This is a genomic window from Polaribacter sp. M10 (assembly GCF_054968445.1).
This window is the reverse complement of record NZ_JBSSBG010000002.1, coordinates 346030-461372: the sequence shown is the minus strand read 5'-3', so window position 1 is coordinate 461372 and position 115343 is coordinate 346030. Positions and strand designations below refer to the sequence as shown.

The 115343-nt window shown below is 29.9% G+C and carries 85 protein-coding genes and 1 pseudogene (2 of these 86 only partly in view); 34 read left to right on the top strand and 52 right to left on the bottom strand.

What is annotated here, in order from left to right:
- The 3 genes from ACWYN7_RS04595 to ACWYN7_RS04585 all read right to left on the bottom strand — a co-directional run.
- On the bottom strand, positions 1 to 287 hold the start of the coding sequence (locus ACWYN7_RS04595) for a hypothetical protein (RefSeq protein WP_462858667.1). 1990 nt of this gene lie to the left of the window's left edge; the window shows 287 of its 2277 coding nt (coding positions 1-287); the start codon lies at positions 285 to 287; the stop codon falls past the left edge of the window.
- 463 nt (positions 288 to 750) lie between these two features.
- Positions 751 to 1968, bottom strand: a complete 1218-nt coding sequence (gene hflX / locus ACWYN7_RS04590) for a GTPase HflX (protein WP_462858666.1) — start codon at positions 1966 to 1968, stop codon at positions 751 to 753.
- A 117-nt stretch (positions 1969 to 2085) separates the two neighbouring features.
- Positions 2086 to 2427 (bottom strand): hypothetical protein, encoded by a 342-nt coding sequence (locus ACWYN7_RS04585; protein ID WP_462858665.1) that lies wholly within the window; start codon positions 2425 to 2427, stop codon positions 2086 to 2088.
- Positions 2428 to 3227: 800 nt separating this feature from the next.
- Here ACWYN7_RS04585 and ACWYN7_RS04580 point away from each other — a divergent pair.
- The gene (locus tag ACWYN7_RS04580) at positions 3228 to 4202 is read left to right on the top strand and encodes an endonuclease/exonuclease/phosphatase family protein (protein ID WP_462858664.1); all 975 of its coding nucleotides are present in this window, start codon (positions 3228 to 3230) and stop codon (positions 4200 to 4202) included.
- On the opposite strand, the gene ACWYN7_RS04575 is transcribed toward ACWYN7_RS04580, so the two are convergent.
- Positions 4199 to 4438, bottom strand: coding sequence for a hypothetical protein (locus ACWYN7_RS04575; protein ID WP_462858663.1), 240 nt, complete (start codon positions 4436 to 4438; stop codon positions 4199 to 4201). The genes ACWYN7_RS04580 and ACWYN7_RS04575 overlap by 4 nt on opposite strands.
- A gap of 33 nt (positions 4439 to 4471) precedes the next feature.
- Between ACWYN7_RS04575 and glpQ the strand changes: the two genes are divergently transcribed.
- Positions 4472 to 5443 (top strand): glycerophosphodiester phosphodiesterase, encoded by a 972-nt coding sequence (gene glpQ, locus ACWYN7_RS04570; RefSeq protein WP_462858662.1) that lies wholly within the window; start codon positions 4472 to 4474, stop codon positions 5441 to 5443.
- A 75-nt stretch (positions 5444 to 5518) separates the two neighbouring features.
- The gene (locus tag ACWYN7_RS04565) at positions 5519 to 6052 is read left to right on the top strand and encodes a tubby C-terminal domain-like protein (RefSeq protein WP_462858661.1); all 534 of its coding nucleotides are present in this window, start codon (positions 5519 to 5521) and stop codon (positions 6050 to 6052) included.
- A gap of 83 nt (positions 6053 to 6135) precedes the next feature.
- Here ACWYN7_RS04565 and ACWYN7_RS04560 read toward each other — a convergent pair whose 3' ends face one another.
- On the bottom strand, positions 6136 to 7680 hold the full coding sequence (locus tag ACWYN7_RS04560; protein ID WP_462858660.1) for an Rne/Rng family ribonuclease: 1545 nt from the start codon (positions 7678 to 7680) through the stop codon (positions 6136 to 6138).
- A 291-nt stretch (positions 7681 to 7971) separates the two neighbouring features.
- Positions 7972 to 8262, bottom strand: a complete 291-nt coding sequence (locus ACWYN7_RS04555) for an HU family DNA-binding protein (RefSeq protein ID WP_015481675.1) — start codon at positions 8260 to 8262, stop codon at positions 7972 to 7974.
- A gap of 141 nt (positions 8263 to 8403) precedes the next feature.
- On the opposite strand from ACWYN7_RS04555, the gene mutY reads away from it, so the two are divergent.
- The 5 genes from mutY to gldD all read left to right on the top strand — a co-directional run bounded on the left by mutY (position 8404) and on the right by gldD (position 12405).
- Positions 8404 to 9447, top strand: a complete 1044-nt coding sequence (mutY, locus tag ACWYN7_RS04550) for an A/G-specific adenine glycosylase (protein WP_462858659.1) — start codon at positions 8404 to 8406, stop codon at positions 9445 to 9447.
- A 64-nt stretch (positions 9448 to 9511) separates the two neighbouring features.
- Positions 9512 to 9757, top strand: a complete 246-nt coding sequence (locus tag ACWYN7_RS04545) for a hypothetical protein (protein WP_462858658.1) — start codon at positions 9512 to 9514, stop codon at positions 9755 to 9757.
- Between the two features lie 305 nt (positions 9758 to 10062).
- On the top strand, positions 10063 to 10500 hold the full coding sequence (locus tag ACWYN7_RS04540; RefSeq protein WP_462858657.1) for a single-stranded DNA-binding protein: 438 nt from the start codon (positions 10063 to 10065) through the stop codon (positions 10498 to 10500).
- Between the two features lie 20 nt (positions 10501 to 10520).
- On the top strand, positions 10521 to 11852 hold the full coding sequence (gene gldE, locus ACWYN7_RS04535; protein WP_462858656.1) for a gliding motility-associated protein GldE: 1332 nt from the start codon (positions 10521 to 10523) through the stop codon (positions 11850 to 11852).
- Positions 11845 to 12405 carry a gliding motility lipoprotein GldD gene (gldD, locus tag ACWYN7_RS04530; protein WP_462858655.1) on the top strand — a complete coding sequence of 187 codons (561 nt, stop codon included), beginning with the start codon at positions 11845 to 11847 and terminating at the stop codon, positions 12403 to 12405. The genes gldE and gldD overlap by 8 nt, the downstream gene beginning before the upstream one ends.
- 78 nt (positions 12406 to 12483) lie before the next feature.
- Here the strand turns inward: gldD and ACWYN7_RS04525 are convergent, their stop codons facing one another.
- The 14 genes and pseudogenes from ACWYN7_RS04525 to rplU all read right to left on the bottom strand — a co-directional run.
- Positions 12484 to 14253 (bottom strand): MutS-related protein, encoded by a 1770-nt coding sequence (locus tag ACWYN7_RS04525; protein WP_462858654.1) that lies wholly within the window; start codon positions 14251 to 14253, stop codon positions 12484 to 12486.
- Between the two features lie 3 nt (positions 14254 to 14256).
- Entirely contained in the window at positions 14257 to 14742 is a 486-nt protein-coding gene (locus tag ACWYN7_RS04520; RefSeq protein WP_462858653.1) for a hypothetical protein, read from the bottom strand.
- Positions 14743 to 14930: 188 nt separating this feature from the next.
- Entirely contained in the window at positions 14931 to 16100 is a 1170-nt protein-coding gene (locus ACWYN7_RS04515) for an NTP transferase domain-containing protein (RefSeq protein WP_462858652.1), read from the bottom strand.
- Positions 16093 to 16569 (bottom strand): cyclic pyranopterin monophosphate synthase MoaC, encoded by a 477-nt coding sequence (gene moaC / locus ACWYN7_RS04510; protein ID WP_462858651.1) that lies wholly within the window; start codon positions 16567 to 16569, stop codon positions 16093 to 16095. The genes ACWYN7_RS04515 and moaC overlap by 8 nt, the downstream gene beginning before the upstream one ends.
- A complete protein-coding gene (locus tag ACWYN7_RS04505; RefSeq protein WP_462858650.1) occupies positions 16569 to 17756 on the bottom strand; it encodes a molybdopterin molybdotransferase MoeA in 1188 nt (395 codons plus the stop codon). The genes moaC and ACWYN7_RS04505 overlap by 1 nt, the downstream gene beginning before the upstream one ends.
- 87 nt (positions 17757 to 17843) lie before the next feature.
- Entirely contained in the window at positions 17844 to 18836 is a 993-nt protein-coding gene (moaA, locus tag ACWYN7_RS04500) for a GTP 3',8-cyclase MoaA (RefSeq protein WP_462858649.1), read from the bottom strand.
- The gene (locus tag ACWYN7_RS04495; RefSeq protein ID WP_459486143.1) at positions 18837 to 19250 is read right to left on the bottom strand and encodes a YeeE/YedE thiosulfate transporter family protein; all 414 of its coding nucleotides are present in this window, start codon (positions 19248 to 19250) and stop codon (positions 18837 to 18839) included.
- Positions 19251 to 19312: 62 nt separating this feature from the next.
- A complete protein-coding gene (locus ACWYN7_RS04490) occupies positions 19313 to 19870 on the bottom strand; it encodes a YeeE/YedE family protein (RefSeq protein ID WP_462858680.1) in 558 nt (185 codons plus the stop codon).
- Positions 19871 to 19872: 2 nt separating this feature from the next.
- Positions 19873 to 21105: a 3-deoxy-D-manno-octulosonic acid transferase gene (locus ACWYN7_RS04485; RefSeq protein WP_462858647.1), complete on the bottom strand. Its 1233-nt coding sequence runs from the start codon at positions 21103 to 21105 to the stop codon at positions 19873 to 19875.
- Positions 21106 to 21339: 234 nt separating this feature from the next.
- On the bottom strand, positions 21340 to 22062 hold the full coding sequence (locus ACWYN7_RS04480) for a LytR/AlgR family response regulator transcription factor (protein WP_462858646.1): 723 nt from the start codon (positions 22060 to 22062) through the stop codon (positions 21340 to 21342).
- A gap of 94 nt (positions 22063 to 22156) precedes the next feature.
- Entirely contained in the window at positions 22157 to 24076 is a 1920-nt protein-coding gene (locus ACWYN7_RS04475) for a sensor histidine kinase (protein WP_462858645.1), read from the bottom strand.
- A 117-nt stretch (positions 24077 to 24193) separates the two neighbouring features.
- Positions 24194 to 24454 (bottom strand): 50S ribosomal protein L27, encoded by a 261-nt coding sequence (rpmA, locus tag ACWYN7_RS04470; RefSeq protein WP_015481656.1) that lies wholly within the window; start codon positions 24452 to 24454, stop codon positions 24194 to 24196.
- A gap of 42 nt (positions 24455 to 24496) precedes the next feature.
- Positions 24497 to 24733 carry a helix-hairpin-helix domain-containing protein gene (locus tag ACWYN7_RS04465; RefSeq protein WP_394372179.1) on the bottom strand — a complete coding sequence of 79 codons (237 nt, stop codon included), beginning with the start codon at positions 24731 to 24733 and terminating at the stop codon, positions 24497 to 24499.
- 93 nt (positions 24734 to 24826) lie between these two features.
- Positions 24827 to 25117 (bottom strand): annotated as a pseudogene (gene rplU / locus ACWYN7_RS04460) (50S ribosomal protein L21); the annotation flags it as partial.
- A gap of 254 nt (positions 25118 to 25371) precedes the next feature.
- Here rplU and ACWYN7_RS04455 point away from each other — a divergent pair.
- From ACWYN7_RS04455 to ACWYN7_RS04445, 3 genes are all read left to right on the top strand, one after another.
- Positions 25372 to 26679, top strand: coding sequence for a M16 family metallopeptidase (locus ACWYN7_RS04455; protein ID WP_462858644.1), 1308 nt, complete (start codon positions 25372 to 25374; stop codon positions 26677 to 26679).
- 47 nt (positions 26680 to 26726) lie between these two features.
- Positions 26727 to 28772, top strand: coding sequence for a M16 family metallopeptidase (locus ACWYN7_RS04450; protein ID WP_462858643.1), 2046 nt, complete (start codon positions 26727 to 26729; stop codon positions 28770 to 28772).
- Positions 28773 to 28982: 210 nt separating this feature from the next.
- Entirely contained in the window at positions 28983 to 29420 is a 438-nt protein-coding gene (locus tag ACWYN7_RS04445) for a cation transporter (RefSeq protein ID WP_462858642.1), read from the top strand.
- A 296-nt stretch (positions 29421 to 29716) separates the two neighbouring features.
- Here the strand turns inward: ACWYN7_RS04445 and ACWYN7_RS04440 are convergent, their stop codons facing one another.
- Together ACWYN7_RS04440 and ACWYN7_RS04435 are read right to left on the bottom strand one after the other, a co-directional pair.
- Positions 29717 to 31753, bottom strand: a complete 2037-nt coding sequence (locus ACWYN7_RS04440; RefSeq protein WP_462858641.1) for an autotransporter outer membrane beta-barrel domain-containing protein — start codon at positions 31751 to 31753, stop codon at positions 29717 to 29719.
- Between the two features lie 130 nt (positions 31754 to 31883).
- On the bottom strand, positions 31884 to 34745 hold the full coding sequence (locus ACWYN7_RS04435; RefSeq protein ID WP_462858640.1) for a TonB-dependent receptor: 2862 nt from the start codon (positions 34743 to 34745) through the stop codon (positions 31884 to 31886).
- A gap of 288 nt (positions 34746 to 35033) precedes the next feature.
- On the opposite strand from ACWYN7_RS04435, the gene ACWYN7_RS04430 reads away from it, so the two are divergent.
- Positions 35034 to 37277, top strand: coding sequence for an anion permease (locus tag ACWYN7_RS04430; protein WP_462858639.1), 2244 nt, complete (start codon positions 35034 to 35036; stop codon positions 37275 to 37277).
- Between the two features lie 6 nt (positions 37278 to 37283).
- Here ACWYN7_RS04430 and ACWYN7_RS04425 read toward each other — a convergent pair whose 3' ends face one another.
- The 8 genes from ACWYN7_RS04425 to ileS form a co-directional block, all read right to left on the bottom strand.
- Positions 37284 to 39482 carry a patatin-like phospholipase family protein gene (locus ACWYN7_RS04425; protein ID WP_462858638.1) on the bottom strand — a complete coding sequence of 733 codons (2199 nt, stop codon included), beginning with the start codon at positions 39480 to 39482 and terminating at the stop codon, positions 37284 to 37286.
- Positions 39472 to 41277: an excinuclease ABC subunit UvrC gene (gene uvrC / locus ACWYN7_RS04420; RefSeq protein WP_462858637.1), complete on the bottom strand. Its 1806-nt coding sequence runs from the start codon at positions 41275 to 41277 to the stop codon at positions 39472 to 39474. The genes ACWYN7_RS04425 and uvrC overlap by 11 nt, the downstream gene beginning before the upstream one ends.
- 30 nt (positions 41278 to 41307) lie before the next feature.
- Positions 41308 to 41913 carry a DUF4230 domain-containing protein gene (locus ACWYN7_RS04415; RefSeq protein WP_462858636.1) on the bottom strand — a complete coding sequence of 202 codons (606 nt, stop codon included), beginning with the start codon at positions 41911 to 41913 and terminating at the stop codon, positions 41308 to 41310.
- A 77-nt stretch (positions 41914 to 41990) separates the two neighbouring features.
- Positions 41991 to 42635 carry a lipoprotein signal peptidase gene (locus ACWYN7_RS04410; protein ID WP_462858635.1) on the bottom strand — a complete coding sequence of 215 codons (645 nt, stop codon included), beginning with the start codon at positions 42633 to 42635 and terminating at the stop codon, positions 41991 to 41993.
- 42 nt (positions 42636 to 42677) lie between these two features.
- A complete protein-coding gene (locus tag ACWYN7_RS04405) occupies positions 42678 to 43259 on the bottom strand; it encodes a hypothetical protein (protein WP_462858634.1) in 582 nt (193 codons plus the stop codon).
- 71 nt (positions 43260 to 43330) lie between these two features.
- A complete protein-coding gene (locus tag ACWYN7_RS04400; RefSeq protein WP_462858633.1) occupies positions 43331 to 47401 on the bottom strand; it encodes a T9SS type A sorting domain-containing protein in 4071 nt (1356 codons plus the stop codon).
- Between the two features lie 116 nt (positions 47402 to 47517).
- Entirely contained in the window at positions 47518 to 47895 is a 378-nt protein-coding gene (locus ACWYN7_RS04395; RefSeq protein WP_462858632.1) for a TraR/DksA family transcriptional regulator, read from the bottom strand.
- A 4-nt stretch (positions 47896 to 47899) separates the two neighbouring features.
- Positions 47900 to 51307, bottom strand: a complete 3408-nt coding sequence (ileS, locus tag ACWYN7_RS04390) for an isoleucine--tRNA ligase (protein ID WP_462858679.1) — start codon at positions 51305 to 51307, stop codon at positions 47900 to 47902.
- Positions 51308 to 51685: 378 nt separating this feature from the next.
- On the opposite strand from ileS, the gene ACWYN7_RS04385 reads away from it, so the two are divergent.
- Positions 51686 to 53671, top strand: a complete 1986-nt coding sequence (locus tag ACWYN7_RS04385; protein WP_462858631.1) for a hypothetical protein — start codon at positions 51686 to 51688, stop codon at positions 53669 to 53671.
- A 19-nt stretch (positions 53672 to 53690) separates the two neighbouring features.
- On the opposite strand, the gene ACWYN7_RS04380 is transcribed toward ACWYN7_RS04385, so the two are convergent.
- Positions 53691 to 54455: a TerB family tellurite resistance protein gene (locus ACWYN7_RS04380; RefSeq protein ID WP_462858630.1), complete on the bottom strand. Its 765-nt coding sequence runs from the start codon at positions 54453 to 54455 to the stop codon at positions 53691 to 53693.
- 161 nt (positions 54456 to 54616) lie between these two features.
- Here ACWYN7_RS04380 and ACWYN7_RS04375 point away from each other — a divergent pair, with 161 nt between their 5' ends.
- The 3 genes from ACWYN7_RS04375 to ACWYN7_RS04365 all read left to right on the top strand — a co-directional run bounded on the left by ACWYN7_RS04375 (position 54617) and on the right by ACWYN7_RS04365 (position 56061).
- Positions 54617 to 55027: a BrxA/BrxB family bacilliredoxin gene (locus ACWYN7_RS04375; protein ID WP_462858629.1), complete on the top strand. Its 411-nt coding sequence runs from the start codon at positions 54617 to 54619 to the stop codon at positions 55025 to 55027.
- Between the two features lie 132 nt (positions 55028 to 55159).
- Entirely contained in the window at positions 55160 to 55399 is a 240-nt protein-coding gene (locus ACWYN7_RS04370; protein ID WP_462858628.1) for a hypothetical protein, read from the top strand.
- Between the two features lie 2 nt (positions 55400 to 55401).
- Positions 55402 to 56061, top strand: a complete 660-nt coding sequence (locus tag ACWYN7_RS04365; protein ID WP_462858627.1) for an HD domain-containing protein — start codon at positions 55402 to 55404, stop codon at positions 56059 to 56061.
- A gap of 106 nt (positions 56062 to 56167) precedes the next feature.
- Here the strand turns inward: ACWYN7_RS04365 and ACWYN7_RS04360 are convergent, their stop codons facing one another.
- The gene (locus tag ACWYN7_RS04360) at positions 56168 to 57040 is read right to left on the bottom strand and encodes a helix-turn-helix domain-containing protein (RefSeq protein WP_462858678.1); all 873 of its coding nucleotides are present in this window, start codon (positions 57038 to 57040) and stop codon (positions 56168 to 56170) included.
- A gap of 225 nt (positions 57041 to 57265) precedes the next feature.
- Here ACWYN7_RS04360 and ACWYN7_RS04355 point away from each other — a divergent pair, with 225 nt between their 5' ends.
- Together ACWYN7_RS04355 and ACWYN7_RS04350 are read left to right on the top strand one after the other, a co-directional pair.
- Positions 57266 to 57847 (top strand): hypothetical protein, encoded by a 582-nt coding sequence (locus tag ACWYN7_RS04355; RefSeq protein ID WP_462858626.1) that lies wholly within the window; start codon positions 57266 to 57268, stop codon positions 57845 to 57847.
- Positions 57848 to 58124: 277 nt separating this feature from the next.
- The gene (locus ACWYN7_RS04350) at positions 58125 to 58706 is read left to right on the top strand and encodes a hypothetical protein (RefSeq protein ID WP_462858625.1); all 582 of its coding nucleotides are present in this window, start codon (positions 58125 to 58127) and stop codon (positions 58704 to 58706) included.
- Between the two features lie 134 nt (positions 58707 to 58840).
- On the opposite strand, the gene ACWYN7_RS04345 is transcribed toward ACWYN7_RS04350, so the two are convergent.
- Positions 58841 to 59926 carry a substrate-binding domain-containing protein gene (locus tag ACWYN7_RS04345; RefSeq protein WP_462858624.1) on the bottom strand — a complete coding sequence of 362 codons (1086 nt, stop codon included), beginning with the start codon at positions 59924 to 59926 and terminating at the stop codon, positions 58841 to 58843.
- 181 nt (positions 59927 to 60107) lie between these two features.
- Here ACWYN7_RS04345 and ACWYN7_RS04340 point away from each other — a divergent pair, with 181 nt between their 5' ends.
- The 6 genes from ACWYN7_RS04340 to ACWYN7_RS04315 all read left to right on the top strand — a co-directional run bounded on the left by ACWYN7_RS04340 (position 60108) and on the right by ACWYN7_RS04315 (position 66128).
- Positions 60108 to 60935: an SDR family oxidoreductase gene (locus ACWYN7_RS04340; protein WP_462858623.1), complete on the top strand. Its 828-nt coding sequence runs from the start codon at positions 60108 to 60110 to the stop codon at positions 60933 to 60935.
- Positions 60936 to 60964: 29 nt separating this feature from the next.
- Positions 60965 to 62152 carry a mannonate dehydratase gene (gene uxuA / locus ACWYN7_RS04335; RefSeq protein ID WP_462858622.1) on the top strand — a complete coding sequence of 396 codons (1188 nt, stop codon included), beginning with the start codon at positions 60965 to 60967 and terminating at the stop codon, positions 62150 to 62152.
- 66 nt (positions 62153 to 62218) lie between these two features.
- Positions 62219 to 63061 carry a 5-dehydro-4-deoxy-D-glucuronate isomerase gene (kduI, locus tag ACWYN7_RS04330; RefSeq protein WP_462858621.1) on the top strand — a complete coding sequence of 281 codons (843 nt, stop codon included), beginning with the start codon at positions 62219 to 62221 and terminating at the stop codon, positions 63059 to 63061.
- Between the two features lie 5 nt (positions 63062 to 63066).
- Positions 63067 to 63861, top strand: coding sequence for a gluconate 5-dehydrogenase (locus ACWYN7_RS04325; protein ID WP_462858620.1), 795 nt, complete (start codon positions 63067 to 63069; stop codon positions 63859 to 63861).
- Between the two features lie 61 nt (positions 63862 to 63922).
- On the top strand, positions 63923 to 65086 hold the full coding sequence (locus ACWYN7_RS04320) for a DUF4861 domain-containing protein (protein WP_462858619.1): 1164 nt from the start codon (positions 63923 to 63925) through the stop codon (positions 65084 to 65086).
- 199 nt (positions 65087 to 65285) lie between these two features.
- Positions 65286 to 66128, top strand: a complete 843-nt coding sequence (locus tag ACWYN7_RS04315) for a DMT family transporter (RefSeq protein ID WP_462858618.1) — start codon at positions 65286 to 65288, stop codon at positions 66126 to 66128.
- Between the two features lie 13 nt (positions 66129 to 66141).
- Here ACWYN7_RS04315 and ACWYN7_RS04310 read toward each other — a convergent pair whose 3' ends face one another.
- The 3 genes from ACWYN7_RS04310 to ACWYN7_RS04300 form a co-directional block, all read right to left on the bottom strand.
- On the bottom strand, positions 66142 to 67107 hold the full coding sequence (locus ACWYN7_RS04310) for a Gfo/Idh/MocA family protein (protein WP_462858617.1): 966 nt from the start codon (positions 67105 to 67107) through the stop codon (positions 66142 to 66144).
- A 5-nt stretch (positions 67108 to 67112) separates the two neighbouring features.
- Entirely contained in the window at positions 67113 to 68516 is a 1404-nt protein-coding gene (gene uxaC, locus ACWYN7_RS04305; protein ID WP_462858616.1) for a glucuronate isomerase, read from the bottom strand.
- A 272-nt stretch (positions 68517 to 68788) separates the two neighbouring features.
- Positions 68789 to 69142 (bottom strand): hypothetical protein, encoded by a 354-nt coding sequence (locus tag ACWYN7_RS04300; protein WP_462858615.1) that lies wholly within the window; start codon positions 69140 to 69142, stop codon positions 68789 to 68791.
- 192 nt (positions 69143 to 69334) lie between these two features.
- On the opposite strand from ACWYN7_RS04300, the gene ACWYN7_RS04295 reads away from it, so the two are divergent.
- The 5 genes from ACWYN7_RS04295 (at position 69335) to ACWYN7_RS04275 (ending at position 79670) form a co-directional block, all read left to right on the top strand.
- Complete coding sequence (locus tag ACWYN7_RS04295) at positions 69335 to 70576, top strand: PAS domain-containing sensor histidine kinase (RefSeq protein WP_462858614.1); 1242 nt, start codon at positions 69335 to 69337, stop codon at positions 70574 to 70576.
- Positions 70576 to 71628 (top strand): response regulator, encoded by a 1053-nt coding sequence (locus ACWYN7_RS04290; RefSeq protein WP_462858613.1) that lies wholly within the window; start codon positions 70576 to 70578, stop codon positions 71626 to 71628. The genes ACWYN7_RS04295 and ACWYN7_RS04290 overlap by 1 nt, the downstream gene beginning before the upstream one ends.
- Positions 71629 to 71712: 84 nt before the next feature.
- Entirely contained in the window at positions 71713 to 72558 is an 846-nt protein-coding gene (locus ACWYN7_RS04285) for a universal stress protein (protein ID WP_462858612.1), read from the top strand.
- A gap of 720 nt (positions 72559 to 73278) precedes the next feature.
- Entirely contained in the window at positions 73279 to 77523 is a 4245-nt protein-coding gene (locus ACWYN7_RS04280) for a hybrid sensor histidine kinase/response regulator transcription factor (RefSeq protein ID WP_462858611.1), read from the top strand.
- A 329-nt stretch (positions 77524 to 77852) separates the two neighbouring features.
- Positions 77853 to 79670, top strand: coding sequence for an arylsulfatase (locus ACWYN7_RS04275; protein ID WP_462858610.1), 1818 nt, complete (start codon positions 77853 to 77855; stop codon positions 79668 to 79670).
- A 94-nt stretch (positions 79671 to 79764) separates the two neighbouring features.
- On the opposite strand, the gene ACWYN7_RS04270 is transcribed toward ACWYN7_RS04275, so the two are convergent.
- The 9 genes from ACWYN7_RS04270 to ACWYN7_RS04230 form a co-directional block, all read right to left on the bottom strand.
- A complete protein-coding gene (locus ACWYN7_RS04270; RefSeq protein ID WP_462858609.1) occupies positions 79765 to 80631 on the bottom strand; it encodes a family 16 glycosylhydrolase in 867 nt (288 codons plus the stop codon).
- Positions 80632 to 80825: 194 nt separating this feature from the next.
- Entirely contained in the window at positions 80826 to 82466 is a 1641-nt protein-coding gene (locus tag ACWYN7_RS04265; RefSeq protein ID WP_462858608.1) for a glycoside hydrolase family 43 protein, read from the bottom strand.
- Positions 82467 to 82481: 15 nt separating this feature from the next.
- Positions 82482 to 83819: a family 43 glycosylhydrolase gene (locus tag ACWYN7_RS04260; RefSeq protein WP_462858607.1), complete on the bottom strand. Its 1338-nt coding sequence runs from the start codon at positions 83817 to 83819 to the stop codon at positions 82482 to 82484.
- 35 nt (positions 83820 to 83854) lie between these two features.
- Positions 83855 to 84553 carry a hypothetical protein gene (locus ACWYN7_RS04255; RefSeq protein WP_462858606.1) on the bottom strand — a complete coding sequence of 233 codons (699 nt, stop codon included), beginning with the start codon at positions 84551 to 84553 and terminating at the stop codon, positions 83855 to 83857.
- The gene (locus ACWYN7_RS04250; protein ID WP_462858605.1) at positions 84550 to 87282 is read right to left on the bottom strand and encodes a T9SS type A sorting domain-containing protein; all 2733 of its coding nucleotides are present in this window, start codon (positions 87280 to 87282) and stop codon (positions 84550 to 84552) included. Before ACWYN7_RS04250 ends, ACWYN7_RS04255 begins: the two co-directional genes overlap by 4 nt.
- A 271-nt stretch (positions 87283 to 87553) precedes the next feature.
- Complete coding sequence (locus ACWYN7_RS04245; RefSeq protein WP_462858604.1) at positions 87554 to 88309, bottom strand: T9SS type A sorting domain-containing protein; 756 nt, start codon at positions 88307 to 88309, stop codon at positions 87554 to 87556.
- Positions 88310 to 88686: 377 nt separating this feature from the next.
- Positions 88687 to 90114: a SwmB domain-containing protein gene (locus ACWYN7_RS04240; protein WP_462858603.1), complete on the bottom strand. Its 1428-nt coding sequence runs from the start codon at positions 90112 to 90114 to the stop codon at positions 88687 to 88689.
- Positions 90115 to 90135: 21 nt separating this feature from the next.
- Entirely contained in the window at positions 90136 to 91692 is a 1557-nt protein-coding gene (locus tag ACWYN7_RS04235) for a RagB/SusD family nutrient uptake outer membrane protein (RefSeq protein WP_462858602.1), read from the bottom strand.
- Positions 91693 to 91712: 20 nt separating this feature from the next.
- The gene (locus tag ACWYN7_RS04230) at positions 91713 to 94916 is read right to left on the bottom strand and encodes a SusC/RagA family TonB-linked outer membrane protein (RefSeq protein WP_462858601.1); all 3204 of its coding nucleotides are present in this window, start codon (positions 94914 to 94916) and stop codon (positions 91713 to 91715) included.
- Positions 94917 to 95565: 649 nt separating this feature from the next.
- On the opposite strand from ACWYN7_RS04230, the gene ACWYN7_RS04225 reads away from it, so the two are divergent.
- Complete coding sequence (locus ACWYN7_RS04225; protein ID WP_462858600.1) at positions 95566 to 97212, top strand: tetratricopeptide repeat protein; 1647 nt, start codon at positions 95566 to 95568, stop codon at positions 97210 to 97212.
- Positions 97213 to 97231: 19 nt separating this feature from the next.
- On the opposite strand, the gene ACWYN7_RS04220 is transcribed toward ACWYN7_RS04225, so the two are convergent.
- From ACWYN7_RS04220 to ACWYN7_RS04205, 4 genes are all read right to left on the bottom strand, one after another.
- The gene (locus tag ACWYN7_RS04220) at positions 97232 to 98356 is read right to left on the bottom strand and encodes a glycerate kinase (protein WP_462858599.1); all 1125 of its coding nucleotides are present in this window, start codon (positions 98354 to 98356) and stop codon (positions 97232 to 97234) included.
- A gap of 10 nt (positions 98357 to 98366) precedes the next feature.
- A complete protein-coding gene (locus ACWYN7_RS04215; protein WP_462858598.1) occupies positions 98367 to 99974 on the bottom strand; it encodes a sodium:solute symporter family protein in 1608 nt (535 codons plus the stop codon).
- A gap of 34 nt (positions 99975 to 100008) precedes the next feature.
- Positions 100009 to 101313: an MGH1-like glycoside hydrolase domain-containing protein gene (locus ACWYN7_RS04210; RefSeq protein WP_462858597.1), complete on the bottom strand. Its 1305-nt coding sequence runs from the start codon at positions 101311 to 101313 to the stop codon at positions 100009 to 100011.
- Positions 101314 to 101551: 238 nt separating this feature from the next.
- On the bottom strand, positions 101552 to 104224 hold the full coding sequence (locus ACWYN7_RS04205) for a TonB-dependent receptor domain-containing protein (RefSeq protein ID WP_462858596.1): 2673 nt from the start codon (positions 104222 to 104224) through the stop codon (positions 101552 to 101554).
- Between the two features lie 138 nt (positions 104225 to 104362).
- On the opposite strand from ACWYN7_RS04205, the gene ACWYN7_RS04200 reads away from it, so the two are divergent.
- From ACWYN7_RS04200 to ACWYN7_RS04185, 4 genes are all read left to right on the top strand, one after another.
- A complete protein-coding gene (locus ACWYN7_RS04200) occupies positions 104363 to 105388 on the top strand; it encodes a LacI family DNA-binding transcriptional regulator (RefSeq protein WP_462858595.1) in 1026 nt (341 codons plus the stop codon).
- A gap of 158 nt (positions 105389 to 105546) precedes the next feature.
- Positions 105547 to 107748: a glycoside hydrolase family 3 C-terminal domain-containing protein gene (locus ACWYN7_RS04195; protein WP_462858594.1), complete on the top strand. Its 2202-nt coding sequence runs from the start codon at positions 105547 to 105549 to the stop codon at positions 107746 to 107748.
- Between the two features lie 11 nt (positions 107749 to 107759).
- Positions 107760 to 109328, top strand: a complete 1569-nt coding sequence (locus ACWYN7_RS04190) for a ThuA domain-containing protein (protein ID WP_462858593.1) — start codon at positions 107760 to 107762, stop codon at positions 109326 to 109328.
- A 104-nt stretch (positions 109329 to 109432) separates the two neighbouring features.
- Positions 109433 to 110995 (top strand): alpha-L-fucosidase, encoded by a 1563-nt coding sequence (locus ACWYN7_RS04185; protein ID WP_462858592.1) that lies wholly within the window; start codon positions 109433 to 109435, stop codon positions 110993 to 110995.
- 633 nt (positions 110996 to 111628) lie between these two features.
- On the opposite strand, the gene ACWYN7_RS04180 is transcribed toward ACWYN7_RS04185, so the two are convergent.
- The 3 genes in view from ACWYN7_RS04180 to ACWYN7_RS04170 are tightly spaced (at most 57 nt apart) and all read right to left on the bottom strand, a layout consistent with a single transcriptional unit that may run on beyond the window.
- Positions 111629 to 113230: a hypothetical protein gene (locus ACWYN7_RS04180; protein ID WP_462858591.1), complete on the bottom strand. Its 1602-nt coding sequence runs from the start codon at positions 113228 to 113230 to the stop codon at positions 111629 to 111631.
- Positions 113231 to 113284: 54 nt separating this feature from the next.
- On the bottom strand, positions 113285 to 115063 hold the full coding sequence (locus ACWYN7_RS04175) for a RagB/SusD family nutrient uptake outer membrane protein (RefSeq protein ID WP_462858590.1): 1779 nt from the start codon (positions 115061 to 115063) through the stop codon (positions 113285 to 113287).
- Positions 115064 to 115120: 57 nt separating this feature from the next.
- On the bottom strand, positions 115121 to 115343 hold the end of the coding sequence (locus tag ACWYN7_RS04170; RefSeq protein ID WP_462858589.1) for a SusC/RagA family TonB-linked outer membrane protein. 2861 nt of this gene lie beyond the right edge of the window; 223 of the gene's 3084 nt are visible here — the last part of the coding sequence; its start codon lies beyond the right edge, outside the window; the stop codon is at positions 115121 to 115123.

Below are 115343 nucleotides of genomic sequence, written 5' to 3'. Positions count from 1 at the left end.
TCATTAGCTACAATAGTTAGTATTTCTTGATTTTCACCAATAACAGAAAATGTTTTACCTTTAATTGTATTTTCTAATTCTTTTGTTTTAATTATTGAATAAGAAGATTGATAAAAAGCTCTAGATTTGACTTTTTTAATTTTTTCTAGACCGCCAATCGCATCAAAATATTTATTTAAGACCTCTGATACTGAGATCTTTTTTGGTGATTTTTCTGATTTATTTTGAGAAAATGAAACTTGATTTATAACCAGAAATATGAAAAGAATTTTAATAATTTTACTCATGAGATGAAGTGTTGTTGATTAGGTTTTGTAAAACTATTTAACAACTTCTCATTTTTTTATACCTACAATTAGGTATTTTTTCAACCTTTACTACTTCATTAAACTTAAAATCTGATATTTAGAACATATTATAAAGTAAAATCTTTAACTAAGCGTAAAAACAACCTTAGATGAAATACCTCAAATAAACCAACAAAATAGTATACCAAGTATGGTTCTGTAAGCGGATTAGTTTTTCAAGAAGTTGTTATTGAAACCTTACTAGATTTAGAAATTTATATGCGAATCCGATAATATTGCAGATTTACAATCTTATACCAGAAAATCTTAAGAAAATAGAGCTAAAAGAATGGGTATTATTGTGGAAGGGAAAAGGATTAACTCTCTTATTAAGCCTTTTAAAAAAAATTATAGAATACCAATACCTACAAGGTCATAAAAAAAGACCTTGCAGGATAAATTGTTACTTATCATCCTCCTCTTTATATTCATAATATAAAAAGTCGTTATAAGGAAAACGTTGAATGTGTATTTTCTTTACTTCTTCATAAGTTTTATCTTTAAAATCTTCTAAATTTTCTTTGTTTAGAGCAGAAATAAAAATGGATTCAACCTCATCTTTATTCATCCAAGTTTTTTTCCAATCTTTTAAAGTGTAATGTTCTTTTCCTTTTTCGGTTTCTAGATCATCAGCATCTATTGTTTCATGTTCATAAGCATCAATCTTATTAAAAACCATTAAAGTAGGTTTGTCATCACTTTTAATATCTCTTAAAATGGTATTTACAGATGCAATATGATCTTCAAAATTAGGGTGAGAAATATCAACCACATGTAACAACAAATCTGCTTCACGAACCTCATCTAAGGTAGATTTAAAAGATTCTACCAATTGTGTTGGCAGCTTTCTAATAAACCCAACAGTATCTGTCATTAAAAACGGAATATTTTTAATAACCACTTTACGAACTGTAGTATCTAAGGTTGCAAACAGTTTATTTTCTGCAAAAACATCGCTTTTACTAATTACGTTCATTAAGGTAGATTTACCTACATTGGTATACCCAACTAAAGCCACACGAACCATTTTACCACGATTCTTACGTTGAACCGCCATTTGTTTATCAATGGTTTTTAATCGTTTTTTTAATAGCGCGATTTTATCGCGAATAATACGTCTATCTGTTTCTATTTCTGTTTCTCCAGGTCCACGCATTCCAATACCCCCTTTTTGCTTGTCAAGGTGTGTCCAAAGTCTTGTTAAACGTGGTAATAAATATTCGCTTTGCGCCAATTCTACTTGGGTTTTTGCAGAACTAGTTTGTGCTCTTTGTGCAAAAATATCTAAGATTAAATTGGTTCTATCTAAAATTTTGCAATCTAGAATTTTCTCTATATTACGCAGTTGTGCTGGCGATAATTCATCATCAAAAATGGCAGTACCAATATTGTAGGAATGAATATAATCTCTAACCTCTTCTAATTTACCTGCACCTAAAAAAGTTTTCGGATTCGGTTTTTCCATTTTCTGCACAAAGCGTTTTACAGCTACTCCTCCTGCAGTAGAAGTTAAAAACTCTAACTCATCTAAATATTCTGTAGCTTTGGCTTCATCTTGCTGTTGGGTAATTACACCTATTAAAACAGCTTTTTCTGAAATGGCTTCTTTTTGGTCTATCATATGATACAAAAATACAAACTATTCTTAATTTTAAAACCAAAAAAAGCCTCAACAATTGTTGAGGCTAAGCTAAAAGCTTTAATTAACCAATTCAAATTCAAATATTTTATAAAATATTTATTCTTTTACAAACTTTACAGGTAAAGTATATGTTTTTAAAAATTTTACGTTTTTAATAGAAGTAACTTTATAGTTTAATTTGCTTTTCACAAAGTTTGCAATATTCTCTTTATCCGTATTTACGGATAAAACGATAATTTCTCCTTGTCTATTAATAATAAACTTAATCGAAGCTTTTTCTACATTTTTATTTAATACTTCTTGATAGTCTCCTAATAAATTTTCAATTTTATTTCTTAGTTTACTATTTACTTCTTCTTTAATTTTATCATCATTATTAGAAAACGTAGAAAATACAGTTGCAAATGTGAATAATAATACAATAGATAGCTTTTTCATTTTTTTAATGTTTTAATTTTAATTGTTATTAATTACACCACAAAACTAAAGCAAGCCTATTCTAAAAAGCGAAAATAAAGGTTATAAAAAGGTGTAATTTTAGTTAGTTTTTAGGCAATTTTACAAGCGTTAACATTAAAGATATACTAACAAAAAATGTTAATAATTATTAAAATACCACTGTTTTACTAATGAAAAATAGAGAACTCAAGAATAATTGAAGTAATTGCCAAAAACTTATAAAAAGAACATAAATTTTAGCGTTAATTTAATATTAAGACCTTAAAAAACATATTCGTTAAAACTTGGATTTTATTGAAGTTTTTCGATTTTTGAAAAGCAATTATTTCTGAATAGTATTTAGGAATTTCTACAAAAAGAAAAAACCCCAATACATTGAGGTTTTAACTAATTAATTCAAATCTTTTACACTTCTTTTCCTCTTATACTTTTTTCTTTTATAGTTAATTTAGATGCTGCAAATTTAAAATGATTTTGTACAACTAAAAATTTTTAAATGTTAATTAAACATGTTTTTTAAGTTAAAATTATATAAAACTCATTTTAAGCGCTTTTTATTTTGATTCCAATAAAAAATCCTCAATAATTTGAGGATTTTACAGCTAATTTAAATTTCGCACTTATTCAGTTCATTCTTTCTTTAGCTTTATTCAAATTCTAATCACTACAAATTTATAATTGTAAAATCTATACAGCGTTATTTGAAAGTTAATAAAACAAACGTTTTAGGTTATCAATCCCTTAAATAATTCGCTATTTTTACGAAAAAGTAAAAAAATATGTTTCAATTTCTTTCTTTTTCTAAACAGAAAAAAAACAGTTCTACTATTGCCTTTTATAACGTAGAAAATTTGTTTGATACTAAAGACAATCCTAAAACTGCAGATGATGATTTTACGCCAAAAGGAAAAAAGAAATGGACATACAAGCGTTATAATGCTAAAATTAAAAAACTGAGTTCTGTAATATCTCAATTAGGATTAAACAAATCTAAATATCCGCCAGCAATTGTAGGTTTGGTAGAAGTAGAAAATGCAAAAGTAGTTTCTGATTTGGCAAATTCTTCTAGCTTAAAAAAACATCATTATGGATTTGTTCATCATAATTCGCCAGACGAACGCGGAATTGATGTGGCATTACTTTATAATAAAATTGCTTTCGAGTTGATTGATTCCGAAATTTATCCTGTGTATTTATTAGATGAAGATGGAGATCGAGATTACACTAGAGATATTTTAAAAGTTAGCGGAAATTTACATGGAGAATTGGTACATATTTTGGTAAATCATTGGTCTTCTAGAAGAGAAGGTGTGCTAGAAACCGAACCCAAAAGAATTATTGCTGCTAAAACAGCAAGAACTATTATTGAAGAAATTAAAAGTAAAGAAATGAGCCCTAAAATTATTGTTATGGGCGATTTTAACGATGATCCTACAAGTAAAAGCGTAAAAGAATATTTGGTAAAAGATGATTTTTACAATCCTATGGAAAATTTATTGGCCAAAGGCAATGGATCTTTAACCTTTAATGGAAAATGGAATTTATTTGACCAGATTATATTTTCGAATAACTTTTTAGAAAAAACAACAGACAAACACTACTTTAAACACGCAGAAGTTTTTAACAAACAATGGATGAAAATTTACAAAGGAAAATACAAAGGCAGCCCTTTTAGAACTTACATTGGCCCTTGGTATAAAGGCGGTTTTTCAGACCATTTTCCTGTATATGCTTTTTTAAAAAAGAAAGATTAATTTTTATCTCTATTTTTAAAAGCACTCAACAATTTTTCATCATTTAAAATATACTTTTTGTATTTGCCATCTCTATATCTATAATAAATAAATAATGGCATAAATAAAAAAGACAAAAACAAAACACCTAGTCCCATAACTACTTGTGCTTTTTCGTGCTCTGTATTTACCAAGTACATTCCTATTGCCATCCAAAGTAAAAAGACAATAAACATTATTTTTAACGCTAACTTCATATTGCAAAACTACAAAAGTTATACTTTTAAAGAATGAAGAAAATAATACTTTTATTAATAATTATCTTTGGATGTAAAAAAACACATCAAAAATTAAAACCAATGAGCAAAAAAATAGTAATAGCACATAGAGGAGCTTCTGGATATTTGCCAGAACATACTTTGCAAGCAAAAGCAATGGCACATGCTATGGGTGTAGATTATATTGAGCAAGATTTGGTTTTAAGCAAAGACAATGTACCTATTGTAATTCATGATATTTATTTGGATGATGTAACAGACGTTGCTAAAAAATTTACAGATAGAAAAAGAAGTGATCATCGTTATTATGTTATCGATTTTACGTTTGACGAATTAAAAACGTTACAAGTTTCAGAACGATTTAATCCTAAAACTGGTAAGCAAGTGTATCCCAATCGTTTTCCTATTTGGCAGGGCAATTTTAAGCTACATTCTTTACAAGAAGAAATAGAATTAATACAAGGTTTAAATAGATCTACAGGAAAAAATATCGGAATTTATCCAGAGATAAAAGCTCCTGAATTTCATCAAAAAGAAGGAAAAGATTTAACTGAAATTGTTTTAAAAATACTTTCAGATTATGGTTATACATCAAAAAAAGACCTTTGTATTTTGCAATGTTTTAACGCTAAAGAATTAGAACGAATTCGTAGAGAATTAAAATCTGAATTGTTTTTAGTACAGCTCATAGAGTTTAAAGAAGAAACCAAACAATTAGCACATTTTGCTACTTATGCAGATGGAATTGGCCCTTGGTACAAACAAATTTTAAACAAAAAAGAAGGTAATAAATTTACGTTTACTACACTTGTTGATGATGCTCATGAGTTAGGTTTAAAAGTGCATCCTTATACTTTTAGAGCAGATGATTTGGCAGAATTTTCATCGTTTAAAGAAATGATGCAAACACTTTTAATTGATGCTGATGTAGATGGCGCTTTTACAGATTTCCCAGATAAAGTAATTGCATTTTTAGAAAAATAAAGGCACTATTTTAATGATATAAACAATATTTTTTTAGCTTAGATACTCTATTTTTGTTCACTAATATTGTTTACTATGAATCTACATTTATACACAATAAAGCAGAATAACAATACTTTAAGTCTGTCTTCTTCTAAAGAAGTTCTATATACTTCTAGTTGGTTTATGGATTTTGGAAAATTCGGTTGCGAAATCTTTGATAAAGATGAAAAATCGATTTACACGATTACGAAGAAATTCCAATTTTGGAAGTGGAAAATGGTATTCAGTATTAAGAATAACAATGAAGCAATTATAGAACTGATTTCTCAAAACAATAGAAAAACCATTTATTCTATTAATATAAACGGAATTACTTATGCAATTAACATTCATTATAAAAAGAGAATATCTGTTTATAAAAACGAAATTAAAATTGCAGAATTCGATGAATCTTTTACCAACGAAAACTTCAAAGACGCTGTAAAACTCTCGTTGTTAGATAAAAAGGATTTAGAAATTTGTTTCTTATTATACGCTTGTTTAAAAATTGGCGAAACCGATCAAACTAAAAAACCATTAATTGCCAGCCAAAAAGAATTAGAAGTTAATAAAGATCCTTGGGATTAATAAAGCTTTTTAAAAATAGAAAAACCCCGCAATTAAAATTGCGGGGTTTTTTGATAATAAATTATTGCCTTATTATAAATAGATTATTCTTTTACAGTTATAAATCTATAATATAAGTATGTGTAAGCATCTCTAGGTATAATTGTAATCCACTTTTTGTGTTTTAAATACCATTTAAAACGAATTGAATTTACTCCTTTTGTTAAATAAGCAGCAATAAAAGGATGAATGTGTAATTGTATCTTTTTATTGTTCGATTTATCATTTTCTAATTTAATAATCAGTTTTTCTAAATCTGCTTCAATTTTGTCTAACAAAACAATAGGAGCTTCTACTTGTCCATTTACATTTGGATTGTCTTCGGTAGTTTTTATACTTAACTCAGGCCTAACCCTTTGTCTTGTAATTTGAACTAACCCAAATTTACTTGGAGGTAAAATTTTGTGCTTTGTTCTATCTAAAGCCATTTGCTCTTTTAAATGCTGAAACAATTTATTTCTGTTTTCAGCTTTATGCATATCAATAAAATCAATAACTATAATACCACCCATATCACGCAATTGTAATTGACGTGCAATTTCTGTGGCTGAAATTAAATTTACTTCTAATGCAGTATCTTCTTGAGAACCAGCTTTGTTAGAACGGTTTCCGCTATTAACATCAATAACGTGTAAAGCCTCTGTGTGCTCTATTACTAAATAAGCACCTTTACTCATAGAAACAGTTTTTCCAAACGATGTTTTTATTTGTCTTTCTATTCCGTATTTTTCAAAAATAGGAGTTGTAGATCTATGTAGTTTTACAATATTTTCCTTTTCAGGATAAATTTCTTGTAAATACTCCTTAATTTCTACTTTCAACGTTTCATCATTTGTTACAATGTTTGTAAAGGTTTCATTCATAACATCTCTTAAAATAGAAGATGCTCTGTTTAACTCACTTAAAATTTTTGTTGGTGTGTTTGTGTTAGGTATTCTTTTACACATTGTTTTCCAACGCTCTAAAGAGTTTTGTAAGTCTTTATCTAGTTCTGCAACCATTTTTCCTTCGGCTACTGTTCTTAAAATTACTCCAAAACCTTTAGGTTTAATACTTTTTGCCAACCTTTTTAAACGTTCTTTTTCTTTAGGATCTGCTATTTTTTGAGATACAGAAACTCTATTAGAAAAAGGGACTAAAACTAAGAATCTACCAGCTATAGAAAGCTCAGAACTTAATCTAGGTCCTTTTGTTGAAATTGGTTCTTTTACTATTTGTACCAAAAGGTTCTGCCCTGTTTTTAGTACATCTTTAATACTACCGTCTTTGTTAATGTCTTCTTCCTTTCGAAAGTTTTTTAAAGTGAAATCTTTATACTTACCTGTGCTTACTTTCTTAATGAACGAGTTTAATGAGTTTACTTGCGCACCTAAATCATGATAATGTAAAAAACCATCTTTTGGATAGCCTACATTTACAAACGACGCATTTAAACCTGTTAACACTTTTCCTATTTTGGCCAAAAAAATATCGCCAACAGAAAATTTGTTATCAGTTGTTTCATTATTTAATTCAATAAGTTTTCCATCTCTTAATAAGGCAAAATCAATATCAGATGAATTTGAACGAATTATTAATTCTGTTTTCATGCTGAACTGGTTTTAACACTGCACATTATTGTGCAGATGGATTAATATTGTCAGGTATTTGTAATACCATTTGAGGTTTGTGTAACCTCGATGTCAATGAACTTTTAATTTTTTTTTCGCTAAACCATAAACGAAAAAGTAAGCATATGCTTACTTTTTCTTGTGTCTATTTGCTCTAGCTCTTTTTTTTCTTTTGTGCGTAGAGATCTTTGCTCTCTTTCTTTTTTTACCACTTGGCATAATGTTCTGATGTTTTTTAAACCTTTAATAAAGGTTTAGATTAGTATTTTGTTATTTAACAGCTACTTTATTTTTTACTCCTTCTGTAAAAGTTTTAGCTGGTTTAAAAGCTGGAATATTGTGAGCTGGAATCTTAATAGTTGTATTCTTAGAAATATTTCTACCTGTTTTTTCTGCTCTAGTTTTAATAATAAAACTACCAAAACCTCTTAAATATACATTGTCTCCGTTTTCTAAAGCGTCTTTAACCTCAGTCATAAATGCCTCAACAGTTGCTAAAACATCTGTCTTTTCTATTCCTGATTTATCTGAAATTTTTGATACGATATCTGCTTTCGTCATGTCTCTACTTTTATTATATTTTTATTAATTTACTTTCAAAAATGCGGATGCAAATATATGATAATTAATCAATTCCAAAAATTTAAACACCTAAAATTATGTGAATTTTAAAATGTAATATTGCAAATTGATTTTTAACAAATGATATTTTCTAACACTTTAATATACTGGTACTTACAAAACAGCCGAGAATTGCCTTGGCGCAAAACTAAAAATCCATATTATATTTGGTTATCAGAAATTATGCTGCAACAAACAAGAGTTGCCCAAGGTTTGTCTTATTACTTAAAATTTACCTCTACTTTCCCAACAGTTTTCGACCTTGCAAATGCAGACGAAAGTACGGTTTTAAAAATGTGGCAAGGTTTAGGATATTACTCTAGAGCAAGAAATTTACATTTTACAGCAAAACAAATTGCCAATGATTTTAATGGCGAATTTCCATCAACTTATAAAGAAATTATAAAGTTAAAAGGAATAGGAGATTATACTGCTTCTGCTATTGCTTCTATTTGTTTTGATGAAAATACAGCTGTTGTAGATGGTAATGTGTATCGTGTTTTATCTAGATATTTTGGTATAGACACGCCTATAAATTCGTCTGTTGGTATAAAAGAGTTTAAAAAACTAGCACAAACTTTAATAGACGAAACACAACCAGGTACATTTAATCAAGCAATTATGGATTTTGGTGCCATACAATGTAAGCCTAAAAAACCTTTGTGTATGTTTTGTCCTTTTGCTGATGGTTGTGTTGCTTTTCAAAAAAACTTGATTGAAACATTACCTGTAAAAGAGAAAAAAGTAAAAGTTAAAAATCGATATTTTAATTATTTGGTGATAAAAACAAATGACAATAAAACGATTTTATCCGAAAGAAAAGGTAAAGGAATTTGGCAGGGTTTATATCAATTTCCATTAATTGAAAGCGATAAAAACATCAACAAAAATGAATTGATTTCTTCTGATGAATTTGTAGCACTTTTTCCTGAAGAAACCACCATTTCACTTTTCAATAAAAAAGAGATTGTTCATAAATTATCGCATCAACATTTACACACTCAATTCTGGATTGTAGAAACAGCTACTTCATCCGAAGCAAAAATAAATTGGTCTGATATAGAAAAATATCCTGTTCCTGTTTTAATCGCAAATTTTTTAAAAGAGTATCAACCTAAAAAGTAAACGATGTTAACTTATTTTAAGATTTATTTTTTGAGTTTTTAGTATATTTACATAAATATTAGGCATGAATGTAGAAGCAAAAAGAAACGAGCTAACTAAATGGATTAATAATCTAGATGAAAAGATGCTCAATAAAGTTGATGAACTTAAAAAAAGTTCATTAAATGAATTTGTTATTTATACTGCTGATGGAAAAGGTTTAACCAAAAAACAATACAAAGCACATTTAAACAAAATTAGCGAAAGCATGGATGCTGGAGAAAAAACATATACTTCTGAAGAAGTCAGAAATTATGTTTTAAATAGGTAATGAAAGTTTTCTGGTCTTCCAAATCTATGCGGTCTTTAGCTAAAAATCTATGATTAAATTTATGAAGATAGTCCAAAAAACGAAAACACGTTTTTGATTCTTTACTAGAATTAGGAGATTCTTTAAAAGATGAACGTTTTGATTTTTCTAGAGAACTAATTATAGATGATGACAAGTATCGATTTATTCCTAAATGGAGTTATAAAATAATCTACGAAAGAAAAACTAATAAAGTAATTATTATTGATGTGTTTAACAGTAAACAAAACCCTGATAAACTATCTAAAATATTTTAAAATTAAGCTATGGCAGCAGGTACAATAAACAAAGTAATTTTAATTGGTAATTTAGGCGACGAAGTAAAAATGCATTATTTTGATGATCAAAATTGTGTAGGTCGTTTTCCTATTGCTACATCAGAAAGTTATACCAATAAACAAACTGGAGAAAAAATTACCAATACAGATTGGCATAATATTGTGGTTAGAAATGGTTTGGCTAAAGTTTGCGAAAAATACTTGAGTAAAGGCGATAAAGTTTATGTTGAGGGTAAATTAAAAAACCGTCAGTGGGAACAAGATGGTGTAAAACGCTATTCTACTGAAGTACAAGTAAACGAAATGACAATGTTATCTACCAAAAATAATAGTGCTAACGCTAATAATCCTCAGCAAAACCAACAACCTTCTGCTCCAGAACCAAAATCTGTTGCACCAGAAGAAAATGACGATTTACCTTTTTAATTAATCAAAATATTTAAATTTTGGACCCAGATCCTGAACCTTTATTACTCTTAATATTTACTTCTATAGATTTTATTGTAGGTCTAAATATTCTTGCATTAATTTTTCTTTTTATTAGTTCTGCATTAATTTCAGGCACAGAAGTTGCTTTTTTCTCTCTTTCACAAACAGATTTAGACGCACTTTCTGACGAAAGTAAAGAACAAAACTTAATAGTAGATTTATTAGAAAAACCTAGAAAATTATTGGCAACAATTTTAATTACAAACAATTTTATAAATATTTTAATTGTACTCTTATTTGCCTCTTTAGCAGAAACTTTATTTGCTGATTTTGATTATCAATTAAACCTAATTTTATTCGAAGTTCCTGTTCGTTTTTTAATAGAAATTGTTTTAGTAACTTTTTTAATTCTCTTGTTTGGTGAGGTTTTACCAAAAGTTTATGCTTCTAGAAATGCTTTAAAATTTTCTAAACTAATGGCAAAATTTATTAATGGTATTAATGTAATTTTAACTCCTTTTAGTTTGCCTTTAATTACTTTAACAAAATTCATAGAAAAAAAACTCGGTAATAAAAACTCTAATTTTTCAGTTGAAACTTTATCGCAAGCTTTAGAATTAACTTCTGAAGGTGCCACCACAAAAGACGAACAAAAAATTTTAGAAGGAATCGTAAATTTCGGGAATACAGAAACCGTACAAATTATGAAACCTAGAATCGATATTTTTGCACTTTCTGATGAGGAATCTTATGAAGTTGTCTTAAATAAAATTCTAGAAAACGGTTATTCTAGAAACCCAGTTTATAAAGATAATATCGATAATATAGTTGGTGTTTTATACGCAAAAGATTTATTAGCACACTTAAACAAGAAAACTTTTAAATGGCAAGAATTAGTTCGTGAAGCTTTTTTTGTGCCAGAAAACAAAAAACTAGACGATTTATTAGACGACTTTAGAGATCGTAAAAATCATTTAGCAATTGTGGTTGATGAATATGGAGGTACAAGTGGTTTAGTTACCTTAGAAGATGTAATTGAAGAGATTGTAGGCGATATAAATGATGAGTTTGATGACGATGATTTACAATATTCTAAGATTGATGAAAACAACTATATTTTTGAAGGTAAAACCACAATTAAAGATTTTTGTAGAGTTTTAGACGATGAAGACGAAGAAATTTTTGAAGAAGAAAAAGGCGAAAGCGAAACCTTAGCTGGTTTTATTTTAGAAATATCTGGAAAATTCCCTAGAAAAGGAGAGAAAATAAACTTCAAGAATTATACGTTTACCATAGAAGCCCTAGATAAAAAACGTATTAAACAAATTAAAGCAACTAGAAATGCGTAAAATCTCTTTTCTCTTTTCTCTCATCTCTTTTCTCTTTATTTCTTGTAAAGAAAATGTTTTACCAAAACCTAAAGCATATTTAAGTTTAAAATATCCAGAGAAATCGTATCAAAAATTAAACCTAAAAAGACCTTATACTTTTAATGTTTTAAAAAACACAAAAATAATAGACGACAAAAATAATTGGTTAAAAATTAAATATCCAGACTTAAAAGCATCCATAGATATTACTTACAGACCAGTTAATAACAACCTCAAAGAATTACTTACAGAAGCTGAAAAACTTGTTTTTAAACACGCTGTAAAAGCAGAACAAATTATCCCTAAAGATTTTATAAATCCAGAAAAAAGAACGTTTGGTAGCTTATACGAAATTACTGGAAATGCAGCTTCTCACCTACAATTTCACGTTACAGACAGTACAAGTAATTTTATAAAGGGTTCTCTTTATTTTTATGCCAAACCCAACTACGATTCTATTTTACCTGCTGTTGCTTATATAAAAAGTGATGTTTTGAAATTAATTGAAAGTTTAGAGTGGAAAAATAACTAGACCTCACAGGTTTTTAAAACCTGTGAGGTCTAAGAAACAGAGAAAATTGTATTAATCTAATATCTTCTATCTAAAAATTTAAACAATTTCCATTTTTTGTAATAAAAAAGAAGCATTCATATTTTTACAAACACCATTTTTTAACGTATAATCGAAATGCAATTCGTTATTGATAATCTCTGCATCAAAATAGTAGTTTTTAATATCAGTAAACTCATTTTCTAAATCGCACAAACTAACATCGTGGGTTGCTATAATTCCTGTAGATTTCGATTTTGACAATTTCTCAACAAACTTTTTAGAGCCAATTGCTTTGTCTTTACTATTGGTTCCTTTTAAAATTTCGTCTAAAATGATAAAATATTTCTCTTTTTTAATTTGATCAACAATAAACTTTAAGCGCTTTAATTCTGAATAAAAATACGATTCATCATCTGTTAAAGAATCAGAAGTTCGCATACTTGTAATTAATTTTATAGGATGATATTTAAAACGTTCAGCACAAACTGGCAAGCCACAATTTGCCATAACAATAGACAAAGAAACCGTTCTTAAAAACGTACTTTTTCCAGCCATATTTGCACCAGTTACAATAAAAAACTGCTCATCATCAATTAAAAAATTGTTATCAATTCTTTTATTTTCATCCAACAAAGGATGTCCTAAATTTGTAGAATTTACAATCGTTTTTTCTGATGAAATTTCTGGAAACACAAATTTAGGATGATTAAATTTAAAGTTTGCTAACGAATTTTGAGCATCAAAATAAGCAACAACCTCAAACCAATTTTCTACAGTGTGTTTGTATTTCGAAATCCATTTTTCTACTTTACAAGCATTTAAAATATCCCAAAGAAAAAATCCGTTTCCTAAAACAGCAATTACAATGTTGTTTCGATTATCAAAAGCATCTAAAATTTTAGAAAATTCTTTAAATATTGTTGATGCTTTTTTGTTTTCTGATTGAATGATGGCTTGTTTCTTTACTAAGTTTTTAGCAGTAAAACTTTGGTTCTCAATTTCATTTAATAATTGATGATATTGCTTAAAAGTTTCTCTTGCATTATCTGTTTCTGAATATAAATTATTCGTTTTTTTAAGAAACCTACCTGTAATAAAAAGTCCGATAAAAAACCAAGCAGTTAAGTAAGAAAAAGATAAAAATCCGAAAGAAATTAAACCTATCAATAGCAGAGAAATCACAGAAAACCCAATTTGTATTTTAGCTAAATAATTAGGAAAAACTGTTTTGTAATTAGACATCCAATCTACAATCGATTTCGAAGTATTTTTAACACTTACCAAACTTGCCAAAGCAGAAAAATGTTGTCTCCATTTTACTTTATCAGAAAGCTCATTAATTGCATTTTGCTTGGCTACAATATCATTTATATCATTGCTTGTAAACAGTTTTGCTAAAGCAGATTTCCCATCAAAAGTAGCAGTTCTGTTTGTGTATTGAAAAAATGAACCTTTACCAAACAAATCAATATCATTACTATAAAAATGCGTTGGATTTATAAATTCTTTACCAGTTTCTAACTGATAATAATCGCCATTTAAAACCTTAATTTCGGTTTTATTGATCTCAATTTTTGTGTCTAAAATTGCTTTTTCTCGTTTAAGGTTTACGAATTTTAAAACTAAAAAAGCAAACAATGAAAAACCTAAAAAAGCGATAATAAAAACATCAGGAAAAGCGCCAAAAGTGAGGTAAATTAAAAAGCAAGTAGTTAAAAAAACTGCAAATCTAAAAACCCCTAAATTAATAAGTTTTGTTTTCAGTTTAGAAGCTTCATGTTCTAGTTCTTCTTTTTGTTGCTTATAAAATTCTAAAGGGTTTTTCATTCTTTAATTTCTTTCTAAAAATTTAATTTCTAACTTTTCGGCTAAATTTCTACCATACTCAACAGCATCATTAATTTCATCAAAGAAAGCAATTCTGTACTTATTATTTTTTATATCCCAAATATTTACCTCACAATAACCTTGGCTATTTAAAAAAGTAGAAACTCTATCTAAGTCTTTTAAATTTTCCCATTCTCCAACACCAAAAGGGCCAACTGAATAATATTTTCTATATCTTTTTAAATCAAAATCAAAATGATGGTTAACTGTATAAGAAAATCTAATTCCGAAAGTAAATACAACTATTAAACAAGACAGGATTCTAATGCTATTTATATAATAATCTTCGGTAAAAGTGTACTCTACATTTTTATAGAATAGAAATATTAAATAAAAACCAACTGCATAAAAAACTGAAGCTAATATTCTCTCATACCAACTTCTCTTTCCTGAAACAATTTTAACAATTCCGATTTTTCTTCGCCTCATTTTAATAAGAAATTCCTCCAGACAAACTCAACACTTGTAAATCTGGGTATTTTGCTTTTAGTTTTTAGTTTTTAGTTTTTAGTTGCTCTATAACTATTCAATCCTTTTTTGCAAACTATAAAATAGCTTTGGTTAAATTCTCCAACATTTTTTTTAGCATCAAATTTATGAGTAAATCGTTTTATCCATTATTTAGCAATCTCATCTTTAGCTGCTTTAAACTCTTCTGGAGTGTTTATATTTCTAATAAAATCGTCATCAATTTCTACAATTTCTACATCAGAATTGATTAACATTTTTCTAGGACAAGAATAACCTTGTGCTAAATATTGCAATAAAATTGGATATGCTTTTGGCTCGTAAATCGTAATTAATGGTTCTGGAAAATCTTTACTTTTCCCTTTAATGGTTGTTGCTACTTTAGTTGGATTTCTGCGTTTTAAAACTAACTGAATTACTTCTTCATTTACAAAAGGAACATCTGTTGCCAACACAAACCAAGCAGCATTTGGATCTTTTTGAAACGCAGAACAAATACCACCAAAAGGACCAAGATTCAAGAATTTATCTGGAATTTCATTTGAATTCTTAGACCTTTCGACTGCGCTCAAGGTGACAATTTGACTTTCATTTGTCATTTCGAGCGCAGTCGAGAAATCTCTAACAGAATAAAAGGTTTCTAAATTGTTGTTTTCTAACAAATCTTTAGCAAATTCTTTTTGAGGTTTTCCAAAATAATTGAGTTCAGCTTTATCTGTTCCCATTCTTGTACTTTTTCCGCCAGTCAAAACCAACCCTTTTACAGGTGCTATTTTTTCTTGAATTAAATTGTTAATGTGATTTGCAATTTTATCAATGGAATCAACTGTATAACAAGTAATATTTTTTATCTGCGGATATTTTTCTTCTAAAAAATCAAAATATTTAGTTTCTGATTTTAATTTTATTACAAACTGAATGCGATCTAACTGCTCTAATCTTTTTAACACAGAAGCTTCTTTTGCTTCATCTAAAATTAAAATTTGTTTTGCTCCTTGATAATGATTTCCGTTGATAAAAACATAATCAAACTGCGCAAAATCTAATCTTTGTTGAAATTTATTTACGTTTCTAGAAGTTGTAATTTGTAAATTTCCTTGATGATGAAAAACATATTCAGATAATTTATTCCCTTCTACATCTTTTGCGTGTGAAGCATCAAAATAAGCCAATTTATAATTGTCTAATTTTTGAGAAACTTGATGAACTAAATCAGAAATAACACCACAATTTGTCCCTAAAATTGCAATTTCATTAGGAGCAAAATTATCATTATCTCTTCTTTCTAAATTTGTATGTTTACTGTGTTTTTTAGCCATTTTTAATATCAGATTTTCCTCCTGTTTTTTCTAATAATTTTACTTCTTTAATTACCATTTTTTGACTGATGCTTTTACACATATCATAAATGGTTAAACAAGTAACATTTGCACCAGTTAACGCTTCCATTTCTACGCCAGTTTTACCAGTAATCGTCACTTTGCATAAAACTTCAATATTTTCTGAGTCGATAATAGTAATATCAACATCTACTCCATTAATTAATAACGGATGACACATAGGTATTAATTCTGATGTTTTTTTAACACCTTGAATTCCTGCAATAATTGCCGTTTGAAAAACAGGTCCTTTTTTGGTAATTAACTCATCATTTGTAAAATGAGCAATTACTTCTTTTCCTAAAAACATGGTAGCTTTTGCAATGGCAGTTCTTTTGGTAATTTTCTTATCAGAAACATTTACCATTTTAGGATTTCCTTTTGAATTTAAATGACTAAAATCGCTCATTATCTATATCTTATTATTGGGTAATTCTCCCCTGTTTTAAACTCAATTCTATCATTTGGCAACTGAATAAAAGCATCTGCATTTACCAAAATTGCTAAATCTCCAGAACCATTTCCTTTAATTGGAGTTGCAACTAAATGTCCGAATTTATAATCTAATTGCACTTGTAAAAAGTAAGTTAAATTAGGTTTAAAAGTTACATTTGCATTTAAAATGGCAGTTTCTTCTTTGGTTTCTAATCCTACAGATTTGTAATACCAAGGATAAAAATATGCTAAACAATTTACAAAAGTTGAAATCGGATTCCCAGGAAATCCGAAGATATTACAATCGCTCGTTTTTCCGTAGAAAAAAGGTTTTCCTGGTCTTTGGGTTACTTTATGAAATAATTTTTCGACTCCTAATTCGTCTAAAACTTCGGGTAAAAAATCGAATTTACCTTTACTTACTGCTCCACTAAAAAGCAACACATCATATTCTTGTAAATAACTTTCTATTTTTGATTTTAAAATGGGTTTATCATCTGTAATATGCGCAGTTTTTGAAGGGATTTGTAATCTTTCTAACAAAGAAACTAAGGTAAACACATTGCTTCTTCTTATTTGATGTTCTAACGGAATTTCATCAACACCAACTAATTCATCACCTGTAGAAACAATCATCACTTTTGGCAGTTTTGCCACTTTTACAGTTGATTTACCAACAGTTGCTAAAACACCAATTTCTGCTGCTGAAATCATTGAATTTTGATGAATTAAGACATCGCCCTCTACTCTGTCTTTTCCTTTTTGATGAATGTTTTGAAAGTCTTTGATTTCATCAATTAAAATTTGAGCAATGCCATTTTCGATAACTACATCTTCATATCGAATAACCGCATTTGCATTTTTAGGCAAAACAGCTCCTGTCATCACTTCAATACAATTCTCATTGTTTTGTAGCGTTATTTGTGGACTTCCTGCAGCTTGAATTCCTTCTACTTTAAAATCTCTTTGTCCGTTTTTAAAACACGAATAATTGATTGCAATTCCATCCATAGAAACTCTATTAAATGGTGGAAAATCTCTGTCTGCCCTAATTTCTTCTTTTAAAATTCTACCAACAGATTTTAGAAACGGAATTTCTTCAACTCCAAAATCTTGGATTGAATTTAATATGATATTTTTTGCTTCTTTTACTGAAATCATTGATTATAACGTGTAATCGTTTATATGTTGAATTGTGTAATTGTTGTGTGTACTATCACAATTAAACAATTACACAGTTACACTTTTTTACCCTCCAATTGTACTCATACTTTCAGAAACATTTCCTTTTTTACGGCTTGCTTCTGCAATAAAACCATTTTCTGGTTTTTCTTTTACTAAAGATAAAAAGAGTTCTTTTAAATCATCATTAGAAGCTCCTTTTCTTATAAAATCTCTCAAATTAAAAACGCCATCATCAAACAAACAATTTTTAAAAGTTCCTGTTGATGTTATTCTTATTCTATTACAATTGTTACAAATTGTTCTTGTAAATGCAGGAATAATTCCGAAAGTTCCTAGATGATTCTCAACTTTATAATTTCTAGAAGTTGATGATTTTTCAGACTGAATTTCATCCACAGAAAACTCGGTTTTGACTTCGTTTAAAATCTTTTTAAACGTCCAATTTTCTTGCATATCTCTTTGCCCTTTTCCGTTAAAAGGCATTTCTTCTATAAAGCGAACTGCTACATTTTTGTCTTTTGTTAGTCTTACAAAATCAACAATTTCATCCGTATTAAAACCAGATTGTACAACTACATTAAGTTTTAAATTTAAACTGCTTTTTTCTAAGAGTTCAAACGTTTTATACACTTCAGGAAAAACATCTCTTCGTGTAATTTGTGCAAACTTTTCTCTTTGTAAACTATCAATACTTAAATTGATGTTTTTAACTTTTTCTAGCTTTTCAATTTTATCTATATGATGAGAAATTAAAGCGCCATTGGTTGTGATATTAATGGCATCTAACAAATCGTTAAAAGACAACATTTCTAAAAAACCCACAAAATCTTTACGCACAAAAGGTTCTCCACCTGTTAAACGCACTTTATTAACACCCAATTCTGTTAACACACGAATTAAGCGATACATTTCTTTAAACGTCAATAACTCTTGTCTGGGCACAATATCTATTCCATGAGCAGGCATACAATATTGACAACGCAAATTACAACGATCTGTAACTGCTAATCGCACATATTCCATTTGTCGTCCAAAATTGTCTTTTAAATCGCTCATTTAATTTGGTAATTTCTTACTTACCAAACCATATAAAAAAGCTCCTAAAAGTGCGCCAATTAAAATAATTAAAGCAGGTATTAATTTAAAGCCGAGAATTACAAAAACAGGTGCAGCACAAGCCCCTGAAATTCCCCAACCTAAACCAAAAAGTGTTCCTCCAAAAACAGTACTGATAACTCCTTTTTTCTTTGGTTTTGGCACAATTTTGTTGCCATTAATGTCTTTTATTTTTCCGCTTTTAAACAACTGCATAATAATCGCTGATATTACAACTGCGCCTCCAATAATTCCGAACATATGAAAAGATTGAAATTTAAACATTTCGTAAAATCGATACCAAGAAATGGCTTGAGATTTACTCAATACAATTGCAAAAAAGATACCTAATAGTAAAAATTTTATGTTTTTCATTTATCTAGTTTTTAAACACCTACAAGGTTTTTGAAACCTTGCAGGAAAACTGTTTTTTTTTGTTAAAATAATAAAGGAATAATAAACCAAGTTGCAATAATGCCACCAATAAAAAACCCAATTACGGCTAATAAAGAAGGCAATTGCAAACTACTTAACCCTGTAATTGCGTGGCCAGAAGTACAACCACCTGCGTAACGTGTTCCAAAACCAATAAGCAAGCCAGAAACGATTAAAATTAAAAATCCTTTTAAAGAAAAGACAACCTCTTCACTAAAAATTTCATCAGGAAAATATTGATTTCCTACATCTGTAAAACCTAAATCTGTGAGTTCTTTTACAGTAGTTGGGTTTAAATCTATTGTTTGATCTGGCACTAAATAAGTTGATGAAATAAAACCCCCAATAATTAAACCAATTACAAACATTAGTGCATAATCTCGCTGTTTCCAATCTTTTTTAAAATAGTCTGATACTTTACCAGCACCAGCCATTGTGCATAAGGTTTCAAAATTTGTTGATGCTCCAAAATCCTTTCCAAAATAGAAATACAAGAAAAGCGATAAAGCTATAAGTGGACCACCTATATACCAAGCCCAAGGTTGTACTATAAAATCTATCATTAAATGTTATCTTTTAAATAATTCTTAATTAAATCTGTAGCTCCTAAATTATTGGTAATATATTTTTTATTAATGGCTCCAGTTAGTTTTCTAAAATTTTCATCATTTTTAAAATTGATGAAATTCTGAGTAAATTCATCTTGATTTTTAATTGAAATACAACCACCAATTTTTACCAAATCTACAGCTTCTTTAAATTTGTCGTAATTATTTCCAATCACTACAGGAATTCCGAAAGTTGCGGGTTCTAAAATATTATGCAAGCCCGTTTTTAATCCTCCACCAACATAAGCTAAATCTGCTGCTGCGTAAATTTTGGTTAAAATACCAATCGTATCAATAATAAAAACTTGATATTCTGATAGATTTTTATCCTCTTTATCTGAAAATAAAACTGTTTTTTTATTGATGGATTTTTGTAAAGCAACAATTGCATCAGCTTTAATATTATGAGGAGCAATTATGAATTTTTCGTCTTTTGATGCATTATTATTGATGTAATTGACCAACAATTGCTCATCTTCTGGCCAAGTGCTTCCTGCAACAATGGTGTATTTTCCATTTTTAAATTCGCTAATAAAATCGAGTACATTGTCTTGTTCTAAAATTTTAGAAACCCTATCAAAACGTGTATCACCAGCAACTGTTACATTTTTAAAATTGATGGAATTTAGTAATTTTTCTGACTCTTGATTCTGCACAAAAAAGTGATGAAAAGCTTCTAAAGATTTTCGCATAAAACCGCCATAACTTTTAAAGAACAATTGTTTTTCTCTTAAAATACCCGAAACTAAAATTGTAGGAATTTCTTTTCTTTTAAGCTCATTTAAAAGATTTGGCCAAAATTCATACTTAATAAAAATGGCCATGTTAGGCTTTACAATTTCTACAAACTTTTTTGCATTCGATTTAGAATCTAAAGGCAAATAACAAACAACATCTGCTAAATTATAATTTTTACGAATTTCGTATCCTGAAGGAGAAAAAAAGGTAACTAGAATTTTATATTGATTGTAATTGGTTTTTATTTCTTCTATAATGGGCCTTGCTTGTTCAAACTCGCCCAAAGAAGCCGCGTGGAACCAAATTGTTTGCTCATTTTTTAAAGTAGAAATTTTAGAAAATGTTTCTTTTCTGCCTTTTACAAAAAATTTTATTTTTCGATTAAAAAGCGCAATAACATGTAAAATGGGCGATGCTATAAAAATTAAGAAGTTATATAAAAATTTCATAGTTGCAAAAGTACAAACTATGTTTGTTTAATTCTTATGGAGACAAAAAAAGCTACTCTAAATAGAATAGCTTTATTTATTACATATTTTTTAAAATTATAATTCACAGTATTTATCCCCCGAAAATATGCGATTACATTCAAAAAATCTTACTCAAATCTACAATTAATCATTCTATTTTAGGTTAAAAATGTTCTAAAACAGCCATTTATTGTTCCGAAAAACTGTTAATTTTTAAATTAAGTTGATTTTGTTTAAAATATCTTCTTTGTATTTTTTACCAATAGGTATTTCATCATTAAAAATTTTAACCGAGTTTTGAGTTATTTGGGTTAAATACTGAATATTAACAATATAACCTCTATGAATTCTGATAAAGTTTTTATTTAGTTTTTCTAAAATATCATTTAAACTTGTTCTTACTACAATTTTTTGATGCTTTTTTAAGATGATTTCTATATAAACATGTGCACTTTTTAAGTACAAAATATCATCAAAATTAAGTTTGGTGTAAGATCCTTTTTCTTTGATAAAAATAGAATCTTTTATTATAAGATTATCCTTATCAATCTTACCAATTTTATTCGAAAAATTAAATAAAGCAATTTCTATGGATGTGTAAAGTTCTTCTTTAGAAAAAGGTTTTACCAAATATGCAGGTGGCATTACTTCTTTTGCCTGATTTAAAGTATAGGCATCTGAGTTCGATGTTAGAAATATAAACGGAAAATTATAAGACTCTCTTATTTTTTTAGCTATATCAATTCCTGTTTTTTTACCTGATAATTGAATGTCTAAAATTGCGATATCTGGTTTTTCTTCTTCTATTCTAATAAGCGCTTCTGTATAATTTATGGCTGGTTCTAAAGCTTCGTAACCTAAGTCTTCTAGCGCATCACAAATATTATCAGCAATAATTAACTCGTCTTCTACAACTAGAATTTTTATTTTATCCATAATTATTTCTTAAAAACTAAAATATAATTTTTTAAAATTAATTGATATTAACACACTCTTAAAAGTTCTAAACACCTATAAATCTGTTCTAAGATTAATTTACCAATTGCCTTTGATGAATATCTTTAAAATAAATTTCGAATTTTGCGCCTTTAAAATTGGTTTGTGTTAAAGTACCATGCAGTTGTTTTACCAATCTATTTACCAAACGTAAACCTAAACTTTTGGCTCTTTTTACATTAATATCTTCTGATAAACCAGGTCCATTATCTTCTATAACCAACTTATAATCTTTATTATTTTCTTTTTCTATAGAAATTGACAAACTATTTTCTTTGTCGTTTTTAAAAGCATATTTGTAAGAGTTTGTAATTATTTCGTTGATGATTAAACCCAAAGGAATTGCTGTATCTATATCAAACATAACATTTTTAGAAGTAATTGAAGTTTGTACATCTGTTTTAGAAGCATACATTGATGACAACTCTTTAATTAAAACCCTAATATATTCGTCAAAATCTATTAAACCGCTTTCATTTTGATATAATTTTTGATGGATTAAAGCCATAGATTTTACTCTATTTTGACCTTCGTGCGCTAATTCTAATGCTTTTTGATCTTCTATACCTTTGGTTTGTAATTCTAACAAACTAGAAACAATTTGAAAGTTGTTTTTTACTCTGTGATGCACTTCTTTAACCAACAGTTCTTTTTCGTGTAAAGTTTTCTCTATTAACTTATTTTTCTCTTTTAACTCTCTAGATTGCTTCTTAATTTTTCTAAGCACAAGTAAAGTTATTAAAAATAATACAACAGCTAAAATTGCAATAATGGCATACAATCTGGTTTTAACTTTTTCTAAGGCAATTTCTTTTTCTTTTTCTTTTACAGCTATATCCATTTTAAAATCGGCAAGCGATTCTGATAATTCTTTAGAATAGGTTTTTCGAACACTTTGTACAGCTAAATCTTTGTAGCTTAAGGCTAAATCTTTATAACCATGTGCAGACAATGCTTGCGAGCTATAGTTGTACAAACCAAATATATCATTAGAATTTAAATCTTGACCTAAATCTTTAAATTTTGCCATCAATTCAGCAACATTATGTACTTCAAATTTTTGTAAAATTTTATTTTTTAAATCAGACTTTTCGTCTAAAGAAGCAATTAGTTGCGCATATAATGGATATGTAAAAATTCTTCTATTGTCTGTATTGTAAAGAATATCAATTAATTCAATAACCCTATCATTATGTCCTTTCTTATAAACATAAGCATTTATTAAATGCTCTATAGTAGAAAAATAATACGATGAATTATGTGGCAATTCTTCTTCTAATCGTAAACTTTTTTCGCAAACATCTATGTATTCTTGTAACTTACCTTCTATAATTAAAAAATCTGATAAGTAATAAAGAAATATAATTTGTAATTCTTTATTGTTTAATTCTTCTGCTTTTTGTAAACTTTCTAAACAAAGTTTTTTACCATTGGCAACATCTCCTTGAATTTGATACAAGACTAAAGCATGTGTTCTTGCCTTTAATTTTGCTTTTACCACATCTTTATCAGCAGAATTAAATTGATTGATATAAGATTCTAATTCCTTTTGTTTTGCTGATGCACTTTCTATAGAAATTTCATCTCTAAGCTTGTAAACTTGTGTCCAGATGATTTCGAAATAATCTAAATTTATGTTTTTATCAGAAGGTTCTTTTACATTTTCTTCTATAAATTCTGATACTTTTTGATAATCTACAGACTGTCTATTGCTTAATTTCGATGTAAAAACATAGTACTCTTTGTAGGTTAACTCTTTCTTTTGAATTAGTTTTTCTAAGGTTAAATAATACGAGTTTTCTTCTAAATTCTTTAAGTAATACTGAGCCGAATCTAGTTTTTCTTCTAAAATAAATTCTTCAACTTTATGTGTGTAGTTGTTTTGTGGAAAAGAATTTTGAGCAATGATTATTGTTGAAAAAAGTAAAAAAATACAATTGAAAAATAGTTTCATAATCTAGGGGTTTTGGCCATAAATTTAATGAAACTTTCTAAACAAATGTAACGTAAACAAGAAAACGCTTAAACAAATTATTGTTTAAGCGTTTTAAATTTTTAAAAACTTAATTTCTTAAGCTTCGAATGGAGTAACAGAAACATAAGATCTGTTATCTCTTTTCTTTTGAAATTCTACAATTCCATCAACTTTTGCATGTAAAGTATGATCTTTACCCATGTAAACGTTTTCTCCTGGATTGTGAGTAGTTCCTCTTTGACGAACAATAATATTACCTGCAATTGCAGCTTGTCCTCCAAATATTTTAACACCTAGTCGTTTCGATTCTGATTCTCTACCATTCTTCGAACTTCCTACACCTTTTTTATGTGCCATTTTATTGAGTTTTTATAGGTTAAAGTAAATTAAGATAATTGGTTATTTTTCAATACCACCATCTAATCTATCTTGTAATTCTTTTAATTCATCCCACTTACCTTCAGCAGCTAAACCAGCTTGCTTTGGCCAAGTTGTAGTAACTAAATGAGACAATCTAGAACTTGCTTCAGTTAAGATTTCACTCAATTTTGCTGGATCTGCTTTTGCAACTTTAGCAAAAGTATCTAAACCTGCATTTACTAACGCTTCAGCAGCTTTAGGTCCTGCACCTTCAATTTTCTTTAAATCATCAGCTTTAGCTTTTGTTGCTTTTTTTGGAGCCGCTTTTTTAGTAGCTTTCTTTGCACCAGTTGCAGCAATAGATTCAATTTGAATCTCGCTTAAATACTGTCTATGACCATTTTTCTTTCTGTAACCTTTTCTTCTTTTCTTTTTAAAGACGATTACTTTATCACCTTTTAAGTGACTTAAAATCTGAGCTGTTACTGAAGCTCCTTCTATAGCTGGGGCGCCTAAAGTTACGTTACCAGCATCATCAAGTAAAAGAACGTTATCAAAAGTTACTTTTGATCCTTCTTCTCCTTGTAAACGATGAACGTATACTTTTTGGTCTTTTGCTACTTTAAATTGCTGCCCTGCTATCTCTACGATTGCGTACATACTAATTGTTTTGCGTATTTATACTAATTTATGGCATTTAACTTACTGAAAATGCGGATGCAAATATACATCTTTTTTAAAACTTAACAACATCATTAATAATAAATTAATATTATAATAATTCAGTGCAGAATTCTGTATTTTAATAACAGCTTTCTTATTTTTGAATATTCACATTTTTTGATTGCTTTTTGTTACAAAACATAAAAAATTGCGTCAAATTGAAACATTAATTATTAATTTAAAAGAAACCAATGAAGAAAAGTATTTTATCTCTTGCTTCTGCTATGCTGCTTGCCTTTACAGTAAACGCACAAAAAGTAGAATTTGAAGAGTATGATTTAAGTAATGGAATGCATGTAATTTTGCATCAAGACAATTCTGCTCCTGTTGTAATTACTTCTGTAATGTACGGAGTTGGCGGTAAAGATGGAGATAGAAATAGAACTGGATTTGCCCACTTTTTTGAACACTTGTTGTTTGAAGGTACAAAAAACATAAAAAAAGGAGAATGGTTTAAGATTGTTTCTTCGAATGGTGGTAAAAATAACGCTAACACCTCACAAGATAGAACTTATTATTACGAAATTTTTCCTTCTAACAAGTTAGAATTAGGTTTATGGATGGAATCTGAACGTTTACTACATCCAATAATTAAACAAGAAGGTGTAGATACACAAAATGAGGTTATAAAAGAAGAAAAAAGACAACGCACAAGACCTTATTCCAAAATTATTGAAGAAGTTAGTAAAAACTTATTTAAAGTTCATCCGTATAAAGACCCAAATATTGGATATATGAAAGATTTAGATGCTGCCACTTTAGAAGAGTTTTTAGCTTTTAATAAAAAATACTATGTACCTAATAATGCCACTTTAGTTGTTGCTGGAGATATTGATTTTGCTTCAACAAAAAAAATGATTAAAGATTATTTTGGTCCTATTCCTAGAGGTGAAGAAGTTATAAGAACTTTTCCTAAAGAAGAACCTATTACTGAAGAATTTAAAGCTACTGCATATGACGAAAACATTCAAATACCAGCAGTAATTGCTGCTTACAGAACCCCTTCGTTTAAAACAAGAGATTCTAAAGTTTTAGATATGATTTCTTCTTACTTAAGTGCGGGTAAAAGTTCTGTACTTTATAAAAAAATGGTAGATACTAAAAAAATAGCCTTAGGTGTACAAGCTGTAAACATTAGCCAACAAGATTATGGTATTTATGCACTTTTTTCTCTTCCTTTAGGTTCAGCAACATTAGAGCAATTAGTTGCAGAAATGGATGAAGAAATTTTAAAAATTCAAACAGATTTAATTTCTGAAAAAGATTTTCAAAAATTACAAAATCAGTTCGAAAATAATTACGTAAACGCTAACTCAAGCGTTGTTGGTATTGCAAGTTCTTTAGCAACATTTAATGTTTTGTATGGAGACACAAACTTAATTAACACAGAAATCGATATTTTTAGATCTATTACAAGAGAAGAAATTAGAGAGGTAGCTAAAAAATATTTGAATCCAAATCAACGATTAATTTTAGAATATTTACCAGAAAAAAAATAATAAAACTTTAATCGAAAGATTTATTTCTTAATTATAAGACACAAAATATGAAAACAAAAATTTTATCATTAATAGCCCTTTTTGTAGCCACAATTGCTGTTAATGCACAAATAGATAGAAGTAAAATGCCTAAACCAGGGCCAGACCCAGAAATAAAGTTGGGCAAACCAGTTAAAATTACTTTAAAGAATGGTTTAAAAGTAATTATTGTAGAAAACCACAAATTACCAAGAGTTTCAGCAAACTTATCTATAGACAATAAACCTTATTTAGAAGGAGAAATTGCAGGAGTTTCTAGCATGATGGGTAGCTTATTAGGTAGAGGAACTACAAATATCACTAAAGATGAGTTTAACGAAAAAGTAGACTTTTTAGGTGCCAATGTATCTTTCTTTAGCTCTGGCGCTTATGCAACTTCTTTAACAAAATATTTTCCAGAAATTTTAGAATTAATGGCAGATTGTGTAAAAAACTCTCAGTTTACACAAGAAGAATTTGATAAAGAAAAGCAAGTAACTTTAGACAATATAAAATCTAACGAAAAAAGTGTTACTGCTGCTGCTAGAAGAGTTGAAAACGTTTTAACTTATGGTAAAAATCATCCTTTTGGAGAATTTACATCAAAAGAAAGTGTAGAAAAAATAACTTTAGATGATGTAAAAAACAACTACAATACCTATTACAAACCTAATAATGCTTATTTGGTTATTGAAGGCGATATAAACCCAAAAGAAGTAAAAAAATTAGTTATAAAGGCATTTTCAGACTGGCAAAAAGGAGAAATCCCTAACTATAAAATTCCAGCAACAGAAAATGTAGCTACTACAGAAATTAATTTTATAAATATGCCTAACGCAGTTCAATCTGAAATTGCTGTGATTAACAATATCGATTTAACTTTAGGCGATAAAGATTACTATGCTGCATTAATGGCCAATAACATTTTAGGTGGTGGTGGTACTGCACGTTTATTTATGAATTTACGTGAAGATAAAGGGTATACTTATGGCTCTTATTCTAGTTTAAGACAAAATAGATATACAGGTACCTTTAGAGCAACTGCAAGTGTTAGAAATGTGGTTACAGATAGTTCTGTTGTAGAAATTTTAAAAGAAATTAATAAAATTAGGTACAAAAAAGTAACTGCAGAAGAACTACAAAACTCTAAAGAAGAATATATTGGTAGTTTTGTTATGGATGTACAAAAACCAAGAACTGTTGCAAATTTTGCTTTAAATATAGAACGTTATAACTTACCTGAAGATTTTTATGCAAACTACATTAAAAATATTAAAGCGGTTACTTTAGACGATGTTCAAAATGCAGCCATAAAATATTTTAAAGGCAATAAAGCAAGAATTGTAATTACAGGTAAAGGTATTGATGTACTTAAAAATCTAGAAAAAACAGATTATGTAATTAAGTATTTTGATAAATACGGAAACCCAACAGAAAAACCAGAAATGACCATGCCAATTCCTGAAGGAATGACTGCTGCAACTGTTGTTGATAAATATATTGAGGCTATTGGAGGTAAAGACAAAGTAATGGCGGTAAAATCTGTAATGACAGTTGCAAACGCCTCAATTCAAGGTACGCCTTTAGTTATGACAACCAAAGTTGCTGCTCCAAACAAATCATCTTTAGTAGTGGCTGTTATGGGCAATACAATGCAAAAAGTAATTTTTGATGGTTCTAATGGATATCAAGAAATGCAAGGCAGAAAAATGGATATGCAACCTGCACAAATTGAGGAAGCAAAAGCGAGTGCTCAACCATTTTCTGATATGAGTTATTCATCAGCAACATTAGATAGAATAGAGCCACTTGATGGTGAAAATTTTTATGTGATAAAAAATGGAAATACAGAAATTTTTTATAACGTAAAAACGGGATTAAAAGCCAAAGAAGTTAAAACTGTAAAAACACCAAGAGGAGAAATGAAAGTACCAACATCATTTGCTGATTACAAAGAAGTAAATGGAATCTTATTCCCTCATTCAATAAATACTAAATCTGGCCCTATGGATTTAAGTTTCAAGGTTCAAGAAATAAAAGTAAACGAAGGCGTTTCTGATGAAGATTTTAAATAATCTTTGCTAAACAACAAGAATAAGATAAAGAGTCAAACTTTAAGTTTTGACTCTTTTTTTTGCAAAATAGTTCCATATATTTATTTTTTGATGAATACTTTTACTGTAAAAATTCATATTCAGTTAAAATTTAAGTAAAAAACTTGTAAATATCAGCATATCACTCTATTTATTAATAAATTTGTACATTAATTCTTTAATACTTTTAAAATGAAAACTCAAAAAATATTTACTGCAATAGCAATTGCTTGTTTTATACTTACAGGATGTAAAACCGAACAAAAAGAAGTAAAAACTGAAAACGTTTCTTTGGCAATTTCTGGTATGACTTGCGAAATAGGATGTGCAAAAACCATTCAATCTAAATTATCTAAAAAAGAAGGTGTTTTAGATGCTAAAGTTATTTTTACTGATAGTGTTGCTAATATTCAGTTTGATGCCAACAAAACTTCTAAAAAAGACCTAATTGCTTTTGTTGATGGCATTGCTGGTGGCGAATTGTATAAGGCTTCTGAAAACACAAATACAAACAAAAAAGCACATACTTGTACTGAAGCATGTAAAGAAAAATGCGAAGAAATGACAGCAGCTAAAAAAGAATGCAAAGAAAATTGCACTATGGCTTGTTGCAAAGACAAAAAAGCTTAGTTATTCTTAGTTTTATAAAATAAAAAAGCAGGCTTTAAGCCTGCTTTTTTTTATGACTGTAACCAATATCCGGATACATTAAATGAATTTTATCTTTAAAAATATTTAAACTGATTATTTAGGGTGATTTTCTATGTAAAAAAACAACTCTAATAGTATTTCTAAGAAAAAGTAAATGTTAAACCTAGATTTTAATCAGCATAGATTAAAACACGAATAATAATCTTTTTATAAAACCAAGAAAGCAGGCTTAAAGCCTGCTTTCTAATTATATGTACTTTTAAAATCGTAATCGATTATAAACTTGCATTAATCCAAGTCCAAGTAGAAACATCAACAGCTGTAGAAGTTTTACCTGAGTTTAAAGTATATTTACTTGTTTCTCCACTAATTAAAGTAGCATCAGCAGCTGCACCATCAATTATTACGTTAGATAAAGATCCTCCATCTTTCATATCTAAATCTACATCATATCCTACTAAGTGTAAACCTGTAATTGTACCACCAGAAGTTTTCTTAAATTGTAAAGCAGTACCTCCTACTGTAGAAATAGCAGTAATATTTGTAAACGTTGGGTTAGCATTGTCTTTATCTCCTTCAAAAACCGTTGAGAAACCAGGAACCGTGTTAGAAATGTAAGCATTTGTTACAGAACCATTCCATTCTTCTGTCCAGTCTATTGAATCATCGTCATTATCTTTTAAATATAAGTTACTTGCAACTGCAGTACCTCCAAAAAACTCAACACCATCGTCTGCACCATTAATTACAGCTATATTTTCTAATTCTGTTTGATTACCTACAGCATATAAAGAAACTCCATTATATTGAGATTCTGAATTAATTTGTGCCCCTGTACCCTTAATTACTAAATATTTAACATGTCCAGAATCATCGTCATCATTTGTACCTCCATAAATGAAACCACCAACTTCTGCAACAGCATCTACACCCGCAGATGTTGTAGCATCACCACAAATTGTTAAACCTCCCCAATCTCCAGGATTTGCATTTGAAGAAGAAATTACTACTGGATTAGCAGCTGTACCATCTATTTCTATTTGACCTCCTTTTAAAACGGCAATGTAAACACCTGTACCACCATCTCTAGCAGTAATTTTAGTACCTGCAGGGATTACTAATTTAGCACCATCTGGAACAATGTAAGCTGAGTTTAACATATAAGAAGTTGAAGCATCTAAAGTAACTGTACCAGAAATTGTACCTTGTAATACAGAACTTTCGAAAGATAAATCTGAATCTACCCAAGGAAAATCAGCTTTAGTAACCACTGGAGCTACATTTGCACCGTTAATAGTATAAAAATATTGATCTGCAGTTGTAGGATCAGTAGGATCAGTTAATGCAACAGCTTCTAAACCTGCCTCTAACACTACATTACTAGTTTCACCCCCATCTTTCATATCTAAATCTACATCATATCCAGACAAAGATAAACCTGTGATTGTTCCACCAGATTGTTTTTTGAATTGTAATGCAGTACCACCTACTGTTGAAACAGCTGTAATATTATTGAATTTAGGGTTTCCATTTTCTTTATCCCCCTCAAAAACAGTAGAAAAACCAGCAACAGTGTGAGAAATATATGCATTTGAAACTGTACCATTCCATTCTTCTGTCCAATCTATAGAATCATCATCATTATTTTCTAAATAAAGGTTAGTTACAGATACTGTACCTCCAAAAAACTCAACACCATCATCTTTACCATTAATTACGGCTACATTATTTACAACAGTACCAGAACCAACTGCATAAAAAGATACTCCATTATATTGAGATTCTGTTGTAATTTGTGCACCAGTACCTACTATTTGCAAATAATTTATGTTTCCTGAGCTATCAGTATCTACTGTACCACCGTATACAAAATCTCCAACTTCTGCAACCGCATCAACACCTGCTGATGTAGTAGCATTACCACAAATTGTTAAACCTCCCCAATCTCCAGGGTTACCATTAGCAGAAGACATAACTACTGGATTAGCAGCATTACCATTAATATAAATCTGCGCTCCTCTTAAAACAGCAATATAAACCTCAGAACCACCTGCATCTGCAATAATTCTTGTACCTGCTGGTATTGTTAAGCTAGCTCCTTCTGCAACTGTAAATTGTCCAGTTAAACTATATTGAGTAGAAGCATCTAACGTAGCACTTTCTGTTAAGGCTCCATTTAAAACACCATTTTGTAAGTTCTCTATTACATCACTTACGGGTGGTACAACTGGTAATGGATCATCGCTACCACAACTCGATAAAGATGTTACAATCACTACAATTGCTAATAATTTTACAACTAAATTTTTCATTTTTTTTGAATTATATTTTTTTATTTATTTCTACAAAGAAATGATAGAAACATTCCAAATTTATTAACTGAATGTTAAAAATAAGTTACGAATCTTTAGTAAAAATTTCGTTTTGTTATGAAATTGTTAATTAAAACTTATAGGTTAAATTGAAGCTTAGTTGGCTACCTCTTTTATAAGATTGTACTACCTGATTTGTAACATCAATTATTGCTCCAGATCCTGAATTATCGAATTCTGTAACTTTTTGAGTTTGTTGTATATCTGGGTTTAATAAGTTTCTACCTACAACTTTAATAATTAAATTATCTGTAATTTCTTTACTTAAGATTAAATCTAAAGACACGAAACCTTTTTCTATAATTTCATCATTAAATAATGTTGCGCTATTTACTAGATCTTCTGGAGAACCTAATGCAAAAATTTTGTCTGATGCATAATTACCAGACACTGTTGCTGTAAATTCTTTTTCTGATCTGCTATTAAAACTTAAAGATGCATTTGTAATAAAATCAGAAGCTCCTTGTAAACCAGACTCCTCTACATTTGAATATTGAAAGTTTGTATATAAATCTTGATTAAACCACATTTTTGTGATATTAAAACTAGTACTTAAAATACTTTTTTCGTCATCATTTTCTATTATATTTAATCTACTTTCTAACTCTATTCCAAAAACAGTTGCTTTTTCTCCTGTATTATTGAATTCAAAGTTTCCAGAAGAACCTCTAGTTAATGCTAGGTTAATTGGGTCTTTAATATTTTTGTAAAAAACACTAGCAGAAACTAGCTCTTCTCTACTTGGAAAAAACTCCCATTTTGCATCTAAGTTTATTACTTTTGATCTTTCTAAATCTGGATTTCCTTGAATTACACGTCCTGTTGGTTCTTCGTATTGAAAAGGAGCAAACTCTTTAAACTCTGGTAATGTTTGTGTTAAACTCGATGCAAAACGTACAGAATTTTTTTCTCCAATTTGATATTTAAGATTTAAACTTGGATAAACTGAATTGTATTTTCTACTTAAAGATCCAACTCTAGATTGTCCATTAGGGCCTTGATAATTTTTTACATTCCAAGCTACATTAATTTCATTACTCTCGAATCTTAAACCGAAATTTCCAGAGAACTTGTTATTTACACCAAAATTTAAATTTGTAAATGCAGCTAAATTTGTCATGTCTGCTGTATAAGCATCAGGTAATTGTTCTATTACTCTTAACATTGGGTTAGCCCCCTGACCATAATTAGCAAGAGTTGTAAACGTTTCTGAAATATGATCTACAGTAGTAGTTAAAAACCCTGAATTTGGAAAACCTGGAGTATAACCTGGGGTAGATACACCAACAAATTGAGAACTAAAAGCTCTTTCTTTATTTCTAAAGTTTAATCCAAAATTTAATTTCATTGGCTTTTTGTCATATTCAGATTCTGTTTTCCCAAAAGAAAACTCATCAACTATATAAGCGTTATATTCATTGTCTTCGATTCTTTGTGTTGATTTTCTTTGAGAAAAATCTGATACATCTGCAAAAGTTACTTCACTATCATTTAAAATAATAGCTTCATTTCTAATACGATTTGGCTCTTCTGCTAAGACAAAATTATAACCTCCTGCCCAAGTTAATTTATTATTTTCGGTAAGTTTGTGTTCTCCTGTTAATTGGTTTACAAACATAATTGTTTGTTTATAGTTTTGATCTCTAACAAAAGCACCTCTTTCTTGTGGCTGTTGATCAAAAACATATCCTAAACCATTTCTTCCTTGCTCAAATAAATTATCTTTACCTGTATTTACAAATAAAGTATTGTAGCCTATTTTATTATTGTCGTTCAGTTTTAAGTCTCCTCTAATATAACCAGTTGTATTTATTCTAGTTATATATTGCTCTAGTGAAGGTGAATCGTTTAAAGCTGTAGCAGGGTCATAAGATAAATTTGGGAAGGCATTATCTAAAATATTTGCACGATATGTTCTAAACTCCCCTTCTTGATATTCAAAAGATTTGCTGTGAGAAGCTGTAGCAAAAATAGCTAGCTCTTTGTTAAAAATATCAAATTTGTAAGCTGCATTAAAAGATACTCCATAATTTGTTGAATTATCTACAGTTATAGCATCCCAAGTTTGGTATTTAATAGCATCTGTAAGTAAATAAGGTTTTTTATAGTATCCAAAAGTAACATCATTCATATTTAAAGTACTTCTAAAATCTGATTCTAACCCTACAACTGCAGTATTAAAACCTCCACTTACACTTACAGAAAAACCTTTTTTTGAATATTTTTTAGAAGCAACATCTACAGTTCCAGATGCTTGATCAGAATACCCACTAGTATTATACGTTTTAGAGATCCCTATGTTGTTAATTATGTTAGTAGAAAAAAGACCTAAGTCTATATTTTTTTTCGCAACATCATCAGACGGAATAGGTAAACCATTCATTGTAGTAGATAAATATCTATCTCCTAAACCTCTAATATAAATATCTCCTGAACCTTCACTTTGAGTTACACCAGAAATTTTTGTTGTAGCAGCTGCTGCGTTAGAAACCCCTATTTTAGACAATCTTTCTGCACCAATACTTTCTACAATTACTGTTGCATTTTTTTGCTTTAATAACAAAGCTGATTCTTTTTCTTTTGTGCTTGTTGTTCTAACTACTACATCATCTAAAGCAACACCTTCTTCTGCAGAAAGCACTTGATTAATAGTTACTGTTTCTCCAGCTTTAATTGTAAATGTTTTTTCTATAGTTTTATATCCTAAAAAACTAAAAACAACTGTATGTGTACCTGCAGGAACTGGAAAAGAATAGATTCCGTCGAAATCTGTTGTTGCCCCAATATCAGTACCTTTAATTACTACATTTGCAAATGGCAATGGCTCATTATTAGATTCTTTATCTGTTAATAAACCTGTTAATTTACCTTTGTCTTGAGCTACTAAAAACTGGCTCAATGCTAACAAGGTAATAAGTAAAAATTTTTTCATTTTATATGTTTATTTTGCTTATGCAAAAGTCTATCCCTTTTGTAAATATAGTGTTAGTAGTAAATTATGCTTGAGTTAATAACCTGTTAACTAATTGTTAATTTGAAAGCGATAATAAAAAGGAAAAAAACGCAAAAATTAAAAACTTTTATTCTTAGAAACATAACCATATATGAATTAAATTGATAAATTTAGAGGCTAAAAGTAAATGAGAATTTCATAACATTAAGATAACATTATCAATATGCTGTGTTTTTAACTTTGCTTCTTTAAAATTTATAATATAAAATGGAAGATCCGTATATTTTAATGTTAATAGCATTAGCTGTTTTAGCTATTGTTGATCTAGTTGTTGGTGTTAGTAACGACGCAGTAAATTTTTTAAATTCTGCAATAGGTTCTAAAGCAATTTCTGTTAGAAACATTATGATTATTGCCAGTGTAGGTGTTTTTTTTGGTGCTGTTTCCTCTAGTGGAATGATGGAGGTTGCACGTAAAGGAATCTTTAACCCTAATATGTTCGTTTTTCAAGATGTTATGTACATCTTTATGGCAGTTATGATTACAGATATCTTATTATTAGATGTTTTTAACTCATTAGGTATGCCTACCTCTACTACTGTTTCTATTGTTTTTGAATTGTTAGGTTCTGCTGTGGTAATTGCAATTATTAAAATTACACAAAACGATACTGAGAGTTTGTCTGCCATTTGGGACTATATTAACTACAACACAGCAACAGATATTATTTTAGGAATTTTACTCTCTGTTATTGTTGCCTTTACAGTTGGTGCCATTGTACAATACTTTTCTAGAATTATTTATTCTTTTAATTTCGAAAATAGACCAACCTATATTAACTCATTATTTGGCGGTTTTGCAATTACGGCAATTACATACTTTATTATTATTAAAGGATTAAAAGGAACTCAGTTTTACGATAGCTTAAAAGGATATTTAGAAGGTAATACATTGCAAATTGTCGCTACTAGTTTTGTTATTTGGTCGCTAATATCTCATTTAATTATAAAAGTGTTTAAACAAAATATTTTAGTAATTATTATTGGCGTTGGTACTTTTTCTTTAGCAATGGCTTTTGCTGGCAACGATTTGGTAAACTTTATTGGTGTACCTATAGCCGCTTTAAACTCTTATGAAGCTTGGTCTATTTCTGGTGTTAGTCCAGAATTATTTTCTATGGGTAGTTTAGCTAAAAAAGTACCATCTAACATCTGGCTTCTTTTATTAGCAGGTGCTATTATGGTGGTTACTTTATGGACATCTTCTAAAGCAAAATCAGTTATAGAAACTGGTATTAATTTATCTAGACAAGGAGAAGGTCATGAAAAATTTCAGCCTAATAATTTATCTCGAATTGTGGTGCGTTTTGCAATGGTTTTAAATACTGGAATCAATTATTTGTTTCCTAAAAAAACGCAAGAGTATATCAATACAAAATTCGAAAAACCAGTTGTAAAATTATCTAAAGATAAATCTTTTGAAATGCCAGCATTCGATTTGGTTCGTGCTTCTGTAAACCTTATTATGGCTAGTGTTTTAATATCTATAGCTACTTCTATGAAATTACCATTGTCTACAACCTACGTAACGTTTATGGTTGCAATGGGTACTTCTTTAGCAGATAGAGCTTGGGGACGTGAAAGTGCAGTGTATAGAGTTGCTGGAGTTTTAAATGTTATTGGTGGTTGGTTTTTAACGGCTCTAATTGCTTTTATAGCTGCTGGTATTGTTGCTTACTTTATTAATTTACACATTGCTTTTATACCTGTTTTGTTATTTTTAGTTGCTTTTTTAATTACAAAAAATTCTATGGCACATAGAAAAAGAGCTAAAGAAATAAAAAGAAAAACATTTATAGAAAGATCTGAATTAATTACCATTAACGGAGTTATAGAAGAGAGTTCAGACCATATTTCTGGTGTTGCAGACAGAATAAATAAATTGTACACAAATGTTGTAGATGATTTAGCTAATCACGATTTAAATAAACTACGCAAAACCGACAAACACGTAGAAAAGTTAAATGATGAAATAGACGAACTAAAAGACAATGTTTTCTATTTTATTAAATCTTTAGACGAAACTTCTGTACAAGCAAGTAGATTTTACATTTCTGTTTTAGGTTATTTGCAAGATGCTGCACAATCTATAAGTTATATTTCTAGAGCTAGTTTTAAACACGTAAATAACAATCATAAGAACTTAAAAAAGGGTCAGTTAAAAGATTTAAAAGGAATTAACAACCAATTAACTGAAATTTTAGAGAATGTTAGTGATGTTTTTAAATCGAGAGAATTTGATAGCTTAAACCCTATTTTGATTGATAAGCGTGAGCTGTTAAAGAATGTTTCTTTATCTGTAGAAAAGCAAGTAAGTAGAATTAGAACCGACGAAACTAGTCCGAAAAACTCTACTTTATACTTCAGTATTTTACTAGAAACTAAAGATTTAATGAAAGCCTTAATGAATCTTTTAGAGATTTACGAAGAGTTTTATTTAAGTACAAAATAAAAAAGGCTAAAACCAAAAACCTAAATTAAATAACCAATAATGGTCTCTATGGTCTGGAGACCAACTGTACTTTAATTCAATTGGCCCAACTAAACTATCAAAACTATAGCCAATAGCATAACCAGATTTAATGTCTTTAAAAACATCAATATCTTTAAAAACATTGTCATCTAAACGTGCAAAGTTGGCTATAAAACTTGCATAGTGTTTATCTGCAATTGCATATCTTAATAGAAATTCTGTCTTTAAAAAAGAAATATCGGTTAATTCTGCAAAATCATAACCATAAAAAGAAACAAAAGTATTGATGTAGTTTTGATTAAAGCCTCCCAAATAAAAATCAAAAACATTTGCATCAGAAGTATCAAAAGTAAAACCTGCTTGATAGGTATTCTGAAAAGTTACTTTATCCGATAAAGGTGTTGCAAAACCAATGGTACCTTGTGCTTGTGCAAAACTTTTAAAATCGCTGTTAAAACCTGTTGCGTTTAAATACCATTTTAAATTAAAATCGGCATAATATCCTTTAGTAACAAAATATTTTTCGTTGTAGGTATCTAATTTTAAATAAGCAAAAGCATTGTAATACTCACTATTATCAATATCGGTTTCGTCGTTATTATTTGTTATTGTTTCTGTACTTGCCTTTAAGTATTTATGCTCTAATCCTAAACCCAAAGCAAATTTTCTATCAAAGGTGGTTTGTAAATACAATTGATTGGTAATATCTGTAAATTTTACATTAATACTGCCAATATCTGGATACTGAGAAATAATAGGCCCGTATTTTGTGTTGGTTCTAAAATGATTGTATCTAGATTTAAAACCAACACTTAGATACAAACCATTATCTACAAAATAATTGAAATTGTATCTTAAATTATCGCCCAAAACAACATCTAACGAAAGTAAATCGTTATTGATAAAAGCGTGTTTATGACTGTAATTCACTAAAACTCCAGATTTGTATAAATCATCATAATGCGCACCTAAACTTAAAGTAGCGTTCTCTAGAGCTTCTATTAAAACTAAATTTAAATGATAGGTATTATCTTCTTGTTTTTTTAATGTATAATCTATTCTATCATAATTTCTAGTGGCTGATAATAGATTTATTTTACGAGTAATTTCTTGCCTAGAAATGCTATCTCCTTCTCTAATATCTAACTTACCCAAAACATAGGCAAGCGTATAATTTTCTGATCTTTGTATTTTAATTTTAGAAATGTATTTCTTTTTGGTATCAATTTTTAAAAATTCTCTCTTTTTTTTGTGCGTTTGTAAAGCTGCTAATTTTTTAAAAACTTCTTTAAATTTTTTAGCTTCTTCTTCTCCTTTTTTAATGATTATATTTTTTTTATCGAAATCTACTACACTATAAGCATAAATATCTGGATGTAAATAAACGTCTAATTTTTGCTTTTCTATTTTACTTTGATGATACATTTGATAGCTTACAATCTGATTTAGAATTTCAATTGCAGAGGTTAATTTTTCTCTTTCTATCAACTTACCTTCTACATCTACACCAATTACAATATCTATGCCTTTAGATTTCATAAAAGTTACAGGGAAATTATTTGCTATACCACCATCTACTAATAGTTTATCATTTAAAACTACCGGATTTAATAATGTAGGAAAAGAACCACTTGCTCTTAAAGCCATGGGTAAAGAACCATTTTCTAACAAAACGCCTTCGCCAGTTTCTACATCAGTAGCAATACAGAAAAAAGGAATTGCTAATTTGGTAAAGTCTTCAGAATCTTCTAAAGAACCTATCAGTTCAGAAAGTAAATTTAATATATTTTGTCCTTTAGAAATCCCTTTTGGCAACCCAACTTTACCTTTAGAAACAGGTAAGGTTATTTTGGTTTTTTCTGCATTTTCTTTATCAAAAAAAGGAGAAGAACTTCGAGGTAATTTGTCTCTTAACAAAGACATAAAATCGGTTTTATGCACAATTTTTTCTATTTCAATGGCCGAAAAACCTAGTGCATACAAACCACCAACAATGGCTCCCATACTTGTACCACCAATATAATCTAACTGAATACCAGCTTTGTCTATTTCTTTTAAAACCCCTATATGCGCAAAACCTTTTGCTCCTCCACCACTTAAAACTAAGCCAATTTTAGGCTGCTCTTCTTGACCAAAGACTAAAATTGGAACCATTAGCATTAACAGAAAAAACTTACTTTTCATTTTCTTTTTCTTTATGATAATATTGATGCACTTTTACGGCTCTTGCAAAACCAATTGCTTCTTTTAAATCTGCCAAAGAAGCTTCTTTTACACGTTTAGCCGACTTAAATTTACGCAATAAAGTTGTAATAGTCTGTTTACCAACATCTGGAATTTGTTCTAGCTCGCTTTGTATGGCACTTTTACTACGTTTATTTCTATGAAAAGTAATACCAAATCTATGGGCTTCGTTTCTTAAATACTGCGTAATCTTTAAAGTTTCGGACTTTTTATCTAAATATAAAGGTATGGGATCATCTGGATAATAAATTTCTTCTAATCGTTTTGCTATACCAATAATTGCAATTTTACCTCGTAAACCTAAAATATCTAAACTTTTTAATGCTGATGATAATTGACCTTTACCACCATCAATAATAATCAGTTGTGGCAAAGACTCGCCTTCAGAAAGCAAACGTTTGTACCTTCTGTAAACCACCTCTTCCATAGACGCAAAATCATCTGGGCCAACCACCGTTTTTATATTATAATGCCTATATTCTTTTTTACTAGGCTTACCATCTCTAAACACCACACAAGCTGCAACAGGGTTTGTACCTTGAATGTTAGAATTATCAAAACACTCAATATGTCTTGGTTCTTCTTTTAAACGCAAATCTTTTTTCATTTGCGCCATAATTCGTTTTACATGCCTGTCTGGATCTACAATTTTTATCTGCTTAAACTGCTCTTGTCTGTAATATTTTGCATTTCTTTCAGAGAGTTCTACAATTCGTTTTTTATCACCCAATTTAGGAATGGTAACTTTTATATTCTCGCCAATATCAACTTTAAAAGGCACATAAATTTCTGGCGATTGCGAATCGAAACGTTGCCTAATTTCTACAATAAAAAGTTCTAATAACTCTTTGTCTGTTTCATCTAACTTTTTCTTTATTTCTGTGGTGTGCGATTGAATAATAGATCCGTTAGAAATTTTTAAGAAGTTAGCATAACCATGGGTTTCATCAGAAATTATGGTAAACACATCTACATTATTAATAGACGGATTAATAATGGTAGATTTTGCTTGATAATTGCTAAGCAAATCTAATTTTTCTTTGATTTTTTGTGCCTCTTCAAACTCCATTTTTGCAGCAAAATCCATCATCATTTTATTAAATTTATCTAAACTTTCTTTAAAGTTTCCTTTAATAATATTTCTAATTTCTTTGATAGATTCGTTGTAATGCGCTTCTGTTTCTAAGGCTTCGCAAGGCCCTTTACAGTTTTTTAAATGATATTCTAAACAGACTTTATATTTGCCTTCGCTAATGTTTTGAGCACTTAAATCGTAATTACAAGTTCTTAATTGGTAGAGTTCTTTAATTAAATCTAACAAAACACGCACAGTTCTTACAGAAGTATAAGGTCCAAAATATTCAGAGCCATCTTTAATAACTCTACGTGTCATAAAAATTCTTGGAAAACGCTCTTTTTTAATACACAACCAAGGATAACTTTTATCATCTTTCAACAACACATTATAGCGTGGTTTGTATTTTTTTATAAGATTATTTTCTAATAAAAGTGCATCAGTTTCTGTATTTACAACAATGTGTTTTATACGAACAATTTTTTTTACTAAAACACGTGTTTTACCATTTTCGTGTGTTTTTGTAAAGTAAGAAGCCACTCTTTTTTTTAAGTTTTTGGCTTTACCTACATAAATAATTACATCTTCTTTATCAAAATATTGATAAACTCCAGGTGCATTTGGTAAGGTTTTTATTTGAAGTTCTAAAGAAGTTGGCATTCTCAAAAATACGTATTTTGTGTATTATTCTTAATCTATTTGATGATCTAATTCTGATAAAAAATTTGATTTTGTATGATCTACAACCTCCCAACCATAAATGGCTGATAATTGATAAATCTTAGATATTTCTTCGAAAAAACGAGTTTTTGCTTCTTTTTTTAAATTGGTTAATGCAATGGTTTCTTTAATTTTATCGATACTTTTTTCGTTAATTTTATTCAATTCTTCTTTAGAAAATGTGTTAAACTGACTTTGTTTTAAATCGAAATATTTTACATCTGGCGCAATAGAAATAACTTCTTTGGGTATTTTATTAATAATGATTTTTTTACCTACAGAATCGATTTGTATTTCTAATTTAGATAAATCGTAACCTACTTCTACATCTGCATTTACAGTAACAATTGCTTCTTTATCAAAAGAAACATAATTATAAAAATATTTTTTTGAGTCTTTAAAATTGTACACTTCAGAAAAACTGGCACTAGAAACCACCAACTTACTCATGTTTTTAATAGAGTTTACAACTACTTTTATTTCTTCTTTTTGTTGATGTTTATTGTCTTTTTGATACCAAAATTTGGCAATAAAAAAGCCAATAAAAAAAATGAGAATATATCTAGAAATTTTCATACTTGTACCAATTAGAGCTTTTACTCTAATGGTTACACAAGTTAGTAAAAAATACCTGAGTTTATTTTAAGAAAGCTTTAAATTTCTGTAGTTGATTCTGAAATCTTTTCGTCAGATTTTTTGTCTTCTTTAGGAAAAGCTTGTTTGCTAAAAATAAAAAGAATTGCTACACCAATAGTTATGTAAGAGTCTGCAGGATTAAATATATACTGAAAAAAAGTAAATAAATCTCCGCCAACAAACGGAATCCATTCTGGTAAATTGCCACTCCAAATAGGAAAATAAAACATATCTACAACTTTACCATAAAACAGTTCTCCATAAGGTTTATCAGCAAAAAGTGTGGCTACTTTATGTTCTGAAGAATCAAAAATAACACCATAAAAAACAGAATCTATAATATTACCAACTGCACCAGAAAAAATTAAAGAAATACCAATAATTACAGCATTATGCACTTTGCGTTTTATATTGCCAGACAACCAATAAATAATAGCGGCTACTGCCACAATTCTAAAAAGAGTTAAAAATAATTTACCAGATTTACCACCAAATTCAAAACCCATTGCCATTCCGTTGTTTTCTACAAAATGGATTTTAAACCAACTAAAAACCTCAAAACCATCACCTAAAACATAATGTGTTTTAATGTAAATTTTTATTACTTGATCTAAAATAATTGCTATTAAAATAGTAAGTATTGCAATACTCTTTTTTGACATTTTTTAAAATTTGAAGTCACAAAAATAAGAATATTATTGTGTTTAATTACTTGATATGTAAATATTAGCCTTTATGGAATTGATAGTTAGTTTTTTCTGAGCAGTTTTTAGGTTGTTTTTATAACTTTTATCATAAAAAATATCGTCAATTTTAATTTTACCGTTTTTAGAAATCAAGTCTAAATTTGTTTTGTTGATAGATGCATACACATTACCAGAATAAAGCTTAAGAGCTGTTTTTGCTAGGATTTTGTTGAGTTTTACAATTCCGTTTTCGATATAAATTGCCAAATCATTCTGTAAATTTTTAGCTTCTAAATCTACATTTTCTCCAAAAACGAAGACTTTTTTTCCTTCTGGTATTTTTACAATAACATTGGCTCTTTGTAGTCTTTTGGTAATAAATTTTCTAAACACAACTTCTCTTGTTTGTGTACCTTCGAACGCAAATTTTATGTTTACTTCTTTACTTTTTTCATCAATAATAATCAATTGTTCGTCGTAACTTTCTGCATACAAATACACTTCTATAAAACCTGATGTTGAGTTTTCTAACATCAAATTATCTAAACCTGATGTAAAAATATTAACCTCATTTGCAAGCGTTTGAAATTGTTTAGACACTTTTTTCTGAGAAAAAACAACCACGGAATTTATTAAAAAAAATAAAACAAACTTATACTTCATTGTTCTTATTACTGTATAAATATTTTCTTTGTAAAAGTACTATTATCTTGCTCAATTACAACTACATAAATTCCTTTGGTAAATTTAGTTACATCAATTGTAAGATTGTTTTTATTGGTTTTTTGCATCAATATTTGGCTTCCTGTTGTGTCGTAAATTTTGATTAATGTTTGTAAAGCAGTTAAGTTTTTAATCTGAATTTTATTTTGAGCAACAAATAAATTTACATCATTAAAAACAGGATTTAAAACATGTAAAACTTCTGCTGTTGTGTGTAAAAAAAATCGCCCTGAACCGTTTAAAGTTTCAGTTGTTGTTACTTGATAAGTACTATTTTCATCATTTAAAAGTGTAAAAGTACCCAACTCTTTATCCTCTATATAAACGTTTAAATCTGCAGGTATATTTTTAGCATTTACACTAATTTCTAAATCGGAATTTTTATCAGCAATAATACCTACAGGAATACTTGCAGAAAAATCTGTTAGTATAGATTGTATGGCTAATTTTTTGTTATAATCACCAGTAATCAGTTGTGTATAAACTTCAAAATTTGATGCGCTATCTGCGTATAAAGAACTGTCATAACCATTATCAAAATTAGTTGTAGCTGATGCTACGTAAAAGATATCTGTGTATTTTTCTTGTGTTCCGTTTTTACAAAAAAGTCTTATTTCTGGTCTCGATTGCTGCTTTAAAAATGTTTCTGATTGATGTTGTTGTAAATTTTCTGTAAAAGTTGCAGAACCTCCTTCTGAATTAGAAATTACAAAAAATGCTTGACCAGGAGCTAAATTTACAGCAGAAGAAGCTTGGTTTTTGGTTTCGTATGCATTTCCATTCCAAACATAAATAGTTTTTTCTTCTAAAACAGTTTCATTTACATTTAAAAAGTTATTTGAAAAATCTGCAGTTTCATTGATTGCTACATACGATGAAAATGGGTTTCCTAATAAATTGTAAGAAGTTGCTGTACCTTTATTAATGGCAATATTTACATTTTCTGTAGCAACATCACCCAAAAAAACATGATGACCAGCTGTGGTTCTTTTTATAGAAAATCCTTTGCCTGATGTAAAAGGAGCAACATCATTTACTTGCATATATTCCCAATTTCCAGAATCATTATTATAAGTTGCAATTGCTCTAGAGTTTGGATTTGTTGAACTAGATTGAATGGAATTTTCAGCAACCCAATCATTATCATAGGCATCATTTAATAAAGGTGCACTTGTTAAATGCCAATTTTCTGAAACAGATCTATTGTAGGTAATTTTTCCTGTGGATGTTCCTTTTACAATTAAACTTCCTGAAGTTGCTAAAGTTGAATTTATGGTAAACGTGCCTTGATTTATACAATTCTCTTCGATTGTTAAGGCACCAGATGCTGTAATTGTTAAAGTCGCATTTTCATCAATAGAAATATTTGCCACAGAAACAGCTGAGTTAATTATTGGATTATTTGAAGTTGGTGGAATTTTAACATCAACAGCATTTGATGGTAAACCATTAGACCAATTATTTACATTTGTAAAGTCTGAATCTATTGTACCTAGCCAAGTTGTTAAGCTATTGCCTTTAAATTGCCCAGTATAAAAACCTCTACCATAAGAACTTGCCAAAATGGTATTATCTGCAGTTCTTAAACTAAAAGAAGTTACTGGCACATTAGACATTCCATTGTAAGATTGATTCCAAATTGGTGATGCATCTTTAAAGTTAGTGGTATTCCAAACTCCTAATTCAGAACCCACAATAACCTCATTATTATTTAAAGGATTCATTAAAATGCAGCGTACATTTATATCAGGAAAATTACCTTCTTTGTTTGCCCAAGTTGAGCCTCCATCTTCTGTAAACCAAATACTATCAACACCAAAATTGTAAAAAGTAACCATAATTTCATTTTCTGACGCACCAAATTCTATGGATGAAATATTCCCTAAAAATGATGAAGAAGAAATGTCTGTAATTGTAGGATTTTCTGTATTTGCGTTTTCAACTTTTATCAATTTACCAGATCTTGTACCTAAAAAAACTTTAGACGATGCTGTTGTAAATGGTGATACTTTTATGGCAGAAATATTAGTGATTAAAGGATCTGAAATGTCTGTTCTTGTAGATGATGCAGTTGTTATATTTGTAAATCTTGTTAAATAACCAACTTCATTTGCAGCATCGTAACCATTTGTATATAAAATATCTAGATTATCATCTAAAGCCATGGCATTTACAAAAGTACCAGAATCGCTATCTGATGAAACTGAAACTCCAGAACCAGTATAAGGTAAATTATATCGAGTAATGTTATTGTACAAATTCGAGATAATCATATAAGAACCTTCTTTGTCTATAAAACAATGTGTACCATCTCCTCTATTGGTTTTTATGGCAGAATTTATTCCTGCTGAAGCTTCATCAAAAAAGAGATTTCCATTATCTTGAGTACCTCCAATTATATATTCTGGATCTGTAGTCTGACTAATTGCAGCATTGTAAAACTGAATTGTGTTATAATCTTTGTTTCTTTCTTCTATTGCTGATGCACTTGTAGCTGCTGCAGATAAAGAATTTGCGTAAAACACACCTCCATCGCAACCAATAACAGCAATATTTGCATCTGTTGGATGAAAAGCAAAACTCTGCTGATCTGAATGCACATAAGAAACAGTAATGCCTGGTAAACTGCCTGTTGGAGAATTTTTTGAAATCTGTTGCCAAGTAACACCACTATTTGAAGTTCTAAATAAATTGATGCCTCCTGCATATGCTATAGCATCATTTGTAGGATCTACTTCTAATACCAAATCGTAAAATGCCTGACCTCTTGTAAAATCTTCTGCAGGAATACTACTTGTTGCATCATTTGGTAAAGAAAGTGTAGTTGGTGTGGTTGCAAAAGCATCTGTAGTTTTTAAAAGTGATATAAATGGTGCTATTTCATCACCAGAACTATTTTCTGTACCAACTTCCCCTAAAACATAAACTGTGTTTGCATTGGTTTTAGAAATAGCAATTTCTGTTCTTCTTCCATTTGTAATGGTATGTTTTAACGTAAAAGATGTTCCATCTGAACTGCTATAAATTCTTCCACCTCCATCATCCCAAGCATTTCTTGTAGTACTTAACCAAAGTGTATTGTCTGTACCTATTTCAAAATCATTTGGAGAAACTGGCTTACCATCAACATCTAAAGTTAATTTAGACCAGTTAGAACCTTCGTCTGTAGATTTATAAATTCCATAATCATCTAAACCAATCCAAGTACTTTTTGGATTGGAACTATAAAATGCGCCACCAATAGCAGCAAAAACTTCAGAATCGTTGGTAGTTGCAGGGTTTCCATCTTTATCTCTTACAATTATATCTGTCATAAAATAGGTTCCAGGAACATTAATATTGCTAGATGTAACAGTTGTTCCTCTTATTTGATAAACGTTTGCCCAAGTTGCGCCACCATCTGTAGATTTCCAGATTCCATTTCCTAAAGCTTGTTGTGGGCTATACAATTCTCCTGTACCTAAATACATTATTTGCGAATTGTTAGGATCTACTGCCATACAAGTTACAGCAAGATTATCTGATATTCCAACTTGTACCCAAGATGAGTTTTGGTCAGTAATATCATCATTAACCCAAAGACCACCACTTACACCACCTGCAAAAACACGTTTGTGAGTCACATCATTAGGATCGAACATTACCATTCGAGTTCTACCACCTACATTATTTGGCCCTCTTTCTGTCCATTGGTTGTCTAAAGCATCACCTGGACTTCTTTGCAAACTAGCATGTTCATTTTTTAATTTTTCTTGAAGATTGTGTAGATTCTCAGGATGCGTTTTTTTTGTATACGGATTCATTTGTAGCAAATACAAATCTGCTAAATATTGATTAGGTGGTAACCCTAAAAACACTCTCTCTTTTTTAGAAAGATTCTTCTGAAAATTAAATGGATGTTGTTGTATTTGTTTTGTGTAGTTTTCTTTAAGTACGTCTTTTTTAGATTTCTTAAAAAAGGAGTGGTAAACAAATAAATTGCAACATAGAAAAACTAGTAAATAAATTCTCTTTTTCATAAAGTCAAAAATAAGATAATTTATTACTTGATTACAAATAAGTAATTTGCAAAAAAAAGTCCAATTCTTAATGTTTTAATTATTAAGAATTGGACTTTAAATGTATTGTAAAAAGATTATTGCTTACGTTTAGCCTCGATGCTTAAAGTAGCATGAGGTACTAATTTTAAACGCTCTTTTTGTATTAATTTACCTGTAACTCTACAAACACCATAGGTACCATTTTCTATACGCATTAAGGCATTTTTAAGGTCTCGAATAAATTTTTCTTGTCTAATAGCTAACTGTACGTTTGCTTCTTTACTCATTACTTCAGAACCTTCATCAAAAGATTTAAAAGATGACAAAGTATCATCTGTACCATTGTTGGCATCATTTTTATACGATGCTTCTAATAAAGCTAAATCTTCTTTAGCTCTTGCTATTTTTTTTTCGATTATTGCTTTAAACTCTTGTAAATCTTCTTCGTTATATTTTACTTTAACTTCTGACATAATACTACACTTTTTCTATAAATATTCTACTTTTAATGGTGTCGAATTCAATTTCTGTTCCATTGGTTAATTCATCCACAAAAACCAATTCTTTGGTTAATGTTTCACTCATAATGTAGTCTTTATTATCTAATATAGACTGTTGTAGGTTATCAAAGTTTAAAACTGTTAACTTAATTCTATCTGTTACTTCTAAGCCTGTCTCTTTACGAGCATTCTGAATTCTGTTAACCAATTCTCTGGCAACACCTTCTTTTCGTAAATCTTCAGTAATAGTAACATCTAAAGCAACAGTTATAGCACCTTCATTAGCCACTAACCAACCTTCTATATCTTTAGATGATATCTCTACGTCTGAGAGCTCCAAAATAATATTTTTTCCATTAATGTCAACAGAAATGTTTTTATCTTTTTCTATTTTGTTAATATCTTCTTGATTAAAGTCTTTAACAGCAGCTGCTATAAAGCGCATATCTTTCCCAAATTTAGGTCCTAAAGTCTTAAAATTAGGCTTAATTTGTTTAATTAATATGTCTGAAGCATCTTCCATTAATTGAATTTCTTTAATGTTTACTTCATGCTTAATTAAATCTGACACTGCTAAAATTTCTTCTTTTTGCTGAGGATGATCAACAGGAATCATAATTTTTTGCAATGGCTGACGCACTTTTATCTTTTCTTTAGCTCTTAATGATAATACTAAAGATGATATGGTTTGTGCATTTTCCATTTTACGCTCTAAGCTTTGATCTACAAAACGTTCATCAAATTTTGGAAATTCTGATAAATGAATACTTTCTGATGTTTCTTTACCTGTTACCGAGTTTAAATCTTGGTACAACCTGTCCATAAAAAATGGCGCAATTGGCGATGCTAATTTTGCAATGGTAACCATACACGTATACAAAGTTTGGTATGCAGAAATTTTATCTGTTTGATAATCTCCTTTCCAAAAACGTCTTCTACTTAAACGTACATACCAGTTACTTAAATACTCTTGTGTAAAATCTGATATGGCTCTTGCTGCTCTTGTAGGTTCGTACTCTTCATAGAATTTATCGACTTTATTGATTAAAGTATGTAATTCTGATAAAATCCATCTGTCTAATTCTGGTCTTTCATTTTGAGGAATATCTGCTTCATTATAAGAAAAACCATCAATATTTGTATATAAACTAAAGAAAGAATACGTGTTGTAAAGTGTACCAAAAAACTTACGCTTTACCTCTTCTATACCTTCTAAATCGAATTTTAAATTATCCCAAGGATTGGCATTAGAAATCATATACCATCTTGTAGCATCTGCTCCGTATTTAGACAACGTTGTAAACGGATCTACTGCGTTACCTAAACGTTTAGACATTTTATGGCCATTTTTATCTAAAACCAAACCATTAGAAACTACATTTTTATACGCAACAGAATCGAAAACCATAGTACCAATTGCATGTAATGTGTAAAACCAACCACGAGTTTGATCTACACCTTCTGCAATAAAATCTGCTGGAAAAGATTCATTTCCATCAATTTTCTGCTTATTTTCAAATGGATAATGCCATTGCGCATAAGGCATAGAACCAGAATCGAACCAAACATCAATTAAATCACTTTCACGTTTCATAGGTTTTCCTGTTGATGAAACTAAAGTAATTTGATCTACAATATTTTTATGTAAATCTAATTTTGCATAATTTTCTTCTGAGTTGTTATCAACTTCAAAGCTTGCGAATATGTCTTCGCTCATTATTCCTGCATCTACGGCACGTAGCATTTCTGCTTTTAATTCTTTAACAGAACCTATACAAATTTCTTCTTTACCATCTTCTGTTCTCCAGATTGGTAATGGAATTCCCCAATAACGTGAACGCGATAAATTCCAATCGTTTGCATTTGCTAACCAGTTTCCAAAACGACCAGTACCTGTAGATTCTGGTTTCCAGTTGATGGTTTTGTTTAACGAATGCATTTTATCTTTTACATCAGTAACTTTAATAAACCAAGAATCTAATGGATAATATAAAATTGGCTTATCTGTTCTCCAACAATTTGGGTAACTGTGTTTGTATTTTTCTACTTTAAAAGCCTTGTTTTCTATTTTTAATTTGATGGCAATTTCTACATCTACAGATTTTTCTGGAGCTTCGCCATCAGCATAATATTCGTTTTTTACATATTTACCAGCAAATTCAGTTACTTCTGGTCTAAATTTACCTTGTAAATCTACCAAAGGCACTAAATTATCATTTTCATCTTTTACCAACATTGGCGGAATTTCTGGTGAGGCTTGTTTACAAACCAGAGCATCATCTGCTCCAAAAGTTGGTGCTGTGTGTACAATTCCTGTTCCGTCTTCTGTAGTTACAAAATCACCAGCAATTACTCTAAATGCATCTTGAGGATTATCGTTTGGTAAAACATAATCTAACAATTGCTCGTATTTAATACCCACTAAATCTGTTCCTTTACACTCTGCACAGATTAAATATGGTATTTTTTTATCACCTTTATTATAAGCACTTAATTCTTCTACAGATTCTGCTTCAAAATTATTTTTACCTGCAAATTGTTTACCAACTAAATTCTTAGCTAAAATAACATGAATAGGCTCAAAAGTATATTGATTATAAGTTGCTACAACAACATAATCTATTTTTGGGCCAACTGTTAAAGCTGTGTTACTTGGCAATGTCCAAGGAGTAGTTGTCCAAGCAATAAAGTTTAAATGATCAAATTTTTGTAAAAATTCTGGCAATGAACTTTCAATTGCTTTAAACTGGGCAACAACTGTTGTATCTGTTACATCTTGGTAAGTACCTGGTTGATTCAGTTCGTGAGAACTTAACCCTGTACCTGCTTTTGGTGAATATGGCTGAATGGTATAGCCTTTGTAAATTAATTCTTTGTTATAAATCTGTTTTAAAAGCCACCAAACAGACTCCATATATTTTGGTTCGTAAGTAATATATGGATCATCCATATCTACCCAATATCCCATTTTTTGGGTTAAATCGTTCCAAATATCTGTGTAACGCATTACCGCTTTTCTACAAGCAGCATTATAATCTTCTACAGAAATTGTTTTACCAATATCTTCTTTGGTTATCCCTAATTCTTTTTCTACGCCTAATTCTATTGGTAATCCATGAGTATCCCAACCAGCTTTACGTTTTACCTGGTAACCTTTCATGGTTTTGTAACGCGGAAAAATATCTTTAATAGCTCTTGCTAAAACATGGTGTACTCCTGGAAGTCCGTTTGCAGAAGGTGGGCCTTCGAAAAACACAAATGGTTTTGCGCCTTCTCTAGAGGTTACACTCTTTTCGAAAATGTTATTTTCTTGCCAATAATTTAGAATTTCTTCTGCTACTTTTGGTAAGTCAAGTCCTTTATATTCAGGAAATTTCATCTGGATTTTTTTAATTTAAATTAATAGTCAGATGTAAACTTTATTTTTTTGAAGAATATTTTTTTTGATTTATAATCCTCTAAAAATTAAAGTTTTCGCTTTCGTTTTATCTGTTTTCTGATAAGGTTGCGAAATTAAGGAATTTCTGTAAAATGTAGGAGGTTAAATCTAAAAAAGGGAAATAGAAGTTGATTGTTATAAAATGCGTTATAATTATTTTAAAAAACTTTAAAATCACTGGGCATTGACGTTAGTATAACATCACACTAAAATATGTATTATTATCAATAATTTATGAAATAAAATAAAAAGCCTTTATAAATTTGTTACTTCTAAAATTAAAAGTTAATTTTATAAAACTTTTAATCCCCCAAATCTATATCCATGGAAAAATATTTTCATAAAATATTGTTTCGTTTACAAAATTTTAAAAACAATACCTCTCAAAAAGAATTTTACAATTCTTACAAAATTTTATTTTCTTTCCTTTTAATTTTTATTGCATTTCAGACAAATAGTCAACAGCATAGTAATTATATTATTGACAACTCAACTCCATATCTGATAAATACTACTACAACAGGAAGAACATTTAGTGGAGGAGACACCATCTTTGTAGCATCTTCAAGAACCAAAGCTATTAAATTTCAGCAATTAGTAGGTACCTCAGAAGCACCAATTGTGGTTATAAATATTAATGGCCAAGTAAAGATTAACAATCCTGAATCATGGGGAGGTATTACGTTTGAAAACTGCCAATTTATAAAAATATCAGGTGCTGGTCACCCGAACTTTAGATATGGTTTTGAACTGGGTGGTTACAATTGTGGTTTGGCATTTTCTGAATTAAGCTCAGATTGCGAAGCAGAGCATATAAAAATAGCTCATGATGGCTTTTTTGGAATTTTTGCAAAGAAAGATTTTGGTGGCAATCCGCCTGTGCCTTATCCTGTTTTTAATAACTTAATTATTCATGATTGTTTTATAGAAAACGTAAGCGAAGGCATGTATATAGGCGAAACAAAATCGCCTGGAATGGAATTTAAACACCTAAAAATTTATAATAACATCATAAGAAACACTCAAAGAGAATCTATACAAATAGCAAATGCTGTGGAAGATGTTGAAATTTATAACAACACCATGATTAATGCTGGATTAGAAAACATAGCTTATCATACTAATAATTTACAAATAGGCGATAATAGTGTTGTTAATGCTTACAACAATATTATAATGCAAGCACCTTCTTTTGGCATTATTGCAATGGGTAAAGGAGATTCTAATTTTAGTAATAATTATATTTCGGATTCTCAAGGAATGTTTATAGACAATAGAATGTTTACTGATACTTTAAAGCCGATTACAATTGATAGTAATTATTTTAGTAATATGACTGGCCCGCAAGTTGTTAGAAATATGAACGAACTAAATCCAATAGAAATAAACAACAATACTTACGATACTAATATTCCTTTTTATAATAATGACTCTGGGAATTTGAATAATTTTAGTCTTAGTAACAATAGTTTTTCAACAATTCATCAAATTACCTTTAAAGACACATTAAATAATAACTACACTCTTTCTGATGATACTCCACAAGAATTTAAAGGATTGGGAGCAACTAGTGGACCAGAATTTTTTGATGTTCTACCTCCCTCACAACAAATTGTAATTGATAGTACAATGGTTACTGATCAAGTAGCTGGTGGCAGTGTGGTTTCTCCACTATTTCTGTTTGATGAACAACAAACTGATGTATTTGCCAATGAACATCCTACAAGTAATTCTTGGAAACCATTTTGGTCTTGGAATGATGAAACTGCACCTTATCATGTAATAATTGATTTGGGTGAAGAATATCATCTTACAGAAATTTACTTACATGATATGCATGATACCTATGAATTTACGGTTGAATATGGAAGCGAAAATAATTGGACAGAATTATTTGTAGATTCTTGCTCTAGCTTTAATACTTGGAAAACACATATTACTGATGTTAATACAAGATACTTAAGATTATCGATGTATGAAAATGTATTTGCGGCTGTTAACGAAATTATAGTATATGGTTACCCTAACACTATTCCTGAAACTTCAGACAATCAAGACTCTAATGTAGAACCTTTAAGAGATCCAGAAACTTCAGATTTCCCAAATCCATTTGATGAATACGAAATCTGTATTTTTAATATTTACGGAAAAAAAGTACTATCAGGTCTTTCTAAAATTGATAATAAAAAGACTTTTAAATTATTTAAAGGCGCTAAATTTAAGCGATTAAAAAAAGGCTATTATATTGCTTGTTATAAAAATAAAACTGATGGAAGTTTAAAAAGAATTAAATTTTACAAAAAAAAGTAAAATTGATTTATAGTATTTACTACAAATCTCGTTCATTCTTAATTTTTTCATACGCATCTTGTATGCTTTGAAATTTTTCTTTTGCACCTTGTAAATGCTCTTCGCCTAAATCTCTTAACTTATCTGGATGGTATTTTTTTACCATTTTTCTGTAAGCAGCTTTTACATCGTCATTAGAAGCAGATTTATCTATTTCTAAAATTTTGTAAGCATTATCAGAAGCATCATAAAACATGGCTTTTATAGACTCGTAATCGTTTTGGTTAATGTATAAATAGCCTGCTATTTTCTTAATTTCATCAACCTCACTTTTAGAAACATAATCGTCTGCTTTTGCTATACCAAAAAGAAAATGAAGCAATTGCAATCGAGATGCATGAGACATGTGTTCTCTAATCTGAATACAAACCTGACGTGCAGAAACATCTTTTTTTACAACACCTTTAAACAATTTAAACGCATTATTGGCTCTTTCTTTGCCATACATGCTCAGAAATTGAGAGCGCACAAAATTTAATTCTCGCTGATCTACTTTACCATCAGATTTAATAACAATTGAGGCTAACACTAGCAGACTCATTTCAAAATCGCCAGATTGTGTATTAGCATATTCGTCTGAATTATTATTGGCTCTTTCTCTATCGTAGTCTATTTGTTCTTGCTTAAATACATCTGCCTCAAAACCATCTACAAAACTTCCTATAGCAAAGCCAATTGCAGCTCCTATTGGACCCCCGAATGTAAATCCCAAACCTGCACCTAACCATTTGGTAAAACTTCCCATATGTAATATCTAATTTAAGCATCAAATATAATAAAACATCGTGGTTATTAGCTACATATAAAAAATCAATTTTATTGATGTATCTATCAATACTTGTATTTAGAATCAAATTGAATTCTGTAATTTTATAGTTATATTTGCAACCTAAATAATAGATTATTATGTATCCAGAAGAATTAGTAAAACCAATGCGTAATCAGTTAATTGATGCTGGTTTTGAAGCATTATATACTGCAGAAGATGTAGAAAAAGCAATGGCTAAAGAAGGCACAACTTTAGTAATGGTAAACTCAGTATGTGGTTGTGCAGCAGGAACTGCAAGACCAGGTGCAATTGCTTCTTTAGGAGCAGAAAAAACACCAACAAATTTAACTACTGTTTTTGCAGGTGTAGAAAAAGAATCTACGCAAAAAGCGAGAGAATATATGATTCCTTTTCCACCTTCATCTCCAGCAATAGCTTTATTTAAAGATGGTAATTTAGTACACATGTTAGAGCGTCATCATATAGAAGGACGATCTGCACAAATGATTGCACAAAATTTAGCAGCTGCTTACGAAGAGCATTGTTAAGATATTACCTTAACCCTTTTTTAAAGGAAACAACTTTTTAAAATCCACTTTTTAAGTGGATTTTTTTTATATTTAATTTCTGTTGATAGAACAGTTTTCTTAAGAATCGTAAAGAAATAATTATATTAAAATATGGCCTCACAATTTTCTACTTATACTACTAAAGAATTACTTAAAAAATTAAAAAAACAAAAAATGATGGCTATTATCCATGCTGTTTTATTAGTATTGATGTTAGTTTTTGCAGTTTTTTCTACCCTAGAGAATGGCATTTCCTTTCACACGTTTTTACCTTTATTTTTTATCCCTATGGAAATTGTAATGCTTTTAGATATAAAAAAATTAAAACAAGAAATTGCTACTAGAAAATAATTATGAATCAAGAAAAAATTATTCAGCAAACCATCGCTTTTGTAAAAGAGGAGTTAAAAGATGCAGAAGGTGGCCACGATTGGTTTCATATAGAGCGTGTTTTTAGAAATACTTTATTAATAGCAAAAGATGAAAAAGTAAATATTTTAGTAGTTTCTTTGGCTGCTTTATTACATGATATTGCTGATCCAAAATTTAATAATGGTAATGAAAAATTAGGCCCAAAAAAAGCTAGGGATTTTTTAATTGCTCAAAATGTACCAAAAGAAATTGGAAAACATGTTGTTAACATAATTAAACACCTATCTTTTAAAAATTCTTTAGATAAAAATGATAAAATATTTACTTCTAAAGAACTAGAAGTTGTACAAGATGCAGATCGATTAGATGCTATTGGCGCTATTGGTATTGCACGTTGTTTTAATTATGGTGGTTTTAAAAACAGGGCTTTGTATGATCCTGAAGTTTTACCCAATTTAAATATGACCAAAGAAGAATATAAAAATTCTAATGCGCCTACTATAAATCACTTTTACGAAAAACTATTGTTATTAAAAGATAAGATGAATACTGAAACTGGTAAAAAAATTGCAGAAAGTAGACATCAATTTATGGAAATCTATCTAAAACAGTTTTACGATGAATGGAATGGAAAACTTTAATTCTATCTTTTTAAAAACTTATTTAAATAAAAATTCCTTAGTAAATGCTACTAAGGAATTTTTAATTTATAATATCTTGATTCTTGTTTTATTCAAATACTACTAATTATTGTATTAAATCTCTTAGTTCGCTTCTATAAACTGAAGCACTTTTCCCTGTAAATTCTTTAAATAATTTATTAAAGTGAGAAAAATTATTAAAACCGCATTCAAAACTAATTTCTGCAATACTCATATTACTTTCTGCCAATAATTTTGTTGCGTGTACCACTCTATATTCATTTACCAATTTTGTAAAAGTTTTACCTGTAGATTTTTTAAAATATCTACAAAAAGCAGGTACAGTCATACTTACCAATTCAGAAACTTCATCTAAACTTATATGGTCTTTAAAATTATCATTAATATGTTTGTAAATAACTTCGATCTTGTTACTATCTTGATGAGAGCTTTCAAAAGCAAAACCATTTGCGTTTAACAAAGTATAATCGTCTGTGGTTGCTAAATCGTGAAGAATTTCTATAAAAGATGTAATTCTATGAGCCCCTTCTAAATCTACTAAACGTTCTATTTTAGCACCAATTCTTTGTTTTATTTCTATATTAAAACGAATTCCTTTTTTTGCGCGTTCAAAAAGCGCATCAATAGCAATCATTTCTGGTATTTTAAAAAACTCTTTACCTAAAAACTCTGGTAAAAATTGAATTAAAGTTTCTGAACCATTTGTTGTTAATCGATCTAAATAACCAATATGTGGTAAATTAGAACCTATTAATACTAGTTGACTATTATTAAAATAACTAATATGATTACCTATATGTCTTTTCCCTTTACCTTTATTTACGTAAACAAGCTCAATTTCTGGATGAAAGTGCCAAAAAGGTGTATTTGTTTTTAAAAACTCTACGTGCTTTTTTACCAATAAAGAACTACCGAAGTTGGGGGTTATTTTTTCGAGTGTTGGTTTTTTCTGCATAATGGTGCAAAAATACGACATAGTTATAACACTATCTATATAAAATTATCATTTTTATATATAAAATTAACCTATGACTAACCTATGTTTTTACTAAGTGTTAATTTAGCATATAAATTAACCAATTCTGTTGTTTTTAAAACTTCATTTCATCTATAGCTTTGCAGTGTATTTAATAAGTAACAATCGTTTTATTATTTTATAGAAATAAAGAGCAAATAAAGATTAATGAATACCGTAAAGAAAACAATATTAGTAGCAGGTTTAATGTTAGGAACTTTTTCTAACTACGCAAACAACTCAGAATCTGAGATTTTAGCGAATGCTAATAATGTAAAAGTTATTTTTAACGAAGTTAAAAAAGGACAAAAATTAACCGTTAAAGATATTAATGGTATTGTTCTTTATGCTGAAAAAGTTGCTCAGAATGGTAAACTTATCAAAACATTCGATTTTTCTTTACTTAATAATGGCGATTATTTTTTAGAGTTAGAAAAAGATTTTCAAATTGAAGTAAAATCAATAAAAATAGAAAATCATAAAGTTGTTATTTCTGATGATAACAAACAAGTAATTTTAAAACCAGTAATAAGAACAGAGAATAACTTATTAATGGTTACAAAAGTTGCTTTCGATAAAAAACCAATACAAGTAGAATTGTATTACAACAGTGAAATTATTTTATCTGAAACTATTGAAGGAGATTCAATTTTAAACAGAGTATACAAATTAGATCAAAAAGAAAAAGGCGACTATAAAGTTATTGTAAAAAATAATGGTAGAAGTTATAGTAACCAATTTAAAATATAGTAAAATATTGTTTATAGTTAATTAATAGATTTTTATGTTTAAATCTATAAAACGAGTCTTTAAAAAGACTCGTTTTTTTTGCTCTAATTTTAAATTTTAAACAAAATATCAATTTTGTAAAGTGTATAGAATTGCTCACAATATATACTATTTTATCACTCTAAATATCCTTGAAATTCAAACCTGTTAATATAATACATAAAGTTGCCAATTCTGTTGTTTTTAAAACTAGACTTCTATCCTACCTTTGTGGCGTAAATCTTAAAAAGATTATATTATGATAACGATTAAAAGAAGAGTATTAGTAGCGGTTTTTATGTTAGCAACTTTGGTGAATTTTGCTAATAATTCAGAAGTAAGAAATGTATCAAATACTAAAAATGTAAAAGTTGTATTTGATAAAGTTAAAAAAGGACAAAAATTAACAATTAAAGATATTCACGGAGTTATTCTTTACACTGAAAATGTAGCTAAAGAAGGTAAACTTATCAAAACTTTCGATTTCTCTCAGCTTGTAGATGGTAGCTACACTTTAGAATTAGAAAAAGATTTTCAGATTGTGGTAAAATCTTTAAAAATTGAAGAAGGTAATGTGTCTTTAAATGATGCTTCTGAAAAAGTAATTTTAAAGCCAGTAATTAGAAATGAAGAAAATTTATTAATGATTACTAAAATTGCTTTCGATAAACAGCCTTTAGAAGTTGCTTTATATTATAATGATGAAATCATTTATACCGAAACTGTAGAAGGTGGTTCTATTTTAAACAGAGTTTACAAATTAGACCAAAAATTAAAAGGTAATTATAAAGTTGTATTAGAAAATAATGGTAGAAGTTACAGCAACGAATTTAAAATATAAAAGATAGTTTTTAGTTAATTATGAGATTTAGTAATAAATCTAGAGAACGAGCCTTAAAAGGCTCGTTTTTTTTTGTGTTATAATTTTAAATTAAAACATGTATTAATGGTATTTAAAAATATAAAGTTGTAATCTTAATTAAATTGCTTTAATTCTTTTTCATAATCAGATTGATTGCCATTATTATACTTCACATTTTCTTTCATAAGAATATCTATTGGCAGATAAGCTTTTTTAGCCAGCTCTTTTTTATGAATTAAAAAGTCGGTAAAAATTTTTATTGATTCGTAACCTTGTTCAAACGGTTTTTGCGAAATTAAAAAAGAAACAGATTCATTCATCAAGCATTCAATATTTTGTGGTGTATTATCAAAACCAATAAACTCTAGTTTATCTAAATATCTTTTTTCTATAGAATCAACCACAATATGAATTCTACTAGAAGGTACAAATACCCCTTTTATTTCTGGATGTAGTTCTAAAAAAGAATTGATTTTGTCTTTAGTTTCAATCGAATTATTTAAGTTTTCAATTTCTAAAGTTAGCGTCTTACAATCTATGTTATTCTTTATAAAATAATCCTTAAAACCTTCTATTCTATTATATACACCATTATTTTTTGTGATGTTATATCTTGCCTGAATTATTAAAAAATCTACATTTGTAAGCTTTTTAGAATTCATCAATTTAGCAGCAATATATCCTGCAGCATAGGAATCTTGACCAACATAAGTTATGTTGTTAAATCCATTAATATCTATATTTAAAAATAGATATGGAATATTTAATCCTTCTAACCTATCTACTATTTCTTCGGTTTCTTTAGAAAAATTCGGCACCATTATAACAGCAGTAGGCTTAGAATCTATAAGCGTATTAAAAGTATTCATATAAGAATATGGATCATATTGATTATAAACAAATCTGCTAATTTTGATTCCAAAACTCTTCACCTCTTCTTCAGCTTTTTGAATTCCTAATTTAGGCAATTTCCAAAATAAATCGGTTTCATTATAATCAGGAATTAGAACAGAAATATGGTGCTTATTCTTCATTGCTAGGGCACTTGCAATCGGATTAACACTAAAATTATGATGTTTTAGAACTTCTCTTACTTTGGCCTCCGTCTTTTTAGAAACACCACCTCTTTGATGGATAACTCTATCAACAGTTCCTTCGGATACATTCGCTTGCTTAGCAATATCTTTTATCGTAATCATTCTCTAATTTAATAAATATTTACTTCAATCTTTCCAATTCTAATTGTTATTAAATGATATTTTTAACTTTAAATTTTATGGCAATGTAGTGAAAATATATTTTTTCGTGTACGCACACATAAAATTTTTATTATATTTGTGTACGCACACGTAATAAAAACCAAGTGATATAAACTTACCAATGAATAAAATAATCGTATTAACAGGAGCAGGTGGAGTACTTTGTAGTACAATGGCAAAATCACTTGCCAAGCAAGGAAATAAAATAGCCGTTTTAGATTTAAGAGAAGAGGCTGCAAATACAGTTGCCCAAGAAATTAAAGCTGCAGGAGGAGAAGCCATTGGTGTTGCAGCCAATGTTTTAGAAAAAGAGTCTTTAGAAAAAGCAAAACAAGTAATTAATGATGCTTTTGGCAAAGTAGATATTTTAGTGAACGGTGCTGGGGGTAACCATCCTTTAGGAACAACCTCTAATCCATTTTTTGCTCTAGAGGATTTACAAAATACTGCAGAAGGGTTTAAAACTTTTTTTGATTTAGATCCAAAAGGAATTGAATTTACATTCAATTTAAACTTTTTAGGAAGCTTAATCCCCACTCAAGTTTTTGCGACAGATATGGTTGGAAGAAAGGGATGTTCTATCCTAAATATTTCTTCTATGAATGCATTTACTCCGTTAACAAAAATACCAGCATATAGTGGTGCAAAAGCAGCTATTTCTAATTTTACGCAATGGTTAGCAGTGCATTTTTCTAAAGTAGGTATTCGTGTAAATGCGTTAGCTCCAGGTTTTTTCTTAACAGATCAAAATCGTGCTTTATTAACAAATGAAGATGGTAGCTTAACCCAAAGAGGTCAGCAAATTATAGATCAAACTCCAATGGGACGTTATGGAACTCCAGATGATTTAATTAGTTCTACTTTATTTTTATGTGATGATGCATCAGCATTTGTAACAGGAATTGTAATTCCTATAGATGGTGGATTTGCTGCATATAGTGGAGTTTAAGAATTGCTAATTTTTAAAGAAAAATAAAAATGACTCAAAATTTAGAACAAACTTGGCGTTGGTATGGACCCAATGATCCAGTTTCTTTATCAGATATAAAACAATCAGGAGCAACAGGTATTGTTTCTGCTTTACATCATATTCCAAATGGAGAGGTTTGGACGGTTGATGAAATTACCAAAAGAAAAGAAATAATAGAAAATGTTGGTTTAACTTGGTCTGTGGTAGAATCAGTTCCAATTCACGAAAACATTAAAACCAAATCTGGCGATTATCAAAAATATATAGAAAACTACAAAAAAACACTTTTAAATTTAGGGGTTTGTGGTATTGATATCGTTTGTTACAACTTTATGCCAGTTTTAGATTGGACGCGTACCAATTTAGATTATGAAGTATCTGATCAATCTACAGCATTGCGTTTTGAAGCGGCTGCTTTTGCTGCTTTCGAATTGTATTTGTTAAAAAGACCAGGAGCAGAAAACGAATATTCTGAGGCGCAAAAACAAAAAGCGGCTGAGTTTATCAAAAATTCATCAGAAGAAGAACAAACAAAGCTAATCAGAAATATTATTGCAGGCTTACCTGGAGCAGAAGAAGGATATACTTTAGAAGAGTTCAATCAAATTTTAGCGACTTATAAAAATATTGGACCTCAAGAATTGAAAGCGAATTTATTTTCATTCTTATCAGAAATTATTCCAGCTGCAGAACAAGCTGGTGTGTTAATGTGCATTCATCCAGATGATCCACCTTTTCCAATTTTAGGTTTACCTAGAGTGGTATCAACAGAACAAGATATCGAAGATATTTACAATGCAGTAAAATCGCCTAACAACGGATTAACATTTTGTACAGGTTCTTTTGGTGTAAGAGCAGATAATGATTTGGCAGGAATGGTAGAACGTTTAGGAGATCGAATTCACTTTATACATTTGCGTGCTACAAAACGTGATACTGAAGGAAATTTTCATGAAGCAGATCATTTAGAAGGTGATGTAGATATGTATGCTGTTATGAAAGCGTTGATTTTAGAGCAACAAAAAAGAATTGCAGCAGGAAGACAAGATGTAAGAATGCCTTTTAGACCAGATCATGGTCATAAAATGTTAGATGATTTAAAAAAGAAAACCAATCCTGGATATTCAGGAATAGGACGTTTACGTGGTTTGGCTGAATTACGAGGCTTAGAACTAGGAATTAGACGTTCATTATAATAAAATAAAGACCTCACAGGTTTTTAAAACCTGTGAGGTCTAAATCAAAAATAGAAAACAAAAACTATGGCAACAACTTTCGAAACAAGATATGCTTCAAGTCCGCAAGCAGTAAAAAAGTACGACACACAAGAATTAAGAAATGAATTTTTAGTTCCTGATTTAATGCAACCAGGAAATGTAAAATGGGTTTACACGCATTATGATAGATATATGGTGGGTGGTGCAGTACCAACTGAAACAGATTTAAAGTTAAAAACTATAGATCCTTTAAAATCTGAGTATTTCTTAGAACGAAGAGAAATCGGAATTATTAATGCTGGTGGTGATGGTATAATTTATGTTGATGGAGAAACCTATAAACTTAGTTACAAAGATGCAGTATATATTGGTGCAGGAGTAAGAGATGTTGTTTTTAAGAGTGATGATGCAAACAATCCTGCAAAATTTTATATGAATTCTGCACCAGCTCATACTTCTTACCCTACTAAATTGGTTACCAAAAAAGAGGCAAATAAAATCGAGTTAGGTAGTTTAGAAACTGCAAATCATAGAACAGTAAACCAAATGATTATTGGCGGAATTGTAACAACCTGCCAATTACAAATGGGAATGACAGAGTTAAAAACTGGCTCTGTTTGGAATACAATGCCAGCTCACGTACATGATAGAAGAATGGAAATTTACTATTATTTAGACATTCCACAAGATCAGGCAGTTTGTCATTTTATGGGGCAACCACAAGAAACACGTCATATTTGGATGCAAAATCACGAAGCCGTAATTTCTCCACCTTGGTCTATTCACTCTGGTTCTGGTACTTCAAATTATACCTTTATATGGGGAATGGCAGGAGAAAATTTAGACTATAATGATATGGATGTTGCAAAAATCACCGAATTAAGATAATAATTATGTCTCAAACATTATTTGATATTACAGGAAAAGTAGCTCTAGTAACAGGTTCTACACATGGTTTAGGAATGTCTATGGCTATGGGATTAGGAAAAGCAGGAGCTACCATAGTTGTGAATGGAAATTCATCACAAGAAAAAATAGACAAAGCAGTTGAACTGTACAAAGCAGAAGGAATTAATGCTGTGGGTTACAAGTTTAATGTTGCAGATGAAGCTCAAGTAATAGAAAGCATCAACAAAATAGAAACTGAAGTTGGTAACATTGATATTTTAGTCAACAACGCAGGAATTATCAAAAGAACACCATTAGCAGAAATGGAAGTTGAAGATTTTAAACAAGTTATTGATATCGATTTGGTAAGCCCATTTATCGTTTCTAAACACGTTATCAAAGGAATGATGGAACGCAAAGCTGGAAAAATCATCAATATTTGTTCTATGATGAGCGAATTAGGAAGAAATACTGTAGGAGCTTATGCTGCAGCAAAAGGAGGTTTGGTAATGCTAACTAAAAATATGGCTACAGAGTGGGCGCGTTTTGGTGTACAAGTAAACGGAATTGGACCTGGGTATTTTGCAACATCGCAAACGGCTCCAATTAGAGTTGATGGGCATCCTTTTAATGATTTTATCGTGAACAGAACACCTGCTAAAAAATGGGGAAATCCAGATGACTTAGCAGGAGCAGCAGTTTTCTTATCATCAAAAGCAAGTGATTTTGTTAACGGACATATTTTATATGTTGATGGAGGAATTTTAGCTACAATTGGAAAACCTTCTAACGAAGAATAATAAATATTTATAGACCTTTCAGGTTTTAAAAACCTGAAAGGTCTATTTAAAGAATTAAAAAATGAAAAAAATATTCTTCTTTTTACTATCTGTTTCTCTTTTTGTCAATTGTGATAAAAAAGTTGAAATCGTTTCAACAGTAACAGTAAAAAATACTTTAAATATTGATAGAGAGTTTGAAACTGTTGAAGTAGATATATCTGAAATAGCAGCAGAAAAACAAGCTAATCTAGTAGTTTTAGATGCTGATAATAAAGTTGTTACTTCTCAAATTGTAGATAAAGATTTAGATGGTAAAAATGATGTGATTTTATTTCAACCATCAATGAAAGCAAACGCTACAAAAACATATACGTTATCAATTTCTGATAAAAAACAAGACTCAGTAATTAATTACTGCTACTCACGCTTTGTACCAGAAAGAACAGACGATTATACTTGGGAAAACAACAGAGTTGCCTTTAGAACTTATGGCCCAGTAGCACAAAAAATGGTAGAAGATGGAGTAAAAGGAGGTACATTATCTAGTGGAATAGACGCATGGTTAAAACGTGTAGAATACCCAGTTATTAACAAATGGTATAAAAAACATACTTCAGGAAAAGGTTCCTATCATAAAGATACAGGCGAAGGTTTAGATAATTTTCATGTAGGGGTTAGTAGAGGCATTGGAGGTACTGCTGTAAAAGTAGATACTTCTTTTTATTTCTCAAGAAATTTTACTTCTTATAAAACGATAACAACGGGTCCTTTAAGAACCAGTTTTGTGTTAACCTATGCAACTTGGGATGCTAATGGAAAACAAATAGATGAAACCAAACACATTTCTTTAGACTATGGACAGAATTTAACCCGTTTTGAGATTGATGTAAAAGGAACTGAAACCATTTCTACAGGATTAACTTTGCACAATAAAAAAGGAGTTACAAACCAAAATGATGCTAATTTTTGGGTGAGTCACTGGGAAACTTTAGACGATTCTGAAATAGGAACAGGAATTGTAACTACAAAACCCTATTTTTTAGGTTCAGAAAAATATGTTACTTCTAAAAAAGATGAGAGTAATCATTTTTTACATTTAAATGTAGTTGATAAAAAAGTAGTTTACTATAGTGGTTTTGGATGGGTAAAAAGCAAACAATTTACAACAAAGAAAGATTGGGAAAATTATTTGAACGATTTTTCAAAAAAAATAAACAACCCATTAATAGTTACTGTTAATTAACTCCATTTAAACCACATAACAACCTGTTAATAAGTCTATTTGTTTTTTTAAGCCATAAATACAGCGCTTTTATTACTTACAGATTTCTAAGATTTAACACTTTAGTTATCTCGTATTTTTAATTTTATATAAAATTAAACAATAGCTTTGTTTTTACATACAAAAGTATACTTGTTGCTATATATTTACATTAATTTAGATGACTCAAAACAAAGCTGTTTTATATATGATTTTCAGTGCAATTGCATTTGCACTCATGGGATCTGTAGTTAAATATTTAAGTACTTTTAATGTATATCAAGTCGTTTTTTTTAGATCTGTAGGAACTTTGTTATTTACAATACCTCTAGTAATTAAACAAAAAATTCCTTTTTTCGGTACAAATAAAAAATGGTTAATCATAAGAGGAATTACTGGGGTTATTTCACTTACCTGTTTTTTTCAATCTTTAAACTATTTAAGCATTGGCACAGCAGTATCACTTAGATACACAGCACCAATTTTTGCTGCAATTTTTGCGCTTTTATTTCTAAAAGAAAAAATTAAATTAATACAATGGTTTTTGTTTTTTATCTCTTTTTTAGGAGTTTTAATCATTAAAGGTTTTGGAGCAGATGTAGCATTAATAGGTTTGTTTTTTGTGATGTGTTCAGCAATTTTTCTTGGAATAATTTTTGTGGTAATTCGTAAAATAGGAAACTCAGAACATCCCCTTGTAATTATTAATTACTTTATGTTGATGGCCTTTGCTTTTGGAGGATTTATGTCTATAAAATATTGGATTCAACCCAATTTAATAGAATGGATTCTTTTTATAAGTACGGGTGTTTTTGGTTATGTAGGACAATTATATATGACCAAAGCTTTTCAGGCAGAAGAAACCAATTTAGTAGCACCAATAAAATATCTAGAGGTAATTATTACAATTATTATTGGCACTTTTTGGTTTGGTGATATTTACAATAGCTGGACAATCTTAGGAATAGCGCTTATTCTTTCTGGATTGATTTATAACATTTACATCAAAAGAAAAACAACCTAAAACACTAAAAATTCTAGGTTGTAAATGTATCTAATAGTTTCATAACATCAACTCCATCTTTAATAGTACAAGGATTTGTGGCTTTACCTAAAAAGTAGTTAACGGTTTGTGCTATTAAAGGTTGTTGCACGTGCTGTAGATTTTTAAAAGAAAAAGTTTCATTTTTGTCTTCAGTGTTTAAAAACACTTCTTCACCATAAAATGAAAACCTAATTGTACCTTTTTCTCCATAAATTTTACACGAATCTTTTACCTCTTTTTCTGATGCAATAAAATTCCAAATTCCTCTAAATTGTATTCCGTTTTTAAAAGTTATAATTCCGTTTACAATGTCAGCTACTTTGTTGTTTTGAGTTGATGTAGCAAATCCTTGGGCATTTTTAACACTGCCAAAATAATACAACATCAAATCTATTTGATGAGGAGCAATATCATGAAAATAACCACCTCCAGAAGTTTCTGGTTTTAAACGCCAATTATCTTCTGTTTTTACAATTACATTGTTAGTTTTAGATTGTAAAATGGTAATGTCTGCAAAATGTACTTTTCCAATACAATTATCATTCAATAATTCTTTTACTTTTAGAAAAGCAGGTAAGTTTCTTCTATAATGCGCAATAACAATTTTATCATTTTCAGTAACTATTTTTTCCAACTCTTTTGCTTCATCAGCATTTAGTGTCATTGGTTTTTCTAAATACACAAACTTACCAGCTGCTAAGCATTGTTTTGCAATTTCTAAATGTGTAGAAGGTGGAGTAGCTATATAAAGAGCATTTATTTCTGGATGATTAATAATATCATCAACAGAATCATAGTAAAAAGGTACATTGTGTCTTTGGGCAAAATCTTTAGCTTTTGCTTTATTTCTTCGCATTACAGCCACCAATTCAGAATTGGCTACTTTTTGAAAAGCAGGGCCACTTTTTACTTCAGCAACATCACCACAACCAATAATTCCCCATTTAATAGTATTCATATATGTTACATAAAATTGAAATAATTTTTTGCATTATGATAACAAATATCGCTTACAATTTTACCTAAAAATGCTTCATCTTCAGGTAGTTCTCCATTTTCAACATCAGTCCCAATAGCGTTACATAAAATTCTTCTAAAATATTCGTGCCTTGGAAAAGACAAAAAACTTCTAGAATCAGTTAACATCCCTATAAAACAAGATAACAAACCTAAATTAGATAAGGTGTTAATCTGTTTTTCCATGCCATCTTTTTGATCTAAAAACCACCAAGCAGCTCCATATTGCATTTTTCCTTTGATGGTACCATCATTAAAATTACCAACCATTGTAGCAAAAACTTCGCTATCTGCAGGATTTAAATTGTAAACAATGGTTTTAGTTAATTGATTGGTACTGTCTAATCGATTTAAAACTCCACTTAAAGCTTCAGCTTGAGGGAAATCACCTATAGAGTCAAAACCAGTATCTGGCCCTAACTCATTTAGCAATCTTTTGTTATTATTTCTTAATGGTCCTAAATGAAATTGTTGTGTCCAACCAACTTTATGATACATTTTACACAATTCAATAAGGGTTTTAAATTTAAAGAAAGCTACTTCTTCTTCAGTTAAAGTTTGATTGTTTTTTACTTTATCAAATAATAAATGAACATCATAAATATCTTCTTCAAAGAAATATAGTTGTTTAAAACTATGATCTGATAATTTGCCTCCATTATCATTAAAGAAGTTAATCCTACTTTCTAAAGCCTTTAATAAATTAGTATAATTATTTATGTTAACGTTCGAGACACTTTCAAGTTTAGCTAAATATTCATTATAAGTTTTGGTATTTTCAACAGCAAAAGAATTATCGGGTCTAAAAGTTGGAAATGTTTTTACTTTTGATGCATCTTTTTGAATAGCTATGTGATATTCTAAAGAATCTATAGGGTCATCTGTAGTACATAAACTTTCAACATTTTGCAGTTTTAATAAACCATTTGCAGAATGTGTTTTTTGTTGTAATAATTTTGAGGTTTTTTCATAAATTTCTTCGGCATTTTCTGGGGTTAAAACCTCATCAATATCAAAATAAGCTTTTAATTCTAAGGCAGTCCAATGAAACAAAGGGTTTTTAATAGTATAAGGTACAACTTCTGCCCATTTTAAAAATTTTTCTTTATCACTTGCATTACCTGTAATATATTTTTCATCAATTCCAAAGGCACGCATTGCACGCCATTTGTAATGATCTCCATACAACCAAACTTGTGTAATATTATCAAATTGTTTATCCTCAGCAATTTCTTTTGGCGGTAAATGATTGTGGTAATCAATTATAGGTAAGTCTTTTGCAAAATTATGATACATTTTTTTTGCAAAATTATTTTGAAGTAAAAAATCTTCGGTAAGAAATTTTTTCATTTCTAATATCGTTTAAATTAAGTTTAGAAAATTTATTTTTATAGTTATAAAGAATAAAAATACGGCAAAAACCATACTTAAGTTATAGCAAACTTATTTATATCTCTCTTTATTAAAAAAAGACTTTACCTTTTATTCATAAATATTTAAAAATAGAAATATACTTAAAATTATTATAAATGAAAACAGTAAAAAACATTATTAATACTATTAAAAGTTAAATGCTTTTTTGAGGTAATCTTTTATTGATATGATTATCAAAAAACCTACAACTATTTACTTTTACCTCTAGGTTTGTAAGCTCTTTTTTTATTAGCATCTAAAATGGCAACTGTTAAAATAATTAGATTTAATAAGGTAACAAACTTAGTTTCTTGCCATTCTTTTATTATTAAAAACTGAGAAAGACCAACTGCTAAAATAGTAATGTAAAGCCATTTTTTTCTTTTCAGTAAATTTCTAGACACTTTTACAAAAAGTAAAAAGGCCAGCAACCAGAAAAAACCTAATGATTTTGATATGCTTAAAACCCCTTTAAACAAATCTATTTCAAAAAAGGCTACAATAAAGCCTCCTAAATGTAAGATTGCATGAAAAAAAATAATTAACGCTAAAAAATATTTCATAGTAAATATTTTTAAAATCCCCTGATACTCAAAGTTATAAAAATTTAATAAAAAAACGTTCATATTTATTAACATTGATAATCAATTATTTAATTTAAGGACTCTAAACATAATAAATATTGAAATTATAAATTTGGGAAACCTAAAATTTAGGTCTAACGTTTTTGTATATTTGGGTAAAATTTATAAACTATGTTCAAAGAAGATCAGAATATTTTTAATATTCTTTTAGGAGCAGTTTCAGAAGGGGTAATTATTGTTGATAACCAACAAACCATTGTAGAAGCCAATGAATCTGCTTTAAAGATGTTTGGCTACAATGCTAAAGAACTTTTAAAACAACCTTTAAACATTTTAATTCCTCAAAATTATCACGCCAATCATGGTAGCCACTTTAAAGGCTTTATGAAAGATAAAAAAAAGAGAAGAATGGGCCAAGGACGTGATATTTTTGGCGCAAAAAAAGACGGTAGTATTTTTCCTTTAGAAGCGGGTTTAAATCCTTTTACCATTTATGGTAAAAATTATGTAATGGCGCTTATTATAGATATTACGCTTAGAAAAGAACAAGAGCAAAAAATTATAGCGTTAAATAGCAAACTAGAAAGTGAAGTAGAGCAAAGAACAGAAGAATTAAAAATTGCCATAGAAGAACTAAAATTAGTAAACTTAGAACTTGGCGAAGAAAACAAAAAACGCAAAAACGCTGAAGAAGAAATAAAATCTGCCCTTAAAAAAGAGCAAGAATTAAATGAGCTAAAAACTAAATTTTTATCATTAGTTTCTCATGAATTTAAAACGCCTTTAAGTGGTATTTTAACCTCTACAATGTTATTGGGTAAATACAAATTAACAGAACAACAAACTAACAGAGAAAAACACCTAAAAACAATAACAGATAAAGTACATTATTTAAATAATATTTTAAATGATTTCTTATCGGTAGAAAAACTAGAAAGAGGGCAAATACAATACAAGGCTAAAACTTTTAAATTAAGTAAGGTTTTAGATGAAGTGGTTTATAATGCCAACATATTATTAAAAGGTGGTCAGAAAATTAATTATCCTGAAAACATAAATGATTACTTTTTAGAACAAGATGAAAAAATTATTGAATTGGCTCTATCTAATTTAGTGCATAATGCAATAAAATATTCATCAGAAAATACAGTTATAGATATTAATGTTTCGCAAAATGATACAGAAACTATTTTTAAAGTGAGCGATAATGGAATTGGAATTCCAGAAAAAGATCAAAAGAATATATTTAATCGATATTTTAGAGCCGAAAACGCACTACTTTCTCAAGGAACAGGAATTGGCCTAAATATTGTAAAAACACATATCGAAAACCTAAAAGGAACTATTTCTTTTAAAAGTACAGAAAACGTAGGCACTGCTTTTACCATAATAATTCCTAACAAAATGAAATGATGAAAAAAATATTACTTATCGAAGATGATGCTGTTTTAAGAGAAAACACAGCAGAATTATTAGAACTTTCTAATTATAACGTTTTTACTGCTTCTGATGGAAAAAAAGGAGTAGCTTCTGCAATGGAAAACCTACCAGATATTGTTGTTTGTGATATTATGATGCCAGAATTAGATGGTTATGGAGTATTAGAAAACTTATCAAAAAACGCCACAACAAAGTACATTCCGTTTATATTTTTATCGGCAAAAACAGAAAGAAAAGATGTTAGAAAAGGTATGGATTTGGGTGCTGATGATTATATTACAAAACCTTTTAGCGAAGAAGAACTTGTAAGTGCCATAGAAAGTAGAATTGCCAAAGCTGCTATTTTAAAAGAAGAAAGAGAAAACCTTGTACAAGGTAATTTAGATGATGACAGCGAACTAAGAACACTTAACGATTTAAAGAACTTTTTCGATGATAATGGCCAAACTTTTGTATATAAAAAAGATGCTACAATTTATGAAAATGGAGACAATTCTAATTTTATATATTTAATTATAAAAGGACTTGTTAAGTGCTTTAAATTTGACGAACAAGGCAAAGAATTAACCACTGCACTTTATAAAGAAGACGATCTTTTTGGTTATACTTCATTTACCCAAAATGTACCATATCAAGAAACAGCAACCACTATAGATGATACTGAGTTAGTAGGATTACCAAAAAGTGAAATTCAAAAAATACTTACCACCAACCCAAAATTAACCTTAGATATTATAGAATTATTAACCGATAATATTTTTGGTATTAAAGATCAATTACTACAAATGGCGTATAGTTCTGTGCACAAAAAAACAGCAACAACAATACTTAAATTTGCAGAAAAAATGAATCGTAATCCAGAAGATCCTATTAAAATTTCTAGAAACGATTTGGCAAGTGTTGCTGGTATTGCTACAGAAACTCTAATTAGAACTTTATCTAGCTTTAAAAAACAAGGTTTAATAGAAATAGAGGGTAGATCTATAAGAATTCTAGAATTAGAAAAATTAAAAAATATGTATTAAAATTTTGGTTATAAAGTTGATATGACCAAAATCATTTCATAACCAAATGGTTCTCTTTAGTTTTGTTTTACTAAGAGAAAATCGATGAAAAATATTTTATTACCTACAGACTTTTCAGAAAATTCATGGAATGCAATTGCCTATGCAATTAATATGTATAAGAATGAAGTTTGCAATTTTTATCTTTTAAATGTAAATAGAATTAGCAATACTGTTGTAAGTGATATTCCTTATACACCTTATAATGATGTTATAGATAATACATTATTAAAACCATCGAAACTAAAGTTAAAAAAATTTATAGAACGTATTCGTACAGAATTTCCTATTAACAAAAAGCATAAATTTTATACACTTATAGATTATAACTATTTTATAGATTCAATAAGAAAACATGTTGAAGAAAAAGATATAGATTTAATAATAATGGGTACAAAAGGCGCCTCTGGTTTAAAAAAATTACTAATAGGTAGCAATGCTGGCGAAGTTATTACAAAAGTATCTTGCTCTGCACTCATAGTGCCAGAAAACGCAACTTATAGCCCTATTAAAGAAATTGCTTTTCCTACTGATTTTATACTTTCTTATAATACCAATGTTTTACATTCTATTGTAAATATTTTAAAAAAGGAAACAGCTGCAGCTTTACGAATACTGCATATTGCACAAAAAGGAGCTGGTTTAAGTTTAGATCAGCAAAATAATAAAGAGGTTTTAGAAGATTTATTTGCAAATTATAAACACAGTTTCCATAGCTTATCTAACAGTAAAGTAGAAGATGCTATACAGTGTTTTGTAGAAAGTAGAAATATAGATATGATGGCTATGGTTGCCAAAAACCTAAATTATTTTCAGCAAATATTGTTTCATTCTAAAGTAGAAAAAATTAGTTATCATACCAATGTTCCTTTTTTAGTATTACACGAATAATTGCAATTAAAAAATTAGTAAAAATTTTAAAAATGTATTTTTTTAAAACTGATATTTATCATTTTCAAAAACCCAAAACCGTATTAAATTTGTAGTATCATAATAGTATTTTTAAGTAATTGTTTTTCATATTTGAGATTGAATCTATTTTTAGTATCGGAAATTTTTTAAATAAAATCATTCTCATGCAGAAACAAAAAGACCCAAATTTTTGTTTCATTACAGTAAGCCTTAAATTATCTATATGATAATTTAGGAGGTTATGAACAAGTTTAATTATTAGAGCTTTTACTCTTAATAATTAACTGTTCTGCAAAGGGGAGATAAAGCTCCCCTTTTTTTATTTCTTATATTTTGATAAACCATCAACAAACACCAAAACAATCAAATTCAAGTAAATAGCCCACAGCTTTATACAAACTGTACACTATTTAATTAACCATATGTTCTTGATTATAAATCATACGATTAGTTAATTAACCCAATCATTATATAAACTTGTGTTTGTTTTTTATTATGCACTAAAGCAGATAAATAGAAGTTAGTATTCCAATTTTGTTACCTTCTATAATTCTTTAAACATTGTATATTAAAATGTTTAAAACTATGCGTACATAATATAAAGTATCATCGAAATAAAAAACTATTTTTAAAATCTTATTTAAGATAAAAATTACATCATCTTAAATAATACATTGCTAAACTGAATTTACCAATTATATGCGTTACAAATCGAATTCTATTTTTATCAAAAAAAAGCTAATTCATACCTCTCTTATCGCATTTACTTTTGTACTTGCTCTTTCTAAAATTATAGCACAAGAAAATATACAGTTTCATCATATAACTACAGATAATGGTTTATCACAAAGTGATATCAATAGCATTTATCAAGACAATCAAGGTTTTTTATGGTTTGCAACGCACGAAGGTTTAAATAAATACGATGGTTATAATTTTAAAATTTTTACACCCAATTCTGCCAATAATCATAGTATAAATAGCAATTTAATTTATGCACTTACAGGCGATAAAAAAGACAATTTATGGATTGGCACAACTGGTAGAGGATTAAATTACTTTAATAGAACTACAGAAAAATTTTCTCATTTTGTTGCCGATGATAAAGATGATGATAGCTTAATCAATAATCATATTACATCACTTTTAATAGATAACAATAACAGACTTTGGGTTGGCACTATAAACGGAATCGATGTGTTAAATTTAAACACCTTATCAGATAAAGTAAAATTTCAGCACTATAATTTAGAAAGAGATCCTTTTGTTTCTAAGTTTCAAGACAATTCTATAAACACCATTTTTCAAGATAGTAAAGGAGAAATTTGGGTTGGTGGTTACCAAGGTATTTTTAAGTTGATGAGAGATTCTAATGGCGAAATTTATTTTAAGCTTGTAAATAAAAATATCGGTTTGCCTAATGTTGCTGTTAAAAGTATTAGTGAAGATGTGTATGGTAGATTATTAATAGGTTCTAATTACGGCCTTTTTATGCTTAACAGAAAAAAGTCTCCTAAAATAGAAAATATTGTTAACAATATTGCTGTAAATCAAATTTTGGTAGACAATCGAAGTATTTGGGTAGGTACCAACAACGGACTTTTATACCTCAAGAATTCAAAAAAACACAAAAACCCAAAACTTGTTCACGATTTTAAATACAACCCAAACAACCCAACAAGTTTAAGTAAAAACACCATAAAATCTTTACTAAAAGACAAAGCTGGTGTTATTTGGATTGGCACAAATGGTGGTGGTTTAAATAAATTAGATTTAGAAAGAAAACAATTTAAAAATGTTAAAAAGACCTTAAACCCTACAAGTTTAAGTTACGATAAAATAAGATCGATGTTCGAAGACAGCAATGGAACTTTATGGATTGGTACAGAAGGTGGTGGATTAAATATGCTGTTAAAAGACAAAAACAAAGGTTCTTATTTAGGTTTTAAAATATATAATAATCTAAGAAATGTATTTGCTACTATAGAAATTGAAAGAAAAGGTAAAAAAATTCTAATCATTGGCTCAGAAAATTTTCCGGGTTTATATGAAATAGACATCACCCAAGCAAAAGAATACACAGACCAAGATATAAAACCTTTTAAAGATATATTTGGTAGTGTATTTTCCTTATTAGAAGATAAAGACAAAAATTTATGGATTGGTACTTATAATAATGGTATTGTAAGATGGCTTTATAATAAAGAGCGTAACAGTTATAAAAAGGATTTTTTATCTTATAATAAATTAGAAAAAAACGGAGTTCCTAGCAATATTATCAGAAATATTTTAGAAGATCGTTTTGGTAATATTTGGTTTGCAACTGCTAATGGATTGTGCAAATTAACCAAAGAAGAAAAACTAAAAAAACATCCTAAATTTGCTGTTTTTAAAAACAATCCTGAAGACCATAAAAGCATTAGTCATAATTATATTTTAGAATTATTTGAAAGTAATAATGGCGATTTTTGGGTAGGTACTTTAGGTGGTGGTTTATGCAAATATTTACCTACAGACGCCTCTTTTATCACCTATACAATAGAAGACGGATTACCAAACAACGTAATAAAAGGGATTTTAGAAGACGATAATAACAACCTATGGATATCTACAAACAAAGGAATTTCTAAATTTAATCCCACAGAAATTACTTTTAAAAATTTCGATATTAATGACGGTTTACAAAGCAACGAATTTCAAGAATTAGCACGATTAAAACGAAAAAATGGCGAACTGCTTTTTGGAGGTATAAATGGCTTTAATTCGTTTTTTCCTGATAAAATAAAAAACAATTCTTACGAGCCAGAAACTGTAATTACTAAATTTTCTATTTTTAATAAGGATGTAACTATTGGCGAAAAAATTAACGGTAGAATTATTCTAGAAAATTCTTTAAGCAACACCAAAAACCTAAAACTAAAACATAACGAAAATAGTTTTTCTTTCGATTTTTCTTCGTTGCATTTTGCATCGCCCAAAAAAAATCAATACGCCTATAAATTAGAAGGTTTTGATAAAGATTGGATTTACACTACATCCGAAAGACGTTTTGCTACATACACAAATTTACCACCAAACAGCTATACTTTTAAAGTAAAAGCCTCTAACAACGATGCCATTTGGGATTCTTCTCCATCAGAATTAAGTTTACAAATTGTACCTCCTTTTTGGGAAACCAAAATTGCCTATTTTATTTATCTATTATTAATTCTTGGCCTATTATTTTTATTTAGAAGATATACCATTATTGGCACAAACGAAAAACACAGATTAGAAATAGATCATTTAGAAAAAGAGAAAAACGAAGAGTTACAAAAAATTAAATTCGAATTTTTTACCAACATTTCTCACGAGTTGCGTACACCATTAACCTTACTAAAAGGACCGTTAAAATATCTTCAGAAAAAAGGTGCCAAATTAGATCAAAAAGTAATACAAGAGCAGTATAAATTAATGGAAAAAAATAGCGATTCTTTATTAAGAATTGTAAACCAATTGTTAGATTTTAGAAAAATTAATCAAGGTAAAACAAGGCTTGTAATGCGTAAAAGCAATATTGTTACGTTTATAAAAGAACTTTGCGAACCTTTTCAGTTTTTAATGCACAAAAACCAAATAGATTTTAAAATTAACGCACATTCTACAGCTATAATTTCTTGGTTCGATCATGAAGCGATCGAAAAAATAATCAACAATCTTTTATCGAATGCCTTTAAATTTACTCCAATAAAAGGCGCTATAACCATTGATATTTATACTGATGAAAAATACAATGGTAAAAATGTAATTATAAAAGTAGAGGATTCTGGTTGTGGTATAGAAAAAGAAAAATTGGATACCATTTTCGAAAGATTTTATATCGATAAAACCAAAGGAAAAGACAATCCTCAAGGTATAGGTATTGGTTTATCGTTTGTGCAGCAACTCACAAAATTACATCAAGGTGATATTAAAGTAGAAAGTAAAATTAACGAAGGAACCACTTTTACAGTTACACTTCCCATGGAAAGAAACGCCTACGAAAACATTCCAGAAATTACCTGTAAAAGCAGTAAAGATCCAGATTTTTTAATTCGTACATCAGAAACAAATTCATTAGCCATTAGTTTAAATGATGAAATAACAGATCTAAATATTGATAAATCTAGATCTGAAAAACCAATTCTTTTAGTGGTTGATGATAATGTAGATATTAGAGTGTTTTTAAAACAAGCTTTAGATGATGATTATATTATTTACGAAGCTCAAAATGGAAAAATAGGTTTAGAAATTGCCAATAAAATTTTACCAAATATTATTCTTACGGATGTTTTAATGCCAGAATTAGATGGAATTGAATTTTGTAAAAAACTAAAAACACAACAAGAAACCAGTCATATTCCTGTAATTATGTTAACTGCAAAACTATCGCAAGAAAGCGAAATTAAAGGATTAAAAACGGGTGCAGACGATTATATTAGAAAACCTTTTGATATAGAACTTTTAGAAGTAAAACTTAAAAACATTATTAGGCAAAGAGATCAATTAAGAAACAGATTTAAAAAAGACATTACCTTTAAACCCAAAGATGTTACTGTAACTACGTTAGACGAAAAGTTTTTACAACAAGCCATAGAAATTGTAGAAAAACACATGATGAATACAGATTTTAGTGTAGAAATGTTGGTAAAAGAAATGGGCTTAAGCAGAAGTACTTTATACCTTAAATTTAAAGAAATTACAGGTTTGTCTTCTAGTGCTTTTATTAGAAACATCAGACTAAAAAGAGCCGTTCAACTTTTTGAAAAAAGCGATTATTCTGTAAAAGAAATCATGTACATGACTGGGTTTAACACAGCTTCGTATTTTTCTAAATGTTTTAAAAAACAATTCGGAATTATACCAAGTGAATATGTTAGGCAAAATGTAAAAAAAAACAATAAAACCGAAACTACAGAGGCTTAACTTTATTAAAATCCTTAAAATCTTGTAAAAATAAAAAAACCATTTGCCTTGCTAAATTCTTAATTTAACACTTCGTTAAAAGTCTCTGTTGATCATTTTATCAGAAATGATTACTAATCGTTTTTAACAATTAAAGTATTACACTTTATACAAAAAACATCAAACAAACACTAAAAACTCAGTTATCAAAAACTAAACAAAATGCAATCAGTATTAAAAAGTGTTTTAAAAAAACATTTGATGCACTATAAAAACGATAAAGAACTTTATTTTGGTTGCAAAACAAATAATTTAGTAATTCCAATTTATCAAAATTAAAAGAGATAAACATGAAATACACTAAGGCTTTACTATTCACAGTTTTAATCATCTTAAGCTGTAAAACTAAAAAAGATGTAGAGCAACAAAAAACTGTAAAAAAACCGAATGTAATTTTAGTAATTACAGACGATCAAGGTTATGGAGATGTTGGTGCTCTTGGTAATAAAGTAATAAAAACACCTAACATCGATAATTTTTATAAAGAAAGTTATCATTTAACAGATTTTCATGTTGGGCCAACTTGCGCCCCAACTCGTTCTGGATTAATGACAGGTAGATATGCAAACAGTACAGGAGTTTGGCATACAGTTGGTGGCTGGTCTTTGTTAAGAGAAGAAGAAAAAACTTTAGCTGATATGTTTACAGAAGCTGGTTACAAAACAGGAGCTTTTGGTAAATGGCATTTGGGAGACAATTATCCTTTTAGAGCACATGATAGAGGTTTTCAAGAAACTGTAATGCATTATGGAGGTGGTGCACAACAAACTCCAGATTATTGGAATAATGATTATTTTGATGATACTTATTTTAAAAATGGTGTACCTCAAAAATACCAAGGTTATTGTACTGATGTTTTTTTTAACGAAGCTACAAAGTTTATAGAAGCTGCAAACGGACAACCCTTTTTTGCATACATCGCTACAAATGCACCTCATGGACCTTATAATGTACCCTTAAAATATTATAACTTATACAAAGATTTAAGCAATACTGTTTTAGCAGATACTCAGAAACGTTTTTATGGAATGATTACAAATGTTGATGATAATTTTGGCAAGCTTCGTAAAAAACTAAAAGAATTAAACATTGCAGACAATACCATTCTTATTTTTATGACGGATAATGGAACCTCTGCTGGATATTACAACAAAAAAGGAAAAGTTACTGGCTACAATGCAGATATGCGAGGTACAAAAGGTAGCGAATACGAAGGTGGACATAGAGTGCCATTTTTTATCCATTGGAAAAATGGAAATATAAAAACTGCAAAAGACATCAATTTATTAACTGCTCAATTAGACATTATGCCAACTTTAGCAGATTTGTGTGGCATAAAACTACCTAAAAACCACAGAAAAATTAACGGACAAAGCTTGGTAAAAATACTTAAAGGAGAAGAAAAAGAAAACAATAGAATGTTAGTAACAGATTCGCAACGTTTAAACTATCCTAAAAAATGGAGAAAATCTTCTGTAATGCAAAACAAATGGCGTTTGGTAAACGGAAAAGAATTGTACAACATTGAAAATGACCAAGCTCAAAAAGTAAATTTGGCGGATCAATACCCAGAAAAAGTTGCAGAAATGAGAGCTTTTTACGAAAATTGGTGGCAAGAAGTTTCTGTTCAATTTGATGAAGAAATTAAAATTCCTATTGGTTTGGCAGAAGAAAATCCGGTTACATTAACCGCTCATGATGTACATACAGACAAAGGCGGTTATGCTTGGAATCAAATTTATGTAAGAGAAGGAAAAGTAGGTAATGGATATTGGGCTTTAAATATTAAAAACGATGGCGATTACGAAATTTCTTTAAGAAGATATCCAATAGAAGCAGATTTACCAATTAATACAACTGTAGCAAAAGTAACTCCAGAAGAAATACCTGGTTTACAATTTACCATTCCTAAAGGTAAAAATTTAAACTACACCAAAGCAACCATAGAAATTGGGGATATAACCAAAGAAAACAGCGTTTCTAAAACCGATAAATCATCAACATTTAAAGTAAACCTTAAAAAAGGAATTGCCAATTTACAAGCCAATTTTATAAATGCAAAAGCAGAAAAAAATGTAGCTTATTATGTTTATGTTACCAAATTATAAAGAGTAAAATCAACTTAATACCTAAGAAAACATTTCATAAAAAAAGCCTATTTAATTTGTATTAAATAGGCTTTTTTGGGTGTAGAAAATTACTTTATTTTTTCTGTTTCCATACTCTAAAATATTTTACATGGTACTCTCCATCCAATCTATTGTCATCTGGTAAAGCTCCAAACCATTTGTTAGATTCGCAATTAAAATTAACCTCTAAAGGTTGATGCCAATGTGTATTTTTAGCTTCTCTAAACAAAATACCATCAATATAAAAACGAATATATTCTGGTGTCCATTCTAAACCCCAAACATGATAATCTGCTTGCAATTCTTCAGGAAAATAATACTTTTTAGTTCTAGAAAAATGCTTTTTTACATCGCCTTTATCTTTTGGAGCTCTAAACACGTGAATGTTCGAATTTAAATCGTGTCTATTGTAAACCAATCCAGGTGCATTTTCGCAAATATCAATTTCTGTCCACCAATCTTTACTAACATTTGTCATCCAAAAACCAGATACCCAAGGTGCATCCATCAATTTTACTTCTGCTTCAAAATATCCGTATAAAAATTTATTTTTACTTTTAATAAAACCTGTAGAATGTGTGTAACCTTCTGGCAATTTTTCAGCACCATGTTGGTTTACTCTAATTACCAATTCATCGTTTTCTAGTTTTACATTATCACCATGAAAAAAGGTAGGTTTTCTGCCTTTCCAACCAGGATTATTAGGGTACCAAATCTTTTCATTTATTTTTTTGGCACTAAACTCATCAGAATATTTTTTTAACATTTTCCACTTCTTTTTTTCTTTTTGATGAGAAAGAGGCAATTGATCTGTAATTCTTTTTGGTGCTGCTTTTAAATCTACAGAATCTTTATAATTTTTTGGAGGAATGGTTAAATCTTGTGCTGATAAAGAAGTTGAGATCATCAACAGAAGTAAACATGAAAATAGATGTTTCATTTTTAAATAAATTTAGTGAAACATAAAACTAACTGGTTTTTAAATCGCTTTGTACAACTATTGATTTTTTATAGAATACAGATGTTTTTTCTAGATTGTTTTCTGTTCTTTTTGCAAAAATCAATCACAAATAACAACTTTAAAAACTAACTAAAAGTTAAATTCAACAAAATCAATGATAGATAAATTAGCAATTATTCTTCAATTTTTTGATAAGAAAACCAATCAAAATTTGCGCTTTTTGCACTTGTTTTTCCTGATGAAGTTGCATACATACCAATATAAACACCGTTAAATTTTTGAGCAATTTCATCAGAAACAATAGTATAATCTTGTGTACTACCAATCTTTTTTAATGCTGTTTTATTTTCGCCATAAAAAAACTGAACATATAAACCTGTAACTTTGGCAACTAATACAACCTCTTTATTTGTATAGGATATTTTTTCAATTATTTCTGGAATAACATCACCTTTATTATTTTTTTGATGTACTTTAATTAAAGAAATCCCCTCTTTACTTTTTAATAATTGATAATTATTTCCATGACGTCTGTAAATGACCAAACCTGCTTTTTCGTTTTCTTTATTGGTTTTAAAAGCTAGTTTTGTAGCGGCTTTATAATTAAAATGACGTGTTCTTTGCGCAATAAAAGACGGATTTACAAAATCTGTAACCTCTTCTGGCCGTAGTTCAATTTCTAAATTTCCTTCTTTTAAAAGAAACCATTTTTTTTGTGGAGAACGTAAAAAATTCCATTTTAAATCCAACTCATTTTCATCAAAATTATCTACATTTTTTATTTTCTCTACAGGTGTAAAAGGTAAATTTGGCCTTTCTTGTTCTAGTTGCAACAATCCTTTACCAGGATTAAAAATAGGTGTAACTCCACTTTCTTGTTTTGTCATTTTTACTTTTGCTAAGAAAGTTTCTCTAGCCAAAGTTACAAATCCTTTTTGGTGTCTTTTGGCTAACATTACACTCCACCATTCTCCATTTTGAGTTTGCACCAAATCTGCATGACCTGTTTGCCCAATAGGATATGTTTTTTCTAAATGACGATGAGTTAAAACAGGATTTGCATGATTTGGAATGTAAGGCCCCCACAAATTTTTGCTATTAAACACAGTAATGGCATGGTATTCTCCTGTGCCACCTTCGCCAATTAACAATAAATATTCGCCATCAATTTTATACAAATGCGGCCCTTCTGCCCATCTTGCATTAGAAGCATGGCCATAGGTTAATTGTTTTTTATCACCTAATAAAACACCTTTATCAGGATCAATTTCTTGCATCCAAATGCCATTTTTGCCTGGCCAATCTTTTACAGAACCATCAACTAAACCAGCTCCTGTATAATAACATCTTCCATCATCATCCCAAAAAAGAGAAGGATCTATACCAGGAGCATCTTTTATAAACATTGGGTTGCTCCAAGGACCTGCAGGATTTTTAGCAGTTATGATAAAATTTCCTCTTTGCCCAACCATTGTTGTAATGATGTAGAATTTTCCGTTATGAAAACGTATTGTTGGTGCAAAAATTCCGTTAGAATTTCTTAGTCCATCTTTATATACAATTTGAGTTGGACGATGCAAACCATGGCCAATTTTTTCCCAATTTGCCAAATCTTTACTTTTATGAATAGGCAAACCTGGAAACCACTCGAAACTAGAATTTACCATGTAATAAGTATCGCCAACTCTACAAATAGAAGGATCTGGATAAAACCCAGATAAAATTGGGTTTTGAAATGTTTTGGGTGCTGTTTGCCCAGAAATTTTACAGCAAAAAAGAAATAAAAAAAATAGTTTTAACGCTTTAAACATCATTAGATAAAAAGTGATTTATGGTTTTAACAACAGCCAATTTAGATTTACAATTTTAGTAGCGCCCCAAATAGATTTAAAAACAACTGTAATATCATGAATACCTGTTGGATTTTCTAGCAAGTCTGTTTCTATCGTTTGCCATTTGTTCCAACCTCCAGTGTAATGTACAGGAAAAGTAGCAATTAATTTTCCTTTTGCGCCACCAATTCTAATTTCGAAACTTCCATTTCTTTGTCCGCTTGCAACTCTAGCCTGTAATTTTTTTGCAGCAGCATCACCAAAATCTACTCCGTTAAAACGAACAGTGCTCATCATTTTTGTTTCTGTAACCATCCATCCATTAGGTTCATTACCACCAACAAAACTGGTTTTTGCATTATAAATATCATTATATCTGTCTATTTGAATGGTATCACCTACAGTTGGGTTTCCAATTCCTCTTAAAGTGGGTACAACTTTTTTTATACTTCCATCTTTTTTAAAGTGCATATAATCTGCTCTCATAGAACGTAATTTACTGTATCCACTAACGCTCCACCAATGATAAAAAAGAACCCATTTGCCTTTGTATTTTACTATAGAATGATGATTGGTTCCATTATCTATATTATCCATAATTTTACCACTATACACATAAGGCCCTAAAGGATTTTTACTCATGGCATATCCAATAGTATACCCTTCATCAGCAAAAACATGCGCAAAAGTTAAATAGTAATTTCCATTATATTTAAAAGGGAAAGGACCTTCTACATAACCAGCAGGAATCCCTTGAATTGTAATTGCTTCGCCTTCAATCTCTTTCATATTCTTTTTTAGCTTGGCTCCTTTTATGGTTTTGCCACCTGCAAAGAAAATATAACCTTCTCCATCATCATCGATCATTAAACCAGGGTCTATACCTTCTATCCCTTTTATATAGTCTTTTTCCCATTTAAAAGGACCTGTAGGATTGTTTGAAACACCAACACCAATTCTTCTAAAGGATGAACCATCTTTGGGTGGTGCAGGGTAATAATAGTAATATTTACCATCTCTTTCTATACAATCTGGAGCCCACATTCCGTAGGAATTTTTCTTGCCCCAAGGCACTTCATTTTGATCTAAAATAACACCATAATCTTTCCAAGTATTGCCATTTTCTAAAGAAAAAATATGATAATCTGGCATACAAAAACGAGGGGCATCTATGCCTTTTGGAGGCACCACATCATGAGAAGGATAAATGTATAATTTACCGTTAAAAACACGAGCTGTTGGATCTGCTGTGTGCAAATGGGTAACCAATGGATTCTGGGCGTTTATTTCTTTTGCCAATAGAAATAACAATAAGATTATAATTCTTTTTTTCACTTTTAATATCGGTTTAAAAATCGGTTTTATGTTGATTAATTTGTTCTGAACTCAAATACTGGAGATGTGGATTGATTGCCAAAACTATCTTTTGTAACTACTGACCAATAATACACTGTGGCTGATTCTAAAGACAAATTATTTATTGTAGTTGTTGTTGTAGTTCCTTTTAAAGTAGTTGGAGGGTTTGTTGTTGATAAATACACTTCATATTCTTCTATATCTGCATCAATATCATTACCTGTCCATTCTAAAGATGTAGAAACATCTACTGAACTTCCCATTTTTGGACTCACTAAATCTGCTGGAAAAGGAGCATAATTTTGCACTCCATCTCCTGCATTATAAAATTTCCAAGTATCGCTTGTTGTATCTGCAGCTCCATTAGATTTTGCAGTTACAGACCAAGAATAGGGCACGCCTCTTAATAAGGCAGTTTCTATATTTGTGTTCGATGATATGAGGCTTTTAACAGTATCATCATTTAAATTTTTAATTTTTATATTATAACTGTCTGCATTTTCGGCTGTATTCCACTCAAAATAAACTTTGCTTTCTTGTTCAGAAATTACATTGCCTTGGTTGCATTCTGTGTTATTTAAAGGCAGAATTAAAACGGTTTTACCTAAAGTTATAACATCTGGACCATCTTCACCATCTCCACCTCCACAGCTAACTAAAGTGATTGAAAAAAGGACTATAAAAATATTTTTGATAGATTTTATATTTATCATTGTTTTATAATTTTAAAGTTTGAATTGATATTATTTGCTGTAACTTTTACAAAATACACGCCTGCAGAAAGCTGATTTGCATCAACCAAAATAGTGTTGTTTTGAAGCTGAAGATTATTCTGTAACACAATTTTACCTGATAATGACATTACTTGATACCTAATATTTTTAGTTTGATTTTCTGGTAACGCAATTGTAAAGCTTTCTTTTACTATAGAAGGATATACCAATACTTCATCAATAAGAATTACTTTTTCATTAAAATTACCTTGGCAATCTTTATCCGTAGAAACTTTAATGGTATTTTCTCCTGATTGTAAAGAAAGCGTAATGTTTTTTTGATCTGTAACTGTTATTATTCCGTTTAAATTAATTCTATACAAATTGCTACCAGCAAGATTTAAGGATATACTTTTTTTTGTTTTATTTACTTTGGCTGCAACAGAAAGTGCTTCTGGAGCCGTAATTTTAATGTTGTAACATTGCTTGTAATTTGCATCTGCAGTGGTGGTAATGCAAAGCGAATAATCACCAGAGGTTAACTCATTAAAAGCAACATCCGAAGTAAATGTTTTAGACAAATTTGTACCTTCTATGGCAGCTGTAAATGTTAAAGAACTTTCTTTTGATGTAATGCTAATACTTCCATTATTGCTATCAACACAAGTTTCTCCTTGAGTTTGAATGGTAAAATTATCTGCAGCAATTGTAAAAATTTCGCATCCATCTGTGTTTACAATTGTATTTCTAGGTGTGTTTGGACACAAATCTAAAGCATCTACAACACCATCTAAATCTTGATCGTCTGCAGGTAAATCTGAACATTCTTCTCCTGGCAAACCATAGCAACCTAAATCTGCAGGACCATAAGTAGGATCCCAATCTGGGCCAGCTACCCAATTTTCGCCACCAAATTCATACGCACCTACATCTGGATTATCACCAGAAAAACCATCTGTAATCCCTGTAATTATTTTACCTTGATCTATAGGAGATGCACCTGAACTTAAACTAAAATTTCCTTGACTTTCATTGGTAAAAACATCCGAAGAAACTACCATATTATTTTGTTTGTCAGATTGTGGTTCCCAATTGTCATCACTTCCTAAATTGTTCCAGACTTTTACATTAGAAAAAGCGGTGCCTTCTTTGTGCCAAGCCCCCATAACTTGAGATCCGTTCCATAAGGTATTATTGTAAATTTCTATGTCTGTACCATTCCAGTTTATTTGAATGTTTGTCCATTCTGTATTCCAAACCACATTATGATGCACTTTAAAACTTTCTGCATCGTTGTCTAAATAAATTCCTGCAGCTTTAGAAAGATCTCCTCTTGAGTAATTGTCGTGAAACCAATTGTGATGAATTTCTGTATTCTCTTGCTTACCAACTGTGTAAAAAAGTGCACAATCATCAGCAATTAAATTACTTCTAGAAATATCATTATATGCAATTTCGTTATTGGTACCACTATAATTTACACCATCTCTACCTCCTTTACTTACTTTATTATAGATAAATTTTGAGTTGTGCATACCTCTTAACACAACAGGAGCATCATAAGAACCCAACGTATTAAAATCGTGAATTAAATTATTTTTTATTGTATGATAATTACCTTTAACATTAATACCAGTTGCAGAACCAAAAGCTATTTCGCATTTTTCTACGGTGTTGTTAGAACCTTCTATTTTTACAGCTGCAACTCCTGAGTTAAAACCGGTTACAATACCTTGCGTATAAGCACCATAAAAAGAAGAAATACCATATAAAACATTGTTAGTTGTTTTGGTATTTGTTGTCCATCTTGTATCATCTTCTAAACTTATACCTCCACCAAAAACCGCTAAATTTCTAACTTCTATATACTTTTTATGTTTAAGGTTGATGGTTTCGTTTCTTCTTCTCATTTTAACATCGCCATCTGCAGGAACTGCTCCATTTGGCAGTTGTATAAAAAGTTCTTTTGTTGATGGGTTATAATACCATTCGTTTTGATAATCTAAAGCACCTTTAACACCTTCTAAATAAAAATCTCCTAAATCTGCAGGAGCATGAAACGTTCTTATCCAATCTGGATTTTTATCTAAATTAAAGTTTACTCTTCCACTAGAACTGCTTGTAATTTGAGCTTTCCAGGCAATCCAACCAGAACCAGGTTTATCGCCATAAAACCAAACAGCACCATCTGTCCAGTTGATATTGGGTATAGAACTTTCTGTTAAATAAGCATTGTTGATTACTGTAGAAGCACTACCTCCAGAATTTCTTATCGAATTTAAAGCAAAAGCATCTTGATCTGTTTTATTTGGCCATCTTGCTAAATCTAAAGCTGTTTCTTGATGCATTACAAAATTTTGTTGCCCTAAAGAATTAAAAGGTATTGTAGTTTTATAAATAGCTCCACTTTCTTGAGACCAGCCAGATAATGATTCCATTGCAGAAATAATTACTCTTTCTCCTGGATAAGATTGAAAAATAATAGGATTACCTGCAGTACCAGAATTTGCTGGCGTTAATGTTTCTTCGTAAGTACCTTCTCTTATATAAACAACATCGCCTGCAACTGCTATACTTGCTGCTTTAGAAATGGTAAGCAAAGGACTTTCTATAGTGCCTGAATTAGAATCATCTCCATTTTTAGCCACATAAATATCTGTTGCACATATTTGTAAGCAGAATAGTATGAAAGGAATTAATATTAAATTTTTGTATTTTTTTAATTTCATAATTTGGTTTTATTAATTATTTCTTTGCCTTTTGTTTTTTAGAATACGATGCAAACAAATTTAAAGTAGAATAAAATTGATATTAAAAACAAATGGATTATAGAGTATAACGAATGTGTTTTATTGCTATTTTACCAAGACATTTTAGAGAATTAGATTACTAAAAATGCTGCTTTAATCTATGTAGAAGAATTGTTTTTTAGTACTGTTGATAAGAAAACCCAGAAAATAAAATTCTGAGTTTCGATAATGAACAAATGATAAAATTTACTTATTGCTTGACAATTTTTCTTAAAAGACCATTATTGCCTTTTACTATATAGATACCACTATTTAACTCAGAAATATTAAGAGTAGCATTTACATTCTTAAACCTTTTTACTTCTTGACCAATTGCATTGTAAATTGAAAAAGTAGTTGCTTTTTCTAAACCAGAAATATTTATTTTACCTGTTGTTGGGTTTGGAAAAAGTTTAACATCTTTAAAAAGGGGTTCGTCTACGCTAGCTGTGGCACTTGGGTCTACGTGAATAAAACTAGCCCCAGGATTGGTTGGAGTAAAATTAACATCTACTGCAGGTTCTGATATCCAAGATAAATCTGCCCACGCTTGATTTCTTACTGTAAACCTTAATTCATAATAATAAGTTGTAAACCCATCAGGTGCTGGATTAGGATTTGCTGCTAATAACTCTTCGTTTGTCATTAAATTGCCATCTCCATTTACAATAGCTGCTGGTAAAGAACCTATTGTTATGGTTGATGTTAAATCTGTACCTGCTGGTAATGGATCTTTATTAAAATCAGAATCTCTCCATTGTTGAGACCATTTTCCGCCTGAAACTGTCCACAAAGTTACTTCTATTGCACCAGCAGCAATTTCTAGATCTGAACTGTAAGTAATAGACACATCTAATGAATTAGAAGCATTATAAACTTCATCTTTAACAGTAAACGCTAAAGCATCTTGTGCATAATTAATTGTTGAACCTGCAACTATTGCAATACATAAAAGTATTTTTTTCATCATATAAGAATTTAGTTAAGTTAATACCTAGCCAAATTATCTAGAAAAGCAATAATCCTTTTATTTTTATGGGTTTTTAGCTAATACGTATGGTTAAAAACTATTCTTCTTTTAAAAATTTTTAATCTATTGTTATTAGTAGACACAAAATACCAGTTTTACCTTTTAGTAATTTTATTTTTTAAAGGTCTTTTTACATTAAAAGAAACTTTAAAAATCATTTTCTATATAACTAGTGTTTTTTATATCATTATTTGTTGTACCCATCATTAAAAATAGTAAAGGAGGTAACTGCTCTTAGTGATTTAATTCTAAAAAAAGCATTAAAAAAGCCCACTTGAAAACAAGTAGGCCTAAAATTCAAAAAAATAAACAAATTAATCTACTCTATACAAAGACACATCATCCATAAGAACAATTGTACCTGCAGCTTCTTCTAAAGGCCTTAATACTTGCCAATAATTTCTTTCTAAAGAAGTATTTCCAACTGTAGAAAAATCAAAAGAAAACTTTGTCCAACTTGTTGTAATAACACCTGTACCTAAACTTGCATGTGCCCAACCAGCTGCAATTGATCTAAAATCGAGGTTAATACCATCTACAGAGCCTTTCATCCAAACACTTAATCTATAAGTGCCTTCTTCTACTGGCACATAACCTCCTGTATTTAAAATATAACCATCTTTAATACCATCTAAAGTTATTTGCAAACTATGATTACCACTGTGTTTATCTGTATCTATAACAGCATAATCTTGTGGATTGTTACCCCAACTATTTGCCCAATTACCCCAACCAACACTTGGGAATCCTCCAGGGCCATCTTCTTCGAAACCTGGATTTTTTGATGCCAATAAATTAACCACAGTATTGGTTATTGGAAAACTTACAAGCGGGCCAAACAACTCGCCACTTGGTGCAAAGAAAGTATCATCAAAAGACAAAGTAATTACTTGATTATCTACAACTGGTGTTGATAAATTTAAAATTAAGGTATTTGGATCTGTAGCATCTACTTCTACAGATGAAACTGCAGTTGCAACACCATCAACAGTAACTGTGTAACTAGTTGCATCTGGTGCACTAACGGGTACTTCATAAGTTAAACGGATATTAGAACCTAAACCCGCTAATCTAGTTGTTATTGGCGAAATTACTTTTGCATCTACAATGGTTATAAAATTATTTTTTATAGTAACAGCATCGTGGCTTGGTGACTCTCTATGCACTGTAAGTTTAACCGCAAAAGTACCAGTATTTGGATATGTGACTACCGGATTTTCTGCTGTACTAGTTTCTGGCACACCGCCTTCGAACTCCCAGAAATAAGAATCAGCTGCTTGAGCATCTTCCCATTTAGAAGCTGTATTTTGAGAAAGGTTTGTAAACTGTATTTCGGAACCATAAAGCACTGCATTACTACTTGCACTAAAATCTGAAGTTACTAAAGGATACACTTCTACATTAAAATTGTGATCTTTTATTTCTCCATCTGTATCTACAATTTCTATTGATGTATTAAAAATACCATCAGAATTATAAGTAACATCTACTATTTCTTGATCTGATGTAGCAATATCACCACCTTCAAACGTCCATTGTCTAGATGAAACATACTTAGAAGAATCTGTATAGGTAATTGTTTCTCCTTTATTAATCAGTAAGTTATTTGCAGTTGGCTTTAATGTTATTTCTTTAAGGCCTTCTCTTAAATTAGATTCTTCTTCGCAACTGAATGCAAACATTAAAGCAACAAAGGCTAAAAATGGAAAACCTAATTGTATTTTGTTTTTATATTTTTTCATAATTTAAACTGTTTTAAGGATTTAATAACCCGGATTTTGAACTAAATTAGGGTTCAACTGCATTTCTGAATCTGGTATTGGCCATCTTATTTCATGGTCTTGATAATTTACACCAGGGTTACCTGCATTCCACCAACCAGATTCGTTAATACCAAGAATTGCTTCTTTGTACTTACCAAATCTTACCAAATCGAAACGTCGCCAACCTTCAAAACAAAGTTCTTTTCTTCTTTCTAATAAAAGTTCTTCAGCATTAGCTTCTTGAGATCCTAAAACCATATCTGGCACAGCATCTGGTACAGCTCTTACTCTTGCTCTAAGCCTATTAACAGTCATGTCTATTACAGCCTGAGTTAATTTACCTTGTCCGTTTAAAGCTTCTGCATACAACAATAAAACATCTGCATATCGTATATAAGGATTATCGAAAGGAGTATCGTTTGCATAGGCATTTGGTTTTTCTGCATGCCATTTCCAACCTCTCCAGGCGCCCTCGTTTGCAGGCCAAGTATTTGGGTCTGTTGCAGCAGCTTCTTCAGGATAAACATCATTAGCATTATGCACTGCAATATTGTTTCTTAAACGTAAATCATCTCTATCATAACTTCTTTGAAACTCGTGATTGATATAACAAGTACCCCAGCCTCCACCTTCGTTTACACTTCCATTTGGCCCGTAAAAAGTACTTAAGTTTCCACCTTCTCCAACACCTGGTCCGTTCATAGAAAAAGACATAATCATTTCTACACTTTGCTCATGTTCTAAATCGAAAACTTCTGCATAATTTGGCAATAAATCATAAGTACCACTTGTAATTACTTTGTTTAAAGCGTTTTCTGCTAAAGCAAACTTATCTGTTTGATTTAAAGGAAAACCTGTCATTTGCAAGTACACTTTACCCAATAAAGCATTTGCAGCTCCTTTTGTAACTCTACCTCCACCTTGTTCTTCTGGTAAATATGCCTCTGCTTCTATTAAGTTTTGTACTATAAAATCGTATACTTCTGCAGGACTAGCCTGAGTTACTTCTAAATTATTTAAGCTAACTGTTTCAGTAGTTACTAAAGGAACATTTTCAAAAGCATTTACTAAGGCAAAATAGGTTGCAGCTCTAATCCATTTGGCTTGGGCAACAATATAATTTTTGTCTTCTGTTTCTATTTGATCTGAAGTCATTGCGCTTACACGATCTACTACACTATTTGCAATATTTACAGCTTTGTATAATTGCCTCCACATGCTTGAAATTGCACCCATTGATGGAGAAACTTGTTGCAAATACATTTCTTTTCTACCTGCTCCACCCCAACCAGGTACTACAACTTCATCAGTAGCAATTGTACCCCAGTGAATTGCAAAAGGTTCTACACCACTACCACCAGAACCTAAAAGATTATGAATAGCATCGTAAGCACCCACTAAATAAATTTCTGCACCAGCTTTATCTACTAAAAGAGCATCTGGATCTACAAAAGTAGATGGGTTTTCTTTCAGGATATCATCACTACAGGAAGTAACAAGAGAAAATGTTACCAACAATAGCAAAATTGTTTTAAAATTTGTTTTTATTTTTATCATGTCTTTTTGTTTTTTATTTATTAAAATCCAACATTTAAACCTAACCTAAACGTTCTTGCTCTAGGATATGAATCTGAATCTAAACCTGGCGTTAATTGGTTATTACCAACACTAACATCAGGATCGAAACCTGTATATTTTGTAAATAAGAAAGCGTTATCTACAGCACCATAAAACCTTATTGATTTTAATCCCATTTTATCTGTTGTTTCTTTTGGTAAATTATAGCCTAGTGTTATGTTTGCTATTCTTAGGTAAGAACCATCTTCTATAAAGTGAGAGTATGTGTTACCACCAATACCAGCATCACCATAACCCCAAATACCTGCTACATCTGTGTTTGGGTTTTCGGGTGTCCAACGATCTGCTTGGGTACCATATTTATTAAAGTAAGGAATTGCTGTTGCCTCTCCTTTATCACGATTTTTGTTATAAACATCATTACCATAAGACCATTGTGCAATAACAGTTAAATCGAATTGTTTGTACCTAAGATTATTAGTGAAACCACCAAAATGTTTCGGTACTGTTCTACCAATAATAGTTCTGTCTTCTGCATCTACATTTCCATCTCCATTTTGGTCTACAAATTTTGGCATTCCTGGACGATAATTGTCTAAATTACCAACACCAGAAGAAGTAACTACGCCATCTTTAAGCGTATAAGTTAAATCGTAATAAGGTAAATTTTGATCTAATGCATCTTGTCTCATTTTAGCTGCAGCTTCTGCATCACTTAAACCATCAAAAGCAACAAAATCTGCATAATTGTAAACACCTTGTACCTCGATACCAAATATTGATCCTAAAGGCTCACCTACTCTAACTATATAATCGTTTGTAATTTGATTAGAACCTGTTGCAGTAACAAAAAACTCTTCTGCATCACCCAAATTGGTTACTTTATTTTTATTAAAACTGATATTAAAATTAGAAGTCCAAGAGAAATCTTCGGTATCAATATTTACGGTATTTAAAGAAAATTCAAAACCTTTATTAGTCATAGAACCAATATTTTGAAAAGAAGTTTCGAAACCAGAAGTTGTTGGTAGTGGTCTTGCTAATAATAAATCTGTAGTTTCTTTTTCGTAATAATCTATTTCCATAGAAATTTTACTATTGAACAGGCCTAAAGAAATACCTGCATCTAATTGAGAAGTTGTTTCCCAAGTTAAATCTGGATTTGACAATTGATTGATAGCAACTCCTGTAGTTAAAGAACTACCATTAAAAATGGCACTAGCTAAATTAGCTCTAGCTAAAGATCTATAAGAACCAATTGAAGCGTTACCAGTTTCTCCATAACTTGCTTTTATTTTAAGATTACTGATTATTTTATTGCCTTTTAAGAAGTCTTCGTTAGAAGTTTTCCAAGCAATACCAGCAGAAGGAAAGAAACCCCATCTACCACCTTCTGCAAATCTTGAAGAGCCATCATAACGTCCGCTTATGTTTAAAGTCCATTTATCAGAAAAATCATATTGAATTCTTGCTAAATAAGATTTTAAAGTACTATCAGAATAATCGGATCTAGAAGGTAAAGTTACTTCTGCTGTGCCTAAATTATCGAGATTAATATTTGGCAAATTAAAGCCTGTAGAGGCTGTTACTAGATTTTCGTAAGAACCTTGTTGTTGCTCATACACTGCAGTTACATTAAACGTATGTAATCCAAAGGATTTTCGCCAATTTAAATTCTGCTCTACAGTTAAGCCTTTCCCTAAACCAGTACCTACAAAAGCTCTACCATTTGCAGACTGACCCCAACCAAATTTTTCTGAAAAATATCGTTTACCCTTACTACCAAACATATTTAATCTGATAGAAGATTTAAACGTTAAATGATCTGTAACTTTATATTGTACATAGGCATTGCTATACGTATTGTATCCTATTCTTCTATTGATGTCGTTTTCTAAGATTAAATTTGGATTAGAAACATCGCCATTTCTTAAAGAAACAATTCTTCCATTTTCATCGTATACGGCATCATCATACTGTGTTAAACCTTGAACAGGACTGAATAAAACAGCTTGTGTAATAACACCAGATCTACCATTTCCGTTTTCTGTAGCTGCAGAAACAATACCTCCACTTTGGTTGTAACCAACATTTACACTAATCCCTGCTTTTAACTTATCAGAAATATTTTGATCTACTCTAAAATTACCAGAATATCTTTCATAATCTGTAGTTTTTATAATTCCTTCTTGATTTAAATATGCAAAAGAAGCTGAATATGATGTTTTATCTGTACCACCACTTGCAGCAATTTTATAATTGGTTGTAATGGCTGTACGTGTAATTTCGTCTTGCCAATCTGTTAATATAACTCTTGAATCATTTAAATCTATTGGATTACCAAATTGATCTCTATACGCTCCCATAAACTGGTTGCCTTCTACATTCGGATCCCAAGGAGTATACTCTAATCTATAATCTACAAATTCTTGAGCCGTTAATAAATCTAACTTATTAGAGATAGTTGAGAAACTAGTAAAGGTTTCAAAACTTAAATTTGCACGTCCTTTTCTACCTCTTTTTGTGGTAATTAGAATAACCCCATTTGCCCCTCTAGAACCATAAATTGCAGTTGCAGAAGCGTCTTTTAAAATTTCTATAGACTCAATATTACTTGGATCTATATTTGCTAACGGACTTGTACTACTATTTCCAATTCCTAAGCCTGTACTTTGTGCTGTACCTTCTATTGCAAAACCATCAATTACGTATAAAGGATCGCTACTTGCATTAATAGAAGTACCTCCACGAATTCTAATTTTAGAACCAGCACCTGGACCACCTTCAGACGAAACCACCTGAACACCAGAAGCTTTTGCAGCTAAAGTACCTTCAAAAGAAACTGGTTTTACTTTATCTAAATCTTCGGTTTTAAGTGATACAACTGCACCTGTTAAATCTTTTCTTTTAACACTACCATAACCAATTACTACAATTTCATCTAATTTTGCTACGTCTTCGGATAACGAAACGTTTATTTTATTTGATGTACCAACTGTAATTTCTTTTTTTACAAAACCGATGTAAGTAAACACTAAAACATCTCCTGGTTTAGCAACAATTGTGTAGTTTCCATCAAAATCTGCGGTAACTCCCACTTTTGTACCTTTAACAACAACACTGGCACCTGGCAGTGGTTCTCCTCCAGAAGAAACTGTACCCGTAATATTTTGTAATTGAGCATGGGCTGCTCCAAATGACATAAGGCAAATTAAACAAACAAAAAATGTCTTTAACCGCCAGTAAGCAAGTAAATTAAGCTTCATATTATTATTATTTAAATTAGTTGAAACAAAATTTGAAATTTGTTAATAAAGAACTAATGACATATGGATAATTTACTATTACATATGATTTTGATAAAAATACATCCTGTTTTTAGGTTTATATTTAAAAAATTAATATTTATTTCAATAAACTGCCAAAACGCACATTTTAGAAGGCTCAGTAATTACTTTGCACATACATAAGTCTACATACGTTTTATAATTTTACCCATTTGTTTTAATACATAAAATTTTAAAAATTAATTTTTAGGAAGAGGAAATGAAATTCAATTGAACTCTAAAATCAACAAAATTGAACACTAAACACAGAGTATTAATATTAGATTTTTTTTATTGATGTAATTATAAAAGAAACAAGAATTTATGCTGATATTCATCAAGAAAAATAGAAACAAGCACAACACAACCTTTTAAATTAAAAAGTTGATCAAGAAAAAACACTGTATAAAACCTTAACATTTCACTCTTTTTGGGCTATTCAAAAATCTAATTCTAAAAACTAACTTCTCTTTTAGATTATTTTTAATAATTTGCTTTTTATTAAAGATGATAACTAAAAACTTGTATGGAATTTAATGATATTAACAATAATCATTACTCAACAAAAAAACATTTTATAGTTTTTTTAGTGCTTTTTTTAAGCTGTACTTTTAACTTTTACAGCCAGAAAAAAAACATTAAAAACAACTTTTACAAAAAAGCCATTTCTTTAAGATTCAGCAATCAAGATAGCGCAATTTATTATTTTAAAAAGGGTTACGATGTAAGTATTCAGCAAAAAGATACAGTTGATGCCATTAAATATTTAATGGGACTTTCGGATTTATATTCGCACAAACTTAATTACGAAAAATCTTACGATGGCTATTGGAAAGCGCTTTTGTTAGCAGAAAAATCGAACGATTCTATTTCTAAACCTAAAATTTATATTGGTTTAGGTTGGCTCTATAGTTTTTATAAGAGAAATGAAAAAGCGATTGAATATTTTAATAAATCTTCTGCAATTCGAAAAGAGTTAATCAACAGAAAACAGAAAAACAAAAATAGTTTGTCTCAGAACTATTTTGCCCTTGTTTGCCATTACAGAACCAACAATAACTTTACCAAAGCACGTTTGTATTTAGACAGTTTAAAACTAGTGCAAGATGCAAAACAGAAATCTAACAAAAGTTTTTATTACGAATCTGAATTTGGGTATTTGGCTGCGCTTGATGGAGATCATAAAACCGCTTTACAAAAACTGTATCGTTCAAAAAAATATTTCGAGAGCAATACTCCATCTTACTTAGTGGTTATTCATACACTTATTGCAAAAGTGTTTCTTAGTATAAACGAATATCAAAAAGCGGAAAATAATTTTAAAAAATCATTAGAAATATCAGAAAAATACAACAGTCATTTAAATTACAGACTCGATGTTTACAATCAACTTTACCAACTGTGTTTAAGAAACAACAGGTATAAAAAAGCCATTAGTTACTTAAAAAAGGCAAATGAGTTAGACCATAAAATATTTGGAATTAACAGTCCAGAAAACGCGCCTCTTTTCGAAATAAAAGATCAATATAGAATTGAAAAAGACAAACAAACTCAACTGATTAATCAACAAAAAATTAAAGCTTTAGAGCGTGAAGATAAAATATGGTTTTTGCAAAGTATTCTCTTAGTTATTACCATTATTTTTCTAATTCTATTTGGATATTTTTACTTTCAGAAGATTAGAGAAAAGCACAAAAACGAACAACATCTTTTAAAAGAAAAGCAAAAACTAGAACTTAAAAGACAAAAAGAAATTATTGAAATTAAAAACAAAGAATTAACGGAATCTGCACTTAGAATTATTGAAAAAGACGAATTTATAGACAGTATAAATAAAAAACTTAGAAACCAAAGTGGCAAAATTGATGTTACTATTATTAAAAGAATTATTAAAAATATTCAAGGAAATTCTAAAAGCAACTGGTCTGAGTTTGAAGCCAGATTTACAAGTATAAATCAGAGTTTTTATAAAGAATTAAAAACGAAGTTTCCGAACTTAAGACAATCTGATTTAAAATTATGTGCGCTTGCAAAATTAAATTTCTCTAGTAAAGATATGGCCAAACTTTTAGGAATTTCTGTAGAAAGCGTGCATACTTCTAGAAGTAGATTGCGTAAAAAATTAGGTTTAAACAGAAATGATAACTTAGAAGAATTTATCAATAACTTATAATTTATATATGTAAAAAAGGCTAAATTTCTTTCTGTAAAAAGTGATTTATCATTTCTTTTAAATAGGTTTTTGTATGTAACATTGCATCATTAAAATCTTTGGCAGCACTCATAATATCATCCGCATACAAAATTCCAATACTGTCTAATTCTTTTTTCTTCATTTCTATTTTACCACAAAAAGCAGCCACGTTTATCTGTTGTTTTTTGGCAGATTCTAAAACACCTTGTATGGTTTTACCAGACAAAGTTTGGCTGTCTAATTTACCTTCGCCAGTAATAATCCAATCTGTATTTTTAATTTTTTCATCAAAATTAGCCAGGTTTTTTACCAATTGAATTCCTGGTTCTAAAGATCCGTTTAAAAATAATTTAGAAGCAATTCCCATTCCACCTGCAGCACCTGCACCTTTTACAGACTGAACATCGATTGTAAAAACATCGTTTAAAATTTTAGCAAAATCTTCTAATCCTTTATTTAGTAAAATAATTTCTTTTTCTGATGCTCCTTTTTGCGCTCCATACACATAAGCAGCTCCGTTTTTGCCATATAAAGGATTGGTAACATCGCAAGCAATTTTAAAATCTACATGGCTTAATCCTTGATGAATTTCTGAAGCATTTATCGATTTAATTTTCGATAAATTTGCACCAATTGGCTTTACTACATTATTATTTTCATCTAAAAATTGATACCCTAAAGCAGCAGCCATTCCTATTCCACAATCGTTAGTTGCACTACCTCCAATACCTAAAATAATTGTTTTTGCACCTTTATTTATGGCATCAGCAATCATTTCACCAGTTCCAAAAGTGGTGGCATTTATACAATCGAATTCAGTTTTATCTAATAATTTAACACCAGAAGCCTCAGCCATTTCTATAAACGCAGTTTTAGAATTTTCTGAATATAAATACGAAGCTTTAACAGGTTTAAAAAAAGGATTGTTTACAGTAATCTCAATTACTTTTCCTTGTAAATAGAAGTTGACAACCTCAATTGTGCCATCTCCACCATCTGCAAGCGGAAGTTGAACAACCTCTATATTAGAATTTTTTGCTAGAATTTCTTTTTTTACAATTTCGCAAAAGTCTAAACCTGTAAGCGAATTTTTAAATTTATCTGGTGCTATAACAATTTTCAAAACTTAATTTTTAACTTAGAAAATTAACTAAAAACATTGCTAAAATTACAATGATGATAAAGTAACCTAATAATAATGCAACTTCTTTTTTACCTCCTTTATAAAATACAACTTCTAAACCTTCTCTAGCTTCTCTTTTTATTACCAAACTTACTGTATAAGCTACAAACATAGTTACCAAACAGCCAATTGCGTTCCACCAAAACCAAAACACATTAGGTACATACAACCATAAATACATGTTAAAAGCTACACCTGCAATTATACCAATATTGGCACCTAAAGCGTGGGTTCTTTTTGTTAAAATTGCCAAGATAAAAGCGGCTAAAATTGGGCCGTAAAAAATAGAACTAATTTTATTAATCACCTCAATTACAGTACCTTCTATACTCCCTGCAAAAAATGCAAAAAACAGACAAACTAATCCCCAGAAAACAGATAATAATCTAGAATAAGATACATATTGTTTGTCGGAAATATTAGGTTTAAATCTTTTGATAAAATCTTCTAAAGAAACTGCGGATAACGAATTTACTGTAGAACTTAATGATGACATTGCTGCAGACATTATAGCCACAATTAAAATACCAATAATACCATTTGGTAAATATTTAATGATAAAAACTGGCACCATTAAATCTGCTTTTTTGCCTTCTAAACTTCCAATATTTGTTTGATAAACGCTATCCATTAAAGATTGAAAACTTGCATCTTGCAACAACAAAGTTCCTAAAACCAAACCCATAACACAATAAGTTAGTGTAATAGGAAAACGCAATAAACCATTGGCTAACAATAATTTTTTAATGGTTGGCATGCCTTTGGCAGATAATAATCTTTGCGATTGTGTTTGGTCTGTACCATAATAAGAAGCGTATAAAAAGAAACCTCCAATTACCATTGGCCAAAAACCAAACTCATCATTTTTATCAGCATTATTAAAACCCCATTTAGAAAAATCTACAGCAGTTAACCTTTCTTTATCTACATTAGTTAAAAAGTTTTCGAAACCACCAAGTTCGCTAATACCATAAATTAAACAAACTACAATACCAAAAAAGAGAATACACATTTGTATTACATCTCCCCAAATAACAGCTTTCATTCCTCCTTGAAAAGAGTAAATCATTGTAATAATTCCGATGATTAATACTGAAATCCAAAAGTCGATACCCACAGTTGCTTGTAAAATTAAAGCCATTGTGTACACCATAACTCCTGTTGCAACAGATCTACTAATTTGAAAAACAAAACTGATTAACAATCTAGATGAAGCATCGAAACGCTTTTCTAAATACTCGTAAACACTTACAATACCAGAATTATATAAAGTAGGAATTATTGCAATTAACAGAAATGCCATTGCCAAAGGCACACCAAATTCGTAGGTTAACCATTGCAAACCTCCACCTTCTTTTAATCCTACAAAAGCAGGTGCAGAAATAAAACTAATGGCAGAAAGTTGAGTTGCCATGGTTGATAAACTCAATGGAAACCAACCCATAGATTGCCCTCCTAAAAAGTAATCTTTAGAATTTTTGTTCTCTTTAAAAAAGTAACCTATTCCTAAAAAACCTAATAGGTAAACTACAATAATTATGTAATCTATATAATTCATTATTCTATATTTTGTGCATTGTTAAAAGTATAATTTAATTATTTAACATATCTAACAGCAAAGCTGCACTCCACGAAAAATCTCCTCCACCATAACCAGCTTTACCATTAGTATGCATTTCTTTTCTAGAATCGAAATATTCGTAAAATCCATTTTTAGCAATTAAATCTATTGAATCTTGTTTTACTCGTTCTGAAATAGCATTGTAATCGTAATTTTTTAATCCGTAGAAAAGCATCCAATTTAGGTTGATCCAAACAGGACCTCTCCAATATTTTTTAGGATTAAAACGATCGCTATCAGGATCGAAAGAAGCACATAAATATTGATGTTCTCCTCCAAATTTTTCTAACATCACTTTTACCATTTTATCTGCTCTTTCTTGCGATGGAATATTTGCAAATAATGGCGCAAAAGACGATGATGATAAATATCTTAAAGGCTTTTCGTTTCTTAAATCGTAGTGAATGTAAGCTCCTAATTCGTCATCATATAATTTTTCGTTAAATGATTTTATACTTTGTGCTTGCCAATTTTTTAGTTGATCAATTTTATCAGTATTACCTCCAATTTCTTGATACAATTGAATTAAACTTTCGTTCGATTTTATCAACATTGCATTAAACAAGGGATCTTGCACTAAAAACGGCGATAATTCTGCTATTTTTTCATCACTATAATGATGCTCTTTTGCAATTTCTATAATGTGTAAATAATGATCGTATTCTCTTTTTGTTGGTCTTTCTGATGCATCTACGTGAGTTGTATCTCTTCTTTCAAAAGTATAATTTGGCGGATTCATTGTTGCCCAAATATCATCCCAAATAGGAGAATTGTCTGTACCAGATTCCCAATTATGATAAATATAAACTAAACCTTCATTTTTTGGATCTCTGTGATTGTAAAAATACTCATGATTAAAATACACTTTATCAATTACAGTTTCTAAATACTTTAGCGTTTGCGATTTATCCTTACTAATTTTATACATCTCTTCTAGCACAAAACCAGTTACAGGTGGCTGTGTCATACCTGTAGATTTGTATTTTTTTGATGCCAAAGGATGCAAATCTGATCTATGAAAACTGGCTCCTGGAAAATAACTATCGTTTTCTGTATGAAACACAATGTGTGGGATAAATCCGTTTTCCCATTGAGCATCTAACAACGTTTCTATTTCTTTTTCTGCATTTTGCATGTTAAAATGTGCAAAACCAATGGCAATAAAACCAGAATCCCATTTCCACTGAAAAGGATATAAATTGGCACAAGGAATACTAAAATTCCCTTTCCAGTTGTTATTTAAAATTTCTATTGCTTTTTCTTGTAAATCTTTCATTCTCTAAATTGTATTGATTTGAATTTTTTGAATTAAAACTCACTACTTAATACTACATTAAGTAGTGAGAAAACTATAAATAATAAACTACTATTAATTAAAAATTGATTGGGATTGTAATGAACTTCTTTTTATAAAATTTGCAATTTTTTTAATATATATTAAGATTAAAAATCTCACTACTTAATACCTACATCAAGTAGTGAGAAATCTGATAATTATTAAAGAAACTGGGGAACTAAAAATTGAAAGTTGCCGTTAAAAACATTCTTCTTGGTAAAATTGGTCTACCAAAGAAAAACTCTGCATCTCCTGCTTGATTTACATTTCTTGGATCTCCTTCTGTAACTCCAGAGTCGTCGAATAAATTAAATACAGAAAAACCAATTCTTAAGTTTTCATTACGTTCTTCTGCTTTATTTAATTGAAATGTATAACCTGCTCCTATTCTAAAGATATTTATAGCCTCTAACTCTACATTATTGTTATCTGCTGTAAATTTACTTCCTGTATGATTTAAGGTAAACTGACCATCGAAATTACTATTGTCATAATGCAAACCTAAGCTTGTTAAAAAGTTCGGTTGTCTTGCCAATTCGTTTCCTACATTTACTTCAGATGATCCTCCATTTACCAAATCTTCATCTGTATTTTTGGTAATTTCATGATCTTGATACGTTGCTGTACCTCTAAAATCTAAATTATTCGATAATTTATAAGACCAATTTGCCTCTAAACCTAAAGTAGCTGTACTTTGTTCTGATCTTGTTAAATCTACTAAAGCTCCACTTACAAAACCTTGTGTAATTTTAATTCTGTCTTTTAAACTAACATAATAAGCTGCTAAAGAACCCGATAATTTTTCTGTACCTAATTTAGCACCAACCTCAAATTGCGTAATTTTTTCTGAATCGTAGTTGGTATTTGGTATCCCAGCAACTGGTGCAAAACCTCTTATTTGCGGAAAGAAAAATCCTCTAGAAAAGTTAGCATATAAATTTACATTATCTGTTAAATTATGCAATGCAGCTAAAGAGATTGCCCAATCAGAAGCTTCTACATCTGCTCTAACAAAACTACCATCTGCAAATTGTACATTTGCTAAATCTGATGATAGATTTGCATCATCATATACTGTACTACTTACCACATTACCTTTGCTAAAAGTACCTTTTGTACTTTCTATTCTTATACCAGCATCAAAACGCCATTTGTCAAAAACCATTTCATCTGTTAAATAAAATGCAGTTTTAGTTTGTGATAAAAAATTGTTAGATGTCATACCAATTCTGTTGTACAAACCACCTTCAGAATACGTTACATTATTACCACTTGCGTCTACAAAACTTAAATTTACCAAACGTGGATTATTATTAAATTCTGATAAAACTCTGTATTGATAATTTACATCTTCTGCTTCTGTTCTAGCTAAATAAACACCTGCAGTAATGTTATGACTCCCTGCGTCTGTTTCTATTGTTTTTGTTAAAGATGCTTCACCAGAATAATCTGTCATAGGTCTTAAACGATCTACGTGTAAGTTTTCTACAACTAAATCATTTGAATTTATTGTACCTATTCCTCCTTGATATTGAGCATCATATCCTAAATTTCCTGGAGCCACATTGTTGATGTAATCTCCTAAAGTTAATGGGTTGTTATAAGTTCCATTACCACCAATATACAATGCAAAATTGTGCTTATAGTTTGCGTATTTTACTTTTGATTTAAATTTTAAATCATCAGCAAAATTATAATTAAAATCTCCCATTACATATCCACCCTGAGTAAAAACTCCATCTTCAATCGGACTTTCGTAAGCACCACCAGCAGTTAAAAAAGAAGTATTTGCTAACTGACCCGATAATAATTGAGAAACAGCTTCGCCATCATTACCAGCAATTCTATTTCTGTTACCATCTAAAGGTAAAGGCATAAAGAATTGTGCATTATCATTAATCAACTGTCCGTGAATGGTAAAAGAACCATTTTCAAACTTCTTTTTAATGTTAGCTCTAAACTGCACTCCTTTTGTTGGCATTCCTGTTTCTATTGGCCCATCATCTTTTCTTACAAAACCTGTAAAAGCGTAATAAGTATTAGAATCTTCGCCACCTAATTTACCTCCTGTATAGAAATCCGTTTTTAATCTACCTTTATCTGCCCATTCTACATTTATTAGGTTTTCATCATTAGAATCACCTGTTTTACTTGTGTAGTTAATAATACCTGCAACAGAACCAGCACCATATAAAACAGCGGCTCCACCCCTTACAAATTCAACTCCTTTAAAACCAACATCTGGTCTTGCATACACATCGTGTGCAGAAGAGTTTAATCCGAAAGTACTCATTAACGGCATTCCATCATATTGTAAAGGATTAAATACATACTGACCTCCAGAAGGCAAACCTCTAACAAAAACGTTAGATGCTGTTTCACCTCCACCACCTTCTGCAGTAATACCTGGAATACTTCTAATGATATCTGCCTGCGAATTCGCAGAAAGTTTGGTAATTTCTTTTTGTTTTACAGAACTGATAGACATTGGCGTTTCTTTTTGAGACCTAAATGTAGCAGAAGCTGTTAAAACTACTTCGTCTAATTGAGCACCACCTTCTTCTAAAACAACGTTTATAGTTAAAGATGAACCCGTTAAATTAATCGCTTTTTCAAAGGTTTTATATCCTATATAGGATACTTGGATAGTCTGTGAACCAGTGCTTGTGGTTGTAAAATTAAAATTTCCGTCAAAATCAGAAGATCCACCAGAAGTTGTCCCTTTAATTAGAACACTTGCACTTGGTATTGGGTTACCAGAAGTGTCTTTTACAGTTCCTTTAACTACTGTTTGCCCATAAGTTGCAGAAAAGCCTACAATGCAAATTAATGTTAGTAATATTTCTTTCATTTTTTATGATTTAGTTAATTATGAAGTAAATTTATTGACAAATGCATTGTTTATTTGTCATTTTATTACGAAAAAATAATGCAAACGTTTGCGGGAACGTTTGTTTTATTTACTTTTATGAAATTAATTCTAATTTTCATGAAAAAAGAAGTTACCACTCTAAAAAAAATTGCACAACTGCTTGAGGTTTCAACATCGACAGTTTCTAGAGCGTTAAATAATCATCCAGATATTAGCGAAGAAACTTCTAAAAAAGTAAAAAACCTAGCAAAGAAATTAAACTATATGCCCAATATTTTTGCAAAGGGATTTAGGCAACACAGAACTAACATTATTGGTGTAATTGTACCCAATATTCTATCTTATTTTACATCGTCTATACTTAAAGAAATACTACTACAAGCAGAAACTAAAGGATATCGAGTTATTATTTCTGAATCTAATAATGATGTAAATAAAGAAAAAGAAATGTTACACACCATGTTACAATTTGGTGTAGATGGCATCTTAATGTCTTTAACCAAACACACAGTAAATGTAGAACCTATTTTATATGCATTGCATCAAAAACCATTAATTCTGTTCGATAAAGTTTCTAGTAAAGTTCCTTGTACACAAATTATAATTAATGGAGAAGAAGCAGCTTTTAATGCTGTAGAACACCTCATTAATATCGGAAAAAAAAGAATTGCTATTCTTAAAGAATTTGAACAATCTTACAATTCTGAAAAGCGTTTTCAAGGGTATTTAAGAGCTTTAAAAACAAACCATATTCCTGTAGATGAAAAGTTAATTTTAAGTACACATGATATTTCTTTAAAAAAAGGCAGAAGACTAACTAGCCAATTAATTACGCTAAAAGAAAAGCCAGATGCTATTTTTTCTATTACTGATGCAGCTGCAATTGGCGCAATACAAACCTTAAAAAAGTTTAACTTTAAAATTCCTGAAGAGGTAGCCGTTATCGGTTTTAGCAACTCTTTAAGTTCTACAATTGTTGAACCAGGACTTACCACTATAGATCAGCCAGGAAATAGAATTGGAGAAATGGCTGTAAAATACCTCATCAAAGAAATAGAAGAACCCAAAGAAAATTTATCTAGTAAAACCGTAGAAATAAAAACCAATTTAATTATTAGAGACTCTACTTTAGTATCTCTATAAAAGCATGTTTTTCTTATAATTTACTAGACAATTAATCAAAATACCTGAACAAAATGAGATAGAATTAAGAATACGAATTAGTGCTCTTAATTAAACCATTTGTATTACTACATATCAAATTAAAAGTCCACCTTTAAAGTTTAAAATCAACTTTAAAAATGAAAAAAACATATCTTTTCTTAACAGTCATAATTTTTAGCTTTTTTATTAATTGTAAAAAAGAAGTTGTAAAAAACTCTGGTAAAAACATACCTGAAAAACCAAAATTTGCATGGAGCAACACCTATATTACTATTGATGAAAGAGTAAATAAACTTATTGAAGCAATGACATTAGAAGAAAAAATTTCTCAAATGTTAGATGTTTGCCCTCCAATAGAACGTTTAGGAATTCCTGAATACAATTGGTGGAATGAAGCTTTGCACGGAGTTGCAAGAAATGGAAGAGCCACAGTTTTTCCTCAAGCCATTGGTTTAGGTGCTACTTTTGATCCGGATTTAATTCTTAAAGTAGGAACTGCAATTTCTGATGAAGCTAGAGCAAAATATAATGAAGCTATTAAAATTGATAACAGGAGCAGATATGCTGGCTTAACTTTTTGGTCTCCAAACGTTAATATTTTTAGAGATCCAAGATGGGGTCGTGGACAAGAAACGTATGGAGAAGATCCGTTTTTAACCAGTAAAATTGGGGTTTCTTTTGTAAAAGGTTTACAAGGTGATGATCCTAATTATATAAAAGCAGCAGCTTGCGCAAAACATTATGCAGTGCATAGTGGTCCTGAAGAATTTAGACACAGTTTTAATGCGGTTGTTAATAAAAAAGATTTATTCGAAACGTATTTACCTGCTTTTGAAGCTTTGGTAAAAGAAGGAAATGTAGAAGGAGTAATGGGCGCATACAACAGAACTTTAGGCGCTCCTTGTTGTGGTAGCCCGTATTTATTGCAAGATATTTTAAGAGATAATTGGGGGTTTAAAGGTTATATTGTTTCAGATTGTGGTGCAATTGCAGATTTTCATAGGTTTCATAAAGTAACTCAAACTCCAGAAGAATCTGCGGCTTTGGCTTTAAAAAGTGGTACCAATATTAACTGTGGTAATGTATATAAAGTTTTAAAAAGTGCGTTAGATCAAGGTTTAATTACATTAGAATTATTAGATACAAGATTAAAAGAAAACCTCTTAACACGTTTTAAATTAGGCATGTTCGATCCTATAGGAGCAAATCCGTATGATAAAATTACTGCAGAGGTTGTAGATTCTAAAAAACACAGAAAAATTGCGCTAGAAGCTGCACAAAAATCGATTGTTTTACTAAAAAACAAGAACAACATTTTACCTTTAAAAAAGGATATTAGAACTTTGTATGTTGTTGGTCCAAATGCTTCTAACGAAGAAGTTTTATTAGGGAATTACTATGGATTAACAAGCAATACCCAAACTATTTTAGACGGTATTGTTGGCAAAGTAAGTCCTGGAACTAGTATCAATTATAAATCTGGAGTATTGCCTTTTAGAGAAAATGTAAACCCTATAGATTGGTCTACAGGAGAAGCTGGTGCCTCTGATGTTTGTATTGCTGTTATGGGAATTTCTGCTCTTTTAGAAGGCGAAGAAGGAGAAGCAATTGCTTCTAGTGAAAAAGGAGATAGAACAGGAATTAAACTACCAGAAAATCAAATTAAATACATCAAAAAAATTAGAAGCAAAACCAAAAAACCGATTGTTTTGGTGTTAACAGGTGGTAGCCCAATTGCAATTCCTGAGTTATACGATTTGGTAGATGCAGTTTTATTTGTTTGGTATCCAGGTGAAGAAGGTGGTACAGCTGTTGCTGATGTTATTTTTGGTGATGTTTCTCCTTCAGGAAAACTCCCAATTACTTTTCCTAAATCTGTAGATCAATTGCCTGCTTATGAAGATTATAATATGAAAGGCAGAACTTATAAATATATGAAAGAAGAGCCTTTATTTCCTTTCGGATTTGGCTTAACCTACACAAATTTCGAATACAAAGATTTACAAATAAATGATGATTATAAAACCACAGTTACCTTACAAAATAAAGGTGAAACTGATGCTGAAGAAGTTGTACAACTGTACATTAGCTCTCCATTAGCAGGCAAAAAAGATCCAATTTACGATTTAAAAGCTTTCAAAAGAGTATTTTTAAAAGCTGGTGAATCTAAAGAAATCACTTTTAATTTATCAAAAGATAGCTTTCATCAATTTAATGAAAATGGAAATAAAGTAATTCGAAAAGGAACTTATCAACTTTATGTAAATGGAGCATTACCATCAAAAAGAAGTGAAGATTTAGGGAGTTCAAAAGCCATTAAAACAACCATCAACTTTTAAAAATCAATCATATGAAAAAAATACTATTTGCTGTTTTAGCAGTTTCTATAATTATAACAAGTTGTAAGGCAAATCAAGAAATTAAAGTTGTAAAAAAAGAAAAAAATAAGGTTTTAATTTTCTCTAAAACAAATGGCTGGAGACATAAATCTATACCTTCTGGAATAGCAGCCATTAAAAAATTAGGTATAGAAAATGATTTTTTAGTAGAAGCTACAGAAGATAGTTTACAATTTAATTATCAGAATTTAAAAAAATATAAAAGCATCATTTTTTTAAATACTACTGGTGATGTTTTAAACACTGAACAAGAAAAAGCCTTCGAAGAATATATTAATAAAGGTGGAGGTTTTGTGGGAATTCACGCTGCAAGTGATACAGAATTTAAATGGCCTTTTTATTCAGAAATGATTGGCGCTCAATTTCAATCGCATCCAAAGCAACAAAAAGCTAAGCTTATTGTTCACAAAGAAAATAATCATCCAGCAATTGCTCATTATGGTAATTCTTTTGAGCATTTTGATGAATGGTATAACTTTAAAAAACCGGTTGCTAAACATGTAAATGTACTTTTAGAATTAGATGAAAGTTCTTATTCTGGTAAACAAATGGGAACAAAACATGCTATTGCTTGGTATCATCATTATGAAGGTGGTCGTATTTTTTATACAGGAATGGGTCACACTATTAAATCTTACCAAAATCAAGATTTTTTAACGCATTTAAAAGAAGGAATTCTTTGGTCTATGGATAAAACCAATGTTAAAATTGATGAAAATGGCGAAAATTTAATAGATGTAAATTTATCTAAATGGGATGTTTGGATGGGTGCTGTTCATCCTACTGTAGACATTGATTTTGAGAAATCTAAAGATGTTAGAAAAGGAAAACCAATGGGTTTAAATAATGATCCTAAAAAAGTGTTTTCTGTAATTAAAGAAAATGGCGAAAATGTTTTAAAAATTACTGGTGAAATCTATGGTGGATTAACTACCAAAAACGAATATGGAAATTATCATTTTACAACACAATTTAAATGGGGAGAAAAAAAATGGGCTCCTCGTTTAAAGGATAAAAGAGATAGTGGAATTCTATATCATGCACAAGGTGTTCATGGTGCTTTTTGGAATGTTTGGATGGCCAGTTTAGAATACCAAGTACAAGAAGATGATTGTGGCGATTATATTGCTTTAGGTAATGTTTATGGTGATACTCCTGTTGAAGAAAAAACGCGAGAAAATGGTAAAAAATATTTTGTGTACCATCCAAAAGGTGAGCTAACTCCTTTAAAATGGGGTAAAAATTTTAAAGCAGAACAAGCTAGTAAATCTACTTTACACGAAAAAGCAAATGGAGAATGGAATACTTTAGAAATTTATTGTTTAGGGAATGAAAGTATTCACTTAGTAAATGGTCATGTTGTAAACCGAGTTAAAAATGCAAAATATAATATTGGTGATAGAACAATAGCCATAGACAAAGGAAAAATTCAAATACAATCTGAAGCAGCAGAAGTGTATTATAAAAACATAAAAATCAGGCCTATTTCTAAATTTCCATCAGAATTTAAAAACCTGTAATTGCATCGTAAATAATAACTATTTCATCTTTTTCTTTATGATAAAAGTCATCATAAACTATTGATTTTTAGAGTGATTTTAGTTACAAACTAAACAATTTAAATATGAATTTCATAAAAAAAATACTATTAATAATTATAGTTTCTTGCTTGGTAACATCTTGCAAAACCAGTAAAAAAGAAACCGTAAAATCTACCCCAAAATACACTGCAGATTGGGAGTCTTTAAAACAACACGAAACACCTGAGTGGTTTTTAGATGCAAAATTTGGTATTTATTGTCACTGGGGGCCATATTCTGTACCTGAATATGAAAACGAATGGTATGCACATTGGATGTATGTGCACAAAGACAACCCAGAAGCCAGAAATGGAAAAGCGAGCAAGTTTAACAAACATCACACAGAAACTTATGGTTCTTTAGATAAATTTGGCTACAAAGATTTTATCCCCATGTTTAAAGCAGAAAAATTTGATGCAGCAGAATGGGCAGATTTATTTGAAAAAGCAGGAGCAAAATTTGCGGGTCCAGTTTCTGAACACGCAGATGGTTTTGCAATGTGGGATAGTGAACTAACAGAATGGAATGCCAAAAATATGGGTCCAAAACGTGATGTTATGGGCGAATTATCGAAAGAAATCCGTAAAAGAGGGATGAAATTTATTGCTACTTATCATCGTCAGTGGTTATATGCATGGTTTCCTACTTGGGATAAAACTACAGATGCTTCAGACCCAAAATACGCAGGTTTATATGGACCAAAAGTAAAAAAAGGCGACTTTCAATATCCATACAATCCTCATGAAATAGATGAAGGCGTTGAAAGATATTATCCGCTTGCTGATAAAGAATTTAATGACGAATGGTTAAACCGATTAAAAGAAATTGTTGATAAATACAATCCTGATTTGGTTTGGTTTGATAATAAAATGGATGTGGTTAGTGAAGCACATCGAAAGGAATTTTTAGAGTATTATTATAATCACGCAGAAAAAAAGAATCAAGAAGTAGTATCTACTTATAAATTTTATGATTTTGCAAAAGGAACTGCAGTTTTAGATTTAGAACGCTCTAGAATGAAAGAAAAACAGCCTTTTCCTTGGTTAACTGATGATTCTATTGATTGGAAATCATGGTCTCATATTAGCAATCCTAGGTATAAATCTACCAATCGTTTAATCGATTTTTTAGTGGATGTGGTTAGTAAAAATGGCGCGGTTTTATTAAATATTACACCAAGAGCAGATGGTACAATTCCTGAACCTGTAAAAGAGCGTTTGTTAGAAATGGGCCAATGGTTAACAGTAAATGGAGAAGCTATTTATGGCACTAGAACCTTTGAAATTTATGGAGAAGGTGATGCCGAAATTATTGAAGGACATTTAAGTGAAGAAAAAAATGCAGACAACACATCAAGAGACATTCGTTTTACAACAAAAGGAAATATTCTTTACGCTACTGTTTTAGATTGGCCAAAAAATGGCGAACTAAAAATAAAATCGTTAAAGAAAGGAAGTGAACTGTACAAGAACGAAATTTCTACTATAGAAATGCTAGGGATTAAAGGAGTTTTAAAGTTTAACAGAACCTCTGAAAACTTAATTATTCAACTACCCAAAAAAGTAGGTGAGCATGCATTTTGTTTTAAAATAATACCTAAAAAATAAACTGAATTGTGTATATAATTATTCAATTAGGTTCTCTTATTTTAATAGTTAATAATTGGAAAGTTAAGACCAAGAGCTGTTCCTTTCGATCTTACTTATACAAATCAGGTAAGTATAACGCATTGAATTTTAAATACATAAGAATCTATCTATAGTTATTGGAATCTATATCTATTTTAACGAATAGATATACTTATTCTTTTAAATACAATAAAAGGCTCAATCATATTTTTAAAAAAATATGATTGAGCCTTTTTAATTTTGTTACAACAAAAAAAGGTTTCATAAACCAATTTTAATAGACTTCTAATTTAGAAGATTACAGCACTGATTTCCGTATAATTTATAGTTGATAAACAAAATGTTTATCAAGTAAATTAAAACACTTGTAGCATCCTTTAAAACATATGAAGACAATAATACCGTGTTACATTAATAACAATTTGTAATTATTCTAGAAATAGAAATCTTTAACAAAATGATACTTGTAACTAATACCATTTACAAATTAAAATTTCGTAATTGTAATTACAATATTGAAACACTTGATTGTGATGAGATGATTTTTATCCACAAAAAAATCCATTTGAAGTAAAATTCAAATGGATTTTTAATAATCAATAAATTAAATTATTATGGCCTTACTTCTTTTTCAACAAAATAGAAGTTATCATAATATATTGTTGCATTAGAGTTATTTGCTTGAGAACTAAAACGTAAATAGAATTTTGTAAATGGTGCCCCAGACTTATAATCTATTTCTTTTGTTACCCATTGACCTGTAGGATGCTGAGTTTCATCTTTATAATCCATCCAGAATTGCCATCCCCAATTGGTAATTAAAAACATACCTCCTACATCTGGACGCACAGTAGTTGATTCATCTATGTACATTTCATATCGTAAAGTATATGTTTTAGTACCATCTAATGCAAGTGCATCTGGCAATATTGCTTGAGCTGCTGTCCATGCCATACCCGGTGTCATAGTTAATTTTAAACTATAATTTCCTGATGCAGCTTTTTCATTTGATCTTTCAGGTGTACCATGAGCTGCATTCCAAACAGACCATCCCATACCAGTTTCTAGACCTGAAATGTCAGGTGAAATTAGATTTACATCATGCATTTTTACAACTTCATCTGCAAATGAAACTGGTGTTCTAGTATCTGTAGATTCTATTCCACTGCCATCTAATAAACTTACTTTAATAACATCTGGTCTATAAATTTTATCCTCTAATACAATATCTAAAATTGTACTGTCATCAGAATTAATAGTTACAGATGCAACTTTAAAATCTACATCATTTACAGTAACTTTAAAGAAACTTTCCTTATTTAAGAAAGGTGAGAACTCACCATTAAACGGAACTTGGATGGTTTCATCTTCTTTTTCAATTATTTGTCCTGCAATTACAAATGGTTGAGAAGAAGGAATTACTTTAAATGGAGATGTTAATTGATAAACTTCTGAATCTCCAGGCACATCTTGTCCTGTTCTACTAGATGTTATTTTAGCCGTAAAATGCCCTAATTTTTTAAAGACAATATCTGCAACTTCTGCACTACTTGAAGCAACTACTTCTTGTGTTCCTTCTTTTGCGTTAATAGTCCAAAATCTTCCTGTTGGTTCTCCAATTGTAGTTTTGTCTATAAATTGAACTTTATCTCCAGCTTCAACATAAATTGTATCTGTACTGGTATGATCTACTACAGCATCAAATTGTTTCACTTCAATTTGCGGAATAATAGTATCAAATACTTTGACTACAAAGGTAGTATCAATAACCCAAGAATTACCTTCTTTTACTGATGCCATTGTATATTCGCCTCTTTCATAATTGAAACCTCTAAAAGTTACAGAATCATTAAACACATTTCGTAATCTAACTTTCTGTAAACCAGAATTATTAAATAATACAAATGCTGATTTTTCATTTGTTATGGTGTCACCATCATTTACAATATATTTTTCAAAAGAAGTTTCTCTACTATTAATAGGTCCTTCTAAAAAATTATTACCCTTTTCTATGGTCCAACTATGTTCTGTATATCCTTGAGATAAATCTAAGAAGGCCATATAATCGTAAATATTTAACTGTATTATACTACTTTGTCCTGCACCAGTATAAAACCCAACATCAGAAAATGAGTTTGGCGCTTCATATTCATCATCTGTACAAGATGTAAAAAGCAAACTAATGAATGCGATTAATATTAATGTATTTTTCATGTTTTTCGTATTTTTTAATTATAAAATTGAATTAAAATAAATCTTAAAAGATTTTTATTCACCTCCAAGTACTGGGTTTGTAATTGTTTCTCCATTAGGTAATCTCCAGTAAGCATGTAGGCTTTCGTTATAATTAACAGCTGCTTCTTGAAATTCATTCCAAGATTCATCTACTGTAGGATCTCCAGGAGCCAATTCAACAACAATAGAACCCCAACGTGTAGGACCTGCTGTACCATCTGCTTGTGTCCAATAGTAATGATCTCCTTTATATCTTTTTGCTGCCAATTCTGCAAATCGTTGTTTTTTAACTCCCCATCTTCTTAAATCAACATTTCTTGTTCCTCCATGTCCTTCACATGATAATTCTAATGGATATTCTTTATATCTTAAATGCTCCATTAAACTGGTTGCATCATAAGCTATATTATCATGGTCATTTAATGGGTATTCTCCAGTACCATTAAGTCCTAACAATTGAACACCTGAACGTCTTCTAACCCTATTAATATATACTAATGCTTCATCTACATCACCAGCTTCAATCAAACATTCTGCATATTGTAAATAGATCTCTGCTAGTCTTATTAAACGTTGGTTAACACCACTTCTCACTTTACCAGGAGATCTTGCAGCTTCACTTTCGAATCCTAAATCCCAATTGGTATGTTTTCTCCAATAACATGACATTTTATTTTGAAAATGATGTGCCTCAACAGGCGTATCTTCTCCATAATAACCCAATGATGTATCATCTACTATTGCAACAGACCAAGAAGTTCTTAAACTAAATTTTCTAAAACTTTCTGTACCATCATCAGCAATTATTTTGTTTCTTGGATCTGCATAATCTATAACTTCATTTCTATATTCTAAAATTAACCAGTTTGCAGGAATACCACCATTCCACCCACCAATAGGAGTTAATTTTTGTTGAATTGATGATGCACCAGTATCTCTCCAGTCCCACTGGTTTAATTCTCCTTTATAATCAGTTGAACGTACTATTTCTAGAATTGATTCTTCATTCAATTCATCCATAGTAGTAAAATTACTACCTATATTACTTGTTAATGAGTATCCATAATTATCTATTACGTTTTTAAAATATACTGCTGCAATAGAAAAATCGTTATCAGCCAAATAAGATTGTCCAAGAACAGCTTCTGCAGCTCCTGCAGTAATTCTACCTTTTTCTTTAGGATCTTCCCAAGCAATTGGTAAGCTGTTTTTAGCATATTCTAAATCTGCTCTGTAAAAATCTTTAATTTCTTGTGCAGTACTTACGCCTCTATAAAAACCATGTTCTCCACCTGGCACTACATCCCAAAGAACAACTTCTCCGTTATTAAATGTTGTGCTTAAAATAAAATACGCAAAACCTCTCATAAAAGTTGCTTGAGCCTTTACCAATACAGCTTCTGCCTTTTCATCTTCACTACTTAAAGTACCTATTAGTTTATCTGAAGCTTCTATAACTTGGTTTGCTCTAAAAATTGTAGTATACAGTTGAGACCATTTGGTTTCTGCTTCTGCTGAAGCTTCGTTAAAAGTTTGAAGATAACGATCATTTACATTAAAAGGTCTTTGCCAACCTGTACCCCAAGCAAGATCACTTCTAACTAACTCGTCTAATAACATATAATTGTTATCGCTACTAAATGATTTATATGTTGCAATTAGACCAACATTTAAATCGTCTACTGTATTCCAAAAACTATCTGTAGATAACTGATTGGGATTTGATTTTTCTAGAAAATCTTCTGAGCAACCAACCAATGCTACAAGAAATAACATTATTATAGTTAGTTTACCTATTTTTATATTTTTCATTTTATATTGTTTTGTGTGAATTTTTATATCTATTACTTTCATATTATTGGATATAGATTAAAATCCTAGTTGTATACCTGCTCTAATCTGAGAACTTACAGGATATGTACCTTTATCAATACCTCTAGTACTTAAACCGTTGTTTCCTACCTCAGGGTCGTACCCTGTATACTTTGTTAAGGTTACTAAATTTTGCCCAGCAACATAAAATCTTAATCTAGACAATTTTAATTTGTTTAATAGACTTTTTTTGAAATTATAACCTAATGTTATGTTACGT

Excerpts from the sequence above, each read along its gene's own strand:
- hflX (WP_462858666.1), bottom strand. The coding sequence starts at position 1,968 with ATGATAGACCAAAAAGAAGCCATTTCAGAAAAAGCTGTTTTAATAGGT.
- ACWYN7_RS04585 (WP_462858665.1), bottom strand. The coding sequence starts at position 2,427 with ATGAAAAAGCTATCTATTGTATTATTATTCACATTTGCAACTGTATTT.
- ACWYN7_RS04580 (WP_462858664.1), top strand. The coding sequence starts at position 3,228 with ATGTTTCAATTTCTTTCTTTTTCTAAACAGAAAAAAAACAGTTCTACT.
- ACWYN7_RS04575 (WP_462858663.1), bottom strand. The coding sequence starts at position 4,438 with ATGAAGTTAGCGTTAAAAATAATGTTTATTGTCTTTTTACTTTGGATG.
- glpQ (WP_462858662.1), top strand. The coding sequence starts at position 4,472 with ATGAAGAAAATAATACTTTTATTAATAATTATCTTTGGATGTAAAAAA.
- ACWYN7_RS04565 (WP_462858661.1), top strand. The coding sequence starts at position 5,519 with ATGAATCTACATTTATACACAATAAAGCAGAATAACAATACTTTAAGT.
- ACWYN7_RS04560 (WP_462858660.1), bottom strand. The coding sequence starts at position 7,680 with ATGAAAACAGAATTAATAATTCGTTCAAATTCATCTGATATTGATTTT.
- ACWYN7_RS04555 (WP_015481675.1), bottom strand. The coding sequence starts at position 8,262 with ATGACGAAAGCAGATATCGTATCAAAAATTTCAGATAAATCAGGAATA.
- mutY (WP_462858659.1), top strand. The coding sequence starts at position 8,404 with ATGATATTTTCTAACACTTTAATATACTGGTACTTACAAAACAGCCGA.
- ACWYN7_RS04545 (WP_462858658.1), top strand. The coding sequence starts at position 9,512 with ATGAATGTAGAAGCAAAAAGAAACGAGCTAACTAAATGGATTAATAAT.
- ACWYN7_RS04540 (WP_462858657.1), top strand. The coding sequence starts at position 10,063 with ATGGCAGCAGGTACAATAAACAAAGTAATTTTAATTGGTAATTTAGGC.
- gldD (WP_462858655.1), top strand. The coding sequence starts at position 11,845 with ATGCGTAAAATCTCTTTTCTCTTTTCTCTCATCTCTTTTCTCTTTATT.
- ACWYN7_RS04525 (WP_462858654.1), bottom strand. The coding sequence starts at position 14,253 with ATGAAAAACCCTTTAGAATTTTATAAGCAACAAAAAGAAGAACTAGAA.
- ACWYN7_RS04520 (WP_462858653.1), bottom strand. The coding sequence starts at position 14,742 with ATGAGGCGAAGAAAAATCGGAATTGTTAAAATTGTTTCAGGAAAGAGA.
- ACWYN7_RS04515 (WP_462858652.1), bottom strand. The coding sequence starts at position 16,100 with ATGGCTAAAAAACACAGTAAACATACAAATTTAGAAAGAAGAGATAAT.
- moaC (WP_462858651.1), bottom strand. The coding sequence starts at position 16,569 with ATGAGCGATTTTAGTCATTTAAATTCAAAAGGAAATCCTAAAATGGTA.
- ACWYN7_RS04505 (WP_462858650.1), bottom strand. The coding sequence starts at position 17,756 with ATGATTTCAGTAAAAGAAGCAAAAAATATCATATTAAATTCAATCCAA.
- moaA (WP_462858649.1), bottom strand. The coding sequence starts at position 18,836 with ATGAGCGATTTAAAAGACAATTTTGGACGACAAATGGAATATGTGCGA.
- ACWYN7_RS04495 (WP_459486143.1), bottom strand. The coding sequence starts at position 19,250 with ATGAAAAACATAAAATTTTTACTATTAGGTATCTTTTTTGCAATTGTA.
- ACWYN7_RS04485 (WP_462858647.1), bottom strand. The coding sequence starts at position 21,105 with ATGAAATTTTTATATAACTTCTTAATTTTTATAGCATCGCCCATTTTA.
- ACWYN7_RS04480 (WP_462858646.1), bottom strand. The coding sequence starts at position 22,062 with ATGGATAAAATAAAAATTCTAGTTGTAGAAGACGAGTTAATTATTGCT.
- ACWYN7_RS04475 (WP_462858645.1), bottom strand. The coding sequence starts at position 24,076 with ATGAAACTATTTTTCAATTGTATTTTTTTACTTTTTTCAACAATAATC.
- rpmA (WP_015481656.1), bottom strand. The coding sequence starts at position 24,454 with ATGGCACATAAAAAAGGTGTAGGAAGTTCGAAGAATGGTAGAGAATCA.
- ACWYN7_RS04455 (WP_462858644.1), top strand. The coding sequence starts at position 25,372 with ATGAAGAAAAGTATTTTATCTCTTGCTTCTGCTATGCTGCTTGCCTTT.
- ACWYN7_RS04450 (WP_462858643.1), top strand. The coding sequence starts at position 26,727 with ATGAAAACAAAAATTTTATCATTAATAGCCCTTTTTGTAGCCACAATT.
- ACWYN7_RS04445 (WP_462858642.1), top strand. The coding sequence starts at position 28,983 with ATGAAAACTCAAAAAATATTTACTGCAATAGCAATTGCTTGTTTTATA.
- ACWYN7_RS04440 (WP_462858641.1), bottom strand. The coding sequence starts at position 31,753 with ATGAAAAATTTAGTTGTAAAATTATTAGCAATTGTAGTGATTGTAACA.
- ACWYN7_RS04435 (WP_462858640.1), bottom strand. The coding sequence starts at position 34,745 with ATGAAAAAATTTTTACTTATTACCTTGTTAGCATTGAGCCAGTTTTTA.
- ACWYN7_RS04430 (WP_462858639.1), top strand. The coding sequence starts at position 35,034 with ATGGAAGATCCGTATATTTTAATGTTAATAGCATTAGCTGTTTTAGCT.
- ACWYN7_RS04425 (WP_462858638.1), bottom strand. The coding sequence starts at position 39,482 with ATGAAAAGTAAGTTTTTTCTGTTAATGCTAATGGTTCCAATTTTAGTC.
- uvrC (WP_462858637.1), bottom strand. The coding sequence starts at position 41,277 with ATGCCAACTTCTTTAGAACTTCAAATAAAAACCTTACCAAATGCACCT.
- ACWYN7_RS04415 (WP_462858636.1), bottom strand. The coding sequence starts at position 41,913 with ATGAAAATTTCTAGATATATTCTCATTTTTTTTATTGGCTTTTTTATT.
- ACWYN7_RS04410 (WP_462858635.1), bottom strand. The coding sequence starts at position 42,635 with ATGTCAAAAAAGAGTATTGCAATACTTACTATTTTAATAGCAATTATT.
- ACWYN7_RS04400 (WP_462858633.1), bottom strand. The coding sequence starts at position 47,401 with ATGAAAAAGAGAATTTATTTACTAGTTTTTCTATGTTGCAATTTATTT.
- ACWYN7_RS04395 (WP_462858632.1), bottom strand. The coding sequence starts at position 47,895 with ATGTCAGAAGTTAAAGTAAAATATAACGAAGAAGATTTACAAGAGTTT.
- ACWYN7_RS04385 (WP_462858631.1), top strand. The coding sequence starts at position 51,686 with ATGGAAAAATATTTTCATAAAATATTGTTTCGTTTACAAAATTTTAAA.
- ACWYN7_RS04380 (WP_462858630.1), bottom strand. The coding sequence starts at position 54,455 with ATGGGAAGTTTTACCAAATGGTTAGGTGCAGGTTTGGGATTTACATTC.
- ACWYN7_RS04375 (WP_462858629.1), top strand. The coding sequence starts at position 54,617 with ATGTATCCAGAAGAATTAGTAAAACCAATGCGTAATCAGTTAATTGAT.
- ACWYN7_RS04370 (WP_462858628.1), top strand. The coding sequence starts at position 55,160 with ATGGCCTCACAATTTTCTACTTATACTACTAAAGAATTACTTAAAAAA.
- ACWYN7_RS04365 (WP_462858627.1), top strand. The coding sequence starts at position 55,402 with ATGAATCAAGAAAAAATTATTCAGCAAACCATCGCTTTTGTAAAAGAG.
- ACWYN7_RS04355 (WP_462858626.1), top strand. The coding sequence starts at position 57,266 with ATGAATACCGTAAAGAAAACAATATTAGTAGCAGGTTTAATGTTAGGA.
- ACWYN7_RS04350 (WP_462858625.1), top strand. The coding sequence starts at position 58,125 with ATGATAACGATTAAAAGAAGAGTATTAGTAGCGGTTTTTATGTTAGCA.
- ACWYN7_RS04345 (WP_462858624.1), bottom strand. The coding sequence starts at position 59,926 with ATGATTACGATAAAAGATATTGCTAAGCAAGCGAATGTATCCGAAGGA.
- ACWYN7_RS04340 (WP_462858623.1), top strand. The coding sequence starts at position 60,108 with ATGAATAAAATAATCGTATTAACAGGAGCAGGTGGAGTACTTTGTAGT.
- uxuA (WP_462858622.1), top strand. The coding sequence starts at position 60,965 with ATGACTCAAAATTTAGAACAAACTTGGCGTTGGTATGGACCCAATGAT.
- kduI (WP_462858621.1), top strand. The coding sequence starts at position 62,219 with ATGGCAACAACTTTCGAAACAAGATATGCTTCAAGTCCGCAAGCAGTA.
- ACWYN7_RS04325 (WP_462858620.1), top strand. The coding sequence starts at position 63,067 with ATGTCTCAAACATTATTTGATATTACAGGAAAAGTAGCTCTAGTAACA.
- ACWYN7_RS04320 (WP_462858619.1), top strand. The coding sequence starts at position 63,923 with ATGAAAAAAATATTCTTCTTTTTACTATCTGTTTCTCTTTTTGTCAAT.
- ACWYN7_RS04315 (WP_462858618.1), top strand. The coding sequence starts at position 65,286 with ATGACTCAAAACAAAGCTGTTTTATATATGATTTTCAGTGCAATTGCA.
- ACWYN7_RS04310 (WP_462858617.1), bottom strand. The coding sequence starts at position 67,107 with ATGAATACTATTAAATGGGGAATTATTGGTTGTGGTGATGTTGCTGAA.
- uxaC (WP_462858616.1), bottom strand. The coding sequence starts at position 68,516 with ATGAAAAAATTTCTTACCGAAGATTTTTTACTTCAAAATAATTTTGCA.
- ACWYN7_RS04300 (WP_462858615.1), bottom strand. The coding sequence starts at position 69,142 with ATGAAATATTTTTTAGCGTTAATTATTTTTTTTCATGCAATCTTACAT.
- ACWYN7_RS04295 (WP_462858614.1), top strand. The coding sequence starts at position 69,335 with ATGTTCAAAGAAGATCAGAATATTTTTAATATTCTTTTAGGAGCAGTT.
- ACWYN7_RS04290 (WP_462858613.1), top strand. The coding sequence starts at position 70,576 with ATGAAAAAAATATTACTTATCGAAGATGATGCTGTTTTAAGAGAAAAC.
- ACWYN7_RS04285 (WP_462858612.1), top strand. The coding sequence starts at position 71,713 with ATGAAAAATATTTTATTACCTACAGACTTTTCAGAAAATTCATGGAAT.
- ACWYN7_RS04280 (WP_462858611.1), top strand. The coding sequence starts at position 73,279 with ATGCGTTACAAATCGAATTCTATTTTTATCAAAAAAAAGCTAATTCAT.
- ACWYN7_RS04275 (WP_462858610.1), top strand. The coding sequence starts at position 77,853 with ATGAAATACACTAAGGCTTTACTATTCACAGTTTTAATCATCTTAAGC.
- ACWYN7_RS04270 (WP_462858609.1), bottom strand. The coding sequence starts at position 80,631 with ATGAAACATCTATTTTCATGTTTACTTCTGTTGATGATCTCAACTTCT.
- ACWYN7_RS04265 (WP_462858608.1), bottom strand. The coding sequence starts at position 82,466 with ATGATGTTTAAAGCGTTAAAACTATTTTTTTTATTTCTTTTTTGCTGT.
- ACWYN7_RS04255 (WP_462858606.1), bottom strand. The coding sequence starts at position 84,553 with ATGATAAATATAAAATCTATCAAAAATATTTTTATAGTCCTTTTTTCA.
- ACWYN7_RS04250 (WP_462858605.1), bottom strand. The coding sequence starts at position 87,282 with ATGAAATTAAAAAAATACAAAAATTTAATATTAATTCCTTTCATACTA.
- ACWYN7_RS04245 (WP_462858604.1), bottom strand. The coding sequence starts at position 88,309 with ATGAAAAAAATACTTTTATGTATTGCAATAGTTGCAGGTTCAACAATT.
- ACWYN7_RS04240 (WP_462858603.1), bottom strand. The coding sequence starts at position 90,114 with ATGAAAAAATATAAAAACAAAATACAATTAGGTTTTCCATTTTTAGCC.
- ACWYN7_RS04235 (WP_462858602.1), bottom strand. The coding sequence starts at position 91,692 with ATGATAAAAATAAAAACAAATTTTAAAACAATTTTGCTATTGTTGGTA.
- ACWYN7_RS04230 (WP_462858601.1), bottom strand. The coding sequence starts at position 94,916 with ATGTCATTTGGAGCAGCCCATGCTCAATTACAAAATATTACGGGTACA.
- ACWYN7_RS04225 (WP_462858600.1), top strand. The coding sequence starts at position 95,566 with ATGGAATTTAATGATATTAACAATAATCATTACTCAACAAAAAAACAT.
- ACWYN7_RS04215 (WP_462858598.1), bottom strand. The coding sequence starts at position 99,974 with ATGAATTATATAGATTACATAATTATTGTAGTTTACCTATTAGGTTTT.
- ACWYN7_RS04210 (WP_462858597.1), bottom strand. The coding sequence starts at position 101,313 with ATGAAAGATTTACAAGAAAAAGCAATAGAAATTTTAAATAACAACTGG.
- ACWYN7_RS04205 (WP_462858596.1), bottom strand. The coding sequence starts at position 104,224 with ATGAAAGAAATATTACTAACATTAATTTGCATTGTAGGCTTTTCTGCA.
- ACWYN7_RS04200 (WP_462858595.1), top strand. The coding sequence starts at position 104,363 with ATGAAAAAAGAAGTTACCACTCTAAAAAAAATTGCACAACTGCTTGAG.
- ACWYN7_RS04195 (WP_462858594.1), top strand. The coding sequence starts at position 105,547 with ATGAAAAAAACATATCTTTTCTTAACAGTCATAATTTTTAGCTTTTTT.
- ACWYN7_RS04190 (WP_462858593.1), top strand. The coding sequence starts at position 107,760 with ATGAAAAAAATACTATTTGCTGTTTTAGCAGTTTCTATAATTATAACA.
- ACWYN7_RS04185 (WP_462858592.1), top strand. The coding sequence starts at position 109,433 with ATGAATTTCATAAAAAAAATACTATTAATAATTATAGTTTCTTGCTTG.
- ACWYN7_RS04180 (WP_462858591.1), bottom strand. The coding sequence starts at position 113,230 with ATGAAAAATACATTAATATTAATCGCATTCATTAGTTTGCTTTTTACA.
- ACWYN7_RS04175 (WP_462858590.1), bottom strand. The coding sequence starts at position 115,063 with ATGAAAAATATAAAAATAGGTAAACTAACTATAATAATGTTATTTCTT.